Here is a 114868-nt window from a genome sequence, read left to right on the forward strand (position 1 = left end):
ATTTTTAGTATGAATGGTAGCCTTTGACCCACACTGACTGACGGACTATGGCATGGATATCTCACGCGTCGACCTCAACCTGCTGGTTTACCTGGACGTATTGCTGCGGGAAAAGAACGTCACCAAGGCTGCCAATCATCTCGGGATCACGCAGCCGGCCATGAGTAATGGCCTTCGCCGTCTGCGGGACCTGTTTGGTGACCCGCTGCTGGTGAGGACCAGCGAGGGCATGACCGCGACCGAGCGGGCCCTTGAGCTCAAGCCGTTGGTGCGCAACGTGCTGGCAGACATCGAGCGGGCGGTCCAGGCCAAATCCGAATTCGATGCGGCCCAGAGTAACCGGGTTTTCCGGATCATGGCCAGTGATTACGCCGAATCCTGCCTGATTCCCCGGGTGCTGCGTCGTATCCGTCAGGAGGCGCCCAACGTGACCCTGGATGTGCTCACGCCCAGTGACGTCAGCTTCCCGGATGTGGAGCAGGGGCGGCTGGATATGGCCATCAACCGTTTCGACAAGCTGCCCCAGTCGTTTCACCAGAAAACCCTATGGACCGAATACTTCGCCTGCCTGATGAGCGCTCAGAACCCGATCCTGCGGGAGCCGTTCACGCTGGATACCTATCTGGATGCCAGCCATATCTGGGTGAGCAAGACGGGGTTCGGTGTGGGCGTCGGGGTCAATCCGCAGGACGTGCAGCGCCTGGGCTGGGTCGACGAGGCGCTGTCCCTGATGGGGCGCAAGCGTCGTATCTCGGTGTTCACCCGGCACTACCAGGTGGCGATGTTGCTTGCCGAGCAGCATGACCTGATTGCCACGCTGCCCAGCCGGGCGGCCTGGCTGCAGCGGGAAAATGCCAATCTGGTGGTCAAGGTGCCGCCGTTCACCATTCCGCCGTTCGAGCTGAAAATGGCCTGGAGCCCGCTGCTCCAGCACAATCCGGATCACCAGTGGCTGCGCCGGCTGATTGCCGATGTGGCGGCCGAGGTGGATGTGGAGTTTGCCGACTTTGGCCGGTCATTCGAGGATCAGGTCGTCAAGCCGAATATGCAGTCAGAGCGGTAGCTCGCGCAGTTCCAGCGACGGGCGTGCCGTTTCCCACATGCGCTGGAAGGCCTCGGCCTGTAGCTTCACCCGGCCCGGATCGGCGAATCGGGCCCAGCCCTCGAGGCTGTCGAAGCGGTGCCGGTAGGCAATGCCTTCCCGGTCCGCGATCAGGAAGGCCTGCTCTTCGCTGGGGTAGTCCGGATTGACCAGCCGCAGCTCGATCTTGCTGGGCAGGCGTTTCATCAGCTGGATGAGCTGGTGTCGGCGCTGGACCAGGGGCTTGTCATCGTGGACCAGCAGGCGAATCTCGCAGATCCGGTGACGGCGGGCCATCTCCGAGAAGATGTCGCGCAGTCTTTCCCGGTCGTAGATCTCGTGATCCAGCAGTCGATCGTAGAGCCAGATGCGATGGCTGGCCTGGCCGGCAACCGTATCCATCAGGTTGAGGTGGTCCTGTTCGCTGTTGAAATGCCAGGTGGTGTCGTCCTTGCCGAGCAGGGTCGGGAAGACCGGTGCACTGTCATCGGCCAGAATCTGCGGTGTGGCCAGGCAGCGCATGTCGAGGTGGGGGATACCGGCGTCGTCATAGGGCGTGGAGCAAACGTGAAACCCGAGCTTCTCATAGAAGGGGACGGCGTACTCCTGGGCGCTCAGGTGCAACTGGTCGAACTGGCCCGACGCCTCCTGCATGACATGCCGCAGCATCTGCTCACCAAATCCCTGACCACGGTGCTCTTTGAGAATCGCCATGCGCCCGATTCGGCCCAGGTCCGTGACCGAGGGCACCAGCCGCGCGACGGCGACCGGGGTGTTGTCCGGCAGCACGCCGATGTAATGGTCCGAAATCTCGTCCGTGTCGTCCCATTCCAGTTCTGCGGGTACGCCCTGTTCGTCAATGAAGACGGTCTGGCGAATCTCCCGAATCGCCGAGGGCGCCAGTTGCCAGCTGTATTTTCGGATCTTCAGTTCCATTCGAGATAAAGACTGCCCTGGTTGATCAGTGTGGTGAGCAGGCCGCCCAGTGCCTCATCCCGGACCAGTTCCGCCATGCGCTCCGGATCGGGCTGATGGCCGGCGCAAAGCAGTGGTGCCATGATCCGGGCATCGCCGCTCAGCATATAGCGTTCGCCGTCGACGAAAAGGGCCGTCTGCTCGCCGAGTTCATGATAGGCAAAACGGGAGCCTTCGTTCCAGCGCAGCCATGCACCCTCGGCCAGGGCGCTGCGCAAGCTGTCGGCGTCCACCGGTTCTTCCGGCGGCACGACGATGTGCGTGTTCTTGGGGGCTGTGGTGTATTGGCCCAGCCAGAGCGCCAGGAGATCACGGCGCTCAAGCGCTGACGCAACGATGCGGCTGACGCCGTCCACAGCGGCCGGTGTGATTTCACCCGGATTGTCCTGGGGTTGCAGATCCGGATCACGCAGCAGTTGATCGGCACCGGGCTGGTTGCACAGGAAATCGCTGAAGCCGGTCAGGATGTCGTCGTAACTGGGGGCCCGGAACCCGATGGAGAGGGTGATGCAATCCCCCCGAGCGACACCGTGATGGCCTACGCCCGGTGGCAGGTAGAGCATGTCGCCGGGTTCCAGTACGACGGTCTCTTCACCGTTCCAGTCGCTCAGGATGCGCAGCGGCGTACCGTCGACCCGGGGGGAGGTTTCGTCACAGTGGCCGCCGAACTGCCACTCGCGGGCGCCTTCGGCCTGCAGCAGGAAGACGTCATATTGATCGTAATGGGGTCCCACGCTGCCGCCTTCCGGCGCGTAACTGGCCATGATGTCGTCCAGCCGCCAGTTGGGAACAAAGCGGAACCGGTCCAGCAGGGGCGCCAATTCCGGCACCCAGTGATCCAGCCCCTGGACCAGCAGGGTCCAGTGCGTAGCCGGCAGCGATTCGAAGCGCTCCGGCGCAAACGGGCCGTTTTCCAACTGCCAGGGCCGCCCGTTGTCGTTTTCGATCACGATGCGCGATTCAACGGCTTCTTCACAGGCCAGACCGGCCAGTTCATCCGCGGAAACGGGCGAGGCCAGGCCGGGAAAGGCCTGGCGAATCACCAGTGGCTTTTTCTGCCAGTAGTCGCGCAGGAAAACGTCGGCGTCGAGTCCACCGGGAATCTGCATCAGATGGCCTTGGCCTGGTCGGCTGCGTTGCCGATGTAGTTGGCCGGGGTCAGGGCCAGCAGTTCTTCCTTCGCCGCCTCAGGGATGTCGAGATTGCGCACGAACTCCTGGATCAGTTCCGGCGTCATAGCCTTGCCGCGGGTCAGCTCCTTGAGCTTTTCGTACGGCTTTTCGATGTTGTAGCGACGCATGACGGTCTGGATCGGTTCGGCCAGCACTTCCCAGGCGTTGTCAAGGTCAGTATCCAGGCGACCGGGATTCACTTCCAGTTTGCCCAAGCCTTTCAGTGTTGCTTCGTAGGCGATCAGGCTATGGGCGAAGCCGACGCCCAGGTTACGCAGCACGGTGGAATCGGTCAGGTCCCGCTGCCAGCGGGAAATCGGCAGTTTGGCGGAAAGGTGGCCGAACAGCGCGTTGGCGATGCCCAGGTTGCCCTCGGAATTTTCGAAATCGATCGGGTTGACCTTGTGCGGCATGGTGGAGGAGCCCACTTCGCCGGCCACGGTCTTCTGCTTGAAATAGCCCAGGGAAATGTAACCCCAGATGTCCCGGTCGAGATCGATCAGGATGGTGTTGAAACGGGCAATCGCATCATACAGCTCGGCAATGTAGTCGTGGGGCTCGATCTGGGTGGTGTACGGATTCCAGTTGAGGCCCAGGGAAGTCACGAACGATTCGGCGTTGGCCGCCCAGTCGATACTCGGGTAGGCGGACAGGTGTGCGTTGTAGTTGCCGACAGCACCGTTGATCTTGCCAAGGATTTCCACGGCCTGAACCTGTTTCAGCTGGCGACGCAGGCGGTAGACCACGTTCGCCAGTTCCTTGCCGACGGTGGACGGCGATGCGGTCTGACCGTGGGTGCGGGACAGCATCGGCTGGTCCGCGTGTTCACGGGACAACTCGGTCAGACGGTCGATCACTTTCTGCATGGCCGGAACCAGGCCCAGGTCCAGCCCTTCGCGCAGCATCAGACCGTGTGACAGGTTGTTGATGTCCTCGGAGGTGCAGGCAAAGTGCACGAATTCAGTAATGGCCTGGAGTTCCGGCGTGTCCGCGATTCTGTCCTTGATGAAGTACTCAACGGCTTTCACATCGTGGTTCGTGGTGCGCTCGATGGCCTTGATGCTCTCGGCATCGGCCAGGCTGAATTCGCTTACCAGTTTGTCCAGCACGGCGTTCGCGCTGTCGGACAGGGCCGGGACTTCGGTGATGTCCGGATGGGCTGCCAGTTGCTGCAGCCAGCGAATCTCCACGGTGACGCGGTTTCTGATCAGACCGTATTCGCTGAAAATCTCGCGAAAGACACGGACTTTTTCGCCATACCGGCCGTCAACCGGTGAAATAGCGGTCAGGGCAGTCAATTCCATCAGAAACCTCTCAACTCAATCAAATACGGTCAGCGGCGTGTGCCGGGCTGGTCAAATCGCCGCGTGGGAAAATGGCGCCTATGATACACCACCCGGCGCCGGGAATCAGTGGAAAACGGCCTGGTTGGCCTGCTCCGAAAGCCGTTGAGCCACTTCCACCACCCGTTTGCGGAACACCACCAGATGCCAGCGGCGCCCGCCCAGCTGGCGCCAGAGTACCGCAGAGCGGATGCCGGCCAGCAGCAGTGCGCGAACCCGTGCGGCATTCTCGGGAACCTGCAGCTGGTTGGGATCGCCGGTGACCTGGATGCGCAGGCGGAAGGTGCTGATGGTGTCGGTATAAATGGAGGCGAGGTTGTTGACCAGGTTGGCGTGGCTGTAGCCGAAATGGTCGGCGGTGTGGCGGGCCTGGTCGATGCGGCTGCCGATGATGTCCATCATCTCCGGACGTTTGCGCAGCCGGGCTTCCAGGTGCACGAGGTTGAGCGCGTAACGCAGGATTTCCACATCCTGCTGGCCGTCCTGCTTCTTCAGCAGACCGCAGAGTACGGCCAGGCCTTCTCGCAAATCCCGCAATTCGCCGTAGACGCTCAACGTGTTCGGCGGGTTGGTGACAAACAGCGAGTGAATGCAGGTCTCAAAGGTGGACGGCGCGCACTGGCCGCGATGGGCAATCTGCTGCACCAGTTCGGCAGCCTGGAATACGCCTGCCAGGGCCAGTGTCTGTTCTTCCAGGGATCGGCTCAAGGTTACCTCACAGCGTTGTCTGATGGCCGTTACGACGTTGGAGTGTCATCAGCTGGATGGGTTCGTCATGCTGGGTCAGGATGCCGTGCGGGTCAGGGCCGGGGCGTCGTCCCGCCAGGTGGTTTCGATCACGCCGCCACCCAGGCAGATGTCGCCGTCATAGAAAACCACAGACTGACCGGGGGTTACAGCACGCTGGGCGTCATCAAACACGACCCGGCATCCGTCGCCGGTCACGGTGACCGTGCAGGCCTGGTCGGGCTGGCGGTAGCGCGTCTTGGCATGGCAGCGGAATTCGTTGGCTGGCGGATGGCCCGCGACCCAATCGATGGGGCCGCTAGTCAGGCCACGGGAGAACAGCAGGGGGTGCTGTTTGCCCTGTACCGCAATCAGCACGTTACGGCTGAGGTCCTTTTCCGCCACATACCAGGGATCGTCGCTGTAGTGACTCAAGCCGCCGATACCCAGGCCCTGGCGTTGTCCGATGGTGTGATACATCAATCCCTGATGACGGCCAATGACATCGCCGTCCGGGGTTTCGATGTCGCCCGGTTGCGCTGGAATGTACTGCTTGAGGAAGTCGCGGAACTTGCGCTCGCCAATGAAGCAGATACCGGTGGAATCCTTCTTGTCGTGCGTCACCAGTCCGGCCTTCTCGGCGATCCGGCGGACCTCCGGCTTTTCGATCTCGCCGACCGGAAACAGGGTGCGCGCAATACGCTCACCCGACACGGCGTGGAGGAAGTAGCTCTGGTCCTTGTTGTCGTCCAGGCCCTTGATCAGCTGCGCAATGCCGTTGTCGTCGACTCGCCGCCGGGCATAGTGGCCGGTAGCAATGTAGTCGGCGCCCAGGGTGATCGCGTAGTCCAGAAAAGCGCGGAACTTCACTTCCTTGTTGCACAGGATATCCGGATTCGGGGTGCGGCCGGCTTTGTATTCCGACAGGAAGTGCTCGAACACGCGGTCCCAGTATTCGGCCGCAAAGCTGGCCGTATGCAGCTTGATGCCGATCTTATCGGCCACCATCTGCGCATCCGCGAGATCGGTCATCGCGGTGCAGTATTCGGTGCCGTCGTCCTCATCCCAGTTTTTCATGAACAGGCCTTCGACCGCGTAGCCCTGTTCCTGAAGCAGGAGGGCGGCAACGGACGAATCGACACCGCCGGACATGCCGACGATCACGCGGGTGTTCTGGTTGTCTCTGGTCGTGGACTCGGTCATGGCGCTGACAAACCGTGTTTCGTTAAACATGTGCTGGACCCTGAAGGCCCCTAATGTCGCGCATTCTAACAGGTTTGCCGCGCCAGCGTGATCCGTAGATCCCGGAAGGCAATGCCGGATTCAGGCCGCTGGATCGACGATCACCGACAACGGGAATCGACGGCCGGCCAAGTAGTCCTCGACGCAGCGCAGGACCAGCGGGCTGCGCAGGGATTCCTGGCGCTCGCGCAGCTCCTCGTAGGTGAGCCAGTGGGCTGCAATGATATCGTCGTCCAGTTGTTCGGTTTCATGCTGCAGCGCTTCGGCGACAAAGCACATGCGGTAGTAGGTGCGGCCGTTCGCCGGTGCGAGATAGGTGTAAAGCCCCAGGAAATGCTGGGGCTCCACAGCCCAGCCGGTCTCTTCCAGCGCTTCCCGGCGAGCGGCGTCGAGGATGGTTTCATGCTCCTCGACATGGCCGGCGGGCTGGTTGAAGACGATGCGGCCGTTGCTGCGTTCTTCCACCATCAGGAAGCGGCCATCCTTTTCGGTGATGACGGCGACGGTTGCGTGCGGTTTCCAGGTCATTCATCGGTTCCTTTTCTTGGCTCTGGGCCTGCCCTGGCCGCGAGATGTTTTTGCTGCCGCGGCAGGCAAGTGAATGCTGAGTGAGCGACTTTCTCCGGGGGCCAGGTTGTCGATACTCCAGTCGCCGACGGCGCGGCGAATCAGCCGCAGCGTCGGGAAACCGACAGCGGCGGTCATCCGTCTGACTTGCCGGTTGCGGCCCTCGGTAATGGTCAGTTCGATCCAGCTGGTCGGCACATTGGCCCGGTAGCGGACCGGGGGCTGGCGCGGCCAGATGTCCGGTTCGCCCAGGCGTCGGGCCTTGGCCGGTCGTGTGGGCCCGTCCTTCAATTGAACGCCCTGTTCCAATTGCGCCAGGGCGGCATCGTCGATCTCGCCATCGACCTGTACCCAGTAGGTTTTTGGCATTTTCAGGCGCGGCGAGGCAATCCGGTGTTGAAGCTGGCCGTCATTGGTCAAAAGCACCAGGCCTTCGGAGTCGTAATCCAGACGTCCGGCCGGATACACGCCGGATTGCCTGACGAAGTCCGCCAACGTTGACCGACCTTCATTGTCGGTGAATTGGCAAAGCACGTTAAAGGGCTTGTTGAGCAGGATCAGATCGGCCATGTCAAACGTGCCCGGCGTGAAGGCTTTCTCGGAGCGAATATCGATGCATGCCTGGAATGTTACAGCAGCGGTGCGATCACCACTATGACCGATTCGTCAGCGATCGGACGCCGGGAAGGGCGCTGGAATGGACAGACGTAAAAAAGCCGAGGCCCCCAGACCTCGGCTTCCATGGAATTATGAGCGTTGCATGGTCCCCGGTGTGTATCGGGGCGTGGCACAACAAGCCACAGTGATCTGTTTGTGACAGATCCTTAAAACCACCTCACGTTCAGGGTAAGTGTGGTTATGTCGCGCTCCGTCAGGCGTGGGCGGTTCGGAGCGGGTTGTCCTGGGTGGCTTCGGAGGAACCCGAGCCGGCCTCGTCGTGTTCGGCATTGGCCGCCTTTTTCGGTGGCTCGTCCCGTTTTTCGAGGCGATCCAGAGGCACGATGTTTACGGCGTGCGTTCCCTTGTCGCTTGGTTTCTTCTCGAAGCTGACGGTTTGGCCGGCTTTCAGTGTTTTGTAGCCATCCATTTGTACAGCTGAGAAGTGAGCGAACAGGTCTTCGCTGCCCCCGTCTTCTATGATAAAGCCGTAACCCTTGGCATTATTGAACCACTTCACTTTGCCTTGAGGCATGATTCACTCCCTTGTTTTCCTGCTCGTCTTATTATTGATATTCATTAACTTACAAATTCCGATCCAGAACAATACAGTCCCGGTAACGGCTCCAGACCAGGCGTCGATCCTGGCTTTACATAATTTTACAATGGCAATTCTACTGTTGACCAATATTCGCACAGAGTCAATAGGCAAAGTGCTGGTTGACCGGGCTGCCGAGGCGTTACTATGAATCGTCTGATGAGCACCCGGGGCGTTTTTGCGTCATCGGAAGGGCACAGCGGCGACGCGCAGTGCGCCGGTGGCCGAATGGAAAGAGGCGGCCGGGTTGAAATCATCACCCGAAAGCCCGCATATCCGTCAGTCACCGAATCCGGTACTGTATTTCCTGCGGCGGCGATACCGGGCGTATCGCTCCCCATTTCATGCGGGAAACTGCAAATTCAATGCGGGATACTCCAAAAGACCTGGCTGAATGGCCGGAGCATCTTGAAAACCCGCGGGTCGGCATCCACTTTGAGTGAAGGAGAGGAACTCGGCAAAGTCCCGAGTATCTAAAATCCGGTAAAGAACCATGCGGAACATCGAAAATTCTCTACTAATATTGAATCAGGGGGACAGTGATCAGGACCCGGATCATGATGACGGTCTGCTGGTTTCCCCTGAGAAGCCCGCCCTCAAACGCCCGGCGCGATATCGAGTGGTGCTTCTCAACGACGATTACACACCGATGGACTTTGTCGTTGATGTCCTGATGAAGTTCTTCGCCATGAACGAAGAAAAGGCGACGCAGGTGATGCTGCTCGTCCATACGCAGGGAAAAGCCGTATGTGGGGTATACACCCGTGACATCGCGGAAACCAAGGCAGCGCAGGTGAATCAGTATTCCTCGGAGTGCGAACACCCGCTGCTTTGCGAGATTGAACGTGCGGACTGATAGACCTTGGGGTGGCCCATGCTTAGTAAAGATCTCGAAATCACGCTGAACACTGCGTTCAAGAATGCCCGGGACAAGCGTCATGAGTTCATGACCGTAGAGCACCTGCTGTTGGCTCTGCTGGATAATGACTCGGCCGTGGGTGTCCTGAAGGCCTGTGGCGCAGATCTTCAGCGGCTCCAGGAAGAGCTCCTGGAGTTCGTGGATTCAACCACGCCCCTGATTCCCCACAACGACAGCGAGCGCGAGACCCAGCCGACACTGGGCTTCCAGCGTGTGTTGCAGCGGGCCGTCTTCCATGTCCAGTCCTCCGGCAAGAAGGAAGTGACCGGAGCCAACGTCCTGGTCGCGATCTTCAGCGAGCAGGAAAGTCAGGCAGTCTATGTCCTGAAAAAACAGAACATTGCCCGTATTGATGTGGTCAACTACGTCTCTCACGGCATTTCCCGTGTGCAGGGCAGCGAGGATCAGGAAGGCGGCGATCACGCTCAGGAAGAAGTGGGCGAGGACGGCAGCTCTTCCAAACCGCTGGAAAGCTACGCCACGAACCTGAATGAGCAGGCCCGGATGGGCCGTATCGACCCGCTGATCGGCCGCGAGCACGAGGTTGAGCGTGTCGTGCAGATTCTTGTGCGTCGCCGCAAGAACAACCCGCTTCTGGTGGGCGAGGCCGGCGTCGGCAAGACCGCCATTGCGGAAGGTCTGGCCAAGCGCATCGTCGACGGGCAGGTGCCGGATGTCATTTCTGACGCGGTGGTCTATTCGCTCGATCTGGGCGCGCTGCTGGCCGGCACCAAGTACCGGGGCGACTTCGAGAAGCGCTTCAAGGGGCTGCTGGCGGAGCTCAAGAAAGAGGATCACGCGATCCTGTTTATTGATGAGATCCACACCATCATCGGTGCGGGTTCGGCCTCTGGTGGCGTAATGGATGCGTCCAACCTGCTCAAGCCACTGCTGAGCTCCGGCGAGATCCGCTGTATCGGTTCCACCACTTTCTCCGAGTTCCGCGGCATTTTCGAGAAGGACAGTGCACTGGCCCGTCGTTTCCAGAAAATCGACGTCAATGAGCCAAGTGTGGACGATACCTACCAGATCCTGCGCGGCCTGAAGACACACTTCGAGAAGCACCACGATCTCAAGTACACCGACAAAGCCCTGCGGGTGGCCGCAGAACTGGCCGACCGGTACATCACCGACCGGCACCTGCCGGACAAGGCGATTGACGTGATCGATGAAGCCGGTGCCCGCCAGCGCCTGCTGCCGGCCAACAAGCGCCGCAAGGTCATTGGCGTGTCTTCCATCGAGGATGTGGTGGCTACCATTGCGCGCATTCCGCCGAAGAACGTGTCCACCAGCGACAAGGATCTGCTGCGCAATCTGGAGCGGGACCTCAAGATGGTGGTGTTCGGTCAGGATCGTGCGATCGAGAGTCTGTCCACGGCGATCAAGCTGGCCCGTGCCGGCCTGAAGGCACCGGAGAAGCCCGAAGGGGCCTTCCTGTTTGCGGGTCCGACCGGTGTGGGCAAGACCGAGGTGACCCGGCAACTGGCCAAGATCCTGGGTATCGAGCTGGTGCGCTTCGACATGTCCGAGTACATGGAGCGTCATACGGTCTCCCGTCTGATCGGCGCGCCTCCGGGCTACGTCGGGTTTGATCAGGGCGGCCTGCTGACCGAAGCGGTGAACAAACAACCGCACTGTGTGCTCCTGCTGGATGAGATCGAGAAGGCGCACCCGGAAGTGTTCAACCTGCTGCTGCAGGTGATGGACCACGGCACGCTGACCGATAACAACGGCCGCAAAGCGGACTTCCGTCATGTCATCCTGGTGATGACCACCAACGCGGGCGCGGAAACCATGACCCGTCGGTCCATCGGCTTCAGCGAGCAGGATCACAGCACGGACGGTATGGAGGTGATTACCAAGACCTTCACACCGGAATTCCGCAACCGCCTGGACGGTATCATCCAGTTCGCCGACCTGCAGCGCGATACGATCACCCACGTGGTCGACAAGTTCCTCACGGAGCTGCAGGCCCAGTTGGACGAGAAGCGGGTTGTGCTGCATGTGGACGATGAAGCCAAACTCTGGCTCGCCGAGAAGGGCTACGACGTGACCATGGGCGCTCGTCCGATGTCACGCCTGATCCAGGACAAGATCAAGCGGCCGCTGGCCGAGCAGATCCTGTTCGGGGCTCTCGCCGAGAGTGGCGGTGAGGTACACGTTCACCTCAAGGACGACGAGCTGGTGTTCGAGTACGAGAACGAGCCGGCCGAAGCCGTCTAGGTCTCCCAGCCCTGAAAACCCGCTTCCCCGGAAGCGGGTTTTTTTATGCCTGCCTGCGGCTTCAATCGCGAATGATGAGGCGGCTTTTGATGCCAACCTGATCCTTTGTCCCCATCACACCCGAGAACGGCGCCATCGGACATGGCTCTCCAGTCAGGATTGTGGCGATATGGCTCCCGATAATAATGAGAAATGGGAGTCATTCATGAAACGGCTGTTTCTTATCCTGGCCGGCCTGGCGATAGTCGCCTCGCTGCCGACGACAGCGCAGGCCCGGGACAGCAAGCGATTCTGTGTCTTCGATGTGGCCGGTGCCAGTGGCTACGTCTACAATCTTCTCAAGAACTATCGCCGCAAGGCGCTGCAGTATGGGGAAGATCTGACCATGACGCCCTACACCGATGAGGACAGGGTCCGGGCGGATTTCGACGCCGGTCGTTGCGACCTGATTGCCGTTACGGACATGGGCGTGCGCCATTACAACCGCTTTACCGGCTCCATCAGTGCCATTGGCGCGGTGCCGCGCTATGAAGACCTGCAGGTGTTGCTGCACATTCTCTCCAGCCGGCGGGTGGCCGACAAAATGGAGCAGGGCGATCACACCGTGTTGGGCGTCGCGCCGATGGGCGCCGCCTACCTGTTCGTCAACGATCGGTCGATCGATACGGTGGAAGCTCTGCGGGGAAAACGGATCGCCGTGTTCGAGGGCCACTACGACGCCCGCCATATGGTGGAGTACGTCGGTGCGCAGCCGGTTCGTGCCAAAATCAGTAACTTCGCACGTCTGTTCAATCGCGGTGAGGTGGATATGGCCTATGCGCCGGCGGCGGCTTACGAGGTCCTGGAAATGTTTCGGGGAATGGGCGAGACCGGCGGCATCGTCCGCTTTCCGGTCGGCCAGGTGACCGTCCAGCTGGTGGCGAAAACGGGCACATTTGACGATGAGTTCATCGCCCATTCTCGCAAGGCGGTGTCCCGCTTATACAGTGAAGCGATGCGGATGATCCGGCAATACGAGGACACGGTCCCCCGGGAGCGCTGGGTGGAGATCCCTGCGTCGGCCAGGCAAGGCTACCAGGAGATGCTGCGCGAGGTCAGGATTGATCTGGATAATAACCAGAGCGAGCTGGGGCAGCTGGCGGCGCAGGTCTACGACGACGATATGATGACGATCCTGCGGAAGGTGCGCTGCTACACCAATCCCGGTGGACAGGAGTGCTCATCGCCGGACAGGGAGTGAGAGGAACCCTGGCCATCAGAAATAAAAAACCCCGTGCTTATACGGGGTTTTTTATTGGCGCACGAACGGCCTGTAGCGTTCGGCGTCGGAGCGTCTTAGCGGGCGCGGTAGACGATGCGGCCCTTGCTCAGGTCATAGGGAGTCAGCTCAACCTTGACCTTGTCGCCGGTCAGGATGCGGATGTAGTTCTTCCGCATTTTGCCGGAAATGTGTGCGGTCACAACGTGGCCGTTGGTTAACTCGACACGGAACATGGTGTTGGGAAGGGTGTCGATGATGACGCCTTCCATTTCAATGACATCAGATTTTGCCATTCAGTAGAAACCTCACGATCATTAGCGTATTGGGTACGAGCCTGTAACGTCGGGTCGAGACGGAAAAAATCAAGGGTACACCGACGCCCCTCGCAATAAATGTGCGCAATTCTGCCTGAATTATGAACGTATGGCAAAGATCACGCGCCTGTTGCGGGACGACCACGGGTCGACCCGTCTTTGATTGGCCGGAATGGCCCGGCGGCAGGATTATCCGGTGGCAATCAGTTCTTGCCAGTGGCCGCCAATCAGGGCTTCCAGCGGTTTGAATCGAGCCTTGTAATTCATCTTGCGGCACTCGCGAATCCAGTACCCCAGATACAGGAAAGGCAAGCGCCGGCGTTGGGCCTCCTCGACTTGCCAGAGAATGGCCAGGGTGCCGAGGCTGCGGTCCTCTTCCTGCGGCTCGAACAGGGTGTAGATGGCCGACAGTCCGTCGTCGAGCGCATCCACGACGGCCAGACCGATCAGGGCCTCACCGCGCCACATTTCCAGGAATTCGCTCTGGTTGGCCCCTTCAACGAGGAAGGAGGTGAACTGCTCCCGGGACGGCGGGTACATGTCGCCATCGTAGTGTCGTTGCTCTATGTAGCGTGCATAGAGCCGATAGTAGTTTTCCTGGAAGCGCGCCGGAGCCAGCCGGAACGTGATGTCCTCGTTGCGTTTCCACACCCGGCGCTGGGACCGGTTGGGCTCGAATGCCTTTGCATTGAGGCGCACCGGGATGCAGGCATTGCAGGTTTCGCAATGTGGCCGGTAATAGTGAGAGCCGCTACGCCGGAACCCGAGAGCTGTCAGCTGACTGTACAGGCGCTTGTCGACGCGCGCCCGGGGGTCGACGAACATGGTCGTCGCCTCTCGGTCAGCCAGGTAGCTGCAGTCATGGGGGGGCGTTGCAAAGAATACCAGTGTCTTGAGGCTGCTCATCACACCTCCTGCTACCGATCGCTGCGGGCCCAGTGCCATTCCAGATTCCACTGGCGATGGCCGGGCGGTTGATCGATGTTTTCCCCCAGTATAGATAAAAATCGGGAGCGCGGGATACACCGTGCCCCGAGGCTGATCAAGTGACTGTTTTCCACCTGGCAGTCCATCATGGCGTAGCCCCATTGCTCGAGTTGGCGGGCGACATGGACGAACACCACCTTCGACGCGTCGGTCTCGCGGGTGAACATGGATTCGCCGAAGAAGCAGCGTCCCATGGCCACGCCGTAGAGTCCGGCCACCAGTTCGCCATGATCGTTCCAGGCTTCGAAGGAGTGTGCCAGGCCCCGGCGGAACAAGCGCTTGTAGGCCAGCTCCATCTCTTCGGTAATCCAGGTACCTTCATCCCTCACTTCGGCGCAGCTGCGTATGACCCCGGAAAAATTGCGGTCGATGGTGATCCGGTAGCGTTGCTGGTTCAGGGTTCGCCGCAATCGCCGGGCGATGTGCACTTCATCGGGAAACAGGACGCAGCGTGGGTTGGGAGACCACCAGAGGATGGGTTGCTCGTCGCTGAACCAGGGGAAAATACCGTTGCGATAGGCCAGCTCCAGCCGCTTCGGGGCGAGGTCGCCACCGATGGCAAGCAGGCCATCCGGTTCGTCCAACGCATCGTCCGGGGCGGGAAACCAGAGTTCGTCGGGATCAAGCCAGGGCAATGAAGTCATCGTGAGATCAGCTGCTCCAGAGGATGCCGGTGGCGCCTTGATTCAAGCGTAGCATGGCCTTGTTGCGGCGACACGGTAAAACGGCAGGCTCGGGAAAGGGCGGGGCACACCTCGTCGGTACGCCCCGTCACCCATCGGGATCATTCGCCCAGTTGATCCAGGAAACGCTCGGCGTCGAGCGCTGCCATGCAGCCGAAGCCGGCGGAGGTGACCGCCTGGCGGTAGACGTGATCCGCCACATCACCTGCGGCAAACACGCCTGGCACGCTCGTCTGCGTGGCCATGCCTTCCAGGCCGGAGCGGATGCGCAGATAACCGTTTTCCATGTCCAGCTGGCCCTGGAATAGGTCGGTGTTGGGCTTGTGGCCGATGGCGATAAACACGCCCGCCAGTTCCATCTCCTGGGTGTCACCAGTCTTGGTGTTCCGGATCCGCATACCGGTCACGCCGGTGGCATCGCCCAGAACTTCATCAAGGGTGTGATCCCAGACAATGCGAACGTTGCCGTTCTTCTCTTTCTCGAACAGCTTGTCCTGCAGGATTTTTTCGGCGCGCAGCTTGTCGCGACGATGGACCAGGGTGACTTCGTCGGCAATGTTGGACAGGTAAAGCGCTTCCTCGACCGCGGTGTTGCCACCGCCGATGACGGCCACTTTCTGCTTGCGATAGAAGAAACCGTCACAGGTGGCGCAGGCCGAGACGCCCTGTCCCTTGAACTTCTCTTCGGAGTCCAGGCCCAGGTACATGGCGGAGGCACCCGTCGCAATGATCAGGGCGTCGCAGGTGTATTCGCCACTGTCGCCCTTGAGACGGAAAGGGCGTTGGTTCAGGTCGGCTTCGTTGATGGTGTCGTACACCACGCTGGTTTCGAAGCGCTCAGCGTGTTTCAGCATCCGCTGCATCAGCTCCGGACCCTGGACCCCGTCGTTATCGCCCGGCCAGTTGTCCACGTCTGTGGTGGTGGTGAGCTGGCCACCCACTTCGATACCGGTGATCAAGGTCGGATTCAGGTTGGCGCGAGCGGCATAGACCGCGGCGGTGTAGCCTGCCGGGCCCGAGCCCAGGATGATCAGTCGGGAGTGCTTAACGTCGCTCATGATGCCTTCTCTCTTGAAACATGTCTCTCGGGGCCGGTTGCGAAGCGCTCTTCCCGCGACGTCCGCCGGGTCCCGTTCAGTAAATGGTGGCGAGAATAGCATGAAAGCCAGGCTCGCCAGAATTGATTACCCCAATCCGGATTATTGCACCGGGCTATGGTGTCGCCGTCACTGATTTGATTGATATGACGTCCTCGGTGGGGATTTCAAGCCGTCAAGCCAGAACCGGCACCTGCTCCAGCAGTTGCCGCACCCGCTGGCGGCTCTGCGCCGGGTCGCCCTGTTCCAGCCGGTGGCGAGCCACGGCGGGGAAGACGGCCTGGACGTCGTCCGGGAGTACGTGGTGACGTCCGTCCATTAAAGCCCAGGCCCGGGCCGCGCGAATCAGGCCCAGGCCAGCGCGCGGCGACAGGCCATAGAGTACGCCCGGCATCTGCCGGCTCTGTTGCAGGATGCGCTGGACATAATCCAGCAGCGGCCCGCTGGTTTTGACCCGGTCCACCGCCTGTTGCAGCACCTGCAGGTCGTCGTGGCCAATTATGGGCTGAAGCTGCCCGGTCAGTTGCCGGCGATCCGCCCCTTCCAGCAGCGCACGTTCGGCCCTGGGATCGGGATAGCCCAGCTCGATGCGCATCAGGAAACGGTCGAGCTGGGATTCCGGCAGCGGAAACGTGCCGCCCTGTTCCAGGGGGTTCTGGGTCGCGATGACGAAGAACGGTTCGGGCAGTGGCCGCGTCTCGCCCTCGATGGAGACCTGGCGTTCTTCCATGGCCTCCAGCAGGGCGCTCTGGGTGCGCGGTGATGCCCGGTTGATCTCATCGGCAAGAACCACCTGCGTAAAGATCGGCCCCGGATGGAAGACGAGGCTGCCGGCCTCTTTGTCGTACATGGAAAAGCCCAACACGTCTGCGGGCAGCAGATCGTTGGTGAACTGGATGCGGGTGTAGCTGAGGTCCATCGCCCGGGCCATCGCGTGGGACAGGGTCGTCTTGCCCATGCCGGGAATGTCCTCGATCAGCAGGTGCCCGCGGGCAAGCAGGCAGCACACCGACAGGCGGACCTGGTGATCCTTGCCCAGCAGGATGCCATTAAGCTGCTCAACCGCGGCGTCGATCAGTTTCTTCATGACCGGCCTCAGTCCCGCACGCGTTGCAGGATCTCGCCATAGGCATCGATGCGGCGATCGCGCAGGTAAGGCCAGATCCGGCGAATGGATTCGCTGCGGTCGCGGTCGATGGTGGCGTGCAGGATGCTTTCGTCGGTGTCGTTGGCCCGGGCGAGGAATTCACCCTGCGGCCCGCAAATAAAGCTGTTGCCCCAGAAGCGGATGCCATCGCCGACGCCTTCGGGATGAGGCTCCGTTCCGACACGGTTGGGTGCGATCACCGGCAGGTTATTGGCGACAGCATGGCCACGTTGCACGGTTACCCAGGCGTCCAGCTGTCGCTGTTGCTCGGCCGGTTCATCGGTCACATCCCAGCCGATGGCGGTGGGATAGATCAGGATTTCGGCGCCGGCCAGGGCCATCAGTCGCGCTGCCTCCGGGTACCACTGGTCCCAGCAGACGAGGACGCCCAGTTTGCCCACGGACGTCTGGATCGGGGTAAAGCCGCTTTGGCCGCTGTTGAACGTGGCATCGCCGGGCGTGAAGTAGAACTTCTCGTAAAACCCCGGGTCATCGGGTATGTGCATCTTACGGTAAAGGCCGGCCAGACTGCCGTCCGTGTCGAAGACCACAGCCGTGTTGTGGTAGACGCCATTCATGCGCCGCTCGAAAATCGAGCCCACCAGCACGATGCCCAGCTCTTTGGCCAACCCGGCCAGCCTCTCTGATGTGGGGCCCGGGATGGGTTCGGCCAGGTTGAAGGTATCCGTGTCCTCGTTCTGACAGAAATAGAGCGTGGCGTGCAGTTCCTGCAGGACAATCAACCGAGCGCCATCGGCGGCGGCCTTGCGTATCTGCTTTTCCGAAGTGGCCAGGCTCACGTTTTTGTCCGGGCTGCAGGTCTGCTGGATGGCGGCGACCTTTAACGGGCGTTGTGCACTCATGGTCTGACAATTCCTTCGGGCAGTTGCATGGTGACGCAGTGCAGACTGCCATGCTGATGGATCAGGGGCTGGCAGTCGATGGCGATGATTTCCCGATCCGGAAACAGGCCCTGCATCACACGGATGGCCTCTTCGTCTTGCGGCACGCCATAGACCGGCAGCAGCACGGCGCCGTTGATAATCAGGAAGTTGGCGTAGGTGGCCGGCAACCGCTCGTCTTCAGCGCCATAACAGGCCTGCGGCCAGGGCAGGGCGGTCAGCGTGTAGGGGGTGCCAGCCGCTGTGCGGAACTGCTTGAGTTCGTCTTCCATCGCGGTGAGTGCGGCGTAGTGTTCATCCTGCTTGTCGTCACAGCGCACGTAGGCGATGTGGTCGGCTGCCACGAAGCGGGCCAGCGTGTCGATGTGGCTGTCGGTATCGTCGCCGGCGAGGTAGCCGTGATTAAGCCACAGAACCCGGTCGGCGCCGAGGGTGTCGCGCAACCGGCCCTCGATCTGGCTGCGGTCGTAGTCCGGGTTGCGGCTGGTCGACAGCAGGCATTCGCTGGTCGTGAGCAGGGTGCCCTCGCCGTCGGATTCAATCGAGCCGCCCTCCAGGACGAAGTCCACCGGTTCCAGCGGCGTGTGACCAAACAGGCCGGCTTCACACAGCGCACGGTTGAGCGCGTCGTCCTTGTCCCAGGCGAATTTGTCGCCCCAGGCGTTGAAGCGGAAGTCCAGCAGCTTGAGGTCGCCGTTGGTGACCGCAATCGGCCCGTGATCACGGGCCCAGGTGTCGTTGGCCGGTGCGGCGCTGCTGAGGACCCGGCCGGGCAGCGACTGTCCGCGAGTCCAGTCGTTCAGTGTCGCCGTGAGGCGATCGAGTGTCGGGCGGTCTTCGCAGCTCAGCACCAGGTGTTCGAAGCGCAGCACCGCTCTGGCGATGGCTTCGAAGACCGGCTCAACGACGTCCAGTCGATCCTGCCAGTCGGTACCGGCGTGAGGCCAGGTCAGCATGACAGCACTTTGGGGTGCCCATTCGGCGGGCATGCGGCGGGACATACTCAAGATTCAACTCACTCTGTCCGGTCGGGGCGAAGCCCGGCGTCGGGCCACCTGAAAAGTCGCTATTCTAACGGCTAAGAACCTTTACGCCAGCGCACCGTATCCGGATTCGGATACTACTGACAGACGGCTTCAGTTTGACTCCGGCTTTCTGACGGAATGGATGACGTGGTTGTATTCGAAATAGACGATGAAGTCGTCATAAATCCACTGTGTGATGGGTGGGTTACCCACTGGACCCTTGACGGACTGGGGCTGCCCATAGCGTTGGCGCACCTGATCCTGCAATTGGCCATGCTGTGGCATGCTGGCCGTGCCGCGATCGGAGCCCTGCTGCATGACGGGCGTCTTGAGTTGTTCGGCGCCGGCGGTCAGGGATGCGGTCATCAGCAGGCTGCCTGCCGCCAGGCTGAGCAGGGTCCGGCTCGCCAGCTTGTGCCATGGGGTGCGGGAAGTAACGGTGTTCATGGGTCGGGTTACCTTATGGTTACTGCATGAAAGGCCGTCCCTCATCACGCGCAGGACGCCCGGGAACTGATGGGTATCGGGTCTGTCTTGAGGGGCATTGTGATCACGGCGAAGGGGCGTGTCGTTCCTCATTGACAGTCCGGATATGGCCGGCAGTTCCCTGAATTACGTAAATTTATTATCAGTCCAACAGTACTACAGGTTATGGTCCAGAGAAACTTTTTGGTGGCCATTCGGAACGCGTGACGACCCGTCGTGGCGTTACGCCTGATCGCGCTGGCGCTGGCGGATCTGCCAGCGCATGACGTGGCGGGCAATCTGCTGGCGATCGGCGTCGTCCAGCGTGGTGAATTCGGCATGCACCCAGCGGTGCCCGTTGTCGTCTTCACTGAAGGAGACAATCGTTCCCTCGCCCCGGGGCATGAAGAGTTCCGGTGGCAGGGTGAGACGAATTGCAAGGCGGTCACCCACGGCAAAGTGAGGATCGTCACTGGGAAAGGCGACGCCCCCTTCGCTGAGGGTTACCTCGGACCAGCGCTCCGGTTGCAACGGATTTTGCTCAAAGGCCATAATGCGCGCCAATGTGTCGACCTTGGAATTAAACGATTTCATCAGGTTGGCCAACAGGCGGTCCTTTTCGGCCAGTCCGGCGAGCTGATTGCGGATATCCAGGTCGATACGACGCAGCTCGTCGTGCAGGGGTTCAAGCACGTCGTCGCCGAAAGGATGGCCCGGGTCCCCGTCGGTCCCGGAATTCAGGCGCTTTATCTCGAGACCGACATGATCGTGGATCCTGAAATAGTCACGCCGGTCCTCGTCAAGAGGTGGAACCATAGATAACCTCGCTGAGCGCCTCGTCCTGGTTGGTGTTGTTCTGGGTTTTCGCCGGTATCCGGCGTTCCGGACCACCGCCTGCGACACCATGAAAGGAAAAGGTGCGGGTGATTGCCCGGTACCATTCAAGTTTAACAGCTCGGCGGGCCTTGTGTGGTCGCCGGCGACACAGACTTCAGGGAAGCGGTAGGCCCTCTACATGTTCAAACCCTTATCTTTCTCGATTGGCATGCGGTACACCGCCGCCAAGCGACGCAACCACTTTATTTCGTTCATTTCGTTGATGTCGATGCTCGGCCTGATGCTGGGTGTGGCACTGCTCATTATTGTGCTGTCCGTCATGAACGGGTTCGACCGGGAGCTGCAGACGCGCATCCTGGGTATGGTGCCCCATGCCACCATTCAGGGACAGAGCACGATAGACGATTGGCAGCGCATCGATCGCCAGGCCACACGGGATCCGGAAGTGATCGCTGCTGCGCCCTACATTCAGGGGCAGGGCATGATGACCGGTCGGGGTAACGTCCACGGTATCCTGCTCAATGGCATCCTGCCGGACCAGGAGCGGGAAGTTTCGATTATCGACAAGCATATGGTTCAGGGCTCGCTGGACGATCTCAAGTCCGGCGAGTTCGGGATCATCATCGGGCGCCTGCTGGCGGCCAGTCTACGGGTGCAGGTGGGCGACAAGGTCACGGTGGTGATGCCGGAGGCTTCGATAACGCCGGCCGGGGTATTGCCGCGGCTCAAGCGCTTTACCGTCAAGGGCATCTTCAAGGTGGGCGCCGAGCTGGACGCCAACTACACGCTGATCCATATGGACGATGCCGCCAAGCTGATGCGGACCAACGGCAAGGCGCAGGGTGTCCGGCTGCTGGTGAAGGATCTGTTCAAGGCGCCGAGCGTGGCGGAGCGGGTGGCCCGCGGGTTGGGCGGCCGCTACTACGTGTCTGACTGGACCCGCACCCACGGCAATCTGTTCCAGGCCATCCGCATGGAAAAGACCATGATTGGCCTGCTGCTCATGTTCATTGTGGCGGTGGCGGCGTTCAACGTGGTGTCCACGCTGGTCATGGTGGTGACCGACAAGACGGCCGACATCGCCATCCTGCGCACCATGGGCGCAACCCCCGGGCGGATCATGCGGATCTTCATCGTGCAGGGGGCCATCATCGGGGTGATTGGTGTGCTGGTAGGAACGCTGCTGGGGATTCTCGGGGCAGAAAATGTCAGTGCCGTGATTTCCTGGCTGGAACACGTCACCGGACACCAGTTCCTCAGCCCGGACGTGTATTTCATCAGCTACCTGCCGTCGGAACTGCAGTGGGAAGACGTGTTTATCATCAGTGGTGCCGGCCTGGCCATGGCGCTGCTGGCAACAATCTATCCGGCATGGCGTGCGTCCCGTGTCGATCCGGCGGAGGCCTTGCGGTATGAGTGAAGCGGCTGAAAACATTCAACGTACGGAAGATCGTCCGCTGACCATCGATTGTCGCTCCCTGACTCGCACATACAAGCAGGGACCGACCGAACTGACGATTTTCTCCGATATCTCCCTGGCCGTTGGCGCCGGCGAAACCGTGGCCATCGTGGGCAGCAGTGGGGCCGGCAAGACGACGTTGCTTAATTTGCTCGGCGGCCTGGATAAGCCGTCCAGTGGTCACATCGAGATCTGTGGCGTGGACATTCACGGCCTGAACGAAAAGGGACGTGCCCGCTTCCGCAACCGGCAGCTGGGTTTCGTCTATCAGTTCCATCATCTCCTGCCGGAATTCACGGCACTGGAAAACGTGATGATGCCCGGCGCTCTGGGCGGCCTGTCGATGGCGGAGGCCAGGGAAAAGTCGCGCCTGATTCTGGACAAGGTACGCCTGGGCAAACGCCTGAATCACAAACCGGGCGAGCTGTCCGGTGGTGAGCGCCAGCGGGTGGCGATCGCCCGCGCCCTGGTGAACGAACCCGAGTGTGTGTTGATGGACGAGCCGACGGGCAACCTCGATGAGCACACCGGGCGCGAGGTGCAGGGACTGATCGAATCGTTGCGCGACGAGCTGGGTACCGCCTTTGTGGTGGTGACTCACGATATGGGTATGGCGCGCCGTCTGGGACGGGTGATGCATCTGGAGGAAGGCCAGCTCTTCGAGGATCGCTGATTGGCCTGAAGGAGAGAGGGCGGCGGATGTCGCCGCTCTGCCCATCGCATTAACTATGCAGAATGGTGGCGCAGGACCCGCCGCTTGCGCCAGTCACTACGGACCTTGCGGCGCCAGAGAAACTGGATCACCAGGTAGCTGATGCAGGCGCCGATCACACCGACGACCACTGAACCGAAGTAGAGTGGCACCCCGATATCGATCAGCTGTTCGCTGAGCCAATGCCAGGACAGGTGAAATTCGAAATCCAGCACTGGTCGGCCCAACAGCCAGGCGCCGACCTTGTAGTTGAAGTAGAAAATCGGCGGCATGGTCAGTGGATTACTGATCCAGACCAGGGCGACGGAAACGGGCAGATTGGCATTGAACCAGATCGCAAAAAAGCCGGCGGCGACCATCTGGAACGGCATCGGTATAAAGCAGAAGAAAACGCCAATAAGGAACGCCCGACACACCGCATGACGGTTGATGTGCCAGAGGTTGGGTTCATGCAGGACGTCGCCGAGGAAATGCAGGGCCTTCATTTCCCTGATTTTCTCTGGTGTCGGCATGTGACGCTTGATGAACCTTTTGGGCATAGCGTTCCGCTTGGTTGTCCGTCCTGTTCGGCGTCAAGGCGTTGAATGCCGACTGTGCCGTAATTATGGATAAAGGGGCAAGGATTGCCCGGGAGTTAGACTGTGCGAGCAGGGATCGCTGCGTTCGCGGGCGGCGTCATCTTACTGTATTGTGTCGGCGAAATACCACCGTGGCCCTTACCCGTAATTGCCCTGATCATGGGGTGCCTGCTCGCCCGATTTCTATCGATCGCCCTCCGGCCTGTGGCCTTTGTGGTGATCGGGCTGTCTACAGGATTGATCTGGGCCGGCTGGATGTCCAGTGAACGTCTCGCCACCCGCTTGCCTCATGCCCTCGAATCGGGCACGCATCTTGTCGAAGGATACCGTTGCAGCCTGGTATCGCCTGGGGCCTACCACAGCCTTCGTTTTGAGTTCTGTGTTACCCACTGGCCGGAAGCAACGCCGGATCATCCCATTGCAGCCAAGCGTTTGCGTCTGGCCCTGTATGGCGCCGAGCCATCGCTTGTCTTGCCGCGCCAGCTTCAACTCAAAGTACGCCTGAAAGTGCCACACGGCTCAGTTAATCCGGCGGGGTTCCGCTACGAAACCTGGCTGTTCCGGCATGGTTTTGATGCAACAGGCAGCGTCCGGGAATGGTCAGAGCAGTCAGTGTCCTGTGGTATCCATTGTCACTATCATGCCTGGCGTGAGCGGGTGGCGGGCGGCTTGGTCGACGCCTACGGCGGGCTGGAAAGTTATCCGCTGATCGAAGCCCTGCTGCTGGGGGAGCGGCGTCTGCTGGATGCGGAGGACTGGTCGGTGTTCCGTAAAACCGGCACGTCCCACCTGATCGCCATTTCCGGCCTGCACATTGGTCTGGTGGGGTTGTTTGTCGGCAGTCTGGTTGCCGGTTTGCTGAAACGATGGCCCGGTGGCCCGGGTGCGCGCGGGCGGCGTCGCCTGGTATTCGGTGCCAGTCTCTGCGCCTGCGCGACGTACGCCTTGCTTGCCGGCTTTACCGTGCCCACGCAAAGGGCACTGGTGATGGTGGCGGTCACGGGGCTGGTTTATCTGCGCGGCCGTCAGTCCGGCTATTGGACCGCGTGGCTGAGTGCGGTGGCCCTGGTTCTGGTGATGGATCCCTTTGCACCGCTGGATGGCGGGTTTTGGTTGTCATTCGGCGCAGTCGCCGGGCTGATTGTCATGTTTTCCTCGCGTATCAGACCGCCCGGGCGAATCGCCACCTTGTTGGTGGCCCAGTTGGGTGTCATGGCCGGGCTTCTGCCGATCCTGATGGTGCTGGGGTTGCCGTTCTCCGTCAGTGGCTGGCTGGTCAATCTGGTCGCGATTCCCTTGATGTCTTTCCTGTTGTTGCCGGGTCTGTTTTTGCTGGTGCCTCTGGGGCTGCTCGTACCGTTTTGCCAGCCTTTGATCGGCCGGGTGTTGGACATGGGGTTGGGCGGTTTCATGTCGGGTCTGAGCTATGTAGCGAATCAGTCTCCGGAGGGAGTGGTGTTGTCGGCCGCGACGGCTGGGCTGGTGGGCAGCCTGGTGCTGGCTATGCTGTTTCCGATGCGTTGGTGCACGCGCGGTTGGCTTCTGGTGGCCATGTCCGGATTGTTGTGCGGTCAGGTGCTGGCGCTCACCGGATCCGGCGTCGAGGCGAACCAATCCGTTGCGGTACCGGAACTCTGGGTCTGGGATGTCGGTCAGGGTTTGGCGGTGACGTACCGCGATGGCGATCAGGTTCTGCAGTATGACACCGGGCCGGGGTCGCCGGCCGGCTATACCGCGGTTAAGGATGCACTGCGGCCCGGATTTCGGCATACCGGAATCCGTGATTTGAATTGGCTGATGGTCAGTCACGGGGATGCTGATCACGCCAGCGGTCTGGATGACCTGTTCGATCACATCCGGGTGGATCGACGATCCAGCGGCGAGCCAGCCCGGGTGGAGGAGCGGGCGGGGCCGGATGCGGCTGATACCTTTGAGGGCTGCCGGAAGGGCGGCCGGTTGGGGCGGTCTCGCATTGATGTCTGGCAGGATGGCGGTGACGTGTCCGGCAATGCGGCATCCTGTGTAGTGCGGATTACGCGCGACGGCTATTCGATCATCCTCCCCGGAGACATCACCGCCGAGCAGGAGCAGGACTGGCTGCAGAACCATCCGTCAAGGCCCGGGCAGCATCGAATCGTCGTGGCCCCGCACCACGGCAGCAAGACGTCGTCCAGCCCGGCGTGGGTTCGGCAATTGGCGCCGGAGCTGGTTGTGTTCTCGGCCGGCTATCGCCATCCCTACGGTCATCCGGCAGCGGAAATTCGGCAACGTTATCGGGTCGGCGGCGCCCGGACTGTCAATACGGCGACGTCTGGTGCGGTCCATATACGTCTGGAAAATGACGCTCCGAGCGTCCATGTCGAGCGGGCCGATGCGCCATTCTGGATCGAACCGCCGCCGGATCAATGTCCTGGGGCCGGTTGCAGGGTGTGGCGAGCAGGGCCGGCTGTGCTAAAGTAGCGCGCGGCTGTTCATTATCAGGGAGACAAAGCGTGTTAGAGCTTCTAAAGGCGGGTGGCATCATCATGGTGCCGATCATTGCGTGTTCGATCCTCGCCCTGGCTATCATTCTCGAACGTTTCTGGTCATTGCGCGTCTCGCGAGTGGCACCGGAAAGCACCATCAACGAGCTGTGGCGCTGGATCAAAAAGAAGGAACTGAATGCCCGCAAGATCAAGGCCCTGCAAACGTCCTCTCCGCTGGGGCGGGTGTTGGCCGGTGGTCTGATGAACGCCAAGCATGGCCGCGAAATCATGAAGGAGAGCATTGAGCAGGAGGCCAGTCAGGTCATCCATGAGCTCGAGCGTTTCCTGAATCCGCTGGGAACAGTGGCCACCATCACGCCGCTGCTGGGGCTGTTAGGTACCGTGATCGGCATGATCAAGGTCTTTGCCGAAATCCAGCTGGCGGGTGTCGGCGATGCCGGCAATCTGGCAGGCGGTATCTCCGAGGCTCTTATGACCACGGCTGCCGGCCTGAGCGTCGCGATCCCCGCGCTGATCTGTCACCGCTATTTCATCCGCCGTGTGGACGAGCTCGTCGTCAACATGGAACAGGAAGCCATCAAGCTCGTCGAAGTGGTTCACGGCGACCGTGAAATCGACGTAGAGGGAGCCTGAGCGCCGTGAAGTTCAAGCGCCAGAGAAGTCAGGAAGTCGGTGTCGATCTGACCCCACTGATCGATGTGGTTTTCCTGCTGTTGATTTTCTTCATGGTATCGACCACGTTCACCCGGGAAAGCCATCTGAAGGTGGATCTGCCGGAAGCCAACGGCGAAGTGTCCGAAGCCCAGGCAAAGCAGGTCGACGTGGTGATTACCGCTGAAGGTCAGTATGCGGTAAACGACCGGCCTTTGGTCAATAATCAGCGGAAGACGCTGCAGAAAGCCGTGCAGGATGTGTCCGGTGGTGACACCCAGTTGCCGTTCATCATTACCGCGGATGCCCAGACACCGCACGAATATGTGGTTCGGGCGATGGATGTTGCCGGCCGGCTGGGTTTCGTCAAGCTCAGCATCACCACCCAGAGCGAGTCTGAGGGTGACTGACCGCTGCGGCCCCGGCTGGCCCGGGGCCGACGCAGTAACCGACCGACTATCGACCGGAACGGAATTATGAGTGCGGAGTCCGCAACCAACTGGCAGACCTACAAGCGTCTGCTGTCCTACGTTAAACCCTTCTGGGCGGCGTTCCTGTTGGCCGTGCTGGGCAACGTCATCTATGCCGGTGCGTCCACGGGCATGGCGGCCGCGATGGAATACGTCATCAAGGCGATCGAAAACCCCACCGACGAGAACCGGCTGATGCTCACCGGCATGATTGTCGGCGTGTTTGCCCTGCGGGGGCTGGGTACGTTCCTCGGCCAGTATTTCATCAATTATGTCGGACGCCACGTGGTCAACGCCCTGCGTAACCAGGTGTTTGACCGGCTCTTGCGCCTGCCATCACGTTTCTACGACGACCACTCCAGCGGTCATCTGGTTTCCAAGCTGACCTTCAATGTGGAGCAGGTGGCCGATGCCACTACCAACGCAGTGACCATCACCCTGCGCGAAGGGCTCACGATCGTCGGTCTGATGGGGTTCATGCTCTACACCAACTGGAAGCTCACCCTGATTTTCGTGGCCCTCGGGCCGGTGATCGGTTTTGTGGTGAGCTATGCCAGCAAGCGTTTCCGCAAGCTCAGTCGCCGCATCCAGGGTTCCATGGGCGACATCACTCATGTCTCGTCGGAAACGATCAGTGGCTATCGGGTGGTGCGCATCTTCGGTGGCGAGGAATATGAGCGTGATCGTTTTCATTCGGTCAGCGGGCGCAACCTGAATCAGAGCCTGAAAATGGCGTCCACCCAAGCGATCAGCGTGCCGGTGATCCAGATTTTGGTGGCCTTTTCCATCGCGGCGCTGGTCTGGGTGATGCTGGCACCGGAGATCCGGGGTGGCATGACCACCGGACAACTGGTGGCGTTTATCACTGCGGCAACCACCATGGCCAAGCCTATCCGCCAGGTGACGTCGGTCCATGCCAAGATCCAGAAAGGGGTTGCGGCGGCTCACGATGTCTTTGAAACCATCGACGAAACACCTGAAGAGGATTCGGGCACGTACGCTCCGGATCGGGTGAAGGGCGACATTAGCTTCAAGCAGGTGCGTTTCCATTACCGGGATCAACTGGACGATGTGCTCAAGGGCATCGATCTGGATATTCCACAGGGCCAGAGTATAGCGCTGGTGGGTCGCTCCGGTAGTGGTAAGTCGACACTGGTCAGTCTGCTGCCCCGTTTCTACGACTACACCGACGGCGAAGTGCAGATTGACGGCGTAGCCCTGCCGGAATACACCCTCGCAGCGCTGCGCCGGCAGATTGCGCTGGTGACCCAGAACGTGGTGCTCTTTAACGACACGATCGCCGCCAATATCGCTTACGGTGCGTTGCGTGACCATTCCCGCGAGGACATTCGCGACGCGGCTGCCAAGGCGCATGCTCTTGAGTTCATCGACCGCATGCCGGAAGGCATGGACACCCTGATCGGCGACAACGGGGTAATGCTCTCGGGTGGTCAGCGGCAGCGCCTGGCCATTGCCCGGGCGCTGCTCAAGGACGCCCCCATCCTGATCCTGGATGAGGCTACCTCGGCGCTGGATACCGAGTCCGAGCGGCACATCCAGGAAGCCTTGGATCTGGTCATGAAGGGCCGTACCACGCTGGTGATCGCCCACCGCCTGTCGACCATCGAGAAGGCTGATCGCATCCTCGTGATGGACGGCGGCCAGATCGTCGAAGCCGGTCGCCACGAGGAGTTGTTGGGGCAGGGCGGTATCTACGCCCAGTTGCACCAGACCAACTTCAGCGAAGCGGGTTAACCGGAGTGGTGGATCGCCTCTGGTACGGTTCCGGCCGGCCATTATGGCCATTGTGGCCGTTGGCGTGGTTGTTCCGGTGGATCACGCGCCGGCGTCGCGAAGCCTATCGGTGTGGCCGACGCACGGCCACGCGGCCGCCGGTGCCCGTCATCGTGGTGGGCAACATCACAGCCGGTGGCACCGGTAAGTCCCCATTAACCCTGGCCATCGTCGAGCACCTCAAGGCAAACGGTTGGCGCCCGGCCATCGTCAGTCGCGGCTACGGTGGCAAGGCGGATCGTCATCCCTTGCTGGTTCAATCCGATACCCCGGCCTCGGCCTGCGGCGATGAACCCCGCATGCTGGCCGATCAGGGGCAGGTGCCTGTGATTGTCGATCCGGTGCGTGCCAGGGGCGCCGTGTGGGCGTACGATGAGGGTCTGGCCGATGTGCTCGTGTGTGATGATGGCCTTCAGCACTACGCCCTGGGCCGGGATATCGAGCTTGCGGTCTTTGACGGCGAGCGCGGGCTGGGCAACGGCGCGCCGATTCCGGTGGGGCCACTGCGTGAAGAGGTGGCTCGAGTGAGCGATGTCGACGCCGTGATCTTCAACGGTCAGGGTGTCGCGAACATCGAGCATCCGCATTCAGCGGTCATGCAACTGGAGCCTGTCGGGTTGGTCAATGTCGCTTCCGGAGAGCGGCAGCCGGCGGCCTGGCTTTCCGGGCGCACTGTCACCGCCATCGCCGGCATCGGCAATCCCGAGCGGTTCTTCCGCGCGCTGCGGCGACTGGGTGCCGACGTGTCGGGTCGGGCCTTGCCTGATCATCACGAGATCCAGCAGGGGGATCTGGAACGCCCGGTCGGTTGCCCATTGATCATGACGGCCAAGGATGCGGTGAAATGCCGATCCCTGGTGGACGATAATTGCTGGGCATTGGAGATTCGTGCCAGTCTGCCGGAGACATTCTGGACTATGCTGGACAGGCGGCTGGCTGAACTCACCAGGACGCCAGTCTGAAACCTTGAGAGATAAAGCCATGGACAAGAAACTGATTGCCATGCTGGCCTGCCCCGTTTGCAAGGGTGAGCTGGCGCTCAACGAGGCACGGGACGAGTTGATCTGCCGTCCCGACGGTATGGCGTTTCCGGTGCGCGAAGGCATACCCGTTATGTTGGCCAGCGAGGCGCGCACGCTGACAACCGACGAGCGGCTGGACAAGCGCTGATCGTCGTCTGAATTCCGTCGGGCCGGGCGCCCGACATGCCATTCCGGATACAGCGAAGAGTCAGGTACGACCATGTCATTCACCGTAGTGATTCCCGCACGCTATGCATCCACCCGTCTGCCGGGCAAGCCGCTCCTGGAGATCGGCGGGCAGACCATGATCGAACACGTCTATAACCGCGCTTGCGAAAGCGGGGCGGCTCGCGTCATCGTGGCGACGGACGACGAACGGATCGCCTCCGCTGCTGAAACGTTCGGCGCGGAGGTAGCGATGACCGCCGCCGATCACGCTTCCGGCACCGACCGCCTGGAAGAGGTGGCGCGTAAACTGGGTCTGGGACCCGAAGAGCGCGTGGTCAACGTCCAGGGCGACGAACCCCTGATCCCGCCGGCGCTGATCAATCAGGTGGCCGCCAACCTGGACAGCCATCCCGATGCCTCCATAGCCACCTTGTGCGAACCCATTGAGAGAACCGAGCAGGTACTGAACCCGAACGTGGTGAAGGTCGTCCGTGGGCATGACCGTTTTGCACTCTATTTCAGCCGGGCGCCCATTCCCTGGGCCCGTGAGGCCTGGCAACATCTGTCTTCAGTCGCGGGAGAGGGGGTGCCTGGGGGCATTCAATACCTGCGGCACATCGGCATCTATGGCTATCGGGTGAAGCTGCTGCACGATTTCGTCAGCTGGTCGGCCTCGCCGTTGGAGCAAGCGGAGTCCCTGGAGCAGTTGCGAGCCCTCGAGAACGGCGCACGCATCCACGTGGATATTGCCAGTGAGCGGCCGGCCGGCGGCGTCGACACGCCGGAAGATCTGGAGCGCATGCGCAAGGTGTTTGCTGACGGTCTGCTGGAGGTTGAGCAGGATGCCTGAGCCGGTTCGTGTGCTGTTTGTGTGCATGGGCAATATCTGTCGGTCACCGACCGCCCATGCCATTTTCCTGAAGCGGATCGAGGAAGCGGGGCTGGACGATCGCATTGTCGTCGATTCCTGTGGTACCGGCGGCTGGCACATCGGCGATCCACCGGACCCCCGGGCCACCGAAGCGGGCGCCCGGCGGGGTTATGATCTGTCTCCGTTGCGGGCCCGGCTTATCCGGCCCGGCGATATGGATGCCTTCGACTACGTGCTGGTGATGGACCGGGACAACCTGGCGCGATCCACCGAGCTGAATCCGGATGGCCGGACACAACCGGAGTTGTTCCTGACCTACGCGTCGGACAGTCCGGTGGACGAGGTGCCGGATCCCTATTATGGCGACGGTGATCGCTTCGAGCAGGTCCTGGACCTGATTGAATCGGCTTGCGAGGGTCTGCTGGACCATATCCGGGAGCACCGGCTTTGAACGCCCGGGGGATCGAGCCGACTGCCGATGTATCGCTGCAGGGGCTCAACACGCTGCGGCTTCCGGCTCGCGCGGCCTGGTTTGTCCGGATAACGGACGTCGACTCCCTGCGGGCGGCGCTGGACTGGGCGGATGAGCGAGGTTTGCCGGTGCTGGTTCTCGGCGGCGGTAGCAACGTCATCCTGGCCGGCGACTTCGATGGGCTGGTCATTCGTGTCGGTATCACCGGCCGTTGTTGGAGCGACGCCAACGGCGACACCGCAGAACTCGAGGTGGGCGCCGGCGAAAACTGGCACGAAACGGTGATGTATACCGTCAGGGCGGGTTATCGTGGACTGGAAAACCTGGCGCTGATCCCCGGCACCGTGGGAGCAGCGCCCATCCAGAACATTGGTGCCTATGGCGTCGAGCTGTCGGCAACGTTGCTCGACGTGGAAGTCTGGGACCGAGATGCGGGCGAGGTGCGCCGTCTGTCGGCTGAGGCCTGTGAATTTGACTACCGGGACAGCGTCTTCAAGCGCCATCCTGAGCGCTACGTCATCCTGCGCATTCGCCTCCGGCTGTCCCGGACCGCACCCCTCAACTTGGGTTATCGCGATCTCCAGGACTATTTTGCCGATGAGGAAGTCGCCGAGCTGACCGCCGAGGATGTGGCGCGCGCCGTCATCAAGGTACGTTGCCGAAAGCTGCCCGACCCGGATTTCCTGCCCAATGTCGGCAGCTTCTTCAAGAACCCGGTGGTGCCGCTGAGCCAGTATGAATCACTGAAGGCGCAGTTCCCGGAACTGGTGGCTTATGTGGGCGCAGACAGCGCCAAGCTGGCGGCGGGCTGGCTGATCGACACCTGCGGCTGGAAGGGGTATCGGGAATCCCACGTGGGCGTGCATAACCATCAGGCGCTCGTGCTGGTCCATCACGGTAACGGACGGGGCGCCGAATTGCTGTCGCTCGCTGCCAGGATCCGCGACGATGTGATGAACCGTTTTGGCGTCGCCCTGGAGGTGGAGCCGCGTATCTTTCCGGTCGCCCTGCGTGAGGAGTTTCACTTCGGTTAGGGGCTCGATTGGCCGGACGGTTCAATCCGACACTCACAAAAAAGCCACCCGATCGGGTGGCTTTTTCGTTTCCTGAGCCTGATCCGGTCAGATCAGCCGCATTTGCTGTCGCCGCAGGACAGACAGGTGGCGCAGCCATCCATCACGATCACGGCCTTGGTGTTGCACTTGCCGCACAGCGTGGCGTTGGCCGGGTAGTCGTTGCTGGCCTCGTCATTCGTGGACTCGGTCTGGCGAGACTCGAACTCGGCCCGCTTTTCGGCCAGGACGCGCTTGGCAACTTCGCCCATCTCTTCGTTTTCAATCAGGCCGATGGCCTTCATGTGACGCTCAATGACGGCACCGATCTCGGCGACCAGTGACGGCATGAACACGCCGCCCTTCTTGAAGTAGCCACCGTTCGGGTCATACACCGAACGCAGCTCTTCGACCAGGAACGTCACGTCGCCACCCTTGCGGAAGACCGCGGAGATAACGCGGGTGAGGGCGATGACCCACTGGAAGTGTTCCATCGACTTGGAGTTGATGAACACTTCATAGGGCTGACGGCTCTCATGATCCGTGCCTTCGTTGAGCAGGATGTCATTGATGGTGATGTACATCGCATGCTCGGCGATCGGCGGCTTGATCTTGTAGGTGGTTCCCAGCAGGAAATCCGGCCGCTCGATGTTTTCGTTCATCTTGATCGGTGCCGGTTCCTTGTTCTCCGGCACGTCGGTTTTGGGCGCGTCGTCAGCTTTGGTGACCCGGTAGCCAACGATTTTCTTGTCGATCTTGACGGTCATCTTTCTATGTCCTGTGTGCTGTGGTGACGGTTCAGTACTTGCCGTAGGTGCCTTCTTTCAGGGCGTCGAAGAGGTTCGCGGCGGTGTGGATCTCGCCGTCGTACTCAATCTCTTCATGGCCCTTGAGGCTCACCTTGGAACCGTCGTCCAGGGTAAATTCATACAGCGTATTCTCCAGATCCTTCTGTTTGACCAGGACGCCCTGGAAGGCCTCCGGGTTGAAGCGGAACGTGGTGCAACCCTTGAGTCCCTTCTCGTAGGCGTACATGTAGATGTCCTTGAAGTCCGGATACGGGAAGTCGGTCGGAACGTTCGCCGTCTTGGAGATGGACGAGTCGACCCACTTCTGGGCGGCACCCTGGATATCCACGTGCTGCGTCGGTGTTACGTCGTCGGAGGTGGTGAAGTAGTCCGGCAGCTTCGCCTCGGCTTCGTCGGAGAAAGGCATGGCCTTCGCGTTGACCAGATGGCGATAGGCCAGCAATTCGTAAGAGAAGACGTCTACTTTCTCTTTGGTCTTGCGGCCTTCGCGGATCACGTTCCGCGCGTAATGATGCGAGAAGCTCGGCTCGATGCCGTTACTGGCGTTGTTGGCGAGCGACAGACTGATGGTTCCGGTCGGCGCGATGGAGGTGTGATGCGTGAAGCGACCGCCTTTCTCGGCCAGCTTGGCAATCAGCTCCGGCTCGACCTCGCCAATACGCTGCATGTAGCGACTGTACTTGGCGTGCAGGATACGGCCAGGCACCTTGTCGCCTTCCTTGATGCCGTCTTCACGCAGCTGCGGGCACTTGGCCAGCATCTTGCCGGTGACTTCGAATTCGTCGTTCATGATCGGGGCCGGGCCCTTTTCCTCGGCCAGAGACAGGGACTGGCGCCAGCCTTCGACGGCCATCTCGCGCACGACGTTTTCGGTAAAGGCAACGGATTCCTCAGAACCATACGGCATGCGCAGCATCGCCAGTGTGGATCCCAGGCCCAGGATGCCCATGCCGTGACGGCGCTTGTAGCGGATCTCGTGGCGCTGCTCTTCCAGTGGCAGGCCGTTGATTTCCACCACGTTGTCCAACATGCGGGTGAATACGCCCACAACCTGGCGGTACTTCTCGTAGTTGAAGCTGGCCTTCTCGGTGAACGGGTAGTCCACGAACTTGGTCAGGTTGACCGAGCCCAGCAGGCAGCTGCCATAAGGCGGCAGGGGCTGCTCGCCGCAGGGGTTGGTCGCGCGGATGTCCTCGCAGAACCAGTTGTTGTTCATCTGGTTGACCTTGTCGATCAGGATGAATCCCGGCTCGGCGTAGTCGTAGGTGGACGTCATGATGCTGTCCCAGATGAACTGGGCTTTCACGGTCTTGTAGATGCGGCAGGCGACCTTGCCTTCATCGTTGCAGACGTAGCCTTCCTGGATCGGGAAGTCGCGGTAGACGAAGCTGGCCGCGTCGGTCAGGTCTAGTCCTTCGGATTCGGCTTCCTGTTCGGTGACCGGGAAGGACAGGTGCCAGTCCTCGCCGTTCTTCACGGCTTCGATGAAATCCTCGGTGATCAGCAGCGACAGGTTGAACTGACGCAGACGACCGTCCTCACGCTTGGCCTGGATGAAATCGATCACGTCCGGATGATGCACGTCGAACGTGGCCATCTGGGCGCCGCGACGGCCACCGGCGGAGGACACGGTGAAGCACATGCGATCGAAGATATCCATAAAGGACAGCGGACCGGATGTGGTAGCGCCGGCGCCGGCGACGTAGGCACCTTTCGGGCGGAGCGTGGAGAATTCGTAGCCGATACCGCAACCGGCCTTGAGGGTCAGGCCGGCTTCGTGGTTCTTCTCCAGAATGTCGTTCATGGAGTCGTTGATGCTGCCGGAGACGGTGCAGTTGATGGTCGACGTCGCCGGTTTGTGTGCTTCAGCGCCGGCGTTGGACGTGATCCGGCCAGCCGGAATGGCGCCGTTCTGCAGGGCCCAGACGAATTCCTTGAAGTACTTCTCACGCTTCGCCTTGCTGGTTTCCACCTGGGCGAGGGCACGGGCAACGCGCGAGTAGGTGTCCTCGATGGTCTGGTCAACAGGCTCACCGCTCTTGGTTTTCAGCTGGTATTTGCTGTTCCAGATATCCAGCGAGGCATCCTGCATGGGAATGGTTGTCATGAGTTCCTGTACTTTCGCGTTCATTGCCGCCCTCAAAGCTCCGATGATTCCTAGATTCAGGCTCCTGCAAGCCCGACCCCAATGCCAGGCACCCTGTGGCCTGGCTCAATTAGAAACACTACATCTGGTGTTTAAGCGAGCGTTGTGCTGAAACACCGAAAACGGCCTGCTACCGCCTGTTGTCGCGGCTTACCGGCCGTGGATGGATACACTGCATCAACCGTCGTCGTTGGTTGGGTTGTATGAAATAAACCCAATATATCGGTCAATTTTCGAAAAGTATAACAGGATATTGTGGTCTGTGAAGGAAGCGGAAACTATCGATTGCTGAATAATGGTCGGTAATTTTCAATCTTGGCGGTCTTGCAAAATCGCGATGAACGGGAATCCGGCGCGTCGGTGCGGTCAGAAGTCCTGCCACAACATGTAGTGTCCGTCGTGGGCGTTTTTTGATCACTTTTTGCGATGGTCACGCCGGAATTGTGACGGCCTGCACGTCGAGTAAAAAGACGTGTCGCTAAAGTGGAATCATGGAGGGAATCTGTGAGTCGCCTGAGGGCCACAGGCTGTATCGCTTCATAACTCCAATAAAAGCAATAAGGGACTATAAAAATGCAAGGCCTGAAACTGAGTCCGTTAGCGCTGTGCCTGGCTTTTGCGCCAGTGACCAGCTTCGCGGAGATTCAAGCGCTCGACGAGAGTGAGATGGGTAATGTGACCGGCCAGTCCGGCGTGTCCATCGAGCTCGAAACCAAGGTCAATATCGACGAGTTCCGTTACACCGATGAGGGAACCCTGGCGATCAGCGATATCGAAATCGGCGGTACCAACCGCACCAATCTGTTCTCTGAAATCGGTTCCAACCTGACCAGTCAGCCGGCCAGCGATCTGCTGGATAACATCAGGATCAACATCGATGTTCTGGGCGACGGCGATGCGGTGGTCAACATCCTGCCGAATACGTTCGGCGCGGTGGACTTCCGTATGAGCACCGGTCAGTGGGAGCTGCGTGGCGCCACCGACAGTACGACCATCCTGGACAACTTCCATATGGATGCGCTGATCGGCTCGGCCACCATTCGGGTGGATACGGCAACCGATATCCTGAATTTCAAGACGGACATTGCCATCGATGACATGGACTTCGATGCACCGTTCCTGGCGCTGGGGGTCAGGGACCTGCGTCTGACCGGCGACGAATACGACCCTGTTGCGCCGCAGCCGCTGGATCTGTTCGCCGACGTCGAGATGGATGTCTACCACGGTACCCGGGCCGATGGTCAAAGCGCACTGGCGATTGACCTCCAGGAATTCCGCTCCGATGTCTCCATAGGCGGGGTGCTGGTGGGCGGTACGTCGATTGGCTCGATTGCCCTGGATAATCTGTCCATCAACAACACGTCCCTGCGGGTCTACGGGCACTGAGGCGGTGCCGGAAAGATCGCGGCAGTCCGCCGCGATCTTTCTTCTTTCAGACGTGCTGAAAACTACTGATAATAACGCTGGATAATGTTTTCCATCCTCGTCCGGCCGTTTTTCTCCACCGTTTGCTTCAACGCGTCAATGCCCTCCTGAAACGCATTCACCACGCCATCCGGAACATCCGGACTGAAGGCGAAATAAGCCTGGGTTTTCAGGAGCTCCCTGACCATGCCGTAGTGGGCGGTATTCAAATCGTTCCGATTGATGTACCAGAGGGCCGCCGCCTCGTTGTAGGCCCAGAGGTCAATGCGGCCCGCTGCCAGCATCAGGGCCAGGCTGTTGCCGTTGCTTTGCCGATAAAGATGATCGCGGGAGAAGCCGGATTTCAGGGCGAGTTCCTCGCCAATGTCGTTGCGAATGACACCGACAATGGCGGAGGTGGGGTCGACCGGCGTCGCGTCATCCCTGCGGGCAATCAATCCGATCTGGATGGGCATGACCGGACCCGCCCACTTGAACCGCTTTTCCCGGGATGGCACGCGCGCCGTCGCGAAAAGCACCTGACGTGAGCCGTTCAGGGCGTCGGCATAGGCTCGGGCCCAGGGAAAGAAGCGGACATTGGCAGGATCGAAATTCAGGCCCAGGGGTTTATCCAGCGCTTCGAGGACATCAATGAAGATGCCCCGGGCGATCTCGCGGCCATCCGGGCTGGACGAATCCCGGAAGTTGTAGGGTGGAAAATCCTCGCTGACATACTGGAGTTGGCTAATGACATCGTCTGCCCGGAGGGGCTGGATGAAAAATGAGGAAGCCAGTGCCAGGGCTGCGGTCGGAAACCGACCGAGCCAGGACAGCATAACCGAGGTCATGCGAAGCACGATGCCATTCCTGCCTTTCACGTCGATGAGGAGATGCGATCTCGAGGCCGGTGCCCATAGCGTGCTATCGACACCGGTCCTCCCTGAAAACTAACCGCAAAGGAGAGGAAATGCCAGTTTTGGCGACATAAACCCGAGAGAGGTTGCTGCTGAGGCCTGTTCAGCCAAGCAGCAGACTGTCATCACTGACTTCGATGCCACGCTGCTTCTCGAACAGTTTCAGCAGGTCGCTGACAGTCAGCCCTTCGCGTTCCTGGCCGGCAATATCGAAGACCACCTGGCCCTGGTGCAGCATCACGGTACGTTCGCCCACTTCCAGCGCCTGTTTCATGCTGTGGGTGACCATCAGGGCCGTCTTCTTCTGGTCGTGGATGATGCGCTTGGTGAGATCCAGCACGAACTCCGCCGTGCGGGGGTCCAGGGCCGCGGTGTGCTCATCCAGCAGCAGGATGCTGGACGGGTTGAGGCTGGCCATCAGCAAACTGACCGCCTGGCGCTGGCCGCCGGACAGCAGCCCCATCTTGTCCCCCAGGCGGTTCTCCAGCCCCAGGTTCAGCGTGGCCAGACCTTCCCGGAAGCGATCCCGGTAGCGGGTCTTGACGGCTGATCCGAGGCCCCGTCGCATGCCCCGTTTGATGGCCAGCGACATGTTTTCCTCAATGGTGAGGTTCTCGCAGGTTCCGGCCAGTGGATCCTGGAACACCCGGGAAACGCGACCGGCCCGTTTGTGGGTGGACAGGCGGGTGACGTCCACGCCATCCACTTCGATGCGGCCGCTGTCCACCAGCACCTCGCCGGACAGGGCGTTGAGGAGCGTGGATTTGCCGGCGCCGTTACTGCCGATCACCGTGACGAATTCGCCCTGATTCACGGTCAGGCTGAGGCCCCGCAGGGCCGGATTTTCCAAGGGCGTGCCCTTGCCGAAAGTGAGTCTGAGGTCTTTTACGGTAATCATGGCTCAGCTCCGGGAAAACAGGGCTTTCACCGAATGCCGTGCATTCGGCAGGACAATGGCGAGAGTGACCAGAACGGCGGTGATCAGGTTGAGGTCCTGTGTTTTCAGGCCGATGAAGTCTGCGTTCAGCGCCAGGGCGATCGCCAGACGATAGAGGATCGCGCCGATAATGCATGCGAGCAGGGCCCGAATCACGCTGCGCGGCGCCAGGACGGCTTCACCGCCGATCAGGGAGGCCAGGCCGACGACGATCACGCCAACACCCATGGTCACGTCCGCCGCCCCCTGGCTCTGGGCAAACAGGGAGCCTGCCAGCGCCACCAGACCATTGGACAGCGCCACACCGAGAATGATCATCCAGCCGGTGGCAATGCCCTGGGCCCGCGCCATGCGGGGATTGGCGCCGGTGGCCCGCATTGCCAGACCGGTTTCCGATTCCATAAAACGCCACAGCAGGATCAGTACCACCACGGCGACGATAAAGAACAGCACGACTGGCACCTGATGGAAGGCCAGCTCCAGGTCGTACCAGGGGGTCAGCACGGTGTCTTCCGAGAGCAGGGCGATGTTGGGGCGCCCCATGATGCGCAGGTTGACGGAATAGAGCGCGATCATGGTCAGGATCGACGCCAGCAGATTGAGGATCTTCAGGCGCACGTTCAGCGTTGCCGTGACGGCGCCGGCCGCCATGCCGGCCAGAATCGCCGCGCCGGTCGCCAGCCAGGGATTCCAGCCGTTGATGATCATGACGGCTGAAACGGCAGCGCCCAATGGGAAACTGCCGTCCACTGTCAGGTCGGGAAAGTCGAGAACCCGGAATGACAGGTAAATCCCGAAGGCAACCAGGCCGTAGATCAGCCCGGTTTCAAAGGCCCCGTACAGGGCGATTTCGCTCAGCATGGTGGTCCTACTGCAATATGGATCAGTTTTCGATGACTTTTTCGGCGTCCTCGATGACGTCCGGTTTCAGCTCAATGCCCATGCGCTTGGCAGCGCCCGGGTTCACGTACAGGGAGAGTGTTTCCACCCCGCCAACCGGAATGTCGCCGGGGTTTTCACCCTTGAGCACGCGTCCCACGAGTTTGCCGGTCTGACGGCCAACGTCGTAGTAGTCGAAACCCAGGGCAGCGACGGCGCCGCGGGAGACGGTCGCGGTATCGGCGGCGAAGACGGGAATCTTGGCGCGTTCACCGACGGAGATGACGGCTTCGGCGGCAGAGATCACGGTGTTGTCGGTGGTCAGGTAGATGGCGTCGACCTTGCCGACCAGGGAACGGGCAGCGCCGAGCACTTCGGACGTCTTGGTGGCTGCTGCCTTGACCAGTTTCAGGCCGCGGGCTTTCAGACGCTCATCCAGATCATTGACCAGAGCCACCGCATTGGCCTCGCCCGGGTTGTAGACGGTACCGATGGTCTTGGCGTCGGGCACCACGCGCTGGACCATGTCCAGGTGTTTGTCCAGCGGCAGCATATCGCTGACACCGGTGATGTTGCTGCCGGGGTGCTCCAGGCTTTTGACCAGTTTCGCGCCCACCGGATCGGTCACCGCCGAGAAGACGACGGGAATGTCGCGGGCCGCAGCAGCAACGGTCTGGGCGGACGGTGTGGCAATGGCGACGATCACGTCCGGCTGGTCTCCCACGAACTTGCGGGCGATCTGGGCGGCAACCGCGGTGTTTGCCTGGGCGCTCTCATGCTCGTAGGTGACATCGGTGCCCTCGGCATAGCCTTCAGCGGTCAGTTCATCCTTGACGCCCTGGTAGACGGCGTCGAGGGCCGGGTGTTCAACGATCTGCGTCACGGCGACGACACGTGGGTCGGCCTGGAGGGCGCCAGCCACAAGCAGTGCGAGCGCTGCAAAGACAACTCTCAGGGTGGAACGATTCATGCGGTGATACTCCCGATCCTCTGGTGGTTGGTGAGCCGTCTGAGCGGGTGTTCCCACCCATGCCAGCCGACCGATCGAACGGCGTCTGCCGGTTCAGCGGCTCTTCATTATGTCATTGCCCGGGAAAAATGCTGGGCCGCGAAAAGTGGCGGATTCTATCATAGAACGTAAGGGATACTCTCTACGGGGTAGCCGCAGTGGCCGGTATCAGGCCGATGGGCGGACGTGTCGGTACAGGAACTGGATACGCAGGTTGTGGCTGGCCCGCAGAATGGTATAGGTAAAGCCCGCGGCGAAGAGCAGGGCCAGGCCGGTCAGCAGGATGTCAGCGGTCATGTCGCCGTGCAGGCCCAACTGGAACGCCTTCAGCGCATTGCCGATATGCCGGAAAAGCAGATACAGCGTAAAGCCAAGCCCCAGCACGCAGGAGAGGATCTGCGTCAGGCTGATCATGAGTGGCGGAATGGTCGCCCGGTGACCGCAGTAGCTGCACTGGTAACGGTCGGCGGCATCCGGCTCGTCGATTCGCGAAACCGGATCCATCAACCCCTTTCGGCAGTCAATGCAGACGTACATGATGTCCTTCCTGTTTCTGGTCGTCATCGCATTATGAGCAAGTTGTCAGGGGGTTGCCGGGTCTGGGTCACGTTTTACGGCGCAGTGTCGTCGTTCGCCTCTTGAGCCCTGCGGTCAGTATGGCTATCGTCATTTAGTTGAATACCTGTCACATTCTGGCGAAAAGCGCTGTGCTGAAATAGCCTGTAACAGGATTCGGCCACCGAAGGCCAGCGGTGTGGGCGGGCACAACGTGGTGCTCCGCTAAACCGGTTTCAGCGCATCCTAGCCGTGTTGGCGGGGTTGCGCAAAGATCAATAACAACAGACAGCAGACAAGGACCTCCATGGACACCAAGAATAAACTTCCTCTTGATATGGTCTACCACTGGGAAACAGCGCGTGCCGGAGACGTGTACCTGTCCCAGCCGATGGGCGGTGGCACTGTCATCGACTTCACCTGGCGACGTGCGGTGGGTGAGGCGCGGAGGATGGCGTCGTATCTCAAGTCGCTCAACCTGCCCGAGAATAGCCGCATCGGTATCCTTTCCAAGAACTGCGCCCACTGGATTCTATCCGACTGGGCCATCTGGATGGCGGGCCATATTTCCGTCCCGCTGTATCCGACCCTGAACGCCGACACCGTTCACTACGTGTTGGAGCATAGCGGCTGTGAGGTGTTGTTTGTCGGTAAGCTGGACGACTGGGATAGTATGAAGGCCGGCGTGCCGGACAGTGTCCACTGCCTCTCTTATCCGCTGAGCCCGCCCAACGATTTCAAGACCTGGGACGATATTGTCGCGAAGTACCCGCCCATGAAGGAAAATGTCCAGCGCGATCCGCATGAGCTGGCGACCATCGTCTACACCTCCGGCAGCACCGGACGGCCCAAAGGGGTCATGCTGAGCTTTGAGAACCTGGGCTACGCCTCGGTTGGCGGAATGGAAGCGCTCGATGTGACCGCGAATGAGCGGATGTTGTCCTATTTACCGCTGTCGCACGTGTTCGAGCGTTTTGTCGTGGAGCTGGGGTCGATGTACCGCGGGTTCCATCTGTATTTCGCCGAGTCCCTGGATACCTTCGTCGAAGATCTCAAGCGGGCCCAGCCGACGCTCTTCCTGGCGGTGCCCCGGATCTGGACCAAATTCCAGCACGGCGTTTTCCAGAAGATGCCCCAGGAGAAACTGGCACGTCTGCTGCGGATTCCGCTGCTCAATCGCCTGATCAAGCGGAAGGTGCTTACCAACCTGGGGCTCCAGCACGTGAAGTTCGCCGGTAGCGGTTCAGCGCCCCTGTCCCACGATATTCTGGATTGGTACCGGGGGCTGGGCCTCGAGCTGCTGGAAGGCTACGGTATGTCCGAGAATTTTGCCTATTCTCACATGACCAAGCCGGGACGGGCGCGGACCGGTTACGTCGGTGAGCCGCTGCCGGGTGTCGACGTGCGGATCAGCGACGAGGGGGAGGTGCAGATCAAGAGCCCGGCCACCATGATGGGGTATTACCGGGACGAGGAGAAAACCCGGGAAACCTTCACCGAAGACGGCTACCTGCGCACCGGCGACAAGGGCGAGGTCGATGAGCTCGGACGCCTGCGCCTGACCGGCCGCATCAAGGAAATCTTCAAGACCAGCAAGGGCAAATACGTCGCCCCGGCGCCCATCGAGAACCGGCTCATGAGTCATCCCGACATCGAGATGGTCTGTGTGTCCGGGGCCAATCATCCGCAGCCGCACTGCCTGGTGATGCTGTCCGAGGACGCTCAGCGGAAGACGGCGGACGATGCTTTCCGCAAGGAACTGGAGCAGAGCTTCAAGACGCTGCTGACCGAGGTCAACGGGGCTGTCGATCCCCACGAGCAACTGAAGTTCATGGCGGTGGTACGGGACGAGTGGAGTATCGAGAACGACTTCCTGACCCCGACACTGAAGCTCAAGCGTAATGTGGTTGAGGACGCCTACAAGGACATGGCGGACACCTGGTACAACGAGAAGCAACCCATTATCTGGCAATAGGCGGCGTGGGCCCGCCCGGCGTGTCATCGCGCCGGAGCGGGCCCGGTATTGCATCCCTCCCTGAATCTCGTCCTGTGCATCCTTTAGTCGAATTGGGTCTTTGCGCTGGTCCGGCATAGACTGACGGTATAAGGAGGCGCCTTATGACCCAGCTGGACCGGCTGCAGACCCGCATTAACGAACATATTCCTCTTACACGCGCGCTGGGCGTGACGGTGGCCGACTACACCGGCGATCAGATCACCGTGAAAGCGCCGCTGGCGCTCAATCACAATCACCAGGGCACGGGTTTTGGCGGCAGCGTCTATGCCGTGGCCGTCGTCGGGGCCTGGTCTTTGCTGGAGCTCTGGCTGGAAGACCGCCAGTTGAAAGGAAACGTGGTCATCCAGTCCGGCGCCATCGACTACGGCTTGCCCGTCAACAGCGACTTCTTCGCCCGCTGCAGGTTGCCCTCCGCTGAGGACATGGAGCGGTTTGAGCGCAGCATCGAGCGACGGGGAAAGGGGCGGGTGGTCCTTGAGGTGACGGTGTTCGTCGAGGAGGGCGGTACGGCTTTTCCGGCCGCGACGTTCAGCGGTCGCTTTGTGGTGACCCGGGCGTAAAGCACGTCGGTCAGTGGAATTCCCGGGATGCGGCTATCGAGCGGCTCATCAGCACGATCGGGATAATGCCCGCAGCCACAATAACCAGCGCCGGCAATCCGCTCTGGCGCAGCATTTCATCCGAGGCGTACTGATACACGTAGGTGGCCAGCGTCTCGAAATTGAACGGCCGCAGGATCAGCGTGGCCGGCAATTCCTTCATGCAATCCACGAACACGACGAGAGCGGCGGTCAGCAGCGTTCCCTTCAGCATCGGCAGGTGAACGCGAAGCAGCGTCTTGCCGGCTGGCACCCCCAAGGATCGGGCGGCCATGTCCATACTGGGCGTGATTTTTTGTAGGGCGCTCTCCAGGCTGCCGGCCGACACCGCCAGAAAACGAACGGTGTAGGCAAAGATGATGGCGAACGCGGTGCCGCTCAACAGCAGGCCGGTATTCCAGCCCAGCCACTGCTCCATGCGCAGGTCGAGCCAGTTGTCGAACGCGGCCAGCGGCACAATCACGCCGACCGCCAGTACCGCTCCCGGCATCGCATATCCGAGACTGGAAAGCCGCATCAGCACGCGCATGCCCGGCGTGTCGTGCAGTCGGCGACTGTAAGCCAGTAAAAGGCCGATCAGCAGGGTCGTCAGGGCCGCCGCGGCGGACAGAAACAGGCTGTTCAGGGCGTTTGCCAGGAAATCGTCCGTCCAGCTCTCGGCAAAGTACTCCACCGCGTAGTAGCCCAGAACCGCTGCCGGCACCACAAAACCCAGCAACAAAGGCAATCCGCAGGCTACCACGCAAGCTGCCTGGCGACTCCGGGACAGGGTGAAACGGTGCAGGGGATCGCGCATGTCCCGGGCAGCGTATTGTTGCTGGCGGCGACGAGAGTAGCGCTCCAGGGTCACCAGGATGAGAACGAAGGCGAGCATGATGCTTGCAATCTGGGCCGCGCCACCCAGGTTGCCCAGATTCATCCAGGTGTCGAACAGGCCGGCGGTCAGCGTGTTGACGGCAAAGAAGTCGACGGTGCCGAAATCGTTCAGGGTCTCCATCAGAACCAGTGACAGGCCCACCGCAATGGCGGGCCGGGCAATCGGCAGCACCACCCGAAAGAATGTGCCCAGGGCGGACTGGCCGAGGCTTCGGCTGACCGCAAACAGCGAAGGGGACTGTTCCAGGAAAGCGGCCCTGGCCAGCAGGTAAATGTAGGGATACAGCACCAGTCCGATCATCAGGATGGCGCCGGGCAGGCTGCGGATGGCCGGGAACCAGTAGTCGCCGGCATCGTGCCAGTCGAACATCTCCCGCAGGGCCGACTGAACCGGTCCGGCGTAGTCGAGCAGGTCGGTGTAGACGTAGGCGATGACATAAGCCGGCACCGCAAACGGCAGCAGCAGGGCCCACTCGAAAAAGCGCCGGCCGGGGAACTGGCACATGGTGACCAGCCAGGCGGTACCGACGCCGATGACCAGCGTCAGCACGGACACGCCGAGCATTAACTGGACAGTATTCGACAGGTAGATGGGAAGCGTTGTCTCCACCAGGTGAGGCCAGATGTTGTCGTCCGGAAACAGCGCCAGCACGAGCACGGCGCCGACAGGCAGTGCCACCAACAGCGTGGTGACAGTCGCGGCAAGCAGCCAGCGCCGGGAGGTGCCGGACTTCAGGGGCTGTTGTTCAATCGGGGGCAATGGCGCGTCGACGGCCTGGCTCATGGGTATCCTTGGGGCGGTAAGCGCTGCCCGGGAAAAGTGCGGGCAGCCTGCCTGGAATGAATCGGCGCGACTCAGTTGTCGTAATTGACCCGGTCGACCATCTTCACGGCGGCTTCGCGATGGGCCGCGATCGTGTTCAGGGCGAGATCGTCCGGGTGCAGTGTGCCCCAGCTGGCAACCACGTCTGACGGCGGCACCGCCGGATTGGCGGGATATTCGTAGTTGACGGTGGCGTAGATCGTCTGGGCTTCCGCCGTTGTCAGGTACTCCATCAGTTTGATGGCGTTGTCCCGGTTGGGCGCGCTGTGGGTCAAGGCCATGCCACTGATGTTGATGTGGGTTCCACGACCCTCGGCATTGGGAAACACCAGGTTCACGGACTGGGCGGCGTCACGCTGGTTTTCGTCTTCCAACATCTTGCCGTAGTAATAGCTGTTGCCGAGTGCGACGTCGCAAACGCCTTCGGCAATCGCCATGATCTGGTCGCGGTCGCCACCCTGGGGGCGGCGTGCCAGATTGTCCTTCAGGCCCTGCAACCATTGTTCGGCCTTGGCTTCGCCGTGGTGGGCAATCATCGAGGCAAACAGGGCCACGTTATAAGGGTGCTTGCCGCTGCGGGTACAGACTCGCCCCTGCCATTTGGGATCCGCCAGTTCCTCGTACGTGGTGATTTCGCCGGGTTCGACACGGTCCTTGGCGGTGAAGATCAGGCGAGCCCGGCTGGTAAGGCCGTACCATTTGCCCTCCGGGTGACGCAGGTGGGCGGGGATATCCTGTTCCAGGGTCGCCGTGGTAACGGCTTCGGTGAGGTCGCGCTCAACCAGTTCATTGAGGCGGGCGATATCCACGGTCATGACCAGGTCAGCGGGGCTGTTGCGACCCTCTCGCTGCAGACGCTCGGCAAGGCCATTGCGGGCGAAGACCACATTGGCTTCGATGCCTGTCTTGCGAGTGAACGCGTCTAGCAAGGGCTCAAGCAGATAGGGCTGGCGGTAGGAATAGATGTTGACTTCCCCGGCAGCGGTTGCGGCGAGTGGGGTCAGCAATAGGTTCGCCAGCAGGGCGATGGTGGAAAAACGATGGCGCATGGCGTTCTCTGTGTCCTGGTTCGTTCGCCGGAGGAAAATCCGGAGTATTCGGAATGATAATCGGTATTAAACCTGAATTTTAGAATGGTTGCGAAAAAGAATTATTTCGGGGAGGAGAAAAACGGAAAACTGTCGGACCTGCATTCACTTGCACCCCACATTTAGTGCTATGCTTCATCATCAGAAAGGGAAGTCTGGCGTTGGGGCCCCTGAATCGCTCCTCTGCTCAGGCCGGCAGTATCATGACAACAGAGCAGTAACCGAGCCCAGCGATGTCCAGTGATCGACGCGCCTATTTAAGAACCGCATTGAACGCCAAAGTCCGCGTGACCCATCCCACTCTCGGTGAGCGCGTCTACAATACTCGGGACATTTCTGACGGCGGTGTTTTTGTCGTGTCCGAGGAAGGGGAGCGCCCGAATATCGGGGATCGCGTCCAGGTCCAGGTCCAGGGCCTGCCGGTGCCCGCGCCGATTCTGGATATGGAAGTGGTGCGCATGACGGTTGATGGTTTCGGGCTCCAGTTTGTGAACGAGTAACTGTTCCCCCCTGCCGCGATGTGGGACATTGCCGCATCGACGCTATCGTTCGTCATACCACGTTATACGTTAACCAGGTCCGACATGATTCGACTCCCCGTCTGCGCGCTATTGTTGTCGGCGTTGTCCGGCTGCGCCTCTTATCAAAGTCATTACGGTGTTTTCAGTGCGTCCAATGCCAGCGGCGATGAGCGCCAGTTCCGTGTGACCTGGGAGACGGTGGACTATCCCGGTTGGTGGTTCGCGAACGATCAGGCATCGCCCATCCGCCTGGAAACCCAGTGCAGCACTCGCACCTGGATCCTGAGAGACGCCGCCCAGACGGGTGGGGAGCAGGCGTGCGGTGCAGGTATCAAGGCTTGTGGCTCGCCGGAAGACGATGTCCTGGCGCGATCCGGGCAGCCGGCTGAGCCGGCCTCCACTTGCCTGGAAGTGCGCAATGCCCAACGCATTGTCGACCTGGATCGGCAACTGGAGTTGGTGGTGTCCTGTCGTCCACGTCGGACGACCGTTGAGGTGAACGGTGAAACGGAAAACCGGGATTACCTGCGGGCCTCGGTGGTTCCTTACAGCATTCGCGTCCGGGAGGCGCCGCGCGACAGCCTTTCAGCCCGGCCGCCGGAGCTGGATGACCATGTTTGCGGCGATTGATGCGCCCCTGATTTTGTGACGTGCGTCTCGCTCTGACTGTTATTCACATCTCGTTGCTACCTTTTGTTGCCGGCTGATAACGAACAGTAACCTTGTGTCGGTGAAAGGTTACTGTTCGGTACACAAATGTTATTGTCGCTCGCCGCGATCCCGTCAGAATGGAATCATCGACGTCGTTTTCAGGAGTAGAGGTCTGCCGTGGGTGTCCGCCAGAAGAAAGTAGCGGTGCATGATTTGTCGTTGGGCGCGTTCGTGTCTGACCTCGATCGTCCGTGGCACGAAACGCCTTTCCCCATCCAGGGGTTCTATATTCGCCGCCAGGAAGATATCCAGACCCTCACGTCCTACTGCAAGTGGGTGATGATCGACGTGGCCGAAGCGCGTGACACGTCCGAGTATGAGGCGTCCAACGCCCCGATTTTCGCCCGCCGCAACGCCAAGCGTACGAACCAGGAAGTCATCCAGCTGCCGCCGATCCAGGTGCGCAACCCGCAAGACTATCCCGTGTCGTCAACCCTGAAGCGCGAAGTCCGCCAGGGCAATCGGCTGCTGGTGGATGTGGACAAGGCGCTGAGCGATATTGAACGCCGAATTCGCGCCGGTGAGGAGCCGGATTTCAACAGTGTGTATCGCGTCGCACGTGGCATGGCCGGCAGCGTCGTCCGGCATCCGGACGCGATGCTCTGGGTTGCCCGCTTGCGCCAGCGTGACAACATGACGTACCGGCACGCCCTGAATACCGCCATCTGGGCGCTGGTCTGTGGTCGCCACATGGGGCTGGAGCCGGCCGCGCTGGAAAACCTGGCGATGGGCACACTCCTGTGTCACGTCGGTAAGCTGGAATTATCCCCGTCGCTGCTGCGTAACGAAAACCGGCTCGACGCCGGGGATTTCGCCCTGTTCCGGACCTATGTGGAAAAGGGCGTCAACCGATTGCAGGCGGCCGGCATGTCGCGAGCGGTCATCAGCATCGTCCAATATCACCGCGAGCGCCATAACGGCTCGGGGTTCCCGGCGCGCATCCGGGGTGATCGCATCCCGCTGTTGGCCAAGATCGCCGGTCTGGTGGATTATTACGAATCCCTCGTGGAAACCCGGGAAGACCAGACGCCGATGACGCCGGCGCAGGCAGTCGCCCACCTGTATGAAATGCGCAACATTGAGTTCCAGGAGGATCTGGTGGAACGTTTCATTCAGTCCATCGGCATCTATCCGACCGGCACGCTGGTGGAGCTGAGCTCCGGTGAGCGTGGCGCGGTGGTCTCGCATACGCCGGGGCGTCGTCTTTGGCCGCGGGTGATGGTGATGACGGATCCGGAACGTCGGCCGTTGAAAGCCGCCAGGATCGTGAACCTGGCGGAGGTCAATGAAGGGCGTCAGCCGGACAAGGTGGTTTCGGTCAACGGATGCCTGCCATTCGGGGCAGAGGGGCTGGACCCGCGCCACTTCGAAGTCACCGGCGCCGCATCGCGCTGGAGCCTGAAGCATTTGTTGGGCTGAGCCGCCTGCCGTCCCGTTCGGATCGGCAGGCGACCCACTACTGGATGATCACCCGCAGGGGCTTGCGTAGCCAGCGGTAATCGTCATCCGGTTTGAAGTTAACGATCAGCTCCCCGTCGTCCCCCGTCTCGCCATCAATGAAATATTCCACCGAATGGGTCTGGGCGCTGTAGCTGTGCACCACCAGGGCGTTGTCGTTGGTGCTGATGGCTTCGATCTTCGCCAGTGATACCTTCTTGCCCACCCGGCGTACAACCACTTCATGGATGGCGGTGTCCGAGGCGGGCAGTTCCTGGGTCACCTGGCTGAGATAGTATTCGTTGGCGATGTCGGTGGTGATACTGTCCAGCTCGCTGGTGAGGTACTCGTCGATGTCGTCGGAGTCGATGTCTTCGACATTGCGGATCGCATTGAGGATCCGGTTGCGCTTGCTCTCCAGTTCGTCGCTGTAAACCACATCCGGATCCCGCGCCGTACCGTTTTCGGGTGGTTCCGGAGCCGCGTCGATTTCCGCCTGGGTGGGTGGGTCCTCGCAGAGCTCGTCGTCTTCCGGGTAGAAACAGATGGCTTTCAGCAATCGGTTGGCCGGCGTCAGATCCGCATCGTCAGTGGTTTCACCATCTTCGGTCACTTCATTAATGAACTGGCTTTCCGGCACGGTGAAGTCGATGGGTTTGTCCAGCGTGGGCAGGGCAGCGTTCAGCTGGCTAATGACCCGGTCGGTGAACACCAGTCGGTTGCTGTCGGACGTGGAGCCATCTTCGTCCAGTGCCAGCAGGAAGCGCGTGAGGTTGCGCAGGGTGGTGTTCTCGATGGCCTGCTGTTCAGCCGGCCGATGGCTGAGCAGACCCAGCTCGTCGACAGTGGCATTATCCAGCAAGGCTCGGGTATCCGACAGGAACTCCAGGGGCGTCACCACGTTATCGGTGGGAACACCCGACACCAGTTGCAGGTCGCCGACACTCAGGGTCAGGGTTTCACCGGCGTAGTATTGGAAATGGCCTTGAGCGTCGGTCTTTCCCGTCTGGCTCTGGGTCTGGTAGGACAGACCCTGCATGCCGCTGAGGGTGAGCTGTCCGGTGGCCGTGTCGTCGCCGCCGTCGCCGCCGCCACAGCCCTGTAACAGGAGCAGCGGGGTGAGCAGCAGAAAGGGCTTGAGGTTCATAGGCTCGTCTATCTTTCCATGGAAGACCGGTTGATACCGGGTTTCGTTGTTATGGGCCTGATTATAGGAGCGAGGGCGATGGGCATGTTGGACACCTGTCGCAGTTTGCCAAAGTCATGAAGCGGCGGGCGCCAACTGGCCCGATGCAACCGAAGGGGTTGAATTTCCAGGCCCCGCCACAATTTACACACGATCTCAACGCGCAACCCCTCATCAGAACAGACAGGCTGGGCACCCATGACGGATGCACTGAAGATTGAAAATCTCCGCAAAACCTACGACTCGGGCTTCGAGGCACTGAAAGGGATCGATCTGACGGTCAGGGAAGGTGATTTCTTCGCGCTGCTCGGACCCAACGGCGCAGGCAAGTCTACGACGCTGGGCATTGTGTGTTCGCTGGTCAACAAGACCTCCGGCAAGGTATCCGTGTTCGGCCATGATATCGATCGGGACCTGTCCGGTGCGAAGATGAACCTGGGCGTGGTGCCCCAGGAGATGAACTTCAACCAGTTTGAAAAGGTGATCGATATCGTCGTCACCCAGGCCGGCTACTACGGCATTCCGGCCAAGCGGGCCCGGGTGTCGGCGGAGTATTACCTGAAGGAGCTGGGGCTCTGGGACAAACGCAACGAGCCGGCCCGGATGCTGTCCGGGGGCATGAAGCGGCGGCTGATGATCGCCCGGGCCCTGGTGCACGAACCCAAGCTGCTGATCCTGGATGAACCCACCGCCGGGGTCGATATCGAGCTGCGCCGCTCCATGTGGACCTTCCTGCAGGAAATGAATCGGCGGGGCACGACGATCATCCTGACCACCCATTACCTGGAAGAGGCGGAAGCGCTTTGCCGCAACATCGCCATCATCGACCACGGCAGCATTCTGCAGAACACCAGCACGCGGGACCTGCTCAAGCAGTTGAGTGTGGAGACCTTCCTGCTGGATCTTTCGGAGCCGGTCAGTGAGGCACCCGAGCTGCCCGATTTCGACACGCGCCTGGTCAACGAAGGGCAGTTGGAAATCGATGTGCGTCAGGGGCAGAACCTGAACGCCGCGTTCAGCCAACTGGACGCCAAGGGTCTGCGCGTGGTGAGCATGCGTACCAAGGCCAATCGACTGGAGGAGCTGTTCCTCCGCATGGTTCAGGAGAACAGCCGGAAAGGAGACAAGGCATGAGTCCGGACGCCAAACTGACCGCGCTTTCGACGATCGTCGTCCGGGAAGTGCGCCGATTCACCCGGATCTGGCCGCAGACGCTGCTGCCGCCGGCGGTCACCATGACACTCTATTTCGTGATCTTCGGCAACCTGATCGGCTCCCGCATCGGGCAGATGGACGGGCACGACTACATGGCCTTCATCGTGCCGGGTCTGATCATGATGTCCGTCATCACCAGCTCCTACGCCAACGTGGTGTCGTCGTTCTTCAGCATGAAGTTCCAGCGCAGCATCGAGGAGCTGCTGGTTTCGCCGGTGCCGAATTACATCATCCTGGCTGGCTACGTCGCCGGCGGTATGGCCCGTGGGTTGGGCGTGGGCCTGATTGTGACCGTGTTGTCACTGGGCTTTACGAACCTCAGTCTGCATCATCCGGCGGCCACAGTGCTTACGGTTGCGCTGACGTCGATGCTGTTCTCGCTGGGGGGCTTCATCAACGCGATGCTGGCCACCAAATTTGATGATATTTCCATCGTCCCGACGTTTGTGCTCACGCCGCTGACGTATCTCGGCGGCGTGTTCTACTCCATCCAGCTGCTGCCGGATTTCTGGCGGGCCGTGTCGATGGCCAACCCGATTCTGTATATGGTCAACGCCTTCCGGTACGGCATCCTGGGGATTTCGGACGTCAACGTGGGCGTCTCCCTGTCGATGATCGTGTTGTTCATCGTCATACTGGTCGTACTTTGTTTGCGAATGCTTGCGCGTGGTCGCGGCATCCGCCACTGACGGAAACCGAATATGGCTCTGCAGAACGCACCGCTGGGCAAATCCAGCGAATACCCCCAGCACTATGCACCGGAACTGCTGTTCCCGGTGCCCCGGCTGGATAACCGTCAGCGTATCGGTCTGGTAGACGGGCGCTGGCCGTGGTTCGGCGGGGATGTCTGGCAGGCCTGGGAGCTATCCTGGTTGCGTCCCAATGGCGTTCCGGCTGTGGCCTGGGGTATTTTCCGGATTCCCGCGGCCTCGCCGTTCCTCATTGAATCCAAGTCATTCAAGCTGTACCTGAACTCCCTGAACCAGGCCACCTTCTCCGATCCGTCGCAGGTGATCGAGCTTGTCGAGCGGGATCTGTCCAGCGCCTCGGGTGCCGCCGTGACCTGCCAGCTCTATTCCGTGGACGAGACGGCTCACATTGCGCCACGACCGTCCGGCTACGAGCTGATCGATGATGAGCCGATTGAGGTGGCGGGCTACGAGCCCTGTCCCGGGAAGCTCGTTGCGGAAGGGGAGACCGTGACTGAATCCCTGTGCTCGCACCTGCTCAAGAGCAATTGCCCGGTCACCGGGCAGCCGGACTGGGGGACGCTGCTGATTCACTACACCGGGCCGAAAATCGATCGGGCGTCCTTGCTGCACTATGTGGTGGGGTTCCGGCAGAAGCAGGACTTCCACGAACACTGCGTGGAAACGGTGTTTACGGACCTGATGGCCTATTGCAAGCCGGAGTCACTGACGGTCAGTGCCCATTACACACGGCGTGGTGGTCTGGACATCAACCCCTGGCGCAGCACCGAGGCGAGCGCTCCGGCGATGGTGCGTCTGATCCGTCAATAACCGACGCACGAAGCGAAGCCCTTGCTGGCGGAGACTATTCGTCGCCCTGGCGCAGGCGTTCTGCGGCATCTTCCAGAGCCTGCAGGATCGCTTCGCGTTCATTGCCGCGGACTTTCTCCGAATCCAGGTACATGGCAAAGCCGGCTTTCTCATGCTCGAGGAAGCTGCGCTCGGTACCCAGGTCGCGACGGAAGTCGATGACTTCATAGATGGGCACCGGTCGACCGAAGCCTTTCACCGTAATTTCGCCCTTGTCCCGGCACATGATCTTGTCCTTGATCAGCGAGAATGTCTCGTAGGAGACCAGGATCTCGCCGGGATCGGCCAGTGATTCCAGACGGCTGGCCAGGTTTACTTCCTTGCCGATGATGGTGTAGTCCATCCGGTTCTCGGCGCCGAAATTGCCCACCGTGGCATAACCGGCGCTGATCCCCATGCGGATTTCCAGCGGTGTCTTGATGCCCTGGCTGCGCCATTTCTGGCGCATGATCTTCATGTGCTTGCGCATGTCGATGGCCATGGAAACGCAGGCCAGCGCGTCTTCCCGAGGGCCACGACTGGTGGGGTCACCGAAGAAAATCATGATCGAATCGCCCACAAACTTGTCGATGGTGCCGCCGTACTTGAGGGCCACCTGGGACATTTCATTGAAATAGTGGTTGAGCAGTTCGGTCAGGGCCTCCGGTTCCATCTCCTCGGACAGCTCGGTAAAGCCCTTGATGTCGGAAAAGAAGATGGACAGCTTCTTGCGCTGGGTTTCCAGTCGCACGTCCCGCTCGCCGGTAAAGATGGACTGCCAGACCTGCGGTGACAGGTATTTGGACAGCTTGTGGGAGAGGGCGATCGACTGCTCGCGCTGATACTGGATCTGGGTCTTGGCAGACATCAGTGCCCGTGCCTGCTGGTGTGCATAGAATGCAGTGATACAGATGAACGCCGCCGTTGCCAGAATAGCCACGATGCTGAGCGACAGGGGCGCCTGCAGGGAGACGGCCATGCCATTCAGGGCCAGTCCGGCGAGCGCCGTCAGGGCAAACCAGAAAATGCCGAACAACCACTGGCGTAGGCCGCCGAGCAGCATGCAGCTGAACATCAGCATCATCATGATCGACAGGGATGGCGTGGCCACCAGACCGATGGTGCCGGCGAAGGCTCCGCCGAGGGCGCAATCCACCAATAGCATCTTGTGGCGGACGCGGCTGTAACGTCTGAGCAGGGTCTGGCGCGTCAGGAAATGGACAATATGCGGCCAGAGCAGGGCGCCGGGCACCAGCCAGATGAGCCAGTCCGAAAAGGTGTGGCTGAGCAAGCCGGTAAAAATAACAACAGCGGCGCCGACGTAAGCCAGCACCCGCCCGTTATAATCCGGCATCGGGGGAATAACGACCGGTTTGCTTTGTGCTTCGAGCAGCAGTGATTTGCCGCTGGCCAGGGGAGCATTCATCATCTAGAACCGAATCCGACCCGTCAGCATGTCCTTGAGCATGACCCAATCGCCCATCAGACTGTACAACGGGTATTTGAACGTGGCCGGTCGGTTTTTCTCGAACAGGAAGTGGCCCAGCCAGGCGAAACCGTAGCCCACCAGTGGAAGCAGCAGCAGGTAGAGCCACTGCGACGTGGTGGCGGCATACAGCAGAATCGCAAGCACCAGGACACTACCCAGATAGTGGAGGCGACGGCATGTCACGTCGCTGTGTTCTTCCAGGTAATACGGGTAGAACTCCGCAAAACTGTTAAAACGACTGTGTTCTGTCATCGCTTTCCGCCGGCTGCTTGTTGTTATAGTGTTCGGAGCCAGATTGGCCCCCGGACCTGCACTTCGGTCCGTTGTGGTCAGGGTGTCGTCGTGGGTCGCTCACGGCGACCTCTGCTTTGTAAAGTGTAATGTAAAGATTAGCAGTATTGCTGAAGTGCCACAATTACTCGTGGAACGTCGCCGATTTGACGCCATGTGAAGCATAAAATGGCCCATAAAGGTAACGCTCTCTTAACAGGGGGCGACCCACGGCCTGTCTCAATGGAACCGGGAATTTGCATGAACAAAACCATCGATTCGATTCTCGGGCGCAGTTCCGAGCCACGCCTGACGACGCCCGCGCCGGGCCCGGACGTCCTTGAGGACGTTTTCGCCTGTGCAGCGCGAGCCCCCGATCACGCACTGCTGCGTCCGTGGCGCTATCTGGTGGTCGAAGGCGAGGGGCTGACGGCGCTGGGCGAGGTATTTGCCCGTATTGCCGATCCGGACGACCCGCTGATGCCAAACGCTGATAAGTTGCGTCAAATGCCATTACGCGCGCCCATGGTCATCGTTGGTATTACCCGGCACCAGTCGCATCCCAAGGTGCCTGAGGTAGAGGAGTCCATCTCGACCGGTTGTGGTATGGCCTACATGCTGCTGGCGTTGCAGGCACGAGGCTTTGCCGGAATGTGGCGGACTGGCGCCGTGGCCTATCATCCGGCCGTCCGCGAAGGACTGGGGCTGGAGGCGAACGAAACCATCACCGGGTTCCTCTACGTCGGCACACCTGCCGCCGAAAAACCGGCAATGGAACGTCCCGAGACGGCCCGTTTCGTGTCCCGTTGGCCCGGCTGACAGGTCATGCGTCTCACCTGTCCGGACCAGGGGGAAAGCTCTTGCCGCTTTCCTCCTGAATCGTCTCCTCCCGATCATCCTGCCTCGTTGCCAGCCCAGTAATGACGGGCTCTTCTCCAAATTGGCACTGCTGTTGCTTTGACTCTTCCAAAATCGTTTTGCGGCAATGCCGTGGAGAAGCTCAATGGCAATCAGTTTCGATAATGCGCTGGGGATTCACGAAAAGGCACTGAACATGCGTGTCCAGCGTGCAGAGATCCTGGCCAACAATCTGGCCAACGCCGACACCCCGGGTTTCAAGGCCCGGGACATCGACTTCAAGTCGGCTTTGGGAGAGGCGCAAGGCCAATCCGGCGAACTGGCCATGACCCGGACCGAGCCGGGTCACATTGATCCGAATGCGGCCATGAGCGACCGCGCATTGCTGATGTATCGCAATCCATACCAACCGTCGCTGGATGGCAACACCGTCGACGCACAGCAGGAAGAGGCCCGTTTCATGCGTAATGCCATGGATTACCAGGCCAGCTTCCAGTTTCTCAACAGCAAGTTTGCCGGCCTGACCAAGGCCATCAAGGGCGAATAACGAGACCGCAGGGTAGAGGAGAAAGGTCGTGTCACTAGGAAACATTTTTGATATCGCCGGCTCCGGTATGACAGCCCAGTCCCTGCGGCTGAATACGACGGCGTCGAACATTGCCAACGCGGAAACCGCAAGTTCCAGCACCGACAGCACCTACCGCGCCCGCAAGCCGGTCTTTGCCGCGGTCCAGCAGGACGTCATGAATGGCGACAACCCGTTTGGCAACACCTGGGGGCCGGAGAGCGGCGCGTCTGCCGGTGTACAGGTCCAGGGCGTCGTGGAGAGCGACGAAGATCTGCAGATGCGTTACGAGCCGAACAACCCGCAGGCGAACGAAGACGGTTATGTGTACTACCCGAACGTCAACGTGGTCGAGGAAATGGCGGACATGATGTCGTCATCGCGCAGCTTCGAGATGAATGTGGATGTCATGAATACCGCGAAATCCATGATGCAGCGCATCCTGACCCTCGGTCAGTAATGACTCAGTAAGGAGCAGAATATGAGTACGGTCAATGGCACCTCCGCAACCGACGTACTGAGTCAATACCGGACGCAGACGCAGGACAGCAGCAGTACGAAATCGACGAGCGACATGGGCAAGAACGAGTTCATGGAGCTCATGATCGCCCAGCTCAACAACCAGAATCCGCTCAAGCCCCAGGAAAACGGTGATTTCCTGGCGCAGCTGGCTCAGTTCAGCTCGCTCGAGGAGATGCAGGGGATTTCCGACAGCGTCCAGGACGTCACGGGGCAATTCCGCTCCACCCAGGCGCTACAGGCTTCGGCCATGGTAGGCCGCAGTGTGATGGTGCCCTCCCAGACGGCTGTCCTGGGCGCTTCCGGTGATGTCAACGGAGCGGTCGAAGTGCCGGCGTCGACGTCCAGCCTGCGGGTGGATGTTCTCAACAGCTCCGGCGAGCTGGTGCGGCAACTGGATCTGGGACCGGCAACCGCCGGCCAGTCGTCCTTCAGTTGGGACGGCAAGGACGGAGACGGCAATGATCTGCCGGAAGGCACTTACCTGCTCAAGGCCAACGCGAGCTATACCTCCGGTACCGAGCAGCTCAGCACCATGATCGGCGCCAATGTGGACAGCGTGTCGCTGGGCACCAGTGGCGATATTACTCTGAACCTGGCGGGCATGGGCTCTGTAGGCCTGTCCGACGTGCGGCAGATTAACTAACAGTATTTCAAGGGGTGAAGTATGGCGTTCAACACCGGTCTTAGCGGTCTGAGAGCCGCGTCCGTGGATCTGGATGTCACCGGCAACAACATTGCCAATGCCAGCACGGTCGGGTTCAAGGGCAGTGAGGTCCAGTTCGGCGACCTCTATGCCAGCGGTTTCCTGTCTGGCGCGACCAATGCGATTGGCGACGGGGTGAAAGTCCAGTCCGTAAACCAGACGTTCGGGCAAGGCAACATCAGCTTTACTGACAATGGGCTGGATATGGCGATTGACGGGGATGGCTTCTTCATCCTCAACAATGATGGCGAGGTGCGCTACAGCCGGGCCGGACAGTTCACGATCAATAAAGACGGATTTGTCGTAAACAATCAGGGCATGCGCGTGCAGGGTTTCCAAGCGGACGACGACGGCAACCTGTCCGGCGTGCGCGGTGATCTGATGATCGACAGCGACAACCTGGCCCCACGCCGGACCACGAACGTGGCGTCGCAGCTCAACCTGGATTCCCGGGAGAGTGTGCTGGCGTCCAGCGGCACCCGCATCCAGACTCGCGATTTTGCGCCCAACGAGTCCACTGGCGAGCAGAATTTCACCATCACCTACGCCGACGGCAGTACCAGCACGGTCAATGTCCCCGCGGGCAGCTCCGCGCGTGAAATTGCCAATGCCCTGAGTCAGGAAGAGGACGTCAGCGCTTCCGGTCGAACCGAGGTATTGCTGGACGGCTCCGGCATCCAGGCCGACGATGTGCTGACCCTCGAGGGCGTCGATTTCACCATTGCCGACACCGATTCCAGCGGCAACACCCTGACCACGGCCGAGCGTGTGCAGAAGCTGGCGGATGACATCAATGGGTCGTCCCTGAGCAGTATTAACGCGACGGTCACCTCGACCGGCGAGCTGCGCCTGATTTCCAGCCGCGGCGATACCCTGCGCCTGGCCTATCAGGACACCAACAGCGACGGCGGCGCCATGGCGTTCGATGACGGCACGGCGTTGTCGAACGACAGCACCAACCCGTCCACCCAGGTGGGCGAAGTCAGCATCACGCTGGATGGCGATACCCAACTGGCGTCGGCCGCCGTAGCGCCTTCGACCACCACGATCCTGGACGGCGTCACCCCGACGGCGTTTACCAGCAACACCTTTGATCCAACGGATCAGGGCACCTACAACCACGCGACGTCGAGCACCATCTACGACAGTCTGGGTAATCCGCACGTGATGACCCAGTACTTCGTCAAGGAACCGACCACCTCCGCCAGCCAGGGCAACGCCTGGACCATGTACGTCCAGGTCGACGGCGAGAATGTGGGCGATCCGCCCAATTCGTCCGGCGAGCCCACCATGGCCCAGTACGACCTGGTGTTCGATGAAGAAGGTAATTTGCAGAGCATTGACGGCGATCCCGACGGCGAAGTGCTGATTTCCAACTGGACGCCCGTGGATGGGAACGGTCAGCCCAACGGCGCGGACGGTCCGCGTCTGGTGAGCAGCGGTGGTACCACGCCGATCCCGGATCCCCCCGTGAGCTCCAACTTTGTGATCGATCTGGGTGATACGACGCAGTTCGGCAGCGAATTCGCCGTCAACGACCAGAGCCAAAACGGCTACACCACAGGTCGGCTGTCGGGGCTCGATGTCTCGGACGCGGGGGTGATCTTCGCCCGCTACTCCAACGGCCAGTCCCAGTCGCTGGGCCAGGTGTCGCTGGCGACCTTCAAGAATGCGGAAGGCCTCTCGCCGGTCGGAGACACCACCTGGGTGGAAACGTTCGAATCCGGGCAACCGATTATCGGATCGCCCGGTAGCGGCACGCTGGGGTCGATTGCCGCCAGTTCCGTCGAGGAGTCCAATGTGGACCTGTCGGAAGAATTGGTGAACCTGATCATTGCCCAGCGCAACTATCAGGCGAACGCCAAGACCATTGAAACCTCCGATGCGGTCACCCAGACCATCATCAACCTGCGTTAAACCTCCCTCTGACGTCAGCCCTGCGCCTTCCAGGCCAGGGCTGACGGGCTTTTAGCTCCTTCTGGCACGACTTATGCAATATCTACGGCAAGAGTCAAAAATCCGGCAGGAGTTTTCCCATGGATAAATCCATCTATATCGGCATGTCCGGCGCCAAGCAGTCAATGCTGGGCCAGCAGGCCCATGCCAACAACCTGGCGAACGTGAATACCACCGGTTTCAAGCGCGACTTCGCCCAGGCGCGGAGTATGCCGGTTTTCGGGGAAGCTTATCCGACGCGGGCCTATGCCATGACCGAAAGGCCGGGCACGGATCTGTCTGCCGGCGCCCTGATGGAAACCGGACGGGATCTTGACGTTGCCGTGAATGGCGACGGTTGGTTGGCGGTCCAGTCAGACAGCGGGGAAGAGGTGTATACCCGCTCCGGCAGCCTGAGCGTCGATGTCAACGGCCTGCTACGCACGGCTTCCGGGGAGCCGGTGTTGGGCAACGGTGGACCCGTGGCATTGCCGCCGTATGACAGCCTCACCATTGCCCAGGACGGCACCATTTCCATCGTTCCGGCTGGCGGACCACCCGATCAGTTGGTCCAGATTGACCGACTCAAGCTGGTCAATCCCGATCAGGCAAGCATGCACAAAGGCACCGATGGCTTTTTACGGGCCGGTCCCGAGGGGCAAGCCGGCACGGTCGCACCGGCTGATCCGAACGTGCGGATCGAGCCGGGCTTTCTTGAAGCCTCCAACGTCAATGCGGTGGAGGAAATGATCGACAACCTTCAGCTGGCACGCCAGTACGAGATGCAGGTGAAGGTGATGCGCACGGCGGAAAGTAATTCAGAAGCGACGGCACGGCTGTTGCAAAACCTTGGTTAAAAGTCGGCTTGATCGCTGAAGCGGGGAAAAGCGGCAAATGTTCGCCGCCCGCTGACGGGTTTCTTGCAGGAGTATAGAGAATGCATCCAGCACTTTGGGTCAGTAAAACCGGTCTGAGCGCCCAGGACACCAACCTGGCGACCATCTCCAACAACCTGGCCAACGTCAATACGACCGGCTTCAAACGCGACCGGGCGGTCTTCCAGGATCTGCTGTATCAGGTTCATCGGCAGCCCGGCGGTATGTCGTCGGAGAACTCGCAGTTGCCGTCGGGCCTGCAGTTGGGTACGGGTGTTCGCGTTGTGGGCACCGCCAAACAGTTCACCCAGGGGAACCTGCAGGTGACGGAGCAGCCTCTGGACATGGCGATCGATGGGCGTGGTTTCTTCCAGGTGCTCAAGCCGGACGGCAACATTGCCTACACCCGGGACGGTCAGTTCCAGTTGAACTCCGACGGGGACATTGTCACCGCCAACGGTTATCCGATTGAGCCCAACATCAACGTGCCGGACAACACGACCCACATCACGGTCGGTACCGACGGTACGGTGACTGCCGTCGTAGATGACGCGGCCAATCCCGTGCAGTTGGGCCAGATCACCACGGTGGACTTCGTGAACCCGCAGGGCTTGCAGGCGATCGGGAACAACCTGTTTGTCGAGACCAATGCCAGCGGCGCCCCGCAGGAAGGCGATCCGGGCGTTGACGGCCTGGGCGCGGTTCAGCAGGGCATGACCGAATCCTCGAACGTTGAGGTGGTCGAAGAGCTGGTGAACATGATCACGACCCAGCGCGCCTATGAAATGAACTCCAAGGTGGTCTCGACCACCGACCAGATGCTCCAGTTCCTGACCCAGAACGTCGGCTGACGCTGACGAACGGGTAGAGGAGGTATAAGTCCATGCAATCCAGACTGACACCATTGCTGATCGTGATCCTGGCGGCCCTGCAGGGCTGTCAGGCCGTCAGCCGCCCGCGGGCAGTGCCCGACGATCCGGACTACGCGCCGGTCATGGCGCAATCCATGATGCAGCGTGATCCGTCGTCCGGCGCGATTTACCAGACGACGCGCAATTTCAATTTCTACGGCGATCGGGTGGCCCTCAACGTCGGCGACGTGCTGATGGTCAATCTGGAAGAGCAGACACAGGCGTCCAAGAGTGCTGACAACGAAATCAAGAAAGAAAACCAGGTTGATTTCAATGACGGCTCCATACTGGGTCTGGATAAGCTGAATCTGGCCACCAATCCTCAGTTCAATCGCGATTTCAAGGGGCAGGCGAACGCGGATCAGAGCAACAGTCTGGCCGGCAGCATCACGGTCACGGTCACGGATGTCTATCCAAACGGCGTCCTGCGGATTCGTGGCGAGAAGTGGATTTCGCTGACCAATGGCGATGAATACATCCGACTGACCGGTCTGGTTCGCCCGCAGGACATCTCGACCGATAACACCGTGTCGTCCAACCGGATCGCCGATGCGCGCATTGCCTACGGTGGCACCGGTGATTTCGACGACGCAACGCGCCAGGGCTGGCTGTCACGCTTCTTCAACAGCGAGTGGTTCCCGCTATGAGTCTGAAACGCGCCTTCCTGTCTTTGCTGGCACTGGCTTTATTGGCCCAGCCGGTGATGGCGGATCGCCTCAAGGATCTGGCCCGGGTCGCGGGTGTGCGGTCCAACCAGCTGGTGGGCTACGGCCTGGTGGTCGGGCTTGACGGTACCGGCGATTCCGCGCCGTTTACCGACCAGACGTTCCGCAACCTGATGAACCAGTTCGGCATCACCGTGCCGGCGAACGTGAATCCGAAACTGGATAACGTCGCGGCGGTGACGGTGCACGCCACCTTGCCACCGTTCGCCAAGCGCGGTCAGGAAATTGACATCACCGTGTCCTCGATCGGCAACGCCGACAGCCTGCGCGGGGGCAGCCTGCTGATGACGCCGCTGAAAGGGGCGGACGGCCAGGTCTACGCCATGGCCCAGGGCAGCCTCGTAGTCGGTGGCTTCGGCGCTTCCGGTGCGGATGGCTCGAAAATTACGGTGAACCTGCCCAGCGTGGGTCGTATTCCCAACGGCGCCTCCGTCGAGCGTGAAGTGACGTCGCCGTTTGATCGGGGTGACACCATCACCTTCAACCTGATGCGCCCGGATTTCACCACCGCCCGCCGGGTGGTGGACGTCATCAACGACACCCTCGGGCCGGATATGGCCTATGCCCACGATGCGAGCTCCATCTCCGTCAAGGCACCCCGGGATCCGTCCCAGCGGGTGAGTTTCCTGTCGGTGCTGGAAAACCTGGATGTGAACCCGGCGGAAGAGGCGGCCAAGGTCGTCATCAACAGCCGTACCGGCACGATCGTGGTGGGTCAGAACGTGCACGTGAGTCCGGCGGCCATTACCCATGGCAACCTCACGGTGACCATTGAAGAGAATCCGAACGTCAGCCAGCCGGGACCGCTGTCCGGCGGCGACACTGTGGTAACCCAGGACACCACGATCACGACCACCCAGGAGCCGGCGCGCATGTTCAAGTTCGGCCCGGCCGTCACGCTCAATGAGATTGTGGAAGCGGTAAACCAGGTGGGCGCGGCACCCAGCGATGTGATGGCGGTGCTGGAGGCTCTCAAACAGGCCGGTGCCCTGCGCGCCGAACTGATCGTGATCTAGGTGCTGTGATGCAGGATTCCCGGCTCGATTCAGCGCAATACTACACCGACTTCAGCGGCCTGAATGCCCTGAAGACGGAGGCGCACAAGGACAAGAAGGCCGCGCTGGAGCAGGTGGCCAAACAGTTCGAGAGCCTGTTCCTGGCGCAGATGCTGAAGTCCATGCGCAAGGTCAACGACGTGTATGCCGAGGGTAATTACCTGCACAGCAGTCAGTCGAAATTCTATCAGCAGATGTTCGACAGTCAGCTGACACTGAGCATGAGCCAGAAAGGCGGTGTCGGCCTCTCGGAGACGCTGGTCCGGCAACTGTCGAGGCAGATTCCGGGGATGCAGTCCGACGGCGACACGGCAGGCACGCACAAGGCGAGCATCACCGATTACCAGCGTAGCCTGCCGGCGCTGTCACCCCAGTTGCCGGACGAGGTGGCGCAGGTCAAGGCCATTGCCGGTAGCGCTGGCACAGAGGGCTCCCAGGCGGCCGGCGATGCCGCTGACGGCACGCTGCCCGAGCGTTTCGAATCCCCTGAACAATTTGTGCAGACCCTGCTACCGCTGGCCCAGAAGGTGGCCGGCGATTCCGGGATCGACCCCAAGGTCATGGTCGCCCAGGCGGCACTGGAAACCGGCTGGGGTAAGCACATGATTCGCGGGCAGGGCGGTGAAGCCAGTAACAACCTGTTCGGTATCAAGGCCGACAGCCGCTGGCAGGGGGATTCCGTGGACATTCTTACGACCGAGGTTCGCGACGGCATTCCGCTGAAAGAGCGAGCCGCATTCCGGTCCTATCCGGATTACCAGTCGAGCTTCGAGGACTACGTGGGCTTCCTGCAGGACAACCCGCGTTATCGCGATGTGCTCTCGGTGGCGGATGATCCGGAAGCCTTTGCGGACGGTCTGCAGCAGGCTGGCTACGCCACGGACCCGGCTTATGGCGCGAAGATTCGCGGCATTCTTAACAGTGACTCGTTCGATACGATCACAGGGCAGTCCCTGTCCCTGAACCAGGGTACTGAGGAGTAATTGTCATGGCGGGCCTGATCAACATCGGTCTTTCCGGCATTCTGGGGCATCAGTCGGCCCTGAATACCACCGGTAACAACATCACCAATGCCAATACCGATGGCTACAGCCGACAGCAGGTCACCCTGGAAGCCCAGAACGGCCAGCGGACCGGCGTGGGATCGGTCGGTACCGGTGTCAATGTCAGTGACATCCGCCGCATCACCGACCAGTTTGTGGTGAACCAGCTGCGCTCTGATACGTCTCTGTTCAATGAGCAGGATACGCTCAACACGGAGTTGACCAACCTGGACAACCTGCTGGGTGGTGAATCAACCGGTTTGAATACGGCTCTCAACAATTTCTTCAACAGCATCCAGAGTGCCGCCGAGGATCCGGCAGCGCTGCCGCAGCGCCAGTCCGTTCTGAGTGAAGCCCAGGGGCTGGTCAACCGCTTCCAGTCACTGCACGAGCAGCTGATCCAGCAGCGGCAATCGGTCACCGGTCAGATGGATCAGGCCACCTCGGACGTGAATTCCCTGCTGTCCAATATTGCCGATTTGAACGAGCAGATCGCGGAAAGCCCGGGGATTGCCCAGGGCAAGATGCCCAACGACCTGCTCGACAAGCGCGACGAAAAGCTGCGGCAGCTTTCCGAAATTATCCAGGTGAAGGTGTCAGAAACGGACGGCTATCAGGTCAACGTCTCGCTGACCAGTGGCCAGGCCTTGGTGGTGGGCGCCCAGGCGGCAAGCCTGTCGACGGAAACGTCAGACTCCGATCCGGCCAAGCTGAATTTCAAATTGACCAACGGCAACCGGGTGACGGATGTCACCGATCAGATTGTCGGTGGCTCACTGGGGGGGCTGCGCACCTTCCAGAACAAGGTGCTGGAGCCGGCGTTTGACCAGCTCGGTCGCATCGCACTGGCCGTTTCCGACAAGGTAAACCAGCAGCACAGCATCGGTATGGACCTGGAAGGCGATCTGGGCGGAATGTTCTTTACCGACATCAACAGCCGTGCTGCACAACTGGACCGGGTGACGCCCAACGCCAACAACGGGGCGCCGCAAGACGGCGTCGTGTCGGTGGAAATGACCGATACCACTGATCTGGCGGCCAAGTCCTACACCTTGAAGTTCAACGGCACCAACGGCGAGAACTTTGAAGTGGTGGATGTGGAAACCGGTGAAACCGTCCGCCAGGGCCAGCTGCCCGACCCGCTGCCGGCCGAGATCGAGATGCCGGGCTTCAACATCCACATCGAATCCGGCAGTTTCCAGGATGGGGACAGCTACCTGGTCCGGCCGACCCGCAATGCGGCGGCCAACATCGAGTTGCAAATCGACCGGGAAGAAGATCTGGCGTTTGCCACGCCCGTGACCGCTGAAGCCGACGAGGGCAACACGGGCGATGCCAGCATTACGCAGGGGACCATGTTGAGCGTCAAAAACCCGCTCACCAATGTGCCGTTGGATCAGTTCAGCCAGCGAGGTGAACTCTCGCCGCCGCTGATGGTGCGTTTTACTTCAGATACCGATTACGAAATTCTGGACGCGTCGGACCCAACCAATCCGCAGGCACTGAGTCCTCCGGTGACGGGCACCTACCAGCCGGGTGTCTCCAACAAACTGTTTTCAGAGGATCCCTCTGATCCGAACTACCGCGGTTTTCAGTTCTCGATCAGCGGCAACCCGGAAGCCAATGACGTGTTCATGATCAACTACAACACGGACGGGGTCTCCGATAACCGGAATGCCCAGCTCCTGGGCGGTCTGGGCACCGCCAATACCATGAACGGCGGTAGCCAGAGTTTCAGCGAGGCCTACGCGGGACTGGTTGAAACCGTGGGCACGACGACGCGTCAGAGCCAGATGGACCTGGAGGCCGGGCAGGCCCTGTTGGAGCAGTCTACCAATCAGCGTGAATCGGTTTCCGGTGTGAACCTTGATGAGGAAGCCGGGCGACTGATTCAGTATCAGGCAGGATACAACGCGTCGGCGCAGGTGATCAGCGTGGCGCAGGATCTATTCGATACCCTGTTAAGTACCTTTAGATAAGGCAGCCGCAGGAAGGAGCAAGCATGCGTATATCCTCACAGCAGATCTTTAATGGGGGCGTCAACCGGCTGCAGGACCTCAACACCCAGCTGCAGAAGACGCAGCAGCAGATTTCCACCGGTAAGCGGGTCATCAATCCGTCGGACGATCCGGTGGCTGCAGCCCGGTTGCTCAAGCTCGATCAGCAGAATGCCCAGATCGATCAGTATCAGCGCGGCATCGATCTGGCGGAAAACCGCTTGCAGCAGGAAGAGAGCGCCCTGTCGAACATCACCGACGTGATCCAGCGGGTGCGTGAGTTGACCGTCGAAGCCGGTAACGGCGCGCTTTCTCCGGAAGACCGCAAATCCGTGGCGGCCGAACTCAAGGAGCGGCTGTCCCAGCTGGCGGGGCTCGCCAACACCCGCGATGCCTCCGGCGAATATATCTTCAGCGGTTTCAAGGGCAACACCCAGGCCTATCAGCAGAACGTGTCCGGCAGCTGGGTCTACCAGGGCGACGAAGGACAGCGTGAGCTGGAAATCGACGCCGGGGTCAGTGTGGCCATCAGCGACAACGGCAAGAAACTGTTTTCCGATGTCGCCAGCAACAACCCGACCTTTTTCACTGAGGCCAGCAGTGCCAACACCTCCAACCCGCCGGCGACCATCAGCTCAGGCATGATGCTCGACCAGGATGTCTTCAACAGCGTCTATCCGGACGATCTGATCGTGGAGGTGGATACCGCGGCGGGCACTTACACGGTCACCAACCGATCCACCGGGGCGGATCTGACGCCGGCGAATAACAGTTACACCAGCGGCGACAGTATCGAAGTGGCGGGTATCCAGTTCGAGATTACCGGTGCTGCTGATGGCGACAAATTCCTGGTGAAGACCTCGGACAGTCAGTCGGTGTTCAGCACGATCGAGAAACTGATCTATGGCCTGGAATCTCAGCCCAAGAAACCGGCCGTGGCCACCGTTAACGATTTCTCCGCCCAGGCGGGCGGTGATTCGCTCAGCATTAACGGCGTGACTTTCAGCTTTGATAATACCGATGGGCTGGCGGACCTGGCGGATGCCATCAACAACAGTACAGACGAGGCGCTGAAGGGCGTCAGCGTCAACACGGATGACTTGCCGGGATCGATCCAGATTGAATCAACCGATGGTGACCTGGCGATTGACGCCGGTGGCTGGGGGGGCAACCTGGATGTCTCCGGTGCCAAATTCCAGAACATTGATATCAACGGCGGCGCGATTCAGGCCGACAGCACGGATTCGGCCAGTTTTGCCAGCGGTCAGCAGGCGTTTGACGATTTGATAGCCGACTCCCTCGTGAACCTGGACAACGCCCAGGAAAGCATTCTGGTGACCCAGACCGATATTGGCGGGCGTCTGAATGCGGTGGACTCCACCCGGGACTTCCTGTCGGATTCCTCCATTTACACGGATAAAATCACCTCGCAACTGCGCGACGTGGATTACGCCGAGGCCGTCAGCACGCTCAGTTTCCAGAGTTTCGTGCTGCAGGCCGCGCAGCAGTCGTTCGCCCAGGTGTCGCAGCTCTCGTTGTTCGATCGGATCTAATGAAATGGCCCTGTTTCGGCGGGGCTTTCAACAAATCAGACGCTTGGCGGTTGACCCTGAGATTCGCCTCAGTATAATCGCGGCACTCTCCAATTGCCGGGGTGGTGAAACTGGTAGACACGCGAGATTCAAAATCTCGTGCAGGCAACTGCGTGTGGGTTCGAGTCCCACCCCCGGCACCATAATCCAAACGTGATACGCATCCTCCGGGACCTGAATGCCAGCCGTTGGTGAGTCCCCTTGCCAGATCAGGTTGAGCCGCCATGAAAGTCTCCGATTTCCATTACGACCTCCCGGACGAGCTGATTGCACGCTATCCCCTTGAGCAGCGCAGCGCGAGCCGTCTGTTGCACCTTGATGGCCCAACGGGCACGATCGATCACCGCCGGTTTCGCGACATTCTTGATCTTCTGGAGCCGGGCGATCTGCTGGTCTTCAATAACACCCGTGTGATTCCGGCCCGCCTGTTCGGTCAGAAAGAAACCGGCGGCAAGCTGGAAATCCTGGTGGAGCGGGTGCTCGATCAGCGGGAATTGCTGGCCCATATCCGGTCGTCCAAGTCGCCCAAGCCCGGTCAGCGCATTCTCGTAGAAGGCGAGGGCGCTTTCCGCGTGGTCGGTCGCCAGGACGCGCTTTTCCATCTTGCGCTGGACAGCGGTGCGGAATCGGTGCTCGAGCTGCTGGAGGCGGTCGGCCATATGCCGCTGCCGCCCTATGTCGATCGACCGGACGAAGGCTCCGACCGGGAGCGCTACCAGACCGTCTATGCCCGGGAAGCGGGCGCCGTAGCCGCGCCGACGGCCGGCCTGCATTTCGATGAAACCCTGATGGCCGAACTGGAAGAACGGGGCATCGAACAGGCTTTTGTGACCTTGCACGTGGGGGGTGGCACGTTCCAACCGGTTCGCGTTGACAGTGTCGAAGAGCACCATATGCACAGTGAAGTGGTCGACGTGCCCGAAGAGACCGTCGCCGCCGTCGCTCGTGCTCGGGCTCGTGGCGGTCGGGTTGTCGCCGTCGGTACCACCTCTGTGCGCTCGCTGGAGTCCGCTTCCGTCGGTGGCGAACTGGTCGCTTTCCAGGGCGAAACGGACATTTTTATCTACCCCGGTTATCGCTTCCAGTGCGTGGATGTGTTGATTACCAATTTCCATCTGCCGGAATCCACCCTCATTATGCTGGTGAGCGCTTTCGCGGGTTATGACGGCGTTATGGCGGCCTATCGGGCGGCTGTGGCAGAGCGCTACCGGTTTTTCAGTTATGGCGATGCCATGTTTGTGACCGGCGAGAAGCCGTCGGCGCAGGCGGAGCGCGCCCAGCAGGAGTCAGAACGATGAGTGATCGTTGTTTCATGTCCTTCAAGACCTCCGCCACCGACGGCCGGGCACGGCGCGGCACCCTGACTTTCCCGCGGGGTGAAGTGCAGACGCCGGCTTTCATGCCGGTTGGTACCTACGGCACCGTCAAGGGCATGCTGCCGCGCGACATTCAGGAGATCGGCGCCGAAATCATCCTGGGTAACACCTTCCATCTGATGTTGCGCCCCGGCACGAACGTCATCAGCGAGCACGGCGACCTGCACGACTTTACCCAGTGGCAGGGACCGATCCTGACCGACTCCGGCGGTTTCCAGGTGTTCAGCCTGGGGGAAATGCGCAAGATCACCGAGGCCGGCGTTAAATTCCGCTCGCCGGTGGATGGCTCGCCGGTGGAGCTCTCCCCGGAAATCTCGATGGAAGTCCAGCGCAAGCTGGGATCGGACATCGTCATGATCTTCGACGAGTGCACCCCGTATCCGGCCACCGAAAAGCAGGCGAAGGACTCCATGGAAATGTCCCTGCGTTGGGCCCAGCGCAGCCGGGATGCTCACGGTGATAGCCCTTCGGCACTGTTCGGTATCGTCCAGGGCGGCATGTACGAGCCGCTTCGGGAACGATCTCTGGAAGGACTGGTCAATATCGGGTTTGACGGTTATGCAATCGGTGGTCTGTCCGTGGGCGAGCCCAAGGAAGACATGATCCGCATCCTGGATTTCCTGCCGCCGAAGATGCCGGCGGACAAGCCGCGCTACCTGATGGGCGTGGGTAAGCCGGAGGATATCGTCGAGGCCGTACGCCGCGGTGTGGATATGTTTGACTGCGTCATGCCGACACGCAATGCGCGTAATGGCCATCTGTTTACCAGCGAGGGCGTGATCAAGATCCGTAACGCGCGGCACCGTAACGACACCGGGCCCCTGGATTCAGACTGTGACTGCTACACCTGCCAGCACTTTTCGCGGGGCTACCTGCATCATCTTGACCGGTGCGGTGAAATGCTGGGATCACAGCTCAATACGATCCATAACCTGCGGTATTATCAGAACCTGATGGCTGGATTGCGTGGGGCTATTGAAGCAGGTACATTGTCGGACTTTATCCACCAGTTCTACGCGCGTCGGGGGCAGTCCGTGCCGCCGCTGGCCGGCGAATCCTGAATGGGGTTTGCGGGGACCGGTCGCCGATGCGTTTCCCTTTATGAAAGGGCCGATTTCAATCAATAACGGAGTACACGAATGAAAGCTTTGCGTAATGCGCTGTCTGTCTGTCTGGCTGCCTCCCCCGCGGCGGCAATGGCCCAGCAAGCCGGCGGCGCCGGCCAGGGCGGCATGGGTGTGATCGGGCAGGTGATCTTTTTTGCCGGCTTCATCCTGATTTTCTACCTCCTGATCTGGCGTCCGCAGTCCAAGCGTGCCAAAGAGCACAAAAACCTGATGGCTGGCCTGAGCAAAGGCGATGAGGTGGTGACCTCCGGCGGCATGGCCGGCCGGATTACCAAGGTGACTGATGACTTCATCGTTATCGAAGTGGCTGACAACGTCGAAGTAAAAGTCCAGAAGGTGGCTGTTGCGACAGCGCTGCCGAAAGGCACCCTGAAAGACATCTGATCGGACTATCAAGGGGCACTCGGGTGCCCCTTCGTTTATCAGGTCGTCGCGGTCCGGCGTCGGCCTGAAACAGGCTAGCGGCGGAGCCCTTCGCCGCGTGTCACGGTTCAAGAATGATACAGGGCTGGTGCACACCAGCAGATAACAAGGCATTCCATGCTCAACAAATTCCCGCTCTGGAAAAACATTGTGATTCTGGTCGCTGTCGTGATCGGTTTCATATACGCGTTGCCCAACCTCTATCCGGATGACTACGCCATCCAGATCACCGGTGCGCGCAGCAGTACGCAGGTGGACCAGGCTACTCTGGACAAGGCTGTCGATGCGCTCAATCAGGAGGGTATTGCGGTCAAGGAAGCGACTCTGAATCCGCCGAACGGCCTGATTCGGGTCAACACGGCAGAGGCGCAGCTGAGCGCCCGGCCGGTCATTCAGGAAGCGTTGGGTCGCGAGTACCTGGCAGCGCTGAATATGGCACCGACCACGCCGGATTGGCTGCGCAGCATCGGCGCCGGTCCGATGAAGCTGGGCCTCGACCTGCGCGGTGGTGTCCACTTCCTGCTTGAAGTGGATATGGACAGTGCGCTGCAGAAGCGTCTCGAGGTCTATTCCAGCGAGATCAAGCGTCAGCTGCGGGAAGAGCATATCCGCTACCGCGGTGGCGATGTGGGTGACGGCAATACCATCCAGTTGGTGTTCCGTGACGATGCGTCCCAGGATCAGGCCTTCGAACTGATTCGTGACCAGTACAACGAATTCCTGCTCGACAAGACCACCGACGACAATGGCCAGCAGGTGCTGTCTCTGCAGCTCTCCGAGAAGAAGGTCAAGGAGATTCAGGACTACGCCCTCAAGCAGAACCTGACCACCATTCGTAACCGGGTCAACGAGCTGGGTGTGGCCGAGCCGCTGGTGCAGCGCCAGGGCCGCGACCGCATCGTCGTGGAGTTGCCGGGTGTTCAGGATACCGCGCAGGCCAAACGGGTACTGGGTGCCACGGCCAACCTGGAATTCCGTCTGGAAGCCCGCCAGGACGCACCGTCCAGTTCCACCGAAGTCTATCCGTTCCGTGATGATCCGGAGCGCACGGCCCGCCTTGAGCGCGAAATCATCGTCACCGGTGAGAACGTGGCCAATGCACAACAGGCCTTCGACCAGAACGGCCAGCCGCAGGTCAACATCACGCTCGATAGCACCGGGGGCGACCGCATGACCCGTGCTACCCGTGATGCCATCAAGCGCCGCATGGCGGTGTTGTTCATCCAGTACCGGACCGAGACCGTCAAGAAGCGTGTGGACGGCAAGGTTCAGGAAGTGGAAGAGCGTAAGGTCAATCGCAGCATCATCAGCCTGGCGACGATCCAGTCCACGCTGGGCAGCTCGTTCCGGATTACCGGCCTGGATTCCACCGCCGAAGCCGGCGAACTGGCCCTGTTGCTGCGCGCCGGCTCGCTGGCCGCGCCGATGTACTTCGTACAGGAACGGACCATCGGGCCAAGCCTGGGGCAGAAGAACATCGATTCCGGTGTCATGTCGGTGACCGTGGGCTTTGCTCTGGTGCTCCTGTACATGCTGCTGTACTACCGCTTCTTTGGTCTGGTCGCCAACGTGGCGCTGGCAGTGAACCTGATGCTGCTGGTGGCGTGTATGTCGATCCTGTCGGCCACGCTGACGCTGCCGGGTATCGCCGGTATCGTTTTGACGGTGGGTATGGCGGTTGATGCCAACGTCTTGATATTTGAGCGAATAAAGGAAGAGCTCAGGCTCGGGGTTCCGCCCCAGAGTGCGATCAATGCCGGTTTCTCCCGGGCGTTTGTGTCGATCTTTGACGCCAACATCACGACGCTGCTGGTCGCGGTCATCCTGTTTGCCATGGGCTCCGGCCCGGTGAAAGGGTTCGCCGTGACCCTGTGTATCGGCATCCTGACGTCCATGTTCACCGGGCTGCTGGTCAGTCGCGCAATCATCAATCTGATTTACGGTGGTCGCAAGGTCGAGAAGCTTGCGATCGGGGGGAAGCTCGCCAATGGCTAAATTGACCGAGAACACCATTAATTTCATGGGAGTCCGGCGCCTGGCGTCCTTCGGGTCGCTAACGGCGGTTATCCTCTCGATCATCATTCTGGCCATTAACGGCCTCAACCTGGGCCTGGACTTCACCGGTGGTACGTCCATCGAGTTCGCCTACGAGAAGGCGCCCTCCCTGGATGAAGTGCGCCAGACGCTCGACGACGCGGGCTACAAGGAGTTCGTGGTCCAGAATTTCGGTGACGAGAAGTCCGTCCTGGTGCGCCTGCGCCAGGATTTCGACGACAAGCTTGCCGAGAACATGGCCGATGACCTGCGCGCGAATGGTGCCAAGGTCGACATGGTGCGGGCCGAGTTCGTCGGTTCGCAGGTGGGCGATGAGCTGAAGGAGAGCAGTGGCCTGGGTATGCTGCTGGCCCTGTTTGTGGTGCTGGTCTATGTCGGCATGCGCTTCCAGTTCAAGTTTGGTGTGGCGTCCGTACTGCCTCTGGCCCACGACGTCATCGTCGTGCTGGGTGTGTTCTCCCTGTTTCAGTGGACATTCGACCTCAGTGTGCTCGCAGCGTTGCTGGCGGTTATCGGTTACTCGCTGAACGATACGATCATCGTGGCCGACCGTATTCGCGAGAATTTCCGCAAGCTGCGTACCGGCAACAGCGAGGAGATCATCAACCACTCGATCACTGAAACCATGAGCCGGACCCTGAACACTTCGGGCACGACGCTCGTGGTGCTGTTGGCGCTGTTCCTGCTGGGCGGCGAGGCGATCCACAACTTCTCCATAGCCCTGCTGATCGGCATCCTGGTGGGTACCTATTCATCCATCTATGTGGCCGCGAACCTGCTGATCATGATGGGGGTCAGTCGCGAGGATCTGGTCGTGCCGGCGAAAGAGGGTGCGGCCGGTCAACAGGCGGAGGAAGAGGAGCCGCCGGAGTGGCTGAACCGGATGTAAGGGTGATGCTCTGACACACAAAAAAGGCCGCAATTGCGGCCTTTTTTATGCGTGCCTGACAGGCACGGAAGCGATGCGGTTGCCGGGCTTACCTGGGCAGGCGGCCGCGGAACGGGTGCAGCGTCTTGAGCAGGTCCTTGAACAGCTTGGGGTTGGCAATGGCCAGCTGCCGGCTGCTTTCCTGGCTTGACGGGTTGCCCGAGAAGTCGCCGGAAAGACCGCCTGATTCGTGAGTCAGCAACAGGCCGAGGGCTTGCTCTACAGCGGTTGGCCGGAAAACAACGATGCCATCCAGGTGACCGGCGCTGGCGCGGGCCATATCCAGCAGTGTACAGCCGCAAGTACGAACGCGGCCGGATTCGCGCGCCAGCGTGCTGATCAGTTCGCCCCAAACCAGTGGGTCTTCGGTTTCACGGGTAAACTCGAGGACGTTGGTGGACAGGGTGGCCCGACCGATCTGCTGGGCGCCGTTCATGCGGATGCGGCGGCTATTGAGGGCGGCGCCGTGGCCGCGGCTGGCGGAATACTCTTCGCCGGTAATCGGGTTGACCACCAGCATGTGCTCGGCCCGGTTGCCTTTCTTCTGGACCAAGGCCAACACGAACTCGGGAATGCCGCGCAGGAAGTTGTCACTGCCGATCAGCGGAAACACATGCCAGCTGAGATCATGGCCCGCGGCATCGATATCGCCGGCTGGTGCAATGTAGTGGTCCTTGTACGCCTTCTGCAGTTGCTCAGAAAAATTGGCGTAGATGGAGGCTTCCGCCCGGTCAAGTTGGGTGCGGGCAGCGTCGTCGACAGTGGCAGGATCCTGACGTTCAAAATGGGCCTTGAGGTACTCGGAACCCTGGCGCGCAATGCGCAGGGCCATCTTAATCGCTGGTTGCATGGATCTCTCTGACACTTGACTGGTTAAAGGGCGCGTATGATAGCAAAACACGGGGCTTGCTTGTACGTTTTTTGGGAATACAGGGCATAGGGGATTACCCGGCTGGAGCTGTTGCAGCGCATCATCACGGTACGCTTTCTGGTATCATTGCCCGCCTCGTTGATATTGACTCGCCAGAGGCGCCTGAATGACCCAGTACGACCCACACGCCCACATCCGCATTGTCCTGGTGGAAACGTCCCATTCCGGAAACATCGGGGCCGCTGCCCGTGCCATGAAAAATATGGGGCTGTCCAATCTTTACCTGGTGAATCCGGCGTCGTTCCCGGACGAGGCGTCCTACGCACGCTCCTCGGGCGCTTCGGAAATTCTGGATCGGGCAACGGTCGTCGATACGCTGGATGAGGCCATCGCCGACTGTGCACTGGTGATGGGAACCAGTGCGCGGGGGCGCAAAGTACCCTGGCCGGTCATTCCACCGACCGATTGCGCGGAGCGGGCCGCGGAGCAGGCGGGTAACGGCGAGGTGGCGCTTGTATTCGGTCGCGAAAACAGCGGTCTGAGCAATGAAGAATTGCAGCGATGCCATTACCATATTCATATACCGTCCAACCCGGACTACAGTTCGCTCAATCTGGCCATGGCGGTTCAGGTCATCTGCTACGAAGTGCGCATGCATCATCTGAAAAGGCTGGATGCGCAGGGCGAAGAAACGGCGTTGCGCCCGGTCTTGCAGCCCGGTGACGAGGGGTGGGATATCAAGGCGGCGTCGGTCAACGATGTGGAAGGCTTTTTCGGGCACCTTGAAGACGTGCTCGTGGATATTGATTTCCATCGCCGGGAAAACCCGCGGCAGTTGATGACACGGTTGCGTCGACTGTTTCAGCGGGCCCATCTGGATCAGATGGAAATCAACATTCTGCGCGGTATCCTGACGGCCGTGCAGAAAAGTGCGGGGGGCGCGGATCGTCGCCCCGAAGCGGAGCAGGAACAGGAATAAACTATGTTCGAGCGTTTGCGTGAAGATGTCGGCAGCGTATTCCACCGCGACCCGGCGGCCCGGAATACCTTTGAGGTGCTCACCAATTACCCGGGGCTGCACGCGCTCCTGTTTTATCGTGTCGCGCACTCGCTCTGGTGTCGGGGATTCAAATGGCTGGCGCGGACCATTTCCACGCTGGCCCGTTGGTTGACCGGCATCGAAATTCACCCCGGTGCCGTCATTGGTCGACGCTTCTTTATCGACCATGGCATGGGGGTCGTCATTGGCGAAACCACTGTGATTGGCGATGACGTAACGCTCTATCAGGGCGTGACCCTGGGTGGGACCAGTTGGAATAAGGGCAAGCGCCATCCCACGCTGGGTAACGGTGTGGTCATCGGCGCCGGCGCCAAGATTCTCGGCCCGTTTGAGGTGGGGGATCGTGCGAAGGTCGGTTCCAATTCCGTGGTCACCAAGGCGGTACCCGCCGATGCCACTGTCGTCGGTATTCCGGGGCGCGTGATCGTCAAGCGGGACAGCGAAGCGGAGAAGGACAAGCGCCGGGAGATGGAGCAGCGTATGGGCTTCGATGCCTATGGCGTGACTGAGGAGATGCCGGATCCGGTCGCCCGTGCCGTTCGCAGTCTGCTTGACCACATGCATGTGGTGGATGATCGGATTGAAAGCATGTGCAAGGCGCTGCAGCGCGTTGACAAAGAGTATCGCAATGGGGCGTTGCCAGCGATCGACGAAGAGGATTTCGACTGCGTCAGAGATGACAAGGAATAGTTCGGGTGGGGCGGTAAGTCCGCGAACTGGCAGCGGTTTTGCCGTCCTGCTTAATACTTGACTGAAATAGTCGGTCAATTCATACTTTCAGGTCGGTAGAATCCATTTCCCGATCTTTCGAGGCCGTAATCCATGCGACTGACCACCAAGGGGCGCTACGCAGTCACTGCGATGCTGGACCTTGCGCTGCACGCCGAGGATGGCCCCGTTACGCTGGCGGATATTTCCCAGCGTCAGGATATTTCGCTGTCCTACCTCGAGCAGCTGTTTGCCAAGCTTCGCCGCCACAAGCTGGTGGTCAGCGTCAGAGGCCCTGGCGGCGGCTATCAGTTGGGTCGACCGTACGACACCGTTTTTATCTCGGAAGTCGTTGATGCGGTCAACGAGTCCCTTGATACCACCCGTTGCCAGAACAAGGGCGATTGCCAGAACGGCGAAAAGTGTCTGACGCATCACCTGTGGTCGGACCTGAGTGACCAGATTCACGCGTTCCTGAGCGAAATCAGTCTGGCTGACCTGATGCGAAAACGCGAGATCCAGGTGGTCGCGGAGCGCCAGAACCAGCGGCAGGCGGAGACCATCAATACCCAACGCCTGAGGCAGGGCGATCCGGTCTGACCGTCCCCGTCCCGGCCCGTGGTCAGGGCCTGAACGAAACAACCCCGTGTCCCACTCAATCCCAGAGCGCTATGAAAAAACCAGTCTATCTTGATTATGCGGCGACCACGCCGGTGGACCCCCGGGTTGCCGAACGCATGGTGGAGCACCTGACACTTGACGGTGTGTTCGGCAATCCGGCTTCCCGGTCCCACGGTTATGGCTGGCAGGCGGAGGCCGCGGTTGAAGGGGCGCGGCGTCAGGTGGCGGACCTGCTGGGGTGCGACCCGCGCGAAATTGTCTGGACCTCGGGCGCGACAGAATCCGATAACCTCGCCATCAAGGGCGTCGCTGCCCGCTATCCGGGTGGCCACATCATCACTTCCGCCATCGAGCACAAGGCGGTCCTGGACACGTGCGCGTGGCTGGAGTCCCAGGGGATGCAGTTGACGTATCTGCAGCCCGACGCCCAGGGTCATGTGACGCTGGATCAGGTGAAAGAGGCGATGCGGCCAGAGACCTGTCTTGTCAGCCTGATGTGGGTGAACAACGAAATCGGCGTCATTACCGATGTCGGTGCGATCGGCCGCTGGCTGCGAGAGCAGGGCGTCCTGTTTCACGTGGATGCGGCCCAGGCCGCGGGTAAGCTGGCCATCGACTTGTCGACGACCGCGGTGGACTTGATGTCGCTGTCCGGGCACAAGGTCTACGGGCCCAAGGGCGTCGGTGCTCTCTACGTGCGCCGGGATCCCGCGGTCCGTATTGAAGCCCAGATCCATGGCGGTGGCCACGAGCGGGGCATGCGTTCAGGAACGCTGCCGACGCATCAGATCGTGGGTATGGGAGAGGCGTTCCGGATTGCCGGAGAGGAGCTGGGTGGTGAGCGCGAGCGCCTGACGGCGCTGAGAGGTCAGTTCCTTACCGGCGTGACCCGGCTGGCCGGCGTCAGTCTGAATGGCGATGCGGAACTCTCGGTGCCGGGTATTGTCAATCTGAGTTTTGAGGGTGTTGACGGCGAATCGCTGATGCTCGGTTTGCGGGAACTGGCTGTGTCATCCGGCTCAGCCTGCGCCTCGGCGTCGCTGGAGCCTTCTTATGTACTGCGGGCGTTGGGTGTCAGTGATGAGCTGGCTCACAGCGCACTGAGGTTTTCGTTCGGACGTTTCACGACCACAGAGGAAGTCGACTTTGCCGTTGGCGAGATTGGCACGGTTCTGGAGCGATTGCGGGAGCGACAGAGGACCCGTTCGGGGGTCCGGTAGGCAGTCGCCGGCTTCCCGCGTATAATCGCCGTTTAGTTTTTAGGGAGCCTCGGAGAATGTTTCGGCCATGATCGATGGTCGGGACGTTTTTCGAGGCTCCTTAACCTATAACCAACTGGAGATTTAGCATGTCTAACGAGCGCACGCTCTCTATCGTCAAGCCGGACGCCGTCGCCAAGAACGTCATCGGTGAGATCTACAGCCGCTTTGAAAAAGGCGGACTGAGCATTGTCGCCGCTAAAATGATGCACCTGACCCAGGAGCAGGCTGAAGGCTTCTACGCCGAGCACAAAGAGCGTCCTTTCTTCCCGGATCTGGTTGCGTTCATGACCTCTGGCCCTGTTGTCGTTCAGGTTCTGGAAGGTGAAGGCGCGATCGCCAAGAACCGTGACCTGATGGGCGCGACCAACCCGAAAGAAGCCGATCCGGGCACCATCCGTGCCGATTTCGCGTCTTCCATCGACGCCAATGCGGTTCACGGCTCCGACTCTCCGGCGTCCGCCGAGCGTGAAATCGCTTATTTCTTCAACGACAATGAGATCTGCCCGCGCGGCTGATTCCATTGGAGGGCGGCGGCTTCGGCCTGCCGCCCGACGGGTTATTTGATCGAGGTTATGACCATGACATCGCCGGCCGAAAAAACCAACCTTCTGGGGTTGCCGAAGGCCAAACTGGAAGCCTTTTTTGAATCGCTGGGCGAGAAGAAATTCCGGGCGACCCAGATCCTGAAGTGGATGCACCAACACGGTGTGGATGACTTCGATCAAATGACTAACGTCAGCAAGGCGTTACGTGAAAAACTTAAGGAAGTTGCCGAGATTCGTGGGCCGGAAGTGGTCTACGACGAAACGTCGAAGGATGGCACCCGCAAGTGGGTCATGCGAATGGACAGCGGCAACAGCGTCGAAACCGTCCTGATTCCGGATGGCGAGCGCGGCACTCTCTGCGTCTCGTCACAGATCGGTTGCAGTCTGGACTGCACGTTCTGCTCTACCGGTAAGCGGGGGTTCAACCGGAATCTGTCTGCCGCCGAGATCATCGGTCAGGTCTGGGTGGCGCGTCGCTCGTTCATGCCGTTTGAATCCGCCGGGGATCGGCCGATCACCAACGTGGTGATGATGGGGATGGGCGAACCGCTGCTGAACTTCGACAACGTCGTCGATGCGATGAACCTGATGATGGAGGACCTCGCTTACGGTCTTTCCAAGCGTCGGGTGACGCTGAGTACATCCGGCGTGGTGCCGGCACTGGATCGTCTGGGTGAACTGACCGACGTGTCATTGGCGATCTCCCTGCACGCACCGAACGACGAGCTGCGAAACAAGCTGGTTCCGCTCAACAAGAAGTACCCGATTGCCGAGCTTCTCGCGGCGACGCGGCGCTATCTGGCTCGTTTGCCGGACAAGCGTAAGGTCACGATCGAGTACACGGTCATTGCCGGCGTTAACGATCACCTTGAGCATGCGCACGAGCTGACCCGGCTGCTGAAGGGGCTGCCCTGCAAGATCAACCTGATTCCGTTCAATCCGTTCCCGGAAAGCGACTTCAAGCGTCCCAAGTCGATGGCGACACGGCGCTTCCAGGGCATCCTGAATGAGGCAGGTTATGTCACCACCGTGCGTACGACGCGCGGCGATGATATTGATGCGGCGTGTGGCCAGCTGGTTGGCCAGTTTGAGGATCGGACCCGTCGCAGCCAGCGTTATATTCCCGTTCACCATGTTGCTCCATGATGGTTCGCCCCTATAAAACGAAAACGAGAAGGATCTGTTTAGCGTGAAAGTCCCTGGTCTGTCTGTCTGTGTTGTCAGAGTGCTTGTGGTACTGGGTTTTCTGGCGCTTTCCGGCTGTGTCACGACGACGGACAGCCCGTTTGCGAGGGAGGCGAATAAGCAGAAGGCGGAAGAGAACTACGTCAAGCTGGGGATGGCTTACATTGGGCAGGGCAACTATGACCGCGCCCGGGACCACCTGGAGCGGGCCCTTCAGATTAACCCCGACAGCCCGAGTGCCCTGGCTGGCATGGGACTGATCTACCAGACCGAAGGCGAACCGGATCTGGCGGAAAAATCCTTCCTCAATGCCCTGGACAGTGATAGCAACTACACGCGTGGGCGTGTTTTCTACGGGGCTTTCCTCTACAACCAGGGGCGTTACAAGGACGCTGAAACGCAGTTCACCCGGGCGTCCAAGGATACCGAATACGACGATCGCGGCTCGGTTTTCTACAACCTGGGACGGACCCAGGATGAGCTGGGCGATTTCGAGGATGCGACGGCGAGCTACAAGCGAGCCGTTGGCCTGAGCCGGGGAAATGCGAACTATTTGCTGGCATTGTCCACATCGCTGGTGAACGAGGGCGATTACGCATCCGCAGAGCACTACTACAATCAACTGGTTGGGATGATGCAACATAATCCCAACCTGAAGCACTCGCCGGAAAGCCTGCTGACGGGGCTTCGCCTGGCGCATCATTTTGGCGATGAGAACCGTGAGGCCAGCCTGGCTTTACTTCTGCGCAAGCAATACCCAAAATCGGAACAACTCAAACAGTATAGAGCACTGATTTCGAATGATTAATGATGATACCCAGGAACAACCGGAGGCAGCGCCGCTGACCGGAGAGGTCGGGCATCAGCTGCGTCGGGCACGAGAAGCCAAGGGCATTACCGTGGCCGACGTCGCAGACAGTCAGCATCTTCGTCCATCAGTGATCCAGGCGATTGAAGAAGGCGAGTACGACAAGATCGGCAGCGAGCTTTTCCTGAAAGGCTATGTCCGTGCCTACGCCGAACAGGTCGGTTTGAACGCGACAAGCCTGTTGGAAACGCTGGACATGGAGCTGGAGCCGTTGCGCGAGGAAGCCGAACAGGCGCGCCGGGAAGATCCGCTAGAATCGATCGAACGCAAAAAGCGGCAGAAGCGTCGTGTCGCCCGCTGGATTATCTGGATTCTGCTGATTGCCGCGGTGGCCGTGATCGGCACACGCGTCGTGGAAATGGAGTTGTATCCGAAGCTGGGAGGCGAGGGCGCCGCAGAGACCTCGCAGGCGTCGGATGACGGAGCCACCGACAACCCGGAAGCCACCTTCGGAACGACTGATGAGGCCGGGCAGGGCAGTGTCGACGAGCCGAAAGCCGCTATGGAAGAGTCTGCCGACAGCGCTGCCCCCACTCCCGCGGCTCCGAAGGCCGACGAACAGGCCCAGGAGCCAGAGATGGCATCGACCCCGGCCGATGAAACGATGTCGCCGGAACCTGTTGACCAGGGTTCCGTCGCAGCGCCGGCGGATAATACAATGACCAACGACACCGCGGAGCCGGACGTCAGTGAACCTGAGCCGGTGCCGCCGGTCGAAGATCAGCCGGTTGCGGCGGCCGGTGATGTGCTGAGTGCAACGTTCACCGGTGATTGCTGGGTATCCGTCAAGAATGCAGAGGGGACGACAGTTGTAGCGTCCCTCAAGCGCGCCGGTGAATCATTACGATACGAAGGTCAGGGCCCCTTTCAGGTGGTGCTGGGCGCGGTTGACGTCGTCAGCCTGAGTTTTAACGGTGACGCCGTTGACCTGTCGAGCTATCCAGCGCCCAATAACCGGGTCTCCCTGACGCTGGGAAACTGATCCAGACCACCGATTCAGGAAAGTATGAAACACGAATCTCCCATTAAAAGACGTCAGTCCCGCCAGATCCACGTCGGCAACGTGCCGGTTGGTGGCGATGCGCCGATCGCTGTCCAGAGCATGACCAACACCGAGACCTGCGATGTCGACGCCACGGTGGCGCAGATCGAAGCGCTGCAGCAGGCCGGCGCGGATATTGTCCGTGTTTCCGTACCGACCATGGACGCCGCCGAAGCGTTCTCGAGGATTCGGTCACAGGTTTCGGTCCCGCTGGTGGCGGACATCCATTTTGACTACCGTATTGCCCTGAAAGTGGCCGAATACGGGGTCGACTGCCTGCGTATCAACCCGGGCAATATCGGTCGCGAAGACCGGGTTCGTGCCGTGATCGATGCGGCCAAGGATCGCAATATCCCGATCCGGATCGGCGTCAATGCCGGCTCCCTGGAAAAAGATCTCCAGAGAAAATACGGCGAACCCACGCCGGAAGCGCTGGTGGAATCCGCCATGCGTCACATCGATATCCTGGATCGTCACGATTTCCAGGACTTCAAGGTGAGCCTCAAGGCCTCCGAAGTCTTTATGACCGTGGCCGCCTACCGCCAGATTGCCTCACAGATCGAACAGCCGCTCCATCTGGGCATCACCGAAGCCGGCGGGTTTCGCTCCGGAACCGTCAAGTCTTCGATCGGCCTGGGCATGCTGCTGATGGACGGTATCGGCGATACCATTCGGGTCTCCCTGGCAGCAGACCCGGTGCAGGAAGTGAAGGTGGGGTACGACATCCTCAAGAGCCTGCGTTTGCGGGCCCGGGGTATTAATTTTGTCGCCTGCCCAAGCTGCTCGCGGCAGAACTTCGACGTCATCCAGACCATGAATGACCTGGAAGCCCGACTGGAAGACGTCAACACATCGCTGGACGTGGCCATTATCGGTTGCGTGGTCAACGGTCCCGGCGAAGCCAAAGAGGCGGATCTGGGCCTGACCGGTGGCAGCCCCCGTAACCTGCTTTACGTGGGTGGGAGCCCCAACCAGAAACTGGATAACGAAGATCTCGTCGATAATCTCGAGAGGCTCATCCGGGACGAGGTCGAACGCCGCAAAGAGCAGGACGACGCCATCATCGCCCGGGCCCATGACTGAGAAGTGGGTCCGGGTCTGATCCCGCTACGCCGGCCTGTCAGGTGACGGGCCCGGTCCGTTCCCCACTGTATTCGACGAGCCGACAGACGAATTAACTGGAAAAGCACCTTGGCCAAGATCAAAGCAATTCGAGGGATGAACGATATCCTGCCGGACCAGTCCCCGGTCTGGCAGTACCTGGAACAGACCGTGAGCCGCGTGCTGCGCAATTACGGGTATCATGAAATCCGCATGCCGATTGTTGAGCAGACCGACCTGTTCAAGCGGTCCATCGGCGAAGTGACCGATATTGTCGAGAAGGAAATGTACACCTTCGCGGATCGCAACGGCGACAGCCTGACATTGCGACCGGAAGGAACCGCCGGCTGCGTACGCGCCGCGGAAGAGCACGGCCTTCTGTTCAACCAGACCCGCAAGCTCTGGTACACCGGCCCGATGTTCCGGCATGAGCGCCCTCAGAAGGGGCGCTACCGGCAGTTTCACCAGATCGGGGTCGAGTGCTTCGGCATGACCGGACCCGATATCGATGCCGAATTGCTGATCCTGACGGCGCGTCTCTGGAAAGCATTGGGCCTGGCGCCCCATGTGCGGCTGGAGATCAACTCCATCGGCACCAGCGAGGCCCGCAAGACCTATCGCCAGGCGTTGGTCGACTATCTGTCGAATTATCGGGATCGGCTGGACGAAGACAGCCTGCGTCGCCTGGAAACCAACCCGCTGCGCATCCTGGATTCCAAGGCACCGGAGACCCAGGCCATCCTGCAGGACGCCCCGGATCTGGTGGATTACCTGGACGAGGCATCCATTGAGCACTTTGCCGGTTTAAAACAGCGCCTGGAGCTCGCCGGTATTGAGTACACGGTGAATTCCCGACTGGTTCGCGGCCTGGATTACTACGGCAAGACCGTCTTCGAATGGGTGACCGACAGTCTCGGAGCCCAGGGCACCGTGTGTGCCGGTGGCCGCTACGATGGGCTTGTGGAGCAACTGGGCGGCAAACCCACGCCGGCTGTCGGGTTTGCCATGGGCATCGAGCGCCTGGTGCTGATGCTGGAAACCCTCGAACGAGTCCCCGCCTCGGTCAGCGGCGATGCGGATGTATACGTCATGGGCATGGGTGAGGCCGGCGAAGCAGAGGCCCTAAAGGTCTCCGAAGCGCTGCGGGAATCGATGGCACAGCAGGTGGTTGTGCTGCATTGCGGCGGCGGCAGCTTCAAGAGCCAGATGAAGAAGGCCGATCGCAGCGGCGCGCGTTACGCGCTGATCATTGGCGACAACGAGGTCGAGAGCCGAACCGTCAGCCTCAAACCCCTGCGCAGTGAGGGCGAACAACAGGCGGTCAGCCAGTCCGAACTGGCAGACACACTGACAGCGCTGCTGGCGGCAGACTGATCCCACATACTGAATCAATCGTTTTCGTTTTGACGGAGTAACTGACGTGGAATTGCGTACCGAAGAAGAACAACTCGCGGCGATCAAGGACTGGTGGAAGAAGAATGGCAGTGCACTGCTGATTGGTATCGGCGCGGCCCTGGCCATCGTCTTCGGCTGGCAGGCCTGGCAGAACCATCAGGCGGCCGAGCGAAGCGCTGCGGGTTCCCAGTACCAGCAATTGCTGAGCGCGCTGAACCAGCAGGCGGGTGATGAGCGGGAAAAGACCATCGAGTTCGTGACCAAGGAACTCCAGGACGAATACAGTGATAGCGCCTACGCGGTCTATGGTTCGCTGATCCTGGCATCGCACCAGTTCAGCGAGAAAAACGATCCCAAGGCAGCGGCTGAATCGCTTGGATGGGCCCGCGAACACGCGGCGGAAGGCCCGCTCAAGATCATGATCGGTGAGCGTCTGGCCCAGGCCCAGTTCGCAGCGGACCAGGCGGACGACGCCCTGAAAACCTTGCGTTCCGTGAAGGATCCGGGTGCCTACAAGGCCCTTTATGCTGAGCTTGAAGGCGACATCCTGCGCGCCCAGGGCGATCTGGACGGTGCCCGCAAGGCCTACACCGCAGCCAGCGAAGCTGCCGGCAGTGCGCCGAGCCCGCTGCTCAAGCTGAAGATGGCCGACATGGCCGTTGGGGAGGATGCTTGATGCGGCGCCTGCGCCTTGTTCGCCAGTGCCTGATCGGTGTCGGCCTGGCGGGGCTGCTGGCTGGATGCAGCTCCAACGACACGTTCGAGCAGCCCAAGCCCCTGCCTGAGATTGAAAGCAGCGTCTGGCTGGATGAAGTCTGGGATACCTCCGTCGGCGACGGTGATGACGAGCAGCTGCTGTTCCTTCAGCCAGTGCTTTCCTATGGGGAACTGTTCGCGGTCTCCAGTGATGGTGAGCTGGTCTCCCTGAACCCGCAAAACGGCGACTACAACTGGGAAACGGACCTGGAGCGCCCCATCCTGGCCGGGGTTGGTGCGGATGCCGATCATCTCTATGTGGGCTCACGCAAGGGTGAGTTGCTGGCGCTGTCCCGGGAAAAGAAAGGCGAAGAGGTCTGGTCGGTCAAGCTGCCCAGCGAGATCCTGGCGCCGCCGCAGTCCAACGGCTCGGTGGTGGTCGTCCAGACCATCGACGGCAAGGCACTGGCCTACGATGCCGATACCGGGGAAAAGAAATGGCAGTACGATGGCGTTATCCCGGTTCTCAGTTTCCGGGGTACCGCGACTCCCTGGGTCGGCTCGGAAGTCACCCTGGTCGCCTTTTCAAGTGGCCAACTGTACGCCCTGCTGACCGATACCGGTCAGCCGATATGGCAGTATTCCGTCGGTGAACCCAGTGGCCGGACGGAGCTTGAACGCCTGGTTGACGTGGATGGTACACCGGTGGTGCGCGACGGCGTAGCCTATGTGACAGGTTACAAAGGTAACGTGGCCGCGGTGGATATGCGCACCGGCCAGGAAATCTGGAAACGGGCGGCCAGCAGCTTCCAGTCACCAACCCTGGACTATGGCAACCTGTACATTTCCGGATCGAACGGCGTGATCAGTGCGTATAGTCTGTTCAACCGTAAGGAAATCTGGTCGCAGGATAAACTGGAATGGCGGCAGACCACCGGTCTGGCCTCTTTGGATGGCTACCTGCTGACTGGCGACTTTGAAGGCTATGTGCATATCCTCTCGCAGTTGGACGGCTCTCTGCAGGGCCAGCTGCAAGTGGACGACGACGGATTGCGTGTGCCGATGATCGTTGACGGTGACCTGATCTATATTTACGGCAACAGTGGTGAACTGGCAGCCTTCAAGCTGCGCGAATCCGACTGAATCCGATCCCGGCTGTGCACGGCCGGGATTCCACTTTCTGACTGACGAACGCTCTATGACCCCTGTAATCGCCCTGGTTGGACGCCCCAACGTGGGCAAATCGACCCTGTTCAACCAGATGACCCGCACCCGGGATGCGTTGGTGGCCGACTTTGCCGGCCTGACCCGCGATCGCAAGTACGGCGAGGGCCAGTACGAAGGCCAGCGCTTTATCGTGATCGACACCGGTGGCCTGACCGGGGACGAAGAGGGCATTGATGCGGAAATGGCGCGCCAGTCCATGCTCGCCGTGGAAGAGGCGGACATCGTGCTGTTCCTGGTGGACGGCCGTGCCGGCCTGACGTCCGGCGACGAGTTGATTGCCAACCAGCTGCGGCGTTCCGGCAAGCCTGCCCACCTGGTGGTCAACAAGACCGACGGCCAGGATCCGGATGTGGCAGCCTCCGAGTTCTATCAGCTGGGGTTTGAGTCGGTCTATCTGATTGCGGCCTCCCACAATCGTGGCATTCGCTCCATGCTGGAGGATCTCTTGCCTTCAGCGGAAGAGGTCGAGGAAGACAGCGCCGAGCGCTATCCGGGGATTCGCATTGGTGTGGTCGGACGGCCCAACGTGGGTAAATCCACGCTGGTCAACCGGATGCTCGGCGAAGAGCGGGTGGTGGTCTACGACATGCCGGGCACGACCCGGGACAGCGTCTACATTCCCTATGAGCGCCAGGGTCAGGAGTACACGCTGATCGACACGGCCGGTGTGCGCCGGCGCAAGAGCGTCCGGGAGACGGTGGAAAAGTTCTCCATCATCAAGACGCTGCAGGCGATCGAAGATTCCCATGTGGTGATTCTGGTGATCGATGCCCGGGAGGGGCTGGTTGACCAGGATCTGCACCTGATCGGATTTGTACTGGATGCCGGCCGCTCGCTGGTGATCGCCGTCAACAAGTGGGACGGGATGGACGGCGAGCAGCGCGGTCGCGTCAAGGAGCAGTTGGCCCGCCGCCTGGAGTTCCTGGATTACGCCGACAAGCACTACATTTCGGCCTTGCACGGCTCGGGTGTGGGCGTGATGTACGATTCCATCGGTGAGTGCTACGAGTCGGCCATGGCCAAGTGGCCGACCAATCGTCTGACGGCCATCCTGGAAGACGCGCTGACCCAGCACCAGCCGCCGCTGGTCAACGGACGTCGCATCAAATTGCGCTACGCTCACCAGGGCGGCTCCAACCCGCCGCTGGTGGTGGTGCACGGCAACCAGACCGATGCCTTGCCGAATGCTTACAAGCGTTATCTGGAGAATACCTTCCGCCGCGTCCTGGACGTGCGGGGGGCGCCGATCCGCTTTGAATTCCGTTCCAGTGAGAACCCGTTTGCCGGTCGGGTGAACCGTCTCACGCCACGCCAACAGGCGAAGAAAAAGCGCATGATGCAACACGTTCGCAAGACGAAGAAGAAGCAGAAGAGCAAGAAGTCGCGCTAGGCTGCGAGCCCGTCAGAAAGCGATTCCGAACGCGAAAAAAGGCGCCGTTTCGAGACTCTCTCGAATCCGGCGCCTTTTTTGTTTGCGTTGGCCGTGGGGGTTCTAAGTGCAGGATGCCCGGTGGTTGTTGCGGATCCATTCCACGAACGAGTCGGCGGAAGCCGGGCGGCTGTAGAAGTAGCCCTGTGCGTAGTCGCAGCCCTGCGCCTTGAGGAAGTGGGTCTGGGCCTCTTCTTCCACCCCTTCGGCAATCACCTGCAGTTCGAGGCTGTGGGCCATGTTGATAATCGCGCGGACCAGCGCGGCATCCCCCGGCTCGATCATGACGTCCCGAATAAACGACTTGTCGATCTTCAGCGTGTCGAAGGGGTAGGACTTCAGGTAGCTCAGGGCGGAGTAACCCGTGCCGAAGTCATCGACGGAGAGGCGCACCCCCATCTCGTCCAGGCGCCGCAGGATGTCGGCCGTTTCGATGGTGTTATCCAGAATCAGTCGTTCGGTGATCTCCAACTCGAGGCAGGCCGGATCCAGTCGCTGTTCCGACACCGCACGGCTGACCGCGTCCACGAATGAAGGGTCGCGGAACTGTCGTGGTGACACGTTGACGGCGATGCTGAGTTTCAGCCCCGTGGTCTCGTGCCATTGTCGTGCAGCCGCACAGGCCTGCTGAATCACCCACTCGCCGATGGGGATAATCAGGCCGGTTTCTTCCGCCAGCGGAATGAACTTATCCGGCATCATGAGGCCCATGGTGGGGCTGTTCCAGCGGATCAGGGCTTCCGCGCCGATCAACTGGCCGGAGGCGGTTTCCACGATGGGCTGGAAGTAAAGTTCGAATTCATCCAGTTCCAGCGCCCGGCGCAGGCGGGATTCGATCTGCAACCGCTCGTGGGAGACTTCCTTCATCTCCGGGGCAAACCGTTCATAGGCACTCTTGCCCTTGCTCTTGGCCTGGTACATAGCCGCGTCGGCGTGCTGCAGCAGGTTGCCACTGTTGTCGGAATCGGTGGGGTAAATGGCGATGCCGATACTGGTGCTGACAAACACTTCCTGGCCATTCAACTGGAAGGGTGGGGCGAAGGTCTGCAGGATGCGGTCACCCACCTGTTCGGTCGCGTCAGGCTCGTGAAGCCCCGGCAGGATGACCAGGAATTCGTCGCCGCCCAGACGGGCCACGGTACTGGTGCCCCGCAGGCAGCTGGAGATACGGCGGGAGGCCTCGATCAGCAGGTTGTCCCCGGCTTCGTGACCCATGGTGTCGTTGATGTGCTTGAAGTTGTCCAGGTCGAGGAACATCACCCCGACGAGGGTTTCTTCACGGCGGGCCTGGGCCAAGGCCAGTTTGAGGCGATCCAGCGCCAGCATCCGGTTGGGCAGGCCGGTGAGAATGTCATAGTTGGCCTGGCGCAGCAGCTGCTGTTCGTAGCGTTTGCGGATGCTGATGTCTTCGCCGAGGATCAGGTAGTGGGTCGGGTTGCCGTCCACGTCCTTGATCGGCGTAACGATCACCTGTTCCCAGAAGCGCTCGCCGCTGCGGCGGGCGCTGTTGATTTCCCCCTGCCAGACACCAACGCGTTGGACCTGCAGTCGAACGTTTTGCCAGAGCTGCTGGTTTTCCCTCTGGGAGAACGTATCGCTGGTCAGCATGCCCGGGTGCTTGCCGCGAATTTCCCCGAGCGTGAAACCGGTCAGCTGGGAGAATTTGTGGTTGGCAAATTCAATGTGCCAGTGCCGGTCACAGATGATGACCGAGGACGGGCTCTGCTCAATAGCCAGTGACAGCTTTCGGATCTCGGAGGCATCCTCTTCCTGACGTTGCATGTCTTCATTCAATCGCTCGCGCATTTGATTGAAGGCATCCACCACCTGGGACAGCTCGTCGCGACGGTTGACCTCCGTGTCCGGACGGTCCAGTGCCAGCGGTTGCTGCAGGTTCCGCAACGAGAAGCTGCGGGCGTACTGGGCCATGGTGGTCAGGTGGCGCGTCACGAAGTACTGGAAGACCCAGATGATCAGCACCGAAATGAAGAAGGTCTTGAAGAATTGGGTGGTCAGGATAACCAGCACCTTTCGGCGCAGGTCCTGATAAATATCGGCCAGACTGGCGGTAATGGTCAGCTCACCCAGCTTGTACAGCTCGTCCCCTTCATGAGTCAGCACGAACGTGCGGGTCATGGTGGAGGTTTCCCTGGGGACTTCTCCCATCACCACTTCGGAGTCAGGGTAGATTTTCAGGCGCAGGTGGACGATATCCGGAAGACTGAGGATGCCTTCCATCTGCACCTGCAGAAGCTTCTGGTCCAGGGCCCACAAACTGCGCGACAGGCTGCTGGCGTAACTGGTTTCGATGACGGACATACGTTCGTCGACCAGGGACACGTCCTTGCGGAAATCGGTGTACACCTGAATCGCCGAAGCAAACAGCGTGAACAGAGAGCTGAATAGCAGGATATACGCCAGCAACCGGAATGACAGCGGCGAACTGGTCTTGAATTGGCTTAGTCTCGTCGACAGGTTTGACATGTTGTCGAAGTCATCAAATACATAGTCTCGGTCCCGCCGGAAAAGCGTGCCGTTGGATAGGGGCGGTACAGCTTCTGCGCTCAGCCGATCAGCTTGAAACAGAGGTGCTTTCCATAAAGGACTATAGCAGTTGATTTTCTTGAATGCCCTTGGGCTTCATCAATTAACTGTGTGATTTTGCAAAAGTTGAGAGATGAACGGGTGTTCATTGTTCATATTCTGTTCATTGTTACCCCCTTGTCGATGGATTGGCCGCAATACGCTCTGTTTCATTGAGCGAAGCAGGATTCATTCTTTAATGACAGAGGGTTATGGCGTTCTGCGGAATTCCCTGTCTCTCCTATACTGAAGAAACCTTTTTCAGCGACCCATTCACGGTGCATTCGGGAGGGTGTGATGACAACGGTCGGCGTACTCAAGGAAATCAAGAACCACGAATACAGGGTCGGGCTCACGCCCGCCGGGGCTCGCGAGCTCACTGAACACGGTCACGATGTGCTGGTCCAGCAGGGGGCCGGCGACGGGTCCGGGTTTTCGGACGACCTGTACGAGCGGGCCGGAGCCCGTATCGTTCCCGACGCCGAAACGGTTTTCGAAGGGGCGTCGTTACTGATCAAGGTGAAGGAGCCCCAGGCCCAGGAGCGGGCGCTGCTGAAACCCCACCACGTTCTGTTCACTTTCCTGCACCTGGCGCCGGATCCGGATCAGACGCAGGATCTACTGGCATCCGGAGCCACCTGCATCGCCTATGAAACCGTCACCGACCGCCACGGCAGCCTGCCGTTGTTGGCGCCCATGTCCGAAGTCGCTGGTCGGCTGGCCATTCAGGCGGGGGCGCAGGCACTGGAGAAAGTGCGTGGCGGGCGCGGTGTCCTGCTCTCCGGGGTGCCCGGCGTCCACCCCGGCAACGTGGTGGTGATCGGCGGCGGTGTGGTTGGTCGCAATGCGGCGCAGTTGGCCGTTGGGCTTGGCGCCCGGGTGACCGTGTTGGACCGGTCGGTCCCCGTGCTCCGTGAGTTGGATCAGCACTACCGGGGGCTGATCACCACCCTTTACTCGACACGGGACGCGATCGAAACGGTGCTTGCGGAAGCGGATCTGGTGGTTGGTGCTGTTCTTATCCCCGGCGCGTCGGCGCCACGGCTGATCACGCGGGATCTGCTGGGTGTCATGCCGGATGGCTCGGCGCTGGTGGATGTGGCGATTGACCAGGGCGGTTGTGCGGAAACGTCCCATCCGACGACCCATGATGATCCCACCTATGTGGTGGACGGTGTCGTGCATTACTGCGTTGCCAACATGCCCGGGGCTGTGGCGAGAACGTCGACGCTGGCGCTGACCAATGCCACGCTGCCTTATGTCGTGAAACTCGCGGATCAGGGAGTACGCCAGGCACTGCAGGGAGATGCGGGCTTTCTGCCTGGCCTGAATGTCGCGCAGGGGAAACTGACCTGTGAAGGCGTTGCGTTGGCTCAGGATCTGGAATTCATCGCCCCGGACAGGATGTTGTCAAAGTTGGGGTGATGTTGGCTTTCCCGGAAACGGGAGGGAGAGAAAATGGCGTCCCCTAGGGGGTTCGAACCCCTGTTGCCGCCGTGAAAGGGCGGAGTCCTAGGCCACTAGACGAAGGGGACGCATCTGCTTGAAAAGCTTGCCTCGTCGAGGTGGCGCGTATATTAAGTAAGGCCCCCGGCGCTGTCAAACGTTTTTTGGAAAAAAGTTTGAGTCGTTAGCTGGTCCCATTCAGACAGTACTTGAGTTCGTCCCCGATGGCGTCGAAGGCGGCCAGTGGGCCCTGGTTGGCCTGCAGTTTGAAGATCGCCCGGGTGATCCGTTCACGACTGGCCGGAACCTGCCCGAGGACGGCATCGATATCCGCATCCAGGATCGCAGCCATCAGGATTTCGTAGCGTAACTTGTTCTCGCCGGCGCAGAAGTAGAAATGGCCTTCGCGGCTGTCTGGTTCCGGTTTTCCCCGGCGCTGGTAGACCCGTTTGCTGCAACGGGCGAACTCGGCATTGACCGCTGAAAAGGTCTCCTCCAGACCCTCGTCTTTCACGGCCTTTTCCAATAGACGGACGCGCTCAGCCCCCGGCTTGTCCAGCCCGGGTAAGTTATCGGTCAACTGCTGTCCAGTGAAGCCCTGGCGAATCAGCTGCAGAACGGTAATGTACTCGCTGGTGACCATGCTGCAGGTTTCAAAGCTCTGCGCTCCGCGAGGGCTCGCCAAAGCGGCCTCTGGCAGGAGCAGAATGGCGGTGAGCGCCAACAGGGGAACGGTGCAACGCATGTAACAACCAGCTTTGATACGGATACGATGAGGCTACCAGAGCCCCTGCCATGCTGATGTGAGGTGTCGCGCAATCTCGCCGACAACCGCCATTAATCGATAATGCTGCTCAGGGCTTCCTCCAGATTGGGGTGAGTAAAGCCGAATCCTGCCTGCTGTAGCCTGGCGGGCATAACGCGCTGGCCTTCGAGAAGCATGGCGGACAACTCGCCCAATGCCGTACGCAAGACAAACGCCGGAATGGGGAAGGGGGTTGGACGATGTAGAACCTGGCCCAGCGTTCGGGTGAATGCCCGGTTGGTGACCGGGTGTGGGCTGACCACGTTGTAGGCGCCGCTGGCGTCCGGGGTTTGCAGCATCCAGATCAGGGCATTCACCACGTCGTCGCGGTGGACCCAGGACAGGTACTGCCGGCCATCGCCGAGGCGGCCGCCGAGACCCAGTCGGAAAGGCAACAACAGACGGTCCAGCATGCCACCATCCGGACCCAGAACGACGCCAGTTCGGGACAGGCAGACCCGGCTGCCCAGTTCTTCGGCCCGGCGGGCCTCCGCTTCCCAGTCGGCACAGAGTCGGTGGGCAAAGTCGTCGTTTACCGGCGCATCTTCGGTCACCGGTTCCCCGCCGTGGCTGCCGTAGTAACCGATGGCGGAGCCTGAAACAAAGACGCCGGGCTGTTGCTCGCGCTGAGTGAGGGCATCGACCAGCGACCGTGTCAGGTCAATCCGGCTCTCCCGCAGGATGCGCTTGCGCTTGTCGGTCCAGCGGGCATTGGCAAGACCTTCACCGGCCAGGTTGATGACGGCGTCGATGGCATCGAGGCGAGGAATGTCGGCCAGATCGTGGAGAGACTCGACCCGACCGCAGAGGGCGCGGACGTCATCGTCGGATTTGCGGCTGTATACCGTAAGACGGTAACCCCGTTTCAGCAGTTCGGGACACAACCGCTGCCCGATAAAGCCGGTTCCGCCGGTGATCAGGATGTGCTGCGTCATCTTTGGTGACTCCAGCGTTAGTGGGACGATGTCTGTGTGAGGGTCTCTTCCACGATATGGCGAATGGCATCCCCCAGTAAAGGATGCTCGCCCACGGGGCTTGCCAGGCTGATTTCAACCCGGTGTTCGCTTGCCAGGCGGTCCAGCATGGCGGGCACGTCTTTGCGAAGGTGGCGGCCCGCAGCGAGGAACAACGGCAACACCGTCACCCGGGCCACACCGTCCTGCGCGGCCCGTGCGACTTCGTCATCCAGCGACGGCTCGCTCAGTTCCATATAGGCAATGGCTGAATCGGGCACGGACGCCAGACTCGGCGCGGCCAGTTTTTCAAAGGTTCGGCACCATTGGGGATCGCTGCTTCCATGGGCGAGCAATAGGACGCGGTGATCTGACATTCTGCGGGTCACTCCTTGGTAAAATGAGATGGATGGCCTTGAGGGCCCCGAACTGACGTTTACCCATGCTCTACGTATAGTATGCCGGATTGGAGCATGTGGGCAGGGTAAGCGTCGTAGGGAGGATGAAGATGCTGTCAGCGCAGGAAGTCATTTATTTCTGGTTCGGTGAGCTCGATCGGGACGGTCTGCCCGATGCCCACCATCGTGAACGCTGGTTCAAGTCCAGTCGATCGTTCGATTGGGAAATCCGGCGCCGGTTCCTGCCCCTGGTGCTGGTGGCCTCCGAGGAGGGCCTGTCGGAGTGGCGCAGCGATGCGACGGGCGCATTGGCGGAAATCCTGTTGCTGGACCAGTTCTCACGCAACATCCATCGGGGCCGGGCCATGGCGTTCGACAATGACGCCCTCGCTCGTCGGTGCTGCCTGGAGGGACTGGACAAGGGATTGGACGTGCAGCTGCCGTTGATCCAGCGGGGCTTTTTCCTGATGCCGTTGCAGCATTCGGAAAAGCTGGCGGATCAGGAAAAAGGCGTGGCGCTGTACGAACAACTGATGGCAACGGCGGACGGTCGCCTGCGGGATGTTTTGTCTTCTTTCTATCAATCGGCCAGCCAGCACCGGGATCTCATCGCCAAATTTGGCCGTTTTCCCCATCGAAACGCGTTGTTGGGGCGCCATTCCACAGAGGCGGAGGTGGCTTACCTGGCCGACGGCGGGCAGCGATTCGGTCAATAATGATCCCGGTCACTATTTTCTGTCGATTTTTTCGTCAGAATAGGGTGGTAGGAACACGCATCCGCCGATGGGGTTGCCTTTAATAAATCGTTAACGGTCTCCAGTTCGTACAACACCGGCAGGACGCTACCCTATAATCCAATCAACAGGGCATGCACAAAAAAAGAAAAATGGCCCTGGAGTCAACAAGCAAGAACGGAACAGAGTGATGACGGACGACAAGCCGGGTGCTGAGTCTGTTGTCGGCGGGGCGTTGCAGGAATCCATTCACTACCACGGTCGGAAGGCCGCGCGTGCCAAAAGTGAAACCCGTCGGCGCAAGATTCTGGAGGCAGCGCTGGAAATAGCCGCCCATGAGGGCGTGAGGGGGATCAAGCATCGACCGGTTGCCAAACTGGCGGACGTGCCCCTGGCCTCGACAACGTATTATTTCAAGGACATCGAAGAACTCATCCAGGACGCCTTCATGCTGTTCGCAGAAAAGGCGAATCGCGAACTGGAGGCTTTCTATAGTGGGCTCAACGGCCTCATAGACCGCGCCCTTGTGCGGGGCAGTCTGCACAGCCTGCAGGGGCGGGAACGCCTGGCGGCTGAGCTGGCGACCTATATTGCCCGGTATTTCGTGCAGCAGATCCGGGACAACACGTCTTCGGTCCTGACCGAACAGGCGTTCCTGGCGGAAGCCATGCGGGAGCCGGGGCTGGAGCCGCTGGCCCAGGAATATCGCAAAGCCTGGCTGGACGGCGTCGAATCCATCATGAAACGCTTGGGAACGCATCACCCTCGCCGGGACGCCGCGCTCCTGATCAGTGTGGTGTCGGGGATGGGGTACGATGGCCTGCTGTTCCGTGAGCGGTTCAGCAGCAGTTTCGTGGAAGAAACGCTGCAACGGGTCATTGGGATGTTAATGGGCGTGGCGCCAACGGGCGGCGACGTCACAGCGCCAGAGACTGGCAACCTGAACGGCACGCTTTACTAGCCACTTTCAGTCGTCGGCTGATCGGTCCATTGTGTTGTTGGCTTTGCCTGCCTGTCTTCCCGCACGCGCGGCAGGGTGATGGTGACACAAAGGCCGCCACCGGGAGCATGGCCTGCGGAAATGTGACCGCCATGCATAACAATGGCACGGCGTGCGATGGCTAGCCCGAGGCCCGCACCCGAGCCGGTTCCCACCTCGGGCCCGCGTTGGAAGGGCTCGAAAATCCGCTCCAGCCACTCATCGGAAACGCCCGGGCCACTGTCGCAGATTTGCGCATGCAGCTGATCATCGGCCGGATCAATCCAGGTCACAATGCGGACAGCCGTGCCGGGGGCCGTAAACCGCACCGCATTGCGAATCACGTTCTCGAACGCGCGACACAGCAGTTCACCACTGACGGTTGTCACGAAGGGACCGTCATATTCCAGCGAAACCGTTGCGTCTTTGGTGCTGGCTTCGAAACCGGCGTCTTCGGCAATCACGTTCAGCAATTCGATCAAGTCGACACGCTCCGAAGCGATGTCGTCGATGCCCGCTTCCAGATGCGACAACGTCAGTAGCTCCTCGATCAGCCGATCCAGCCGTTCCGACTCCCGGTCAATCCGTTGCAGCATCTCCGGCTGCATCTCCGGCGACCGGGAAAGCAGGCCGATGGCGACCCGCAACCGCGTGAGCGGCGAGCGCAGCTCATGGGAAATATCGTGGAGAAACTGCTTGCGTTCATCCATCAGGTGCTGCAACTGGCTGGCCATCCGGTCGAAGTCGTTACCCAATGCCACAATCTCGTCACGGCGACGGCCCATCAGCGGCTGGATGCGCGTGGACAGTTCCCCGGCGCCAACGGAGCGCAAGCCCTGACTGATGTGATTCAGGGGGCCGGACAGGTACCAGGCCAGGAAGAGACTGAACAGGATGCTGATGATGGCGCCGATGCCCATCGGCACCAGGGCGGTGGGGCGTGGCGGATGCTGCATCTTCAGCGGGTGATCGGCCACCAACCGGTAGTGACGGCCGAGGTTGTCGACGGCAGTGAATGTAGATTGGATTGTGTCAGGCCGGGTGCCAGCGATGAGGTGTCCGCTATCGTCGAGCAATCCCAGGGTGATGTCGTCGGCATGCTGGCGCGTTCGCAACAGGGGCAGGGCGGCCTCATAGCCTTCGGTTTCGATGATGCGCTGGGATTGATGGACCACCATCAGGGTATCCATCATTTCGGGTGTCGGGTGGTCGGGATTGCTCAGGTGCATCACCACGGCCCCGACGAAAAAAGACAGCGTCAGCGCCAGCCAGAAGGCCAGCACCAGTTTCCAGAACAGACGGCTGGGCTTCATTCGGTCACCAGCACATAGCCCTGTCCGCGTACGGTCTGTATCCAGGAGTCTCCGTCATCCCGTTGCCCCAGTTTCTGGCGGATGCTGCTGATGTGGACATCGATGCGCCGATCGAAACGGGTGAGGGGGCGCCCCAGCGCATTACTGGAGAGGTCATCCTTGCTCACCAGCCGGCCGGCCTGGCTGGCCAGCTCTTCCAGCAGATTGAATTCTGTATTGGTCAGGTTGAGCGGCTGGCCCTGCCATTCGATCTTGCGTCGTGCCGGCCAGACCGTGAGTCGACCGGCCTTGATCGCCGCACGGTCGGTGCCGGTGTTCTGGTCGCGGCCGGTTCGGCGCAGGATGGCGCGCAAGCGGGCCACCAGTTCGCCCGGTGAGCTGGGTTTGGGCACATAGTCGTCAGCGCCGAGATCCAGGCCGGCAATGCGGTCGACATTATCGCCCCGGGCTGTCAGGAGCAGCACCGGAATATCGCTGCGAGCGCGTACGCGCCGCAGAATTTCGATGCCGGTAATGGTGGGGAGCATGATGTCCAGTACGACAATATCGTAATGGCCGGTGAATATTTCGGCCTCGCCCTCTTCGCCGGTATGAACAGCCTTTACCTTGAACCCTTCGCTCGACAGGAAGTTCGCCAGCATGGCGGTGAGATCGCAGTCGTCATCGATCAGCAGAACATTCTTCATTGGCGGCTTACCCCTTGCTACAGCAACGCCATTATCGGTATTGGCCGCTGCACTGTCCTGTGTAAACCCGGGTTTTTCAAAAACTTTACACTGGCTTAACCGCACGAAACGTCCAGATCCCTATCATTCAGAGAGTTGTGTTCCATTCGTCCCACATTGGAGTGCGTGTGCCTCGTTATCTGGTCATTGCCTGTCTGAGCCTTCCGCTGTGGCTCTGCGGCTGCGCAGCCGTCAATGAGTCAAGCACCATGCCCCAACCCGGCGATCCGCTGGGTCAACTGGATGATCCGGATCCGGATGATCCCTACTTTGCCACGTCGGAGCCGGGCGCGGTGCCGATGGATGCCGCCCCGACCGGGTCGATTTACGTTCCCGGCCAGACTCCGAGTCTGTATGTCGAGCGTTCTCACTTTCAGGTGGGCGATATCATCTCGGTCGAGTTGCAGGAGTCGACCAAAGCCACCAAGAAAGGCTCGACCAGTCTCAAGAAGACCAGTGAATTCAATCTCGACCCAATCGGGGTGCCGGGCGGCAACCTGGAAATCGGGGGCAATGAGGTCAAGTTGAACGTGGATCAGCAACAGAAGTTCGAGGGCGACGGATCGGCCACCCAGAGCAACGGCTTCCAGGGCGAACTGACTGTGGCGGTGATGAAGGTCATGCGTAACAACAACCTCCTGGTGCGCGGCGACAAGTGGATGCTGATCAACAACGGCAAGGAGTATATCCGCCTGACGGGCGTTATTCGCGCCAAGGATGTGGGGCCGGATAACACCATCAAGTCGTCGAAAATCGCCAACGCGAGGATCGAATACTCCGGCACCGGATCGCTGGCAAACAGTCAGCGTCAGGGATGGTTTGCCGACAAACTCAATGATCCAGACATTTGGCCCTTCTGATGCGGATGGCCAACTGGGTGCTCGTTTCAATCCTGCTGACAGGCTGCAGTACGGAAATGTCCTTTCGGTACAACATGATGAATCCTAATGGCGTCATGCCCCTGGTGCTCGAAGCTGAGGGCTATGCACCAATCAATACCCAACCCGGTCCCAGTTACGAAGAAAAGCTGATGCAGGCGATGGAAGCGTCGCGCATGGATGCCTATCGCCATCTGGCGGAGCAGATCTACGGGCAGCAGGTGCGCCTGCGTTCGGATGTGGAGGATGACGCCGTCAGCGATAAACGAATGGATGCCAAGGTGGATGGCCTGGTTCGTGGCGCTGTGGAGGTCACCCACGGTATCGACGGCAAGTTCTATACCACCAAGCTGTCACTGGATACGTCAACGCTGCCTGAGTTACAGGGAATCAGCCAGGGCACCACCGGAGCAGTCCGACACAAATGGTGGTACTGATACGCCTGTTGCTTCTGGCGCTGATGACGACCGGAGCACGGGCCGACTGGTATGAAGGCGAGGGTGAGGCTCCGGTATTGGGCAGCGATCGGGGCAGCGCCTATGAAAGCGCTGGCCGGGAAGCGCTACGCAGCGCGCTGATCGCCGCCGGGGCTTCCGTGTCCCTGGTGAAAGATGTTGGCGTCGAATCCCAGCCCTTGAGCGGTGGCGTGACCTACCGTACCGCGGACAGCGGTCATGTCGGCGATGTCCAGGTTCTGGAAGAGGGCGTGGCGTCCGACCGGGTCACGATTCGTATTCGGGCGAACATCACTCAACCCGGAAAGGTCTGTGGGCACGATCTGGTCAGTAAGGCTGTGGTGCTGGCACCTCTGGCCCAGGATGCGCCGGACCAGGCGGCCTGGGGTGGCCTGGAGCGAATGCCGGAGGCTGCATCCTCGCGACTTCTGGCGGCGTTCAGGTCGGCCCGGGCCGATTTCCTGGTGACTCATGTCCTGAGCGGTCCGGTGGCGCTGGACAGCCAGCATTGGCGGGAAGACAGTCGGCGTCAGGTCGAGTACCTGGCGGATCACCATCACAGCCAACTGGTGGTCTTTGGTCGGATCAATAACCTGACCCTGGGCCGCAACGATGACGATCTGGTGCGGGAGTTTGCGATGACCCTGAGTCTGGTCGACGGCCTCTCCGGCGATCCTATTCTGACCCGGCGTTACGCCACCCGCACGTATTGGCCGTTTGCCCCGACCGATCGAGTCGGCGCCGATAGCGACCGGCTCTGGGCCTCCCCGTATGGCCTCGAAATCAGCCGGCTCATGCACACCGCCGTGGGAGACATGGCCGATGCAGTCGCCTGCGGGCGGCCCAAGACCCGGGTCATCCGGGTGCGCCCCAATCGCCTGGATGTGGCCATCGGGGCGCGGCAGGGGATTCAGACCGGGGCTTTGTTCAAGGTTCTTTATCAGGACAACTTTACGGATGCTGAGGGGGCCGGCTACGCGAGCTTCAGCGACTCTGGGGCGACCTTTGAGGTGGTCCATGTCTATCCGGATCACAGCACGCTCGCACCGGTCGAAGGGCAGGTCCCCGGCAGCATACGAATTCGCGATCTGGTGCAACTGGACGATTTGTGGGAGTAACAGCGATGGAACTGGGTAACTTGATTTCAGGGCTGACCGGATCGGCGTCAACGTCAGAATCCAGCACGACAACGGCGACGGACAGCGGTGAGGCCTCAGGGGGATTTCAGCAGGTTCTGAATCAGGCCATACAAAACACGGCCAGCAGCTTCTCCGGGCTTAGCGAAGAGAACAGTGGCCAAGCCGTGAGTTTGCTCGGGGAAACCCTCATTCTCGACATGGCCCAGAAAATGATTCCGGTGGCCAACTCGGGAACGGCGTCCGCCACGGAGGATGCCACGGCGTCCACGGACTCCGGCACGTCCGGGGCAGCAACGGATTCCAGCACGATCGCGACCGATTCTTCCGCCGACGAAACCGCAGAGAGCAGCGAAGTGTCGGAACCTTTCTCTTCATCGCTGACGAGCGACGCCGCCGATGTGACAAACACGGCCGCTGCTGATGCGGCGTCGACGGAATCCGATTCCCTCTCGTCTTACCTGGAATCGCTGGGCGAGAAAAAAGATCAAAAAAGTGGTTGACGGAAACGGTCGATTCCGTAGAATACGCAGCCGTTGAGAGGGGTAGCCCTTTCAGACAAGCGTGAATAGCTCAGTTGGGTGAGCTGCTCCGCAGCGAACGCCCGAGCCAATCGCTGATATCACAGCGATTGAAAAAGCGAGGGCAGGGATGAGCACTATAAAAAGCGTGCTCGATCGGATGCCTTAAAAATCCGGTTCAGGGTCTGGTTGTCAGGTCCAATGAAAAGCGGGAATAGCTCAGTTGGTAGAGCACAACCTTGCCAAGGTTGGGGTCGCGAGTTCGAATCTCGTTTCCCGCTCCAAATTCCAGAAAAAGCCCGGCCTCGTGCCGGGCTTTTTCGTTTCTGCACTGACAGTTTGTTCACGCCGCTGGTATTCTTCGTCTTTTGCACGGAGGCCGAATCATGGCGCAGTTGACGGTTGAACAGCTTTTCTACTACCCGGTCAAATCCCTCCACGGCGTCGAGGTGGATGCCGTCACTCTGGATGATTTCGGGCCGGCCGGCGATCGCCGCTGGATGCTGGTGGATGAAGAGGGGCGTTTCATAACGCAGCGCGAGCAGCCGCAATTGGCCCTGGTTCACTCTGCACTCCAGGATGGCGTTCTGACGCTGTCGATTCCGGGGCAGGAAAGCCCGGTTCCGGTGTTCGCCAGCGAGCGCGAGCGTCGAGTACTGGTCTGGCGGGACTGGGTCAAGGCGCAACTGGCCGAGCCGGGGCCTGCCGAGTTGCTGAGCGACTGGCTGGGCGTTCGGGTGGAGTTGGCGTATATGCCCGAATCCAGCGTTCGCCCGGTTGACCGGAACTACGTGCCGGAAGATCGGCGGGTCAGCTTCGCCGACGGGTTTCCCTTTCTGATCACTCATACGGCATCGCTGGCGGCTCTCTCGCAACGGATTGGCGAGTCCGTGGATATGCGTCGTTTTCGACCCAATATCGTGGTGTCCGGTGGCGACGCCTTTGACGAAGATCGGTGGGTCCGGTTGCACCGCGACGACTTTACGCTGGATCTGGTGAAACCCTGCTCACGCTGCCTGATGACGACCGTTCATCCAGACGAGGGCGTCCGCTCCGACAACCTGCAGCCGCTGCGGGAGCTGGGCCGTTTCCGGCGGACCCCGGACGGCGTCATGTTCGGTGTGAACGCTGTGCACTCCGGTCCGGCCATCATTCATGTCGGCGATACATTTGACATAGCTTTTCGTGAGGATCATTGATTCATGCCATTGCTGAGCCTTGAGGGCGTTTCCCTGGCCTACGGCCTGCACCCATTGCTGGACGACGCGCGCCTGATGATCGAGCGCGGTGAGCGGGTTTCTCTGCTGGGCCGAAACGGGGAGGGCAAGTCGACGCTGCTGAAAGTGATTCTCGGCGAGGTCACCCCGGACGGCGGCACCGTCCGGCTTGAGGACGGTGCGGTCATGGCGGTCTTGCCGCAGATGCTGCCTTCGGACGACCAGCGTACGGCATACGAGGTGGTCGCCGATGCCTTTCCGGAAACCGGACAATTGCTGGCGGAGTTCCACACGCTGTCCCAGCAGGCGGACGACGCCAGCCTGAAGCGCTTGATGCAGGTCCAGGAAAAGCTGGAAGCGCTCGATGGCTGGCGCCTGGACCAGAAGGTGAGCGCCATCCTGGCGCAGTTTGGCGTGGACCCGGATCGGGTGCTGGCCACTTTGTCAGGCGGGTGGCAACGCCGCGTGCTGCTGGCCAAGGCCCTGGTGGCCGAGCCCGACCTGTTGCTGCTGGACGAGCCGACCAACCATCTGGATGTGCCTGCAATAGCCTGGCTTGAAGACACCCTTCGGCAATACGCCGGCGCGCTGCTGTTTGTCAGTCACGACCGGGCCTTTATTCGCCGGCTGGCAACGCGGGTTGTGGAGCTGGATCGTGGTCAATTGGTCAGCTTCGCGGCCACTTACGATCGTTATCTGGATTTGAAAGAAAAGGCGCTGGAGGAAGAAGAGCGGCAGAACGCTGAATTCGACCGCAAGTTGCGCCAGGAAGAGGCCTGGATTCGTCAGGGTATCAAGGCGCGCCGAACCCGCAACATGGGGCGCGTCAGAGCCCTGAAAGCGATGCGCGAGGAGCGGCGTCAGCGACGCGAGCGCGGCGGCAACGCCAGCTTTGCGATTGAGGACGCGGCCCGTTCCGGGAAGCTGGTTGTCGAGTCGAAGGACGCGGCGTTTGCCTATGGTGGTCAGGATCCGATCATCCGGGATCTGAACCTGACCATCATGCGTGGAGACAAGCTGGGTCTGATTGGCGAAAACGGTACCGGCAAGACTACCCTGGTGCGCCTGCTGCTTGGCAATCTGGAGCCTGGGGAAGGCCAGGTAAGGCTCGGTACGAACCGTTCGGTGGCGTACTTCGACCAACTGCGCGGGGAGCTGGATCCGGATCAGAACGCTTTGGAGAACCTGGCCGAAGGCCGGGAATTTATTGATATCAACGGTCAGCAGAAACATGTTCTGGGTTATCTGCAGGACTTCCTGTTTTCACCGGAACGGGCGCGTTCACCCGTCCGGGTTTTCTCCGGTGGCGAACGGGCGCGGTTGATGCTGGCCAAACTGTTCAGTAAACCGGCCAACATCCTGGTGCTGGATGAGCCCACCAACGATCTGGACGTCGAAACCCTGGAGTTGCTGGAATCTCAATTGGTGGCGTTTAGCGGCACAGTCATCGTCATCAGTCACGATCGTGAATTCCTGGACAACGTGGTGACCGATACGCTGTTTCTCGATGGATCCGGTCGCGTGCGCTCCTACGTCGGGGGCTACGAGGATTGGCGCCGGCAGGGCGGGGTGTTCCCGTCGGAGCGACCGGCGCGGCCGACGGAAAAGCCGAAGCCGGAAGGTGGCGGAAAAGCCGCATCGCCGAAGGCGAAGTCTGCGGGTGGCGGCAATCGCAAGCTGAGCTACAAGCTCAAGCTGGAGCTGGAAGGCTTGCCGGACCGCATTTCGGCGCTTGAAGGTGAGATTGAATCGCTGCAGGCCACCGTGTCAGACACGGCCTTCTATACCCGCCCCCATGACGAAGTCTCCGAGACGTTGGAGGCCCTGGCAGCCAAGGAACAGGAACTGGAGCAGACGATGGAACGCTGGATGGAGCTGGAGGAAATGGCAGGCTGAGCCACCCAACGAATGTCGCATGATGACCGGGTTCAATTTTGGGGATAATTCCAGACCTGACATTGTAAAATCAAACCAAATATCACGTTGTCGGCCGTCGTAATCCAGTACACTCAGCGAGGGTATTCCCGATGGTCAGAAGTTGATAAAGGGTCCTGAATGAGCGTTACCTATTCCTTTGCCCTGAGCGAAGGCGACACCCGGGATTTCCAGGTGGACATGGATGCGAAGCCGGCGTCGGATACCGCCGGTTTGCCAGAATGGACACGTCTTGGGCACTGTCAGTGCAGTAATTGCCCCCTCAAGAAAACGGACGTCAGTCACTGCCCGGCAGCCGTGGATATGTTGCCGGTCGTGGATGCGTTTCGAGATGAAAACGCCTACCAGAAAGTGACGGTGCGCGTGGACGACGGACGCCGGCGTTACGAGAAGGAAACGACGCTGGAGGAAGCGTTGCGTTCGCTGCTTGGATTGATCATGGCGACCAGCCAGTGCCCGATCCTGGGTGAACTGCGTGCCATGGCGGTTCATCACATGCCGTTCGCCAGCACCGACGAATTCATCATGCGCAGCGTGTCGCTGTATTTATTGCAGCAGTATTTCGGAAAGCGCCATCACAAGACGCCGGATTGGGAGTTGCAGGGGTTGGTGGAACGCAATCAGCGACTGCAACTGGTCAACCAGGCGCTCTGGCAACGGATTCACACGTTCTGTCAGGGCGACAGCAACCTGAAGGCGTTGTTGAATTTCTTTTCCATGGCCTCAAGCGTTTCCTATTCACTGGAGACGCAGCTGCGCAAACTCGAAGCAAAACTGGATGAGCATGATATCGGTGTGGCGCCGTAAGTTGGCGCCACATCGGAATTTCAGCACCTAGTTGATGCGGACCGCAAGCACATCGCACTTGGCGCCGTGGAGCACGCCATTGGCGGTGGAGCCCAGTAGCAGCTGTATGCCGTGACGGCCGTGGCTGCCCACGACGGCCAGATCCACGCCACGTTCCTCGCAGACCCGGTGGATTTCGGCTTCCGGCCGGCCTACCGTCACCAGCAGGTTCCTGTCTTCAATGCCGTGTTTGTGACCGAGGTCGGTCAGCTGATCCCGGGCGGACTTGTCCAGCTGCTCCTGCAGCTCGGTGAGATCCATGGGAATATCTCCGCCATAGGCGTATCCAACGGGCTCGACGACATGCAGAAGAACCAGTTCGGCCTGGTGGATGCCGGCCAGTTCACTGGCACGGGTAATCACCTGATCGGCTTCTTCCGTCAGGTCGATCGCAGCAAGAATGGTCTTGTACATCGTCATTTCCTCTCGCTTCAGCGGGTTGCCGTATTATCATCAATCTAGATGACGGGGGACGTGATATCACTGATATGCGTCAAATTTTTTCTGTTGTTTGTAAAAGGATAGTGCATTGACCAAGTGGCTTATAATTGTCCTGATCCTCGCATTCCTGATTGGTTCCTGGTCCTGGGTCAAGCCCACCGCGGATGAGCGGCGCCGGGTTCGCCTGCGGAATCACGCCATGAGTAAAGGTCTGAAGGTGGAATCCGTCAAAGGCCAGGTGCGTGATCGCTTTGCCGAGCCGGGGCAGGGTGGACTGCTGATGCTCTACTGGGCACCCTGGTCTGCCGAGGTCGCCGTTGATCGCCGGGCGCTACTGATTCCTCGTCGGATTGAACCGGGCGAAGACCATCGTGCTATTCCGGGAGCTGAAGAGCTTCCCGAGCTGTCCGGCGCCTTCAAGGGGTGGCTGGCCGATCAGCGGGGGATTGGGTTTGTCTGGGATGAGTCGGCAACGATTGACGACCTGGAAAAGCCCATTTCCTGGATCCGGAAACTGGCGCAAGGTGCCGGGCACTGAGGTGTGCCCGGCCAGAGGTGTTAGCTGTTGGGCGCCTGGGCCGTGGCCTGTTCCGGCACCGGGGTGCCCGTCATCATGGCAATGGCCTCAGCCAGCTGCCTGAGAATTTCCTTGGAGTAGCGATCAATCACGAACGACACGTTGTTGTCGTTGTAGTTGATGTAGGAGCCGCGGATAAAGGCCCATTTAGAGGCCACGCTGCTCAGCGCTGCGCGCAGTTCTCCGCTGGGATGGCCCTCGGTCACTTTCGACATCTGCTCGTCGAATTGGTGGGCCTGCTCATCCAGCGGCTGCTCGGTGTCGGCCCCCTGGAACGTCTGGGAGACGGACGACGTGGAGCGGGCTGAGTATTTGCTCATCATCTGAGCCATCAAAACAGCGGCTGCCCGGGCTGCTTCCACACGCTCGTCAGCCTTCACGTTATTGTTCGTCCGGACGATGTCGTAGAGTTCGGCGGATTTGCTGCTCAGTGCCTGGGCCTGGTTGGCCATGTCAGAGACCAGTCGAAGGTCCGGGTACCCATTCTTGCGCACGTCATTGATGTTCTGGCGCATCAGGTGCTTGTACTTGTCGAACTCGGTGTTGAGGCTTTCGATCTGGTCGTCTTTCAGGATGTCGCCGGCTGACGCATCGACCTGTTTGATCTGGCTGTTGGACTCATTAATGGCGGCCACAATTTCATTGAGGGTGTCGGTATCGCCATTCACACTGAAGCGATAGTAGGCGTTCAGTGCGGCAAAGTTGCTGATGCGGAATTGGTGAAAGGCGGCCAGCAGCGGGTTTTCGGCGGCTGAAGCTGCGATGGAAAAGAAGGGAATGACGCACGCGAACAGCGCCATCACTGACGCCCTGAACCACTTACCGGGATAGACCATCGGCTGGATCTCCGTTCTTATTGTCTTGTCTGTAAAGTCATTTGTTGTTGTACTGCGTCCATGGCGTCTGGCAGGGATTCTTGCATTGCGCGGCGTTAAATCCGTTGTCTGGACGCGCCGTTGTTCTTGTTTGAGACTGCCGTTGGCTGTTGGACGCTTGTTTGAATTTGAGGCTAAAGTAACTCCGCGTGCCAATCAAGCGCTTTTGACAGGCTTTTACAGCCTGGCACATCCCGTAAATCGCCCGTTTTCAGGAACGTGTGATTCCTCCTTGGCAGTTCGCTTGAGGCCCGTGGTCTAAGCCGCTGTAATCGCAATTTGTCTGATCGTTTCTGCCGCTGTTTCGGTGATCCACAGGTTGACTCTGTGGGACGCCGGCCAAGAAACAAATTGACAAACGAACGGTTTTTTTTCATCGTGTGCGCACTCGATTCAAACGACTGTATGAATTTTGGATCGAATGATCGGGCAGTGACCGAAATCTCTCTGCATGAATCGCCCCGCCGGTTTTCCGGAGCGGGGCATTGGTGCAGTTCCAAACACAGACTGGAGATCAGTTGATGATTTACGAAGGTAAAGCCATCACGGTTAAAGAGATCGAAGGCGGGATCGCTCAGCTGAACTTCGACTTGCAAGGCGAGTCGGTAAACAAGTTCAATCGCCTCACCATCGAAGAGCTGGGCGCTGCAGCTGACAAGCTGAAGGCTTCGAAGGACATCAAAGGGCTGGTTGTCACCAGTGCCAAGGACAGCTTCATCGTCGGTGCTGATATCACCGAATTTACCGAGCTTTTCGCCGGTTCCGAAGAAGACCTGGTGGCGAACAACCTCAAGGCCAACCAGGTGTTCAACACCATTGAAGACCTGCCGTTCCCGACCGTGACCGCGATCAACGGCATGGCGCTGGGCGGTGGCTTTGAAATGTGCCTGTCCACCGACTACCGGGTCATGGACAAGAAGGCGAAAGTCGGTCTGCCGGAAGTGAAGCTGGGTATCTTCCCGGGCTTCGGCGGCACCGTGCGCCTGTCCCGCCTGATCGGTGTGGATTACGCCATCGAGTGGATTTCCGGTGGCACTGAGAACCGTGCGGACAAGGCGCTCAAAGAAGGCGCCGTCGATGCGGTTCTGGAAGGCGACAAACTGGTCGACGCTGCGATCGACCTGATCAACCAGTGCAACGAAGGCAAGCTGGATTACAAAGCCCGCCGTGAAGAGAAGCAGGGCAAGATCAAGCTGAACGCCATGGAAAGCATGATGGCTTTCGAGATCTCCAAGGCGTTCGTTGCCGGCAAGGCGGGCAAGAACTACCCGGCGCCGGTTGAAGCGATCAAGGTCATGCAGAAGCACGCCAGCCTGACCCGCGACAAGGCGATCGAAGTCGAAGCCAAGGGCTTTGCCAAGATGGCCAAGACCAACGTGGCAGCCTGCCTGGTTGGCCTGTTCCTGAACGACCAGGAGCTCAAGAAGAAGGCCAAGCTGTGGGAAAAAGAAGCCAATGACGTGAACCTGGCCGCCGTACTGGGCGCCGGTATCATGGGTGGCGGTGTGGCGTACCAGTCTGCGCTGAAAGGCACGCCGATCCTCATGAAAGACATCAACCAGGACGGCATTACCCTGGGGCTGAAAGAAGCCAAGAAGCTTCTGACCAAGCGTGTCGACAAGGGCAAGATGAAGCCGGACCAGATGGCCGATGTCCTGAACAGCATCACGCCGACCCTGAACTACGGCGATTTCAAGAGTGTCGACCTGGTCGTTGAGGCGGTCGTCGAGAACCCGAAGGTGAAGGACGCTGTCCTGCGTGAAACCGAAGAAATGGTTCGCGAAGACACCATCCTGACGTCCAACACCTCCACCATCTCTATCAATACGCTGGCCAAGAACCTCAAACGTCCCGAGAACTTCTGCGGCATGCACTTCTTCAACCCGGTGCACATGATGCCGCTGGTTGAGGTTATCCGTGGCGAGAAAACCAGCGACAAAGCGGTTGCGACCACCGTGGCCTACGCCAAGGCCATGGGCAAGACGCCGATCGTCGTCAACGACTGCCCGGGCTTCCTGGTGAACCGCGTTCTGTTCCCGTACTTCGGCGGCTTTGCCGGCCTGGTGCGTGACGGCGCCGACTTCCAGAAAGTCGACAAGGTCATGGAGAAGTTCGGCTGGCCGATGGGCCCGGCGTACCTGCTGGACGTCGTGGGCATGGACACCGCCAAGCACGCCAACGAAGTGATGGCGGAAGGCTTCCCGGACCGGATGAAGGACGAGAACAAGTCCGCCATCGACGTGATGTTCGAGAACGACCGTTACGGCCAGAAGAACGACAAAGGCTTCTACAAGTACGAGACCGACAAGAAGGGCAAGCCCAAGAAGGTTGTCGACGAGGAAACCTACAAGCTGATCGAGCCGGTCGTTCAGGGCAAGAAAGACTTCGAGGAAGATGAAATCATCGCCCGCATGATGATTCCGCTGTGTCTCGAGACCGTCCGCTGCCTGGAAGACAACATCGTCGAAGCTCCGGCTGATGCCGATATGGGCCTGATCTACGGTATCGGCTTCCCGCCGTTCCGTGGTGGCGCGCTGCGCTACATCGACGACATGGGTGTCGACAAGTTCGTCGAACTGGCAGACAAGTATGCAGATCTGGGTCCGCTGTATCACCCGACCGAGAAGCTGCGTGAAATGGCCAAGAATGGCGAAACGTTCTTTGGCTAACCCTGAACGAGATTTCCGAACGGAGAAAGATCTATGAGCCTTAATCCGAGAGACGTTGTCGTCGTCGATTGCGTGCGGACTCCGATGGGGCGTGCCAAGAACGGATGCTTCCGCAACGTACGTGCGGAAAACCTGTCGGCTGCGCTGATCGACGCGATCTTCGATCGCAACCCGGACCTGAACCCGAAAGAAGTTGAAGACGTGATCTGGGGCTGTGTCAACCAGACCCAGGAGCAGGGCTTCAACGTCGCGCGTCAGATCTCCCTGATGACCCGCATTCCGCACGAGTCTGCGGCCCAGACGGTCAACCGTCTGTGCGGTTCAGCGATGACGGCGATTCACACGGCCGCCCAGGCCATCCAGACCAACAACGGCGATATGTTCATGGTCGGTGGTGTGGAGCACATGGGTCACGTGCCGATGACGTCCGGCTTCGACCATAACCCGGCCTCGTCCAAGTATTCCGCCAAGGCCTCCAACATGATGGGCCTGACTGCGGAAATGCTGGCCAAGATGCACGGCATCACCCGCGAGCAGCAGGATGAGTTCGGCGCCCGTTCACACCGTCTGGCCCACGAAGCCACGGTGGAAGGTCGCTTCAAGAACGAAATCGTGCCGATCCAGGGCCACGATGAGAACGGGTTCGTGAAGCTGATCGAGGAAGACGAAACCATTCGTCCGGAAACCACGGCTGAGTCTCTGGCCCAACTGCGTCCGGCCTTCGATCCGAAGAACGGTACGGTGACGGCGGGTACGTCGTCCCAGCTGACCGACGGTGCCTCGGCGATGCTGCTGATGTCCGCGGAGCGTGCAGAAGCCTTGGGTCTGAAGCCGATCGCACGGGTACGTAGCATGGCGGTTGCCGGCTGTGATCCCGCGATCATGGGCTATGGTCCGGTTCCGGCCGCCAAGAAGGCGCTCAAGCGCGCTGGCCTGAAAGTCGAAGACATCGACTTCTGGGAGCTGAACGAAGCGTTCGCCGGCCAGTCGCTGCCGGTCCTGAAAGATCTCAAACTGCTGAACGTGATGGACGAGAAGGTGAACCTGAACGGCGGCGCGATCGCTCTGGGTCACCCGCTGGGCTGCTCCGGCGCCCGGATCTCCACCACGCTGCTGAACGTGATGCAGGCCAAAGGCGGTACACTGGGGGTATCCACCATGTGTATCGGTCTGGGTCAGGGTATCGCGACCGTTTGGGAGCGGGTCTGATCGCCTCGGCGTGACTGACAAAAGCCCGGCCTCGTGCCGGGCTTTTTTATAGTGGCGGGCAGGGCGATTGCCTGTTCGGTTGGGTTGTAATCCTGTAACGCGGCCCAATCATGGGTTGTGCTGTTCACCTTGACCCTGTAAAACAGAGCACCTATAAAACCTGCGAATGCCTGAAGGCGCTAGCAGCCTGATTTATAGCCAGTATTGAGATGCACTGAAGAGCTGTTCTGCCGGCAGTGTTGTGCTGACACCTGTTCAGTGTTTCTCAAATCCAGATTGTGAGGCGGCCGTTTCCGGTATCCGGCTGCCATTCGAGGAAACTGATTCCGATATGGGCAAAAGTCTCGTCATTGTCGAGTCACCGGCAAAAGCGAAAACCATCAACAAGTACCTGGGCTCCGATTATGTGGTGAAGTCCAGCGTGGGTCATATTCGCGATCTTCCGGTCAGTGGAAGTGGTAGCCAGACGGACCCGAAAGAGCGTGCGCGCCAGGCCGCGCAGACGCGAAAGATGAACCCCGAGGAAAAGGCGGAGTACAAGAAGCGTAAGTCGCGCGAACAGCTTGTCAGCCGCATGGGGGTTGATCCGGACAAGGACTGGGAAGCCAATTACCAGGTTCTGCCGGGAAAAGAGAAGGTCGTCAGCGAACTGAAGCGCCTGGCCAAATCCGCCGATCGCGTCTATCTCGCAACGGATTTGGACCGCGAGGGGGAGGCGATTGCCTGGCACCTGCAGGAAACCATTGGCGGTGAGCCCGACAAATACCGGCGCGTGGTGTTCAACGAGATCACCAAACGCGCCATCCAAGAGGCGTTCAAGGAGCCGGGGCAACTCGATCGCGATCGCGTCAATGCGCAGCAGGCGCGCCGGTTCCTGGACCGGGTCGTGGGTTACATGGTTTCGCCGCTGCTGTGGAGCAAGCTGGCCCGCGGACTGTCGGCCGGCCGGGTACAGTCCGTTGCCGTGCGCCTGATCGTCGAACGCGAGCGCGAGATTCGCACCTTCGTGCCGGAAGAGTACTGGCAGGTGCATGCGGATCTGAAGGCTAAAGGCGAACAAAAGCCGGTCCGGTTCGAAGTGACCCGGGACGACAGCAGCAAAGCCTTCCGCCCGACCAGCGAAAAAGAAACCCAGGCGCACGTCGACAAGCTGAAGGCCTCGGACTTCCGGGTGGCCAAGCGGGAAGACAAGCCGACCCGCTCGCGGCCCAGCGCGCCGTTTATCACGTCCACGCTGCAGCAGGCGGCCAGTAACCGCATGGGTTTCAGCGTCAAGAAGACCATGATGTTGGCCCAGCGCCTGTACGAAGCGGGTTTCATTACCTACATGCGTACTGATTCCACCAACCTGAGTCAGGACGCCATCGCCAGCGTGCGGGACTACATCGGCGACCAGTTCGGCGAGAAATACCTGCCGGAGAAGCCGCGTGTCTATGGCAGCAAGGAAGGCGCCCAGGAAGCGCACGAAGCGATTCGTCCCACGGATGTAAAGCGGCGCCCGACCGACATCAAGGGGCTTGAGAAGGACGCTGAACGGCTCTACGACCTGATCTGGCGACAGTTTATCGCCTGTCAGATGGCCGATGCCGAGTTTACCAGCACCTCCATCAGCATCGACGCCGGTGGCTACGAGCTGCGCACCCGCGGTCGCATCATTCGCTTCGACGGTTTCCTCAAGGCCGCGCCCCAGTCCTCCAAGAAGGACGAAGACGTGGCCTTGCCGGACATCAAGGTGGATGACGTGCTGGACCTGGCCAAGCTGGATCCGACCCAGCACTTTACCAAGCCGTCGCCCCGTTACACGGAAGCGAGTCTGGTGAAAGAGCTGGAGAAGCGCGGTATCGGGCGCCCGTCGACGTACGCCTCGATTATTTCGACGATCCAGGACCGGGGCTATGTCTGCCTGCAGAATCGCCGGTTCTACTCGGAGAAGATGGGCGACATCGTCACGGACCGTCTGTCGGAGTCGTTCGAGAACCTGATGGACTACGATTTCACCGCCCGGCTGGAAGAAGAGCTGGATGAGATCGCCTCCGGCGAGATCGACTGGAAAAAAGTGCTGAACGGCTTCTACGGTCGTTTCCGGCAGCAGTTGGAAGAAGCCGGCGGCGATGCCGAGCAGGGCGGAATGCGCGGCAATACGCCGACGGAAACCGACATTCCGTGCCCCAGTTGCTCACGTCCGATGCAGATCCGGGTGGCCAGTACCGGCGTTTTCCTGGGCTGCTCAGGATACAGCCTGCCGCCGAAGGAGCGGTGTAAGACGACGATCAACCTGGTGTCCGGTGACGAGGTGGTCAGTGCCGACGACGATGTGGAAGGCGAGGGCGAGAGCCTCCTGCTGCGCAAGAAACGTCGTTGTCCGAAGTGCGGCACCGCCATGGACAGCTACCTGATCGACGAAAAGCGTAAGCTGCACGTCTGCGGTAATAATCCGGATTGTTCCGGATATGAGGTGGAAGAAGGCACGTTCCGCATCAAGGGGTACGACGGTCCGACGCTGGAATGCGACAAGTGCGGTTCCGAGATGCAGCTCAAGACCGGCCGTTTCGGCAAGTATTTCGGCTGCACCAACAGCGAGTGCAAGAACACGCGGAAGTTGTTGCGCAATGGCGAGCCGGCGCCTCCCAAAATGGATCCGGTCCCGATGCCGGAGCTCAAGTGCGAAAAGGTGGACGATACCTACGTGCTGCGAGACGGGGCATCCGGGCTGTTCCTGGCGGCAAGCAAGTTCCCCAAAAACCGGGAAACCCGCGCGCCACTGGTCCAGGAAATCAAGCCACACCGGGATGAAATCGATCCGAAATACGGCTTCCTGATGGACGCGCCGGAAAAGGATCCGGAAGGCAATCCGACGGTGATTCGCTACAGCCGCAAGACCAAAGAGCAGTACGTGATGAGCGAAAAGGACGGCAAGGCGACCGGTTGGAGTGCCTTTTACTCCAACGGCAAGTGGCAGCCAAAGGACAAAAAATCCTGATTGAGCGCAACGCAGAACTGAAAAAGGGCCCCAAGGGGCCCTTTTTTGTTGCTCTGGATCAAGTCGGTCGCCGCTTATTGCAGGCCGCCCAGCTTGCGAAGGCGGGCCAACAGGCTGGATGTATCCCAGCGCTCGCCGCCCATGCTCTGTACATCGGCATAGAACTGATCCACCAGGGCGGTGACAGGCAGTGTGACGCCTCGTTCACGGGCTTCGGTCAGGCAGATATTGAGGTCTTTGCGCATCCAGTTAACGGCGAAACCGTGATCGTATTCGCCGGCAATCATCGTGTCGGCCCGGTTTTCCATCTGCCAGGACTGCGCGGCCCCCTGCGAGATGACGTCGATCACCTGGCGCTGGTCCAGGCCGGATTTTTCCGCAAAATACAGGCATTCCGACAGCCCCTGAACCAGGCCGGCAATGGCAATCTGGTTGACCATCTTGGTGAGCTGGCCTTTGCCGGGCTCGCCCATCCGGGTGACGGCCTTGCCATAAACGTCCATCAGAGGCTTGGCGCGGTCGAAGGCCGTCTGTTCTGCGCCGCACATGACCGTCAGCTTGCCGTTTTCAGCGCCTTGCTGGCCACCGGACACCGGGGCATCAATAAACGACTGGCCACGCTCTGAGGCGGCCTGGGCGATTTCAGTGGTCACGCCGGCCGATACCGTGGTGTGATCGATCAGGATGGCTTGGGTGGGCGCGTTGGCAATGATGCCGTCGACACCCAGGTACACGTCGCGAAGGTCCGGATCGGCGCCGACGCAGGTCATCACGAAATCCGCTTCGGACACCGCTTCGGCAATCCGTTCACAGGCCTTGCCGGTGTATTCCCGGGTCCATTCGTCTGCTTTGGCGGGCGTACGATTGAAGACGGTCACGTCGTATCCGGCCTTGACCAGGTGCCCGGCCATCGGGTAGCCCATGACACCCAGTCCGATAAAAGTCACCTTGCTGGACATAATTCTGCCTCCTGATATCCAGAGTTGCGCGCCGGGAAGCGGCGATTGAGTCGGTATCAACGAAAAAGGGCCGCACACTGTGCAGCCCTTTTCGTCAGATCGTGCAAAGCGATTACTTTGCAGGATAGTCGCGCTTGCTGGCGCCGGTGTAAAGCTGGCGCGGGCGACCGATGCGGTAGTTGCCGCTGACCATCTCGTTCCAGTGAGAGAACCAGCCGATGGTGCGCGACATGGCGAAGATCACGGTAAACATAGAGGTTGGGATGCCGATCGCCTTCAGGATAATGCCGGAATAGAAATCGACGTTCGGATAGAGCTTGCGCTCGACGAAGTACTCGTCTTCCAGGGCGATCTGCTCCAGGCGTTGGGCGATACGCAGCAGCGGATCGTTTTCCAGGCCCAGCTCGGCCAGGACCTCGTGACAGGTTTCACGCATGACCTTGGCGCGCGGGTCGAAATTCTTGTAGACCCGGTGACCGAAGCCCATCAGGCGGAAGGGGTCGTCCTTGTCCTTGGCTTTGGCCACGAACTGCTCGATGTTGGCTTCGTCGCCGATCTCGGCCAGCATGTCCAGCACCGCCTCGTTGGCACCGCCGTGCGCCGGTCCCCACAGCGCAGCAATGCCGGACGCAATACAGGCATACGGGTTGGCACCGGTCGAGCCGGCCAGACGCACGGTAGACGTGGACGCATTCTGCTCGTGGTCCGCGTGCAGGATGAAGATCTTGTCCATGGCTTTGGCCAGGACCGGGTTGACCTTGTACTCCTCGCAGGGATTGCCAAACATCATCTGCAGGAAGTTTTCAGAATAGTTCAGGTCGTTGCGCGGGTAGATAAACGGCTGGCCGTTGGCGTACTTGTAGCACCACGCCGCAATGGTCGGCATCTTGGCCACCAGGCGGTGTGCCGTGATTTCGCGCTGCTCCTGGTTGGTGACGTCCATCTGGTCGTGATAGAAGGCGGACAGGGCGCCAACGACGCCACACATGATGGCCATCGGATGCGCGTCACGGCGGAAACCGCTGAAGAAATGGCGCATCTGGTCGTGAATCATAGTGTGGTGCTTGACGGTATCGCGGAAGCGGGCGTCTTCTTCAGCACTCGGCAGTTCGCCGTTGAGCAGCAGGTAGCAGACTTCCAGGTAATCGGACTTTT

The 114868-nt window shown here is 60.3% G+C and carries 109 protein-coding genes and 3 tRNA genes (1 of these 112 only partly in view); 70 read left to right on the forward strand and 42 right to left on the reverse strand.

The window, feature by feature from the left end; all coding sequences use genetic code 11:
- Positions 1–52: 52 nt before the first annotated feature.
- Complete coding sequence (locus JL474_RS02295; protein WP_203140771.1) at positions 53–1063, forward strand: LysR family transcriptional regulator; 1011 nt, start codon at positions 53–55, stop codon at positions 1061–1063.
- Here JL474_RS02295 and JL474_RS02300 read toward each other — a convergent pair.
- From JL474_RS02300 to cspD, 8 genes are all read right to left on the reverse strand, one after another.
- Positions 1052–2017 carry a GNAT family N-acetyltransferase gene (locus JL474_RS02300; protein ID WP_203140772.1) on the reverse strand — a complete coding sequence of 322 codons (966 nt, stop codon included), beginning with the start codon at positions 2015–2017 and terminating at the stop codon, positions 1052–1054. The genes JL474_RS02295 and JL474_RS02300 overlap by 12 nt on opposite strands.
- On the reverse strand, positions 2008–3165 hold the full coding sequence (locus JL474_RS02305; protein ID WP_203140773.1) for a ribosomal protein uL16 3-hydroxylase: 1158 nt from the start codon (positions 3163–3165) through the stop codon (positions 2008–2010). Before JL474_RS02305 ends, JL474_RS02300 begins: the two co-directional genes overlap by 10 nt.
- Complete coding sequence (gene purB, locus JL474_RS02310) at positions 3165–4532, reverse strand: adenylosuccinate lyase (protein WP_123633501.1); 1368 nt, start codon at positions 4530–4532, stop codon at positions 3165–3167. The genes JL474_RS02305 and purB overlap by 1 nt, the downstream gene beginning before the upstream one ends.
- Before the next feature lie 105 nt (positions 4533–4637).
- On the reverse strand, positions 4638–5279 hold the full coding sequence (gene hflD, locus JL474_RS02315) for a high frequency lysogenization protein HflD (protein WP_203140774.1): 642 nt from the start codon (positions 5277–5279) through the stop codon (positions 4638–4640).
- A gap of 75 nt (positions 5280–5354) precedes the next feature.
- The gene (gene mnmA / locus JL474_RS02320) at positions 5355–6500 is read right to left on the reverse strand and encodes a tRNA 2-thiouridine(34) synthase MnmA (protein ID WP_203141287.1); all 1146 of its coding nucleotides are present in this window, start codon (positions 6498–6500) and stop codon (positions 5355–5357) included.
- Between the two features lie 120 nt (positions 6501–6620).
- Positions 6621–7067 carry an NUDIX hydrolase gene (locus JL474_RS02325; RefSeq protein ID WP_123633499.1) on the reverse strand — a complete coding sequence of 149 codons (447 nt, stop codon included), beginning with the start codon at positions 7065–7067 and terminating at the stop codon, positions 6621–6623.
- Positions 7068–7676, reverse strand: coding sequence for a pseudouridine synthase (locus tag JL474_RS02330; RefSeq protein WP_203140775.1), 609 nt, complete (start codon positions 7674–7676; stop codon positions 7068–7070). It lies immediately after the preceding gene.
- A 301-nt stretch (positions 7677–7977) separates the two neighbouring features.
- Complete coding sequence (gene cspD / locus JL474_RS21670) at positions 7978–8298, reverse strand: cold shock domain-containing protein CspD (RefSeq protein ID WP_203140776.1); 321 nt, start codon at positions 8296–8298, stop codon at positions 7978–7980.
- Between the two features lie 556 nt (positions 8299–8854).
- Here cspD and clpS point away from each other — a divergent pair.
- From clpS to JL474_RS02350, 3 genes are all read left to right on the forward strand, one after another.
- Positions 8855–9217: an ATP-dependent Clp protease adapter ClpS gene (gene clpS / locus JL474_RS02340; protein WP_123633496.1), complete on the forward strand. Its 363-nt coding sequence runs from the start codon at positions 8855–8857 to the stop codon at positions 9215–9217.
- A gap of 18 nt (positions 9218–9235) precedes the next feature.
- The gene (clpA, locus tag JL474_RS02345; protein WP_203140777.1) at positions 9236–11503 is read left to right on the forward strand and encodes an ATP-dependent Clp protease ATP-binding subunit ClpA; all 2268 of its coding nucleotides are present in this window, start codon (positions 9236–9238) and stop codon (positions 11501–11503) included.
- A gap of 205 nt (positions 11504–11708) precedes the next feature.
- Positions 11709–12743, forward strand: coding sequence for a putative solute-binding protein (locus JL474_RS02350; RefSeq protein ID WP_203140778.1), 1035 nt, complete (start codon positions 11709–11711; stop codon positions 12741–12743).
- A gap of 95 nt (positions 12744–12838) precedes the next feature.
- On the opposite strand, the gene infA is transcribed toward JL474_RS02350, so the two are convergent.
- From infA to JL474_RS02395, 9 genes are all read right to left on the reverse strand, one after another.
- A complete protein-coding gene (gene infA, locus JL474_RS02355; protein ID WP_123633493.1) occupies positions 12839–13057 on the reverse strand; it encodes a translation initiation factor IF-1 in 219 nt (72 codons plus the stop codon).
- Between the two features lie 210 nt (positions 13058–13267).
- The gene (locus JL474_RS02360; protein ID WP_123633492.1) at positions 13268–13984 is read right to left on the reverse strand and encodes an arginyltransferase; all 717 of its coding nucleotides are present in this window, start codon (positions 13982–13984) and stop codon (positions 13268–13270) included.
- An 11-nt stretch (positions 13985–13995) separates the two neighbouring features.
- A complete protein-coding gene (gene aat / locus JL474_RS02365) occupies positions 13996–14709 on the reverse strand; it encodes a leucyl/phenylalanyl-tRNA--protein transferase (protein WP_203140779.1) in 714 nt (237 codons plus the stop codon).
- A 140-nt stretch (positions 14710–14849) separates the two neighbouring features.
- Complete coding sequence (gene trxB, locus JL474_RS02370; protein ID WP_203140780.1) at positions 14850–15806, reverse strand: thioredoxin-disulfide reductase; 957 nt, start codon at positions 15804–15806, stop codon at positions 14850–14852.
- Positions 15807–16020: 214 nt separating this feature from the next.
- On the reverse strand, positions 16021–16932 hold the full coding sequence (locus tag JL474_RS02375) for an AAA family ATPase (RefSeq protein WP_203140781.1): 912 nt from the start codon (positions 16930–16932) through the stop codon (positions 16021–16023).
- A gap of 8 nt (positions 16933–16940) precedes the next feature.
- Complete coding sequence (locus JL474_RS02380) at positions 16941–17855, reverse strand: carbon-nitrogen hydrolase (RefSeq protein ID WP_203140782.1); 915 nt, start codon at positions 17853–17855, stop codon at positions 16941–16943.
- The gene (locus JL474_RS02385) at positions 17852–18850 is read right to left on the reverse strand and encodes an agmatine deiminase family protein (protein WP_236011965.1); all 999 of its coding nucleotides are present in this window, start codon (positions 18848–18850) and stop codon (positions 17852–17854) included. Before JL474_RS02385 ends, JL474_RS02380 begins: the two co-directional genes overlap by 4 nt.
- A gap of 180 nt (positions 18851–19030) precedes the next feature.
- Entirely contained in the window at positions 19031–19366 is a 336-nt protein-coding gene (locus JL474_RS02390; protein WP_223807802.1) for a hypothetical protein, read from the reverse strand.
- 261 nt (positions 19367–19627) lie between these two features.
- On the reverse strand, positions 19628–20200 hold the full coding sequence (locus tag JL474_RS02395; RefSeq protein WP_123633487.1) for a PilZ domain-containing protein: 573 nt from the start codon (positions 20198–20200) through the stop codon (positions 19628–19630).
- 199 nt (positions 20201–20399) lie between these two features.
- Between JL474_RS02395 and JL474_RS02400 the strand changes: the two genes are divergently transcribed.
- The gene (locus JL474_RS02400) at positions 20400–21641 is read left to right on the forward strand and encodes a lipoprotein-releasing ABC transporter permease subunit (protein WP_203140783.1); all 1242 of its coding nucleotides are present in this window, start codon (positions 20400–20402) and stop codon (positions 21639–21641) included.
- On the forward strand, positions 21634–22353 hold the full coding sequence (locus tag JL474_RS02405; protein ID WP_123633485.1) for an ABC transporter ATP-binding protein: 720 nt from the start codon (positions 21634–21636) through the stop codon (positions 22351–22353). The genes JL474_RS02400 and JL474_RS02405 overlap by 8 nt, the downstream gene beginning before the upstream one ends.
- A 53-nt stretch (positions 22354–22406) precedes the next feature.
- Here JL474_RS02405 and JL474_RS02410 read toward each other — a convergent pair whose 3' ends face one another.
- Positions 22407–22931 (reverse strand): DUF2062 domain-containing protein, encoded by a 525-nt coding sequence (locus tag JL474_RS02410; RefSeq protein ID WP_123633484.1) that lies wholly within the window; start codon positions 22929–22931, stop codon positions 22407–22409.
- Positions 22932–23033: 102 nt separating this feature from the next.
- Here JL474_RS02410 and JL474_RS02415 point away from each other — a divergent pair, with 102 nt between their 5' ends.
- From JL474_RS02415 to murB, 9 genes are all read left to right on the forward strand, one after another.
- Entirely contained in the window at positions 23034–25430 is a 2397-nt protein-coding gene (locus JL474_RS02415; protein WP_328797762.1) for a DNA internalization-related competence protein ComEC/Rec2, read from the forward strand.
- Positions 25431–25462: 32 nt separating this feature from the next.
- Positions 25463–26089, forward strand: a complete 627-nt coding sequence (locus JL474_RS02420) for a MotA/TolQ/ExbB proton channel family protein (RefSeq protein WP_123633482.1) — start codon at positions 25463–25465, stop codon at positions 26087–26089.
- 5 nt (positions 26090–26094) lie between these two features.
- Positions 26095–26517, forward strand: a complete 423-nt coding sequence (locus JL474_RS02425) for an ExbD/TolR family protein (RefSeq protein ID WP_123633481.1) — start codon at positions 26095–26097, stop codon at positions 26515–26517.
- 66 nt (positions 26518–26583) lie between these two features.
- Positions 26584–28332: a lipid A export permease/ATP-binding protein MsbA gene (gene msbA / locus JL474_RS02430; RefSeq protein ID WP_123633480.1), complete on the forward strand. Its 1749-nt coding sequence runs from the start codon at positions 26584–26586 to the stop codon at positions 28330–28332.
- A gap of 8 nt (positions 28333–28340) precedes the next feature.
- Positions 28341–29333 carry a tetraacyldisaccharide 4'-kinase gene (gene lpxK / locus JL474_RS02435; RefSeq protein ID WP_328797782.1) on the forward strand — a complete coding sequence of 331 codons (993 nt, stop codon included), beginning with the start codon at positions 28341–28343 and terminating at the stop codon, positions 29331–29333.
- Positions 29334–29352: 19 nt separating this feature from the next.
- Positions 29353–29541: a Trm112 family protein gene (locus JL474_RS02440; RefSeq protein WP_123633478.1), complete on the forward strand. Its 189-nt coding sequence runs from the start codon at positions 29353–29355 to the stop codon at positions 29539–29541.
- Positions 29542–29613: 72 nt separating this feature from the next.
- Entirely contained in the window at positions 29614–30411 is a 798-nt protein-coding gene (gene kdsB / locus JL474_RS02445; protein WP_123633477.1) for a 3-deoxy-manno-octulosonate cytidylyltransferase, read from the forward strand.
- Positions 30404–30883, forward strand: coding sequence for a low molecular weight protein-tyrosine-phosphatase (locus JL474_RS02450; RefSeq protein ID WP_203140785.1), 480 nt, complete (start codon positions 30404–30406; stop codon positions 30881–30883). Before kdsB ends, JL474_RS02450 begins: the two co-directional genes overlap by 8 nt.
- Positions 30880–31938 (forward strand): UDP-N-acetylmuramate dehydrogenase, encoded by a 1059-nt coding sequence (murB, locus tag JL474_RS02455; RefSeq protein ID WP_203140786.1) that lies wholly within the window; start codon positions 30880–30882, stop codon positions 31936–31938. The genes JL474_RS02450 and murB overlap by 4 nt, the downstream gene beginning before the upstream one ends.
- A gap of 92 nt (positions 31939–32030) precedes the next feature.
- On the opposite strand, the gene JL474_RS02460 is transcribed toward murB, so the two are convergent.
- Both JL474_RS02460 and JL474_RS02465 read right to left on the reverse strand, forming a co-directional pair.
- Positions 32031–32723 carry a TSCPD domain-containing protein gene (locus tag JL474_RS02460; protein ID WP_123633474.1) on the reverse strand — a complete coding sequence of 231 codons (693 nt, stop codon included), beginning with the start codon at positions 32721–32723 and terminating at the stop codon, positions 32031–32033.
- 31 nt (positions 32724–32754) lie between these two features.
- Positions 32755–34896 carry an adenosylcobalamin-dependent ribonucleoside-diphosphate reductase gene (locus JL474_RS02465; protein ID WP_203140787.1) on the reverse strand — a complete coding sequence of 714 codons (2142 nt, stop codon included), beginning with the start codon at positions 34894–34896 and terminating at the stop codon, positions 32755–32757.
- A 588-nt stretch (positions 34897–35484) separates the two neighbouring features.
- Between JL474_RS02465 and JL474_RS02470 the strand changes: the two genes are divergently transcribed.
- On the forward strand, positions 35485–36297 hold the full coding sequence (locus JL474_RS02470; RefSeq protein WP_123633472.1) for a DUF6160 family protein: 813 nt from the start codon (positions 35485–35487) through the stop codon (positions 36295–36297).
- A gap of 62 nt (positions 36298–36359) precedes the next feature.
- Here the strand turns inward: JL474_RS02470 and JL474_RS02475 are convergent, their stop codons facing one another.
- The 5 genes from JL474_RS02475 to JL474_RS02495 form a co-directional block, all read right to left on the reverse strand.
- The gene (locus JL474_RS02475; RefSeq protein WP_203140788.1) at positions 36360–37172 is read right to left on the reverse strand and encodes a substrate-binding periplasmic protein; all 813 of its coding nucleotides are present in this window, start codon (positions 37170–37172) and stop codon (positions 36360–36362) included.
- A 160-nt stretch (positions 37173–37332) separates the two neighbouring features.
- Positions 37333–38127 carry an ABC transporter ATP-binding protein gene (locus tag JL474_RS02480; protein ID WP_123633470.1) on the reverse strand — a complete coding sequence of 265 codons (795 nt, stop codon included), beginning with the start codon at positions 38125–38127 and terminating at the stop codon, positions 37333–37335.
- Positions 38128–38130: 3 nt separating this feature from the next.
- On the reverse strand, positions 38131–39027 hold the full coding sequence (locus JL474_RS02485) for an ABC transporter permease (RefSeq protein ID WP_203140789.1): 897 nt from the start codon (positions 39025–39027) through the stop codon (positions 38131–38133).
- 22 nt (positions 39028–39049) lie between these two features.
- On the reverse strand, positions 39050–40015 hold the full coding sequence (locus JL474_RS02490) for an ABC transporter substrate-binding protein (protein WP_203140790.1): 966 nt from the start codon (positions 40013–40015) through the stop codon (positions 39050–39052).
- Positions 40016–40222: 207 nt separating this feature from the next.
- Positions 40223–40591, reverse strand: coding sequence for a hypothetical protein (locus JL474_RS02495; protein WP_123633467.1), 369 nt, complete (start codon positions 40589–40591; stop codon positions 40223–40225).
- A 325-nt stretch (positions 40592–40916) separates the two neighbouring features.
- Here JL474_RS02495 and JL474_RS02500 point away from each other — a divergent pair, with 325 nt between their 5' ends.
- Together JL474_RS02500 and JL474_RS02505 are read left to right on the forward strand one after the other, a co-directional pair.
- Entirely contained in the window at positions 40917–42584 is a 1668-nt protein-coding gene (locus JL474_RS02500) for an AMP-binding protein (protein ID WP_123633466.1), read from the forward strand.
- A gap of 143 nt (positions 42585–42727) precedes the next feature.
- Positions 42728–43186 carry a thioesterase domain-containing protein gene (locus JL474_RS02505; RefSeq protein ID WP_123633465.1) on the forward strand — a complete coding sequence of 153 codons (459 nt, stop codon included), beginning with the start codon at positions 42728–42730 and terminating at the stop codon, positions 43184–43186.
- A gap of 10 nt (positions 43187–43196) precedes the next feature.
- On the opposite strand, the gene JL474_RS02510 is transcribed toward JL474_RS02505, so the two are convergent.
- Positions 43197–44885, reverse strand: a complete 1689-nt coding sequence (locus JL474_RS02510; RefSeq protein WP_203140791.1) for an ABC transporter permease — start codon at positions 44883–44885, stop codon at positions 43197–43199.
- A gap of 71 nt (positions 44886–44956) precedes the next feature.
- Positions 44957–45973: a Fe(3+) ABC transporter substrate-binding protein gene (locus tag JL474_RS02515; protein ID WP_203140792.1), complete on the reverse strand. Its 1017-nt coding sequence runs from the start codon at positions 45971–45973 to the stop codon at positions 44957–44959.
- 272 nt (positions 45974–46245) lie between these two features.
- Between JL474_RS02515 and JL474_RS02520 the strand changes: the two genes are divergently transcribed.
- The 3 genes from JL474_RS02520 (at position 46246) to JL474_RS21675 (ending at position 48663) form a co-directional block, all read left to right on the forward strand.
- Positions 46246–46512, forward strand: a complete 267-nt coding sequence (locus tag JL474_RS02520; RefSeq protein ID WP_123633462.1) for a PilZ domain-containing protein — start codon at positions 46246–46248, stop codon at positions 46510–46512.
- 84 nt (positions 46513–46596) lie between these two features.
- The gene (locus tag JL474_RS02525) at positions 46597–47163 is read left to right on the forward strand and encodes a hypothetical protein (protein ID WP_203140793.1); all 567 of its coding nucleotides are present in this window, start codon (positions 46597–46599) and stop codon (positions 47161–47163) included.
- 198 nt (positions 47164–47361) lie between these two features.
- A complete protein-coding gene (locus JL474_RS21675; protein ID WP_203140794.1) occupies positions 47362–48663 on the forward strand; it encodes an HD-GYP domain-containing protein in 1302 nt (433 codons plus the stop codon).
- A gap of 37 nt (positions 48664–48700) precedes the next feature.
- Here the strand turns inward: JL474_RS21675 and JL474_RS02535 are convergent, their stop codons facing one another.
- Positions 48701–49828, reverse strand: coding sequence for an organic solvent ABC transporter permease (locus JL474_RS02535; protein ID WP_236011966.1), 1128 nt, complete (start codon positions 49826–49828; stop codon positions 48701–48703).
- A gap of 237 nt (positions 49829–50065) precedes the next feature.
- Between JL474_RS02535 and JL474_RS02540 the strand changes: the two genes are divergently transcribed.
- From JL474_RS02540 to queF, 3 genes are read left to right on the forward strand one after another with little or no spacing between them, the layout of a single operon-like run.
- Positions 50066–51001, forward strand: coding sequence for an ABC transporter ATP-binding protein (locus JL474_RS02540; RefSeq protein WP_203140795.1), 936 nt, complete (start codon positions 50066–50068; stop codon positions 50999–51001).
- Positions 50998–51771, forward strand: a complete 774-nt coding sequence (locus JL474_RS02545; protein WP_123633458.1) for an ABC transporter permease — start codon at positions 50998–51000, stop codon at positions 51769–51771. The genes JL474_RS02540 and JL474_RS02545 overlap by 4 nt, the downstream gene beginning before the upstream one ends.
- A gap of 12 nt (positions 51772–51783) precedes the next feature.
- On the forward strand, positions 51784–52602 hold the full coding sequence (gene queF / locus JL474_RS02550) for an NADPH-dependent 7-cyano-7-deazaguanine reductase QueF (RefSeq protein ID WP_203140796.1): 819 nt from the start codon (positions 51784–51786) through the stop codon (positions 52600–52602).
- A gap of 34 nt (positions 52603–52636) precedes the next feature.
- Here queF and JL474_RS02555 read toward each other — a convergent pair whose 3' ends face one another.
- Complete coding sequence (locus JL474_RS02555; protein ID WP_123633557.1) at positions 52637–54046, reverse strand: adenylate/guanylate cyclase domain-containing protein; 1410 nt, start codon at positions 54044–54046, stop codon at positions 52637–52639.
- 3 nt (positions 54047–54049) lie between these two features.
- The gene (locus tag JL474_RS02560; RefSeq protein ID WP_123633456.1) at positions 54050–54361 is read right to left on the reverse strand and encodes an Mpo1-like protein; all 312 of its coding nucleotides are present in this window, start codon (positions 54359–54361) and stop codon (positions 54050–54052) included.
- Between the two features lie 279 nt (positions 54362–54640).
- Here JL474_RS02560 and JL474_RS02565 point away from each other — a divergent pair, with 279 nt between their 5' ends.
- The 18 genes from JL474_RS02565 (at position 54641) to secF (ending at position 73030) form a co-directional block, all read left to right on the forward strand.
- Entirely contained in the window at positions 54641–55198 is a 558-nt protein-coding gene (locus JL474_RS02565; protein ID WP_203140797.1) for a nitroreductase family protein, read from the forward strand.
- 235 nt (positions 55199–55433) lie between these two features.
- A complete protein-coding gene (gene flgB, locus JL474_RS02570; protein ID WP_407944041.1) occupies positions 55434–55784 on the forward strand; it encodes a flagellar basal body rod protein FlgB in 351 nt (116 codons plus the stop codon).
- Positions 55785–55812: 28 nt separating this feature from the next.
- On the forward strand, positions 55813–56262 hold the full coding sequence (gene flgC / locus JL474_RS02575) for a flagellar basal body rod protein FlgC (RefSeq protein ID WP_203140799.1): 450 nt from the start codon (positions 55813–55815) through the stop codon (positions 56260–56262).
- 21 nt (positions 56263–56283) lie between these two features.
- Positions 56284–56967, forward strand: coding sequence for a flagellar hook assembly protein FlgD (locus tag JL474_RS02580; RefSeq protein WP_203140800.1), 684 nt, complete (start codon positions 56284–56286; stop codon positions 56965–56967).
- A 21-nt stretch (positions 56968–56988) separates the two neighbouring features.
- Complete coding sequence (locus tag JL474_RS02585) at positions 56989–58944, forward strand: flagellar hook protein FlgE (RefSeq protein WP_203140801.1); 1956 nt, start codon at positions 56989–56991, stop codon at positions 58942–58944.
- A 119-nt stretch (positions 58945–59063) separates the two neighbouring features.
- Positions 59064–59819, forward strand: coding sequence for a flagellar basal-body rod protein FlgF (flgF, locus tag JL474_RS02590; protein ID WP_123633450.1), 756 nt, complete (start codon positions 59064–59066; stop codon positions 59817–59819).
- 80 nt (positions 59820–59899) lie between these two features.
- Positions 59900–60688, forward strand: coding sequence for a flagellar basal-body rod protein FlgG (flgG, locus tag JL474_RS02595; RefSeq protein WP_123633449.1), 789 nt, complete (start codon positions 59900–59902; stop codon positions 60686–60688).
- A gap of 32 nt (positions 60689–60720) precedes the next feature.
- Positions 60721–61395, forward strand: coding sequence for a flagellar basal body L-ring protein FlgH (gene flgH, locus JL474_RS02600; RefSeq protein ID WP_203140802.1), 675 nt, complete (start codon positions 60721–60723; stop codon positions 61393–61395).
- Positions 61392–62489, forward strand: coding sequence for a flagellar basal body P-ring protein FlgI (locus JL474_RS02605; RefSeq protein WP_203140803.1), 1098 nt, complete (start codon positions 61392–61394; stop codon positions 62487–62489). Before flgH ends, JL474_RS02605 begins: the two co-directional genes overlap by 4 nt.
- 8 nt (positions 62490–62497) lie before the next feature.
- Entirely contained in the window at positions 62498–63511 is a 1014-nt protein-coding gene (flgJ, locus tag JL474_RS02610; protein ID WP_203140804.1) for a flagellar assembly peptidoglycan hydrolase FlgJ, read from the forward strand.
- 5 nt (positions 63512–63516) lie between these two features.
- Entirely contained in the window at positions 63517–65550 is a 2034-nt protein-coding gene (gene flgK, locus JL474_RS02615; protein ID WP_203140805.1) for a flagellar hook-associated protein FlgK, read from the forward strand.
- A gap of 23 nt (positions 65551–65573) precedes the next feature.
- Positions 65574–67121, forward strand: a complete 1548-nt coding sequence (gene flgL, locus JL474_RS02620) for a flagellar hook-associated protein FlgL (protein WP_203140806.1) — start codon at positions 65574–65576, stop codon at positions 67119–67121.
- Between the two features lie 95 nt (positions 67122–67216).
- Positions 67217–67303: transfer RNA gene (locus tag JL474_RS02625), tRNA-Leu, on the forward strand.
- 81 nt (positions 67304–67384) lie between these two features.
- Positions 67385–68458 carry a tRNA preQ1(34) S-adenosylmethionine ribosyltransferase-isomerase QueA gene (queA, locus tag JL474_RS02630; RefSeq protein WP_203140807.1) on the forward strand — a complete coding sequence of 358 codons (1074 nt, stop codon included), beginning with the start codon at positions 67385–67387 and terminating at the stop codon, positions 68456–68458.
- Positions 68459–68472: 14 nt separating this feature from the next.
- On the forward strand, positions 68473–69597 hold the full coding sequence (tgt, locus tag JL474_RS02635) for a tRNA guanosine(34) transglycosylase Tgt (protein WP_123633556.1): 1125 nt from the start codon (positions 68473–68475) through the stop codon (positions 69595–69597).
- 78 nt (positions 69598–69675) lie between these two features.
- Positions 69676–70047: a preprotein translocase subunit YajC gene (gene yajC / locus JL474_RS02640; protein WP_123633442.1), complete on the forward strand. Its 372-nt coding sequence runs from the start codon at positions 69676–69678 to the stop codon at positions 70045–70047.
- A gap of 156 nt (positions 70048–70203) precedes the next feature.
- Positions 70204–72081 (forward strand): protein translocase subunit SecD, encoded by a 1878-nt coding sequence (gene secD / locus JL474_RS02645; protein ID WP_203140809.1) that lies wholly within the window; start codon positions 70204–70206, stop codon positions 72079–72081.
- Entirely contained in the window at positions 72074–73030 is a 957-nt protein-coding gene (gene secF / locus JL474_RS02650; protein WP_203140814.1) for a protein translocase subunit SecF, read from the forward strand. The genes secD and secF overlap by 8 nt, the downstream gene beginning before the upstream one ends.
- A gap of 88 nt (positions 73031–73118) precedes the next feature.
- Here secF and JL474_RS02655 read toward each other — a convergent pair whose 3' ends face one another.
- Complete coding sequence (locus JL474_RS02655; protein ID WP_203140816.1) at positions 73119–73919, reverse strand: inositol monophosphatase family protein; 801 nt, start codon at positions 73917–73919, stop codon at positions 73119–73121.
- A 187-nt stretch (positions 73920–74106) separates the two neighbouring features.
- On the opposite strand from JL474_RS02655, the gene trmJ reads away from it, so the two are divergent.
- The 13 genes from trmJ to der all read left to right on the forward strand — a co-directional run bounded on the left by trmJ (position 74107) and on the right by der (position 87040).
- Positions 74107–74919: a tRNA (cytosine(32)/uridine(32)-2'-O)-methyltransferase TrmJ gene (gene trmJ / locus JL474_RS02660; protein WP_123633438.1), complete on the forward strand. Its 813-nt coding sequence runs from the start codon at positions 74107–74109 to the stop codon at positions 74917–74919.
- A 3-nt stretch (positions 74920–74922) separates the two neighbouring features.
- Positions 74923–75690, forward strand: a complete 768-nt coding sequence (gene cysE / locus JL474_RS02665) for a serine O-acetyltransferase (RefSeq protein ID WP_203140818.1) — start codon at positions 74923–74925, stop codon at positions 75688–75690.
- 132 nt (positions 75691–75822) lie between these two features.
- Positions 75823–76308 (forward strand): Fe-S cluster assembly transcriptional regulator IscR, encoded by a 486-nt coding sequence (gene iscR / locus JL474_RS02670; RefSeq protein ID WP_123633436.1) that lies wholly within the window; start codon positions 75823–75825, stop codon positions 76306–76308.
- A 71-nt stretch (positions 76309–76379) separates the two neighbouring features.
- Entirely contained in the window at positions 76380–77549 is a 1170-nt protein-coding gene (locus tag JL474_RS02675) for an IscS subfamily cysteine desulfurase (RefSeq protein WP_203140820.1), read from the forward strand.
- Positions 77550–77677: 128 nt separating this feature from the next.
- Positions 77678–78106, forward strand: coding sequence for a nucleoside-diphosphate kinase (ndk, locus tag JL474_RS02680; protein WP_123633434.1), 429 nt, complete (start codon positions 77678–77680; stop codon positions 78104–78106).
- A gap of 63 nt (positions 78107–78169) precedes the next feature.
- A complete protein-coding gene (gene rlmN, locus JL474_RS02685) occupies positions 78170–79282 on the forward strand; it encodes a 23S rRNA (adenine(2503)-C(2))-methyltransferase RlmN (RefSeq protein ID WP_123633433.1) in 1113 nt (370 codons plus the stop codon).
- Positions 79283–79367: 85 nt separating this feature from the next.
- A complete protein-coding gene (pilW, locus tag JL474_RS02690) occupies positions 79368–80129 on the forward strand; it encodes a type IV pilus biogenesis/stability protein PilW (protein WP_328797763.1) in 762 nt (253 codons plus the stop codon).
- Positions 80122–81171, forward strand: coding sequence for a RodZ domain-containing protein (locus JL474_RS02695; RefSeq protein WP_203140821.1), 1050 nt, complete (start codon positions 80122–80124; stop codon positions 81169–81171). Before pilW ends, JL474_RS02695 begins: the two co-directional genes overlap by 8 nt.
- 24 nt (positions 81172–81195) lie before the next feature.
- Positions 81196–82314, forward strand: a complete 1119-nt coding sequence (ispG, locus tag JL474_RS02700) for a flavodoxin-dependent (E)-4-hydroxy-3-methylbut-2-enyl-diphosphate synthase (protein ID WP_123633430.1) — start codon at positions 81196–81198, stop codon at positions 82312–82314.
- 135 nt (positions 82315–82449) lie between these two features.
- Positions 82450–83706: a histidine--tRNA ligase gene (hisS, locus tag JL474_RS02705; protein WP_407944042.1), complete on the forward strand. Its 1257-nt coding sequence runs from the start codon at positions 82450–82452 to the stop codon at positions 83704–83706.
- A 46-nt stretch (positions 83707–83752) separates the two neighbouring features.
- Positions 83753–84403: a YfgM family protein gene (locus tag JL474_RS02710; RefSeq protein ID WP_203140822.1), complete on the forward strand. Its 651-nt coding sequence runs from the start codon at positions 83753–83755 to the stop codon at positions 84401–84403.
- The gene (bamB, locus tag JL474_RS02715) at positions 84403–85566 is read left to right on the forward strand and encodes an outer membrane protein assembly factor BamB (protein ID WP_123633427.1); all 1164 of its coding nucleotides are present in this window, start codon (positions 84403–84405) and stop codon (positions 85564–85566) included. The genes JL474_RS02710 and bamB overlap by 1 nt, the downstream gene beginning before the upstream one ends.
- Before the next feature lie 55 nt (positions 85567–85621).
- Positions 85622–87040, forward strand: a complete 1419-nt coding sequence (gene der, locus JL474_RS02720) for a ribosome biogenesis GTPase Der (RefSeq protein ID WP_203140823.1) — start codon at positions 85622–85624, stop codon at positions 87038–87040.
- A gap of 102 nt (positions 87041–87142) precedes the next feature.
- On the opposite strand, the gene JL474_RS02725 is transcribed toward der, so the two are convergent.
- Entirely contained in the window at positions 87143–89563 is a 2421-nt protein-coding gene (locus JL474_RS02725) for a bifunctional diguanylate cyclase/phosphodiesterase (protein ID WP_123633425.1), read from the reverse strand.
- A 396-nt stretch (positions 89564–89959) separates the two neighbouring features.
- Between JL474_RS02725 and ald the strand changes: the two genes are divergently transcribed.
- Positions 89960–91087, forward strand: coding sequence for an alanine dehydrogenase (ald, locus tag JL474_RS02730; protein WP_203140824.1), 1128 nt, complete (start codon positions 89960–89962; stop codon positions 91085–91087).
- Positions 91088–91121: 34 nt separating this feature from the next.
- Here ald and JL474_RS02735 read toward each other — a convergent pair.
- From JL474_RS02735 to JL474_RS02750, 4 genes are all read right to left on the reverse strand, one after another.
- Positions 91122–91197 (reverse strand) — tRNA-Glu (locus JL474_RS02735).
- A gap of 95 nt (positions 91198–91292) precedes the next feature.
- Positions 91293–91853 carry a hypothetical protein gene (locus JL474_RS02740; protein ID WP_203140825.1) on the reverse strand — a complete coding sequence of 187 codons (561 nt, stop codon included), beginning with the start codon at positions 91851–91853 and terminating at the stop codon, positions 91293–91295.
- Between the two features lie 92 nt (positions 91854–91945).
- Positions 91946–92848 (reverse strand): TIGR01777 family oxidoreductase, encoded by a 903-nt coding sequence (locus tag JL474_RS02745; RefSeq protein ID WP_203140826.1) that lies wholly within the window; start codon positions 92846–92848, stop codon positions 91946–91948.
- Between the two features lie 17 nt (positions 92849–92865).
- Positions 92866–93243 (reverse strand): sirohydrochlorin chelatase, encoded by a 378-nt coding sequence (locus tag JL474_RS02750; RefSeq protein WP_203140828.1) that lies wholly within the window; start codon positions 93241–93243, stop codon positions 92866–92868.
- Positions 93244–93374: 131 nt separating this feature from the next.
- On the opposite strand from JL474_RS02750, the gene JL474_RS02755 reads away from it, so the two are divergent.
- Together JL474_RS02755 and JL474_RS02760 are read left to right on the forward strand one after the other, a co-directional pair.
- Positions 93375–93980 carry a DUF924 family protein gene (locus JL474_RS02755; protein ID WP_203140830.1) on the forward strand — a complete coding sequence of 202 codons (606 nt, stop codon included), beginning with the start codon at positions 93375–93377 and terminating at the stop codon, positions 93978–93980.
- A gap of 208 nt (positions 93981–94188) precedes the next feature.
- A complete protein-coding gene (locus JL474_RS02760; protein WP_123633419.1) occupies positions 94189–94959 on the forward strand; it encodes a TetR/AcrR family transcriptional regulator in 771 nt (256 codons plus the stop codon).
- On the opposite strand, the gene JL474_RS02765 is transcribed toward JL474_RS02760, so the two are convergent.
- Both JL474_RS02765 and JL474_RS02770 read right to left on the reverse strand, forming a co-directional pair.
- Complete coding sequence (locus JL474_RS02765; protein WP_203140831.1) at positions 94956–96290, reverse strand: HAMP domain-containing sensor histidine kinase; 1335 nt, start codon at positions 96288–96290, stop codon at positions 94956–94958. The genes JL474_RS02760 and JL474_RS02765 overlap by 4 nt on opposite strands.
- Positions 96287–96976: a response regulator transcription factor gene (locus JL474_RS02770; protein ID WP_203140833.1), complete on the reverse strand. Its 690-nt coding sequence runs from the start codon at positions 96974–96976 to the stop codon at positions 96287–96289. The genes JL474_RS02765 and JL474_RS02770 overlap by 4 nt, the downstream gene beginning before the upstream one ends.
- 167 nt (positions 96977–97143) lie before the next feature.
- Here JL474_RS02770 and JL474_RS02775 point away from each other — a divergent pair, with 167 nt between their 5' ends.
- From JL474_RS02775 to JL474_RS02810, 8 genes are all read left to right on the forward strand, one after another.
- A complete protein-coding gene (locus JL474_RS02775) occupies positions 97144–97875 on the forward strand; it encodes a flagellar basal body L-ring protein FlgH (RefSeq protein ID WP_203140834.1) in 732 nt (243 codons plus the stop codon).
- 74 nt (positions 97876–97949) lie between these two features.
- Complete coding sequence (locus JL474_RS02780) at positions 97950–98330, forward strand: LPP20 family lipoprotein (protein ID WP_203140835.1); 381 nt, start codon at positions 97950–97952, stop codon at positions 98328–98330.
- Positions 98318–99466 carry a flagellar assembly protein T N-terminal domain-containing protein gene (locus JL474_RS02785; RefSeq protein WP_203140836.1) on the forward strand — a complete coding sequence of 383 codons (1149 nt, stop codon included), beginning with the start codon at positions 98318–98320 and terminating at the stop codon, positions 99464–99466. Before JL474_RS02780 ends, JL474_RS02785 begins: the two co-directional genes overlap by 13 nt.
- 5 nt (positions 99467–99471) lie before the next feature.
- Positions 99472–99987, forward strand: a complete 516-nt coding sequence (locus tag JL474_RS02790; RefSeq protein ID WP_203140837.1) for a hypothetical protein — start codon at positions 99472–99474, stop codon at positions 99985–99987.
- Positions 99988–100213: 226 nt separating this feature from the next.
- Positions 100214–100289: transfer RNA gene (locus JL474_RS02795), tRNA-Gly, on the forward strand.
- Between the two features lie 102 nt (positions 100290–100391).
- Complete coding sequence (locus JL474_RS02800) at positions 100392–101204, forward strand: MOSC domain-containing protein (protein WP_236011967.1); 813 nt, start codon at positions 100392–100394, stop codon at positions 101202–101204.
- A 3-nt stretch (positions 101205–101207) separates the two neighbouring features.
- Positions 101208–103118 (forward strand): ribosomal protection-like ABC-F family protein, encoded by a 1911-nt coding sequence (gene abc-f / locus JL474_RS02805; protein ID WP_203140838.1) that lies wholly within the window; start codon positions 101208–101210, stop codon positions 103116–103118.
- Between the two features lie 159 nt (positions 103119–103277).
- Positions 103278–103964 carry a DUF6901 family protein gene (locus tag JL474_RS02810; protein ID WP_203140839.1) on the forward strand — a complete coding sequence of 229 codons (687 nt, stop codon included), beginning with the start codon at positions 103278–103280 and terminating at the stop codon, positions 103962–103964.
- 27 nt (positions 103965–103991) lie between these two features.
- On the opposite strand, the gene JL474_RS02815 is transcribed toward JL474_RS02810, so the two are convergent.
- Positions 103992–104423: a universal stress protein gene (locus tag JL474_RS02815; protein ID WP_123633416.1), complete on the reverse strand. Its 432-nt coding sequence runs from the start codon at positions 104421–104423 to the stop codon at positions 103992–103994.
- A gap of 109 nt (positions 104424–104532) precedes the next feature.
- On the opposite strand from JL474_RS02815, the gene JL474_RS02820 reads away from it, so the two are divergent.
- A complete protein-coding gene (locus JL474_RS02820) occupies positions 104533–104982 on the forward strand; it encodes a hypothetical protein (RefSeq protein ID WP_203140840.1) in 450 nt (149 codons plus the stop codon).
- A 20-nt stretch (positions 104983–105002) separates the two neighbouring features.
- Here the strand turns inward: JL474_RS02820 and JL474_RS02825 are convergent, their stop codons facing one another.
- Positions 105003–105857 (reverse strand): hypothetical protein, encoded by an 855-nt coding sequence (locus tag JL474_RS02825; protein WP_123633414.1) that lies wholly within the window; start codon positions 105855–105857, stop codon positions 105003–105005.
- Positions 105858–106417: 560 nt separating this feature from the next.
- Between JL474_RS02825 and fadB the strand changes: the two genes are divergently transcribed.
- The 3 genes from fadB to topA all read left to right on the forward strand — a co-directional run bounded on the left by fadB (position 106418) and on the right by topA (position 112754).
- Positions 106418–108565, forward strand: coding sequence for a fatty acid oxidation complex subunit alpha FadB (gene fadB, locus JL474_RS02830; RefSeq protein WP_203140841.1), 2148 nt, complete (start codon positions 106418–106420; stop codon positions 108563–108565).
- 33 nt (positions 108566–108598) lie between these two features.
- A complete protein-coding gene (gene fadA / locus JL474_RS02835) occupies positions 108599–109774 on the forward strand; it encodes an acetyl-CoA C-acyltransferase FadA (RefSeq protein WP_203140842.1) in 1176 nt (391 codons plus the stop codon).
- A gap of 331 nt (positions 109775–110105) precedes the next feature.
- The gene (topA, locus tag JL474_RS02840; RefSeq protein WP_203140843.1) at positions 110106–112754 is read left to right on the forward strand and encodes a type I DNA topoisomerase; all 2649 of its coding nucleotides are present in this window, start codon (positions 110106–110108) and stop codon (positions 112752–112754) included.
- A gap of 74 nt (positions 112755–112828) precedes the next feature.
- Here the strand turns inward: topA and JL474_RS02845 are convergent, their stop codons facing one another.
- Together JL474_RS02845 and gltA are read right to left on the reverse strand one after the other, a co-directional pair.
- Complete coding sequence (locus tag JL474_RS02845) at positions 112829–113713, reverse strand: NAD(P)-dependent oxidoreductase (protein WP_203140844.1); 885 nt, start codon at positions 113711–113713, stop codon at positions 112829–112831.
- Between the two features lie 112 nt (positions 113714–113825).
- Positions 113826–114868 carry the 3' portion of a citrate synthase gene (gene gltA, locus JL474_RS02850; protein ID WP_123633409.1) on the reverse strand. The gene runs 232 nt beyond the window's last position, so 1043 of the gene's 1275 nt are visible here — the last part of the coding sequence; its start codon lies off the right edge, out of view; it ends in the stop codon at positions 113826–113828.

It is taken from the genome of Marinobacter mangrovi (genome assembly GCF_016798325.1).
Taxonomy (GTDB): Bacteria; Pseudomonadota; Gammaproteobacteria; order Pseudomonadales; family Oleiphilaceae; genus Marinobacter_A; species Marinobacter_A mangrovi.

Bases quoted from the DNA above. Each gene is read 5' to 3' on its own strand.
- JL474_RS02295 (WP_203140771.1), top strand. From the start codon at position 53: ATGGATATCTCACGCGTCGACCTCAACCTGCTGGTTTACCTGGACGTA.
- JL474_RS02300 (WP_203140772.1), bottom strand. From the start codon at position 2,017: ATGGAACTGAAGATCCGAAAATACAGCTGGCAACTGGCGCCCTCGGCG.
- JL474_RS02305 (WP_203140773.1), bottom strand. From the start codon at position 3,165: ATGCAGATTCCCGGTGGACTCGACGCCGACGTTTTCCTGCGCGACTAC.
- purB (WP_123633501.1), bottom strand. From the start codon at position 4,532: ATGGAATTGACTGCCCTGACCGCTATTTCACCGGTTGACGGCCGGTAT.
- mnmA (WP_203141287.1), bottom strand. From the start codon at position 6,500: ATGACCGAGTCCACGACCAGAGACAACCAGAACACCCGCGTGATCGTC.
- JL474_RS02325 (WP_123633499.1), bottom strand. From the start codon at position 7,067: ATGACCTGGAAACCGCACGCAACCGTCGCCGTCATCACCGAAAAGGAT.
- JL474_RS02330 (WP_203140775.1), bottom strand. From the start codon at position 7,676: ATGGCCGATCTGATCCTGCTCAACAAGCCCTTTAACGTGCTTTGCCAA.
- cspD (WP_203140776.1), bottom strand. From the start codon at position 8,298: ATGCCTCAAGGCAAAGTGAAGTGGTTCAATAATGCCAAGGGTTACGGC.
- clpS (WP_123633496.1), top strand. From the start codon at position 8,855: ATGCGGAACATCGAAAATTCTCTACTAATATTGAATCAGGGGGACAGT.
- clpA (WP_203140777.1), top strand. From the start codon at position 9,236: ATGCTTAGTAAAGATCTCGAAATCACGCTGAACACTGCGTTCAAGAAT.
- JL474_RS02350 (WP_203140778.1), top strand. From the start codon at position 11,709: ATGAAACGGCTGTTTCTTATCCTGGCCGGCCTGGCGATAGTCGCCTCG.
- infA (WP_123633493.1), bottom strand. From the start codon at position 13,057: ATGGCAAAATCTGATGTCATTGAAATGGAAGGCGTCATCATCGACACC.
- JL474_RS02360 (WP_123633492.1), bottom strand. From the start codon at position 13,984: ATGAGCAGCCTCAAGACACTGGTATTCTTTGCAACGCCCCCCCATGAC.
- aat (WP_203140779.1), bottom strand. From the start codon at position 14,709: ATGACTTCATTGCCCTGGCTTGATCCCGACGAACTCTGGTTTCCCGCC.
- trxB (WP_203140780.1), bottom strand. From the start codon at position 15,806: ATGAGCGACGTTAAGCACTCCCGACTGATCATCCTGGGCTCGGGCCCG.
- JL474_RS02375 (WP_203140781.1), bottom strand. From the start codon at position 16,932: ATGAAGAAACTGATCGACGCCGCGGTTGAGCAGCTTAATGGCATCCTG.
- JL474_RS02380 (WP_203140782.1), bottom strand. From the start codon at position 17,855: ATGAGTGCACAACGCCCGTTAAAGGTCGCCGCCATCCAGCAGACCTGC.
- JL474_RS02385 (WP_236011965.1), bottom strand. From the start codon at position 18,850: ATGCTGACCTGGCCTCACGCCGGTACCGACTGGCAGGATCGACTGGAC.
- JL474_RS02390 (WP_223807802.1), bottom strand. From the start codon at position 19,366: ATGAACACCGTTACTTCCCGCACCCCATGGCACAAGCTGGCGAGCCGG.
- JL474_RS02395 (WP_123633487.1), bottom strand. From the start codon at position 20,200: ATGGTTCCACCTCTTGACGAGGACCGGCGTGACTATTTCAGGATCCAC.
- JL474_RS02400 (WP_203140783.1), top strand. From the start codon at position 20,400: ATGTTCAAACCCTTATCTTTCTCGATTGGCATGCGGTACACCGCCGCC.
- JL474_RS02405 (WP_123633485.1), top strand. From the start codon at position 21,634: ATGAGTGAAGCGGCTGAAAACATTCAACGTACGGAAGATCGTCCGCTG.
- JL474_RS02410 (WP_123633484.1), bottom strand. From the start codon at position 22,931: ATGCCCAAAAGGTTCATCAAGCGTCACATGCCGACACCAGAGAAAATC.
- msbA (WP_123633480.1), top strand. From the start codon at position 26,584: ATGAGTGCGGAGTCCGCAACCAACTGGCAGACCTACAAGCGTCTGCTG.
- JL474_RS02440 (WP_123633478.1), top strand. From the start codon at position 29,353: ATGGACAAGAAACTGATTGCCATGCTGGCCTGCCCCGTTTGCAAGGGT.
- kdsB (WP_123633477.1), top strand. From the start codon at position 29,614: ATGTCATTCACCGTAGTGATTCCCGCACGCTATGCATCCACCCGTCTG.
- JL474_RS02450 (WP_203140785.1), top strand. From the start codon at position 30,404: ATGCCTGAGCCGGTTCGTGTGCTGTTTGTGTGCATGGGCAATATCTGT.
- JL474_RS02460 (WP_123633474.1), bottom strand. From the start codon at position 32,723: ATGACCGTCAAGATCGACAAGAAAATCGTTGGCTACCGGGTCACCAAA.
- JL474_RS02465 (WP_203140787.1), bottom strand. From the start codon at position 34,896: ATGAACGCGAAAGTACAGGAACTCATGACAACCATTCCCATGCAGGAT.
- JL474_RS02470 (WP_123633472.1), top strand. From the start codon at position 35,485: ATGCAAGGCCTGAAACTGAGTCCGTTAGCGCTGTGCCTGGCTTTTGCG.
- JL474_RS02480 (WP_123633470.1), bottom strand. From the start codon at position 38,127: ATGATTACCGTAAAAGACCTCAGACTCACTTTCGGCAAGGGCACGCCC.
- JL474_RS02485 (WP_203140789.1), bottom strand. From the start codon at position 39,027: ATGCTGAGCGAAATCGCCCTGTACGGGGCCTTTGAAACCGGGCTGATC.
- JL474_RS02490 (WP_203140790.1), bottom strand. From the start codon at position 40,015: ATGAATCGTTCCACCCTGAGAGTTGTCTTTGCAGCGCTCGCACTGCTT.
- JL474_RS02495 (WP_123633467.1), bottom strand. From the start codon at position 40,591: ATGTACGTCTGCATTGACTGCCGAAAGGGGTTGATGGATCCGGTTTCG.
- JL474_RS02500 (WP_123633466.1), top strand. From the start codon at position 40,917: ATGGACACCAAGAATAAACTTCCTCTTGATATGGTCTACCACTGGGAA.
- JL474_RS02505 (WP_123633465.1), top strand. From the start codon at position 42,728: ATGACCCAGCTGGACCGGCTGCAGACCCGCATTAACGAACATATTCCT.
- JL474_RS02510 (WP_203140791.1), bottom strand. From the start codon at position 44,885: ATGAGCCAGGCCGTCGACGCGCCATTGCCCCCGATTGAACAACAGCCC.
- JL474_RS02515 (WP_203140792.1), bottom strand. From the start codon at position 45,973: ATGCGCCATCGTTTTTCCACCATCGCCCTGCTGGCGAACCTATTGCTG.
- JL474_RS02520 (WP_123633462.1), top strand. From the start codon at position 46,246: ATGTCCAGTGATCGACGCGCCTATTTAAGAACCGCATTGAACGCCAAA.
- JL474_RS02525 (WP_203140793.1), top strand. From the start codon at position 46,597: ATGATTCGACTCCCCGTCTGCGCGCTATTGTTGTCGGCGTTGTCCGGC.
- JL474_RS02535 (WP_236011966.1), bottom strand. From the start codon at position 49,828: ATGAACCTCAAGCCCTTTCTGCTGCTCACCCCGCTGCTCCTGTTACAG.
- JL474_RS02540 (WP_203140795.1), top strand. From the start codon at position 50,066: ATGACGGATGCACTGAAGATTGAAAATCTCCGCAAAACCTACGACTCG.
- JL474_RS02545 (WP_123633458.1), top strand. From the start codon at position 50,998: ATGAGTCCGGACGCCAAACTGACCGCGCTTTCGACGATCGTCGTCCGG.
- queF (WP_203140796.1), top strand. From the start codon at position 51,784: ATGGCTCTGCAGAACGCACCGCTGGGCAAATCCAGCGAATACCCCCAG.
- JL474_RS02555 (WP_123633557.1), bottom strand. From the start codon at position 54,046: ATGAATGCTCCCCTGGCCAGCGGCAAATCACTGCTGCTCGAAGCACAA.
- JL474_RS02560 (WP_123633456.1), bottom strand. From the start codon at position 54,361: ATGACAGAACACAGTCGTTTTAACAGTTTTGCGGAGTTCTACCCGTAT.
- JL474_RS02565 (WP_203140797.1), top strand. From the start codon at position 54,641: ATGAACAAAACCATCGATTCGATTCTCGGGCGCAGTTCCGAGCCACGC.
- flgB (WP_407944041.1), top strand. From the start codon at position 55,434: ATGCGTGTCCAGCGTGCAGAGATCCTGGCCAACAATCTGGCCAACGCC.
- JL474_RS02580 (WP_203140800.1), top strand. From the start codon at position 56,284: ATGAGTACGGTCAATGGCACCTCCGCAACCGACGTACTGAGTCAATAC.
- JL474_RS02585 (WP_203140801.1), top strand. From the start codon at position 56,989: ATGGCGTTCAACACCGGTCTTAGCGGTCTGAGAGCCGCGTCCGTGGAT.
- flgF (WP_123633450.1), top strand. From the start codon at position 59,064: ATGGATAAATCCATCTATATCGGCATGTCCGGCGCCAAGCAGTCAATG.
- flgG (WP_123633449.1), top strand. From the start codon at position 59,900: ATGCATCCAGCACTTTGGGTCAGTAAAACCGGTCTGAGCGCCCAGGAC.
- flgH (WP_203140802.1), top strand. From the start codon at position 60,721: ATGCAATCCAGACTGACACCATTGCTGATCGTGATCCTGGCGGCCCTG.
- JL474_RS02605 (WP_203140803.1), top strand. From the start codon at position 61,392: ATGAGTCTGAAACGCGCCTTCCTGTCTTTGCTGGCACTGGCTTTATTG.
- flgJ (WP_203140804.1), top strand. From the start codon at position 62,498: ATGCAGGATTCCCGGCTCGATTCAGCGCAATACTACACCGACTTCAGC.
- flgK (WP_203140805.1), top strand. From the start codon at position 63,517: ATGGCGGGCCTGATCAACATCGGTCTTTCCGGCATTCTGGGGCATCAG.
- flgL (WP_203140806.1), top strand. From the start codon at position 65,574: ATGCGTATATCCTCACAGCAGATCTTTAATGGGGGCGTCAACCGGCTG.
- queA (WP_203140807.1), top strand. From the start codon at position 67,385: ATGAAAGTCTCCGATTTCCATTACGACCTCCCGGACGAGCTGATTGCA.
- tgt (WP_123633556.1), top strand. From the start codon at position 68,473: ATGTCCTTCAAGACCTCCGCCACCGACGGCCGGGCACGGCGCGGCACC.
- yajC (WP_123633442.1), top strand. From the start codon at position 69,676: ATGAAAGCTTTGCGTAATGCGCTGTCTGTCTGTCTGGCTGCCTCCCCC.
- secD (WP_203140809.1), top strand. From the start codon at position 70,204: ATGCTCAACAAATTCCCGCTCTGGAAAAACATTGTGATTCTGGTCGCT.
- secF (WP_203140814.1), top strand. From the start codon at position 72,074: ATGGCTAAATTGACCGAGAACACCATTAATTTCATGGGAGTCCGGCGC.
- JL474_RS02655 (WP_203140816.1), bottom strand. From the start codon at position 73,919: ATGCAACCAGCGATTAAGATGGCCCTGCGCATTGCGCGCCAGGGTTCC.
- trmJ (WP_123633438.1), top strand. From the start codon at position 74,107: ATGACCCAGTACGACCCACACGCCCACATCCGCATTGTCCTGGTGGAA.
- cysE (WP_203140818.1), top strand. From the start codon at position 74,923: ATGTTCGAGCGTTTGCGTGAAGATGTCGGCAGCGTATTCCACCGCGAC.
- iscR (WP_123633436.1), top strand. From the start codon at position 75,823: ATGCGACTGACCACCAAGGGGCGCTACGCAGTCACTGCGATGCTGGAC.
- JL474_RS02675 (WP_203140820.1), top strand. From the start codon at position 76,380: ATGAAAAAACCAGTCTATCTTGATTATGCGGCGACCACGCCGGTGGAC.
- ndk (WP_123633434.1), top strand. From the start codon at position 77,678: ATGTCTAACGAGCGCACGCTCTCTATCGTCAAGCCGGACGCCGTCGCC.
- rlmN (WP_123633433.1), top strand. From the start codon at position 78,170: ATGACATCGCCGGCCGAAAAAACCAACCTTCTGGGGTTGCCGAAGGCC.
- JL474_RS02695 (WP_203140821.1), top strand. From the start codon at position 80,122: ATGATTAATGATGATACCCAGGAACAACCGGAGGCAGCGCCGCTGACC.
- ispG (WP_123633430.1), top strand. From the start codon at position 81,196: ATGAAACACGAATCTCCCATTAAAAGACGTCAGTCCCGCCAGATCCAC.
- hisS (WP_407944042.1), top strand. From the start codon at position 82,450: ATGAACGATATCCTGCCGGACCAGTCCCCGGTCTGGCAGTACCTGGAA.
- bamB (WP_123633427.1), top strand. From the start codon at position 84,403: ATGCGGCGCCTGCGCCTTGTTCGCCAGTGCCTGATCGGTGTCGGCCTG.
- der (WP_203140823.1), top strand. From the start codon at position 85,622: ATGACCCCTGTAATCGCCCTGGTTGGACGCCCCAACGTGGGCAAATCG.
- JL474_RS02725 (WP_123633425.1), bottom strand. From the start codon at position 89,563: ATGTCAAACCTGTCGACGAGACTAAGCCAATTCAAGACCAGTTCGCCG.
- ald (WP_203140824.1), top strand. From the start codon at position 89,960: ATGACAACGGTCGGCGTACTCAAGGAAATCAAGAACCACGAATACAGG.
- JL474_RS02740 (WP_203140825.1), bottom strand. From the start codon at position 91,853: ATGCGTTGCACCGTTCCCCTGTTGGCGCTCACCGCCATTCTGCTCCTG.
- JL474_RS02745 (WP_203140826.1), bottom strand. From the start codon at position 92,848: ATGACGCAGCACATCCTGATCACCGGCGGAACCGGCTTTATCGGGCAG.
- JL474_RS02750 (WP_203140828.1), bottom strand. From the start codon at position 93,243: ATGTCAGATCACCGCGTCCTATTGCTCGCCCATGGAAGCAGCGATCCC.
- JL474_RS02755 (WP_203140830.1), top strand. From the start codon at position 93,375: ATGCTGTCAGCGCAGGAAGTCATTTATTTCTGGTTCGGTGAGCTCGAT.
- JL474_RS02760 (WP_123633419.1), top strand. From the start codon at position 94,189: ATGACGGACGACAAGCCGGGTGCTGAGTCTGTTGTCGGCGGGGCGTTG.
- JL474_RS02765 (WP_203140831.1), bottom strand. From the start codon at position 96,290: ATGAAGCCCAGCCGTCTGTTCTGGAAACTGGTGCTGGCCTTCTGGCTG.
- JL474_RS02770 (WP_203140833.1), bottom strand. From the start codon at position 96,976: ATGAAGAATGTTCTGCTGATCGATGACGACTGCGATCTCACCGCCATG.
- JL474_RS02780 (WP_203140835.1), top strand. From the start codon at position 97,950: ATGATGAATCCTAATGGCGTCATGCCCCTGGTGCTCGAAGCTGAGGGC.
- JL474_RS02785 (WP_203140836.1), top strand. From the start codon at position 98,318: ATGGTGGTACTGATACGCCTGTTGCTTCTGGCGCTGATGACGACCGGA.
- JL474_RS02790 (WP_203140837.1), top strand. From the start codon at position 99,472: ATGGAACTGGGTAACTTGATTTCAGGGCTGACCGGATCGGCGTCAACG.
- JL474_RS02800 (WP_236011967.1), top strand. From the start codon at position 100,392: ATGGCGCAGTTGACGGTTGAACAGCTTTTCTACTACCCGGTCAAATCC.
- abc-f (WP_203140838.1), top strand. From the start codon at position 101,208: ATGCCATTGCTGAGCCTTGAGGGCGTTTCCCTGGCCTACGGCCTGCAC.
- JL474_RS02810 (WP_203140839.1), top strand. From the start codon at position 103,278: ATGAGCGTTACCTATTCCTTTGCCCTGAGCGAAGGCGACACCCGGGAT.
- JL474_RS02815 (WP_123633416.1), bottom strand. From the start codon at position 104,423: ATGACGATGTACAAGACCATTCTTGCTGCGATCGACCTGACGGAAGAA.
- JL474_RS02825 (WP_123633414.1), bottom strand. From the start codon at position 105,857: ATGGTCTATCCCGGTAAGTGGTTCAGGGCGTCAGTGATGGCGCTGTTC.
- fadB (WP_203140841.1), top strand. From the start codon at position 106,418: ATGATTTACGAAGGTAAAGCCATCACGGTTAAAGAGATCGAAGGCGGG.
- fadA (WP_203140842.1), top strand. From the start codon at position 108,599: ATGAGCCTTAATCCGAGAGACGTTGTCGTCGTCGATTGCGTGCGGACT.
- topA (WP_203140843.1), top strand. From the start codon at position 110,106: ATGGGCAAAAGTCTCGTCATTGTCGAGTCACCGGCAAAAGCGAAAACC.
- JL474_RS02845 (WP_203140844.1), bottom strand. From the start codon at position 113,713: ATGTCCAGCAAGGTGACTTTTATCGGACTGGGTGTCATGGGCTACCCG.